General features: G+C 66.5%; 104 protein-coding genes, 2 pseudogenes and 2 riboswitches (2 of these 108 running past the window's edge). Of the genes and pseudogenes, 45 read left to right on the top strand and 61 right to left on the bottom strand.

The window, feature by feature from the left end; all coding sequences use genetic code 11:
• From KV697_RS13950 to KV697_RS13935, 4 genes are all read right to left on the bottom strand, one after another.
• On the bottom strand, positions 1-1,873 hold the 5' portion of the coding sequence (locus KV697_RS13950; protein WP_219018703.1) for an ATP-binding protein. 1,181 nt of this gene lie to the left of the window's left edge; 1,873 of the gene's 3,054 nt are visible here — the first part of the coding sequence; the start codon lies at positions 1,871-1,873; its stop codon lies beyond the left edge, outside the window.
• Complete coding sequence (locus KV697_RS13945) at positions 1,870-3,675, bottom strand: trypsin-like serine peptidase (protein WP_219018702.1); 1,806 nt, start codon at positions 3,673-3,675, stop codon at positions 1,870-1,872. Before KV697_RS13945 ends, KV697_RS13950 begins: the two co-directional genes overlap by 4 nt.
• Complete coding sequence (locus KV697_RS13940) at positions 3,672-6,317, bottom strand: S8 family serine peptidase (RefSeq protein ID WP_219018701.1); 2,646 nt, start codon at positions 6,315-6,317, stop codon at positions 3,672-3,674. Before KV697_RS13940 ends, KV697_RS13945 begins: the two co-directional genes overlap by 4 nt.
• A 916-nt stretch (positions 6,318-7,233) precedes the next feature.
• Positions 7,234-7,389 (bottom strand): hypothetical protein, encoded by a 156-nt coding sequence (locus KV697_RS13935; protein WP_219018700.1) that lies wholly within the window; start codon positions 7,387-7,389, stop codon positions 7,234-7,236.
• A gap of 201 nt (positions 7,390-7,590) precedes the next feature.
• Here KV697_RS13935 and KV697_RS13930 point away from each other — a divergent pair, with 201 nt between their 5' ends.
• Positions 7,591-8,364, top strand: a complete 774-nt coding sequence (locus tag KV697_RS13930; RefSeq protein WP_219018699.1) for a transporter — start codon at positions 7,591-7,593, stop codon at positions 8,362-8,364.
• Positions 8,365-8,552: 188 nt separating this feature from the next.
• On the opposite strand, the gene KV697_RS13925 is transcribed toward KV697_RS13930, so the two are convergent.
• The 9 genes from KV697_RS13925 to KV697_RS13885 all read right to left on the bottom strand — a co-directional run bounded on the left by KV697_RS13925 (position 8,553) and on the right by KV697_RS13885 (position 20,639).
• A complete protein-coding gene (locus tag KV697_RS13925) occupies positions 8,553-9,068 on the bottom strand; it encodes a cupin domain-containing protein (RefSeq protein ID WP_219018698.1) in 516 nt (171 codons plus the stop codon).
• Between the two features lie 83 nt (positions 9,069-9,151).
• Positions 9,152-9,712, bottom strand: a complete 561-nt coding sequence (gene pnuC / locus KV697_RS13920) for a nicotinamide riboside transporter PnuC (protein ID WP_219018697.1) — start codon at positions 9,710-9,712, stop codon at positions 9,152-9,154.
• Positions 9,709-10,857 (bottom strand): phosphotransferase enzyme family protein, encoded by a 1,149-nt coding sequence (locus KV697_RS13915; protein ID WP_257575345.1) that lies wholly within the window; start codon positions 10,855-10,857, stop codon positions 9,709-9,711. Before KV697_RS13915 ends, pnuC begins: the two co-directional genes overlap by 4 nt.
• Positions 10,858-10,859: 2 nt before the next feature.
• The gene (locus KV697_RS13910) at positions 10,860-13,148 is read right to left on the bottom strand and encodes a TonB-dependent receptor (protein WP_257575344.1); all 2,289 of its coding nucleotides are present in this window, start codon (positions 13,146-13,148) and stop codon (positions 10,860-10,862) included.
• A 43-nt stretch (positions 13,149-13,191) separates the two neighbouring features.
• Positions 13,192-13,301: riboswitch (TPP riboswitch) on the bottom strand.
• Between the two features lie 71 nt (positions 13,302-13,372).
• A complete protein-coding gene (locus KV697_RS13905; protein ID WP_219018695.1) occupies positions 13,373-16,309 on the bottom strand; it encodes a glycoside hydrolase family 31 protein in 2,937 nt (978 codons plus the stop codon).
• Between the two features lie 81 nt (positions 16,310-16,390).
• Positions 16,391-17,560 carry a glycoside hydrolase family protein gene (locus tag KV697_RS13900; RefSeq protein WP_219018694.1) on the bottom strand — a complete coding sequence of 390 codons (1,170 nt, stop codon included), beginning with the start codon at positions 17,558-17,560 and terminating at the stop codon, positions 16,391-16,393.
• Positions 17,561-17,625: 65 nt separating this feature from the next.
• Complete coding sequence (locus KV697_RS13895) at positions 17,626-19,278, bottom strand: glycoside hydrolase family 43 protein (RefSeq protein WP_219018693.1); 1,653 nt, start codon at positions 19,276-19,278, stop codon at positions 17,626-17,628.
• A gap of 177 nt (positions 19,279-19,455) precedes the next feature.
• Positions 19,456-19,695 carry a hypothetical protein gene (locus KV697_RS13890; RefSeq protein WP_219018692.1) on the bottom strand — a complete coding sequence of 80 codons (240 nt, stop codon included), beginning with the start codon at positions 19,693-19,695 and terminating at the stop codon, positions 19,456-19,458.
• Positions 19,696-19,991: 296 nt separating this feature from the next.
• Positions 19,992-20,639: a hypothetical protein gene (locus tag KV697_RS13885; RefSeq protein ID WP_219018691.1), complete on the bottom strand. Its 648-nt coding sequence runs from the start codon at positions 20,637-20,639 to the stop codon at positions 19,992-19,994.
• A 396-nt stretch (positions 20,640-21,035) separates the two neighbouring features.
• Here KV697_RS13885 and KV697_RS20320 point away from each other — a divergent pair, with 396 nt between their 5' ends.
• Together KV697_RS20320 and KV697_RS13880 are read left to right on the top strand one after the other, a co-directional pair.
• Positions 21,036-21,197, top strand: coding sequence for a hypothetical protein (locus KV697_RS20320; RefSeq protein ID WP_374011366.1), 162 nt, complete (start codon positions 21,036-21,038; stop codon positions 21,195-21,197).
• A 220-nt stretch (positions 21,198-21,417) separates the two neighbouring features.
• The gene (locus KV697_RS13880) at positions 21,418-22,344 is read left to right on the top strand and encodes a hypothetical protein (protein ID WP_219018690.1); all 927 of its coding nucleotides are present in this window, start codon (positions 21,418-21,420) and stop codon (positions 22,342-22,344) included.
• Positions 22,345-22,393: 49 nt separating this feature from the next.
• On the opposite strand, the gene KV697_RS13875 is transcribed toward KV697_RS13880, so the two are convergent.
• Positions 22,394-22,774 carry a hypothetical protein gene (locus KV697_RS13875; RefSeq protein ID WP_219018689.1) on the bottom strand — a complete coding sequence of 127 codons (381 nt, stop codon included), beginning with the start codon at positions 22,772-22,774 and terminating at the stop codon, positions 22,394-22,396.
• Between the two features lie 142 nt (positions 22,775-22,916).
• Between KV697_RS13875 and KV697_RS13870 the strand changes: the two genes are divergently transcribed.
• From KV697_RS13870 to KV697_RS13860, 3 genes are read left to right on the top strand one after another with little or no spacing between them, the layout of a single operon-like run.
• Positions 22,917-23,255 (top strand): hypothetical protein, encoded by a 339-nt coding sequence (locus KV697_RS13870; RefSeq protein WP_219018688.1) that lies wholly within the window; start codon positions 22,917-22,919, stop codon positions 23,253-23,255.
• Between the two features lie 9 nt (positions 23,256-23,264).
• The gene (locus KV697_RS13865; RefSeq protein WP_219018687.1) at positions 23,265-24,245 is read left to right on the top strand and encodes an AAA family ATPase; all 981 of its coding nucleotides are present in this window, start codon (positions 23,265-23,267) and stop codon (positions 24,243-24,245) included.
• Between the two features lie 45 nt (positions 24,246-24,290).
• Positions 24,291-26,810, top strand: coding sequence for a S8 family peptidase (locus tag KV697_RS13860; protein ID WP_219018686.1), 2,520 nt, complete (start codon positions 24,291-24,293; stop codon positions 26,808-26,810).
• Here the strand turns inward: KV697_RS13860 and KV697_RS13855 are convergent.
• From KV697_RS13855 to KV697_RS13825, 7 genes are all read right to left on the bottom strand, one after another.
• Positions 26,807-28,711 (bottom strand): CHAT domain-containing protein, encoded by a 1,905-nt coding sequence (locus KV697_RS13855; protein WP_219018685.1) that lies wholly within the window; start codon positions 28,709-28,711, stop codon positions 26,807-26,809. The genes KV697_RS13860 and KV697_RS13855 overlap by 4 nt on opposite strands.
• A 51-nt stretch (positions 28,712-28,762) precedes the next feature.
• Positions 28,763-29,872: a ComEC/Rec2 family competence protein gene (locus KV697_RS13850; protein WP_219018684.1), complete on the bottom strand. Its 1,110-nt coding sequence runs from the start codon at positions 29,870-29,872 to the stop codon at positions 28,763-28,765.
• A 105-nt stretch (positions 29,873-29,977) separates the two neighbouring features.
• Entirely contained in the window at positions 29,978-30,400 is a 423-nt protein-coding gene (locus KV697_RS13845; RefSeq protein WP_219018683.1) for a hypothetical protein, read from the bottom strand.
• A gap of 56 nt (positions 30,401-30,456) precedes the next feature.
• Positions 30,457-30,900 (bottom strand): JAB domain-containing protein, encoded by a 444-nt coding sequence (locus tag KV697_RS13840; protein WP_219018682.1) that lies wholly within the window; start codon positions 30,898-30,900, stop codon positions 30,457-30,459.
• A 128-nt stretch (positions 30,901-31,028) separates the two neighbouring features.
• Complete coding sequence (locus tag KV697_RS13835) at positions 31,029-31,490, bottom strand: hypothetical protein (RefSeq protein ID WP_219018681.1); 462 nt, start codon at positions 31,488-31,490, stop codon at positions 31,029-31,031.
• Positions 31,491-31,549: 59 nt separating this feature from the next.
• Positions 31,550-31,900 carry a hypothetical protein gene (locus KV697_RS13830; RefSeq protein WP_219018680.1) on the bottom strand — a complete coding sequence of 117 codons (351 nt, stop codon included), beginning with the start codon at positions 31,898-31,900 and terminating at the stop codon, positions 31,550-31,552.
• A 34-nt stretch (positions 31,901-31,934) separates the two neighbouring features.
• Positions 31,935-32,456: a helix-turn-helix domain-containing protein gene (locus tag KV697_RS13825; RefSeq protein ID WP_219018679.1), complete on the bottom strand. Its 522-nt coding sequence runs from the start codon at positions 32,454-32,456 to the stop codon at positions 31,935-31,937.
• A 159-nt stretch (positions 32,457-32,615) separates the two neighbouring features.
• On the opposite strand from KV697_RS13825, the gene KV697_RS13820 reads away from it, so the two are divergent.
• The 5 genes from KV697_RS13820 to KV697_RS13800 all read left to right on the top strand — a co-directional run bounded on the left by KV697_RS13820 (position 32,616) and on the right by KV697_RS13800 (position 35,586).
• The gene (locus KV697_RS13820; RefSeq protein WP_219018678.1) at positions 32,616-33,089 is read left to right on the top strand and encodes a hypothetical protein; all 474 of its coding nucleotides are present in this window, start codon (positions 32,616-32,618) and stop codon (positions 33,087-33,089) included.
• A gap of 103 nt (positions 33,090-33,192) precedes the next feature.
• Positions 33,193-33,582: a TIR domain-containing protein gene (locus KV697_RS13815; protein WP_219018677.1), complete on the top strand. Its 390-nt coding sequence runs from the start codon at positions 33,193-33,195 to the stop codon at positions 33,580-33,582.
• Entirely contained in the window at positions 33,582-34,568 is a 987-nt protein-coding gene (locus tag KV697_RS13810; RefSeq protein WP_219018676.1) for a caspase family protein, read from the top strand. The genes KV697_RS13815 and KV697_RS13810 overlap by 1 nt, the downstream gene beginning before the upstream one ends.
• A 16-nt stretch (positions 34,569-34,584) precedes the next feature.
• Positions 34,585-35,016, top strand: a complete 432-nt coding sequence (locus KV697_RS13805; RefSeq protein ID WP_219018675.1) for a TIR domain-containing protein — start codon at positions 34,585-34,587, stop codon at positions 35,014-35,016.
• Positions 35,017-35,109: 93 nt separating this feature from the next.
• Positions 35,110-35,586, top strand: coding sequence for a TIR domain-containing protein (locus KV697_RS13800; protein ID WP_219018674.1), 477 nt, complete (start codon positions 35,110-35,112; stop codon positions 35,584-35,586).
• Positions 35,587-36,216: 630 nt separating this feature from the next.
• On the opposite strand, the gene KV697_RS13795 is transcribed toward KV697_RS13800, so the two are convergent.
• Positions 36,217-37,233, bottom strand: coding sequence for a patatin-like phospholipase family protein (locus KV697_RS13795; RefSeq protein ID WP_219018673.1), 1,017 nt, complete (start codon positions 37,231-37,233; stop codon positions 36,217-36,219).
• Between the two features lie 231 nt (positions 37,234-37,464).
• Between KV697_RS13795 and KV697_RS13790 the strand changes: the two genes are divergently transcribed.
• On the top strand, positions 37,465-38,220 hold the full coding sequence (locus tag KV697_RS13790; protein ID WP_219018672.1) for a hypothetical protein: 756 nt from the start codon (positions 37,465-37,467) through the stop codon (positions 38,218-38,220).
• Positions 38,217-40,328 (top strand): hypothetical protein, encoded by a 2,112-nt coding sequence (locus KV697_RS13785; RefSeq protein ID WP_219018671.1) that lies wholly within the window; start codon positions 38,217-38,219, stop codon positions 40,326-40,328. Before KV697_RS13790 ends, KV697_RS13785 begins: the two co-directional genes overlap by 4 nt.
• 118 nt (positions 40,329-40,446) lie before the next feature.
• Here KV697_RS13785 and KV697_RS13780 read toward each other — a convergent pair whose 3' ends face one another.
• Complete coding sequence (locus KV697_RS13780) at positions 40,447-40,653, bottom strand: hypothetical protein (RefSeq protein WP_219018670.1); 207 nt, start codon at positions 40,651-40,653, stop codon at positions 40,447-40,449.
• Positions 40,646-41,515, bottom strand: coding sequence for a hypothetical protein (locus tag KV697_RS13775; protein ID WP_219018669.1), 870 nt, complete (start codon positions 41,513-41,515; stop codon positions 40,646-40,648). Before KV697_RS13775 ends, KV697_RS13780 begins: the two co-directional genes overlap by 8 nt.
• A gap of 864 nt (positions 41,516-42,379) precedes the next feature.
• Between KV697_RS13775 and KV697_RS13770 the strand changes: the two genes are divergently transcribed.
• From KV697_RS13770 to KV697_RS13760, 3 genes and pseudogenes are all read left to right on the top strand, one after another.
• Positions 42,380-44,059 (top strand): RNA-directed DNA polymerase, encoded by a 1,680-nt coding sequence (locus KV697_RS13770; RefSeq protein ID WP_219018668.1) that lies wholly within the window; start codon positions 42,380-42,382, stop codon positions 44,057-44,059.
• A gap of 239 nt (positions 44,060-44,298) precedes the next feature.
• A pseudogene (locus KV697_RS13765) lies at positions 44,299-44,642 on the top strand (IS21 family transposase); the annotation flags it as partial.
• Positions 44,643-44,796: 154 nt separating this feature from the next.
• Positions 44,797-45,282, top strand: a complete 486-nt coding sequence (locus tag KV697_RS13760; RefSeq protein WP_219018667.1) for a GIY-YIG nuclease family protein — start codon at positions 44,797-44,799, stop codon at positions 45,280-45,282.
• Between the two features lie 233 nt (positions 45,283-45,515).
• Here the strand turns inward: KV697_RS13760 and KV697_RS13755 are convergent, their stop codons facing one another.
• The 4 genes from KV697_RS13755 to KV697_RS13740 form a co-directional block, all read right to left on the bottom strand.
• Positions 45,516-47,390, bottom strand: coding sequence for a mechanosensitive ion channel family protein (locus KV697_RS13755; protein ID WP_219018666.1), 1,875 nt, complete (start codon positions 47,388-47,390; stop codon positions 45,516-45,518).
• A 186-nt stretch (positions 47,391-47,576) separates the two neighbouring features.
• The gene (locus tag KV697_RS13750) at positions 47,577-47,792 is read right to left on the bottom strand and encodes a hypothetical protein (protein WP_219018665.1); all 216 of its coding nucleotides are present in this window, start codon (positions 47,790-47,792) and stop codon (positions 47,577-47,579) included.
• 143 nt (positions 47,793-47,935) lie between these two features.
• Positions 47,936-49,264, bottom strand: coding sequence for a sensor histidine kinase (locus tag KV697_RS13745; RefSeq protein WP_219018664.1), 1,329 nt, complete (start codon positions 49,262-49,264; stop codon positions 47,936-47,938).
• Positions 49,264-49,923 carry a response regulator transcription factor gene (locus KV697_RS13740; protein ID WP_219018663.1) on the bottom strand — a complete coding sequence of 220 codons (660 nt, stop codon included), beginning with the start codon at positions 49,921-49,923 and terminating at the stop codon, positions 49,264-49,266. Before KV697_RS13740 ends, KV697_RS13745 begins: the two co-directional genes overlap by 1 nt.
• A gap of 387 nt (positions 49,924-50,310) precedes the next feature.
• Here KV697_RS13740 and KV697_RS13735 point away from each other — a divergent pair, with 387 nt between their 5' ends.
• The 8 genes from KV697_RS13735 to KV697_RS20315 all read left to right on the top strand — a co-directional run bounded on the left by KV697_RS13735 (position 50,311) and on the right by KV697_RS20315 (position 56,800).
• Complete coding sequence (locus KV697_RS13735; protein WP_219018662.1) at positions 50,311-50,613, top strand: hypothetical protein; 303 nt, start codon at positions 50,311-50,313, stop codon at positions 50,611-50,613.
• A 52-nt stretch (positions 50,614-50,665) separates the two neighbouring features.
• Positions 50,666-51,328 carry an outer membrane protein gene (locus KV697_RS13730; protein WP_257575342.1) on the top strand — a complete coding sequence of 221 codons (663 nt, stop codon included), beginning with the start codon at positions 50,666-50,668 and terminating at the stop codon, positions 51,326-51,328.
• A gap of 18 nt (positions 51,329-51,346) precedes the next feature.
• On the top strand, positions 51,347-51,727 hold the full coding sequence (locus KV697_RS13725) for an RcnB family protein (protein ID WP_257575341.1): 381 nt from the start codon (positions 51,347-51,349) through the stop codon (positions 51,725-51,727).
• Positions 51,728-51,865: 138 nt separating this feature from the next.
• Positions 51,866-52,843, top strand: coding sequence for an alpha/beta hydrolase (locus KV697_RS13720; RefSeq protein ID WP_219018661.1), 978 nt, complete (start codon positions 51,866-51,868; stop codon positions 52,841-52,843).
• Positions 52,844-53,054: 211 nt separating this feature from the next.
• A complete protein-coding gene (locus KV697_RS13715; RefSeq protein WP_257575340.1) occupies positions 53,055-53,900 on the top strand; it encodes a TraB/GumN family protein in 846 nt (281 codons plus the stop codon).
• A gap of 572 nt (positions 53,901-54,472) precedes the next feature.
• Positions 54,473-55,234, top strand: a complete 762-nt coding sequence (locus KV697_RS13710) for an alpha/beta hydrolase (RefSeq protein WP_257575339.1) — start codon at positions 54,473-54,475, stop codon at positions 55,232-55,234.
• A gap of 184 nt (positions 55,235-55,418) precedes the next feature.
• A complete protein-coding gene (locus KV697_RS13705; protein WP_257575874.1) occupies positions 55,419-56,213 on the top strand; it encodes a poly(ethylene terephthalate) hydrolase family protein in 795 nt (264 codons plus the stop codon).
• A gap of 170 nt (positions 56,214-56,383) precedes the next feature.
• On the top strand, positions 56,384-56,800 hold the full coding sequence (locus KV697_RS20315; RefSeq protein WP_374011365.1) for a hypothetical protein: 417 nt from the start codon (positions 56,384-56,386) through the stop codon (positions 56,798-56,800).
• Here KV697_RS20315 and KV697_RS13695 read toward each other — a convergent pair.
• The 8 genes from KV697_RS13695 to KV697_RS13660 form a co-directional block, all read right to left on the bottom strand.
• Complete coding sequence (locus KV697_RS13695; RefSeq protein ID WP_219018657.1) at positions 56,719-58,440, bottom strand: thiamine pyrophosphate-dependent enzyme; 1,722 nt, start codon at positions 58,438-58,440, stop codon at positions 56,719-56,721. The genes KV697_RS20315 and KV697_RS13695 overlap by 82 nt on opposite strands.
• A gap of 94 nt (positions 58,441-58,534) precedes the next feature.
• Positions 58,535-60,484: an ATP-binding protein gene (locus KV697_RS13690; protein WP_219018656.1), complete on the bottom strand. Its 1,950-nt coding sequence runs from the start codon at positions 60,482-60,484 to the stop codon at positions 58,535-58,537.
• A 154-nt stretch (positions 60,485-60,638) separates the two neighbouring features.
• Entirely contained in the window at positions 60,639-60,986 is a 348-nt protein-coding gene (locus tag KV697_RS13685) for an HU family DNA-binding protein (RefSeq protein WP_219018655.1), read from the bottom strand.
• A gap of 580 nt (positions 60,987-61,566) precedes the next feature.
• Positions 61,567-62,214 carry a class I SAM-dependent methyltransferase gene (locus KV697_RS13680; RefSeq protein ID WP_219018654.1) on the bottom strand — a complete coding sequence of 216 codons (648 nt, stop codon included), beginning with the start codon at positions 62,212-62,214 and terminating at the stop codon, positions 61,567-61,569.
• Positions 62,215-62,288: 74 nt separating this feature from the next.
• Positions 62,289-62,495 carry a hypothetical protein gene (locus tag KV697_RS13675; protein ID WP_219018653.1) on the bottom strand — a complete coding sequence of 69 codons (207 nt, stop codon included), beginning with the start codon at positions 62,493-62,495 and terminating at the stop codon, positions 62,289-62,291.
• Positions 62,496-62,571: 76 nt separating this feature from the next.
• Entirely contained in the window at positions 62,572-64,908 is a 2,337-nt protein-coding gene (locus tag KV697_RS13670; RefSeq protein WP_219018652.1) for a TonB-dependent receptor domain-containing protein, read from the bottom strand.
• 58 nt (positions 64,909-64,966) lie between these two features.
• A complete protein-coding gene (locus tag KV697_RS13665) occupies positions 64,967-65,965 on the bottom strand; it encodes a FecR family protein (protein ID WP_219018651.1) in 999 nt (332 codons plus the stop codon).
• Positions 65,966-66,047: 82 nt separating this feature from the next.
• Positions 66,048-66,578, bottom strand: a complete 531-nt coding sequence (locus tag KV697_RS13660; protein ID WP_257575338.1) for a sigma-70 family RNA polymerase sigma factor — start codon at positions 66,576-66,578, stop codon at positions 66,048-66,050.
• A gap of 280 nt (positions 66,579-66,858) precedes the next feature.
• Between KV697_RS13660 and KV697_RS13655 the strand changes: the two genes are divergently transcribed.
• From KV697_RS13655 to KV697_RS13640, 4 genes are all read left to right on the top strand, one after another.
• Positions 66,859-68,112, top strand: coding sequence for an efflux RND transporter periplasmic adaptor subunit (locus KV697_RS13655; protein ID WP_219018650.1), 1,254 nt, complete (start codon positions 66,859-66,861; stop codon positions 68,110-68,112).
• Positions 68,113-68,150: 38 nt separating this feature from the next.
• Entirely contained in the window at positions 68,151-71,321 is a 3,171-nt protein-coding gene (locus tag KV697_RS13650; protein ID WP_219018649.1) for an efflux RND transporter permease subunit, read from the top strand.
• Complete coding sequence (locus KV697_RS13645) at positions 71,318-72,772, top strand: efflux transporter outer membrane subunit (RefSeq protein WP_219018648.1); 1,455 nt, start codon at positions 71,318-71,320, stop codon at positions 72,770-72,772. The genes KV697_RS13650 and KV697_RS13645 overlap by 4 nt, the downstream gene beginning before the upstream one ends.
• A gap of 274 nt (positions 72,773-73,046) precedes the next feature.
• The gene (locus KV697_RS13640) at positions 73,047-73,385 is read left to right on the top strand and encodes a glycine zipper 2TM domain-containing protein (RefSeq protein ID WP_219018647.1); all 339 of its coding nucleotides are present in this window, start codon (positions 73,047-73,049) and stop codon (positions 73,383-73,385) included.
• Between the two features lie 55 nt (positions 73,386-73,440).
• Here KV697_RS13640 and KV697_RS13635 read toward each other — a convergent pair whose 3' ends face one another.
• From KV697_RS13635 to KV697_RS13620, 4 genes are all read right to left on the bottom strand, one after another.
• Entirely contained in the window at positions 73,441-74,190 is a 750-nt protein-coding gene (locus KV697_RS13635; RefSeq protein WP_219018646.1) for a polysaccharide deacetylase family protein, read from the bottom strand.
• Entirely contained in the window at positions 74,187-75,335 is a 1,149-nt protein-coding gene (locus tag KV697_RS13630; protein WP_219018645.1) for a glycosyltransferase, read from the bottom strand. Before KV697_RS13630 ends, KV697_RS13635 begins: the two co-directional genes overlap by 4 nt.
• Positions 75,332-76,336 (bottom strand): hypothetical protein, encoded by a 1,005-nt coding sequence (locus KV697_RS13625; protein WP_219018644.1) that lies wholly within the window; start codon positions 76,334-76,336, stop codon positions 75,332-75,334. Before KV697_RS13625 ends, KV697_RS13630 begins: the two co-directional genes overlap by 4 nt.
• 113 nt (positions 76,337-76,449) lie before the next feature.
• Entirely contained in the window at positions 76,450-77,328 is an 879-nt protein-coding gene (locus KV697_RS13620) for a ChbG/HpnK family deacetylase (protein WP_219018643.1), read from the bottom strand.
• 273 nt (positions 77,329-77,601) lie between these two features.
• Between KV697_RS13620 and KV697_RS13615 the strand changes: the two genes are divergently transcribed.
• Both KV697_RS13615 and KV697_RS13610 read left to right on the top strand, forming a co-directional pair.
• A complete protein-coding gene (locus KV697_RS13615; protein WP_219018642.1) occupies positions 77,602-78,378 on the top strand; it encodes an outer membrane protein in 777 nt (258 codons plus the stop codon).
• 174 nt (positions 78,379-78,552) lie between these two features.
• Entirely contained in the window at positions 78,553-78,807 is a 255-nt protein-coding gene (locus tag KV697_RS13610; protein ID WP_219018641.1) for a hypothetical protein, read from the top strand.
• Between the two features lie 691 nt (positions 78,808-79,498).
• On the opposite strand, the gene KV697_RS13605 is transcribed toward KV697_RS13610, so the two are convergent.
• Positions 79,499-80,413, bottom strand: a complete 915-nt coding sequence (locus KV697_RS13605; RefSeq protein ID WP_219018640.1) for a hypothetical protein — start codon at positions 80,411-80,413, stop codon at positions 79,499-79,501.
• A gap of 163 nt (positions 80,414-80,576) precedes the next feature.
• Between KV697_RS13605 and KV697_RS13600 the strand changes: the two genes are divergently transcribed.
• Positions 80,577-81,245: a class I SAM-dependent methyltransferase gene (locus KV697_RS13600; RefSeq protein ID WP_219018639.1), complete on the top strand. Its 669-nt coding sequence runs from the start codon at positions 80,577-80,579 to the stop codon at positions 81,243-81,245.
• A gap of 496 nt (positions 81,246-81,741) precedes the next feature.
• Here KV697_RS13600 and KV697_RS13595 read toward each other — a convergent pair whose 3' ends face one another.
• The 3 genes from KV697_RS13595 to KV697_RS13585 form a co-directional block, all read right to left on the bottom strand.
• Positions 81,742-82,224 (bottom strand): DUF2141 domain-containing protein, encoded by a 483-nt coding sequence (locus KV697_RS13595; protein WP_219018638.1) that lies wholly within the window; start codon positions 82,222-82,224, stop codon positions 81,742-81,744.
• Positions 82,225-82,348: 124 nt separating this feature from the next.
• Positions 82,349-83,218 (bottom strand): glycosyltransferase family 2 protein, encoded by an 870-nt coding sequence (locus KV697_RS13590; protein WP_219018637.1) that lies wholly within the window; start codon positions 83,216-83,218, stop codon positions 82,349-82,351.
• Positions 83,219-83,531: 313 nt separating this feature from the next.
• Positions 83,532-84,035, bottom strand: a complete 504-nt coding sequence (locus tag KV697_RS13585) for a hypothetical protein (protein ID WP_219018636.1) — start codon at positions 84,033-84,035, stop codon at positions 83,532-83,534.
• 999 nt (positions 84,036-85,034) lie between these two features.
• Between KV697_RS13585 and KV697_RS13580 the strand changes: the two genes are divergently transcribed.
• Entirely contained in the window at positions 85,035-85,271 is a 237-nt protein-coding gene (locus tag KV697_RS13580; RefSeq protein WP_257575334.1) for a hypothetical protein, read from the top strand.
• A 282-nt stretch (positions 85,272-85,553) separates the two neighbouring features.
• Here KV697_RS13580 and KV697_RS20140 read toward each other — a convergent pair.
• The 9 genes and pseudogenes from KV697_RS20140 to KV697_RS13540 form a co-directional block, all read right to left on the bottom strand.
• A pseudogene (locus KV697_RS20140) lies at positions 85,554-85,690 on the bottom strand (Lrp/AsnC ligand binding domain-containing protein); the annotation flags it as partial.
• 171 nt (positions 85,691-85,861) lie between these two features.
• Entirely contained in the window at positions 85,862-87,688 is a 1,827-nt protein-coding gene (locus tag KV697_RS13575) for a hypothetical protein (RefSeq protein WP_219018635.1), read from the bottom strand.
• A 1-nt stretch (position 87,689) separates the two neighbouring features.
• The gene (locus KV697_RS13570) at positions 87,690-88,658 is read right to left on the bottom strand and encodes a TniB family NTP-binding protein (RefSeq protein WP_219018634.1); all 969 of its coding nucleotides are present in this window, start codon (positions 88,656-88,658) and stop codon (positions 87,690-87,692) included.
• A 77-nt stretch (positions 88,659-88,735) separates the two neighbouring features.
• The gene (locus KV697_RS13565; RefSeq protein WP_219018633.1) at positions 88,736-90,904 is read right to left on the bottom strand and encodes a Mu transposase C-terminal domain-containing protein; all 2,169 of its coding nucleotides are present in this window, start codon (positions 90,902-90,904) and stop codon (positions 88,736-88,738) included.
• Positions 90,905-91,047: 143 nt separating this feature from the next.
• Positions 91,048-91,611, bottom strand: a complete 564-nt coding sequence (locus KV697_RS13560) for a hypothetical protein (protein WP_219018632.1) — start codon at positions 91,609-91,611, stop codon at positions 91,048-91,050.
• A 145-nt stretch (positions 91,612-91,756) separates the two neighbouring features.
• Complete coding sequence (locus tag KV697_RS13555) at positions 91,757-91,936, bottom strand: hypothetical protein (RefSeq protein WP_219018631.1); 180 nt, start codon at positions 91,934-91,936, stop codon at positions 91,757-91,759.
• A 10-nt stretch (positions 91,937-91,946) separates the two neighbouring features.
• Positions 91,947-92,927: a hypothetical protein gene (locus tag KV697_RS13550; RefSeq protein ID WP_219018630.1), complete on the bottom strand. Its 981-nt coding sequence runs from the start codon at positions 92,925-92,927 to the stop codon at positions 91,947-91,949.
• The gene (locus KV697_RS13545; RefSeq protein WP_219018629.1) at positions 92,894-93,475 is read right to left on the bottom strand and encodes a hypothetical protein; all 582 of its coding nucleotides are present in this window, start codon (positions 93,473-93,475) and stop codon (positions 92,894-92,896) included. The genes KV697_RS13550 and KV697_RS13545 overlap by 34 nt, the downstream gene beginning before the upstream one ends.
• Before the next feature lie 21 nt (positions 93,476-93,496).
• On the bottom strand, positions 93,497-94,081 hold the full coding sequence (locus tag KV697_RS13540) for a hypothetical protein (RefSeq protein ID WP_219018628.1): 585 nt from the start codon (positions 94,079-94,081) through the stop codon (positions 93,497-93,499).
• Between the two features lie 390 nt (positions 94,082-94,471).
• Here KV697_RS13540 and KV697_RS13535 point away from each other — a divergent pair, with 390 nt between their 5' ends.
• On the top strand, positions 94,472-95,725 hold the full coding sequence (locus KV697_RS13535) for a hypothetical protein (RefSeq protein ID WP_219018627.1): 1,254 nt from the start codon (positions 94,472-94,474) through the stop codon (positions 95,723-95,725).
• Positions 95,726-96,072: 347 nt separating this feature from the next.
• Here KV697_RS13535 and KV697_RS13530 read toward each other — a convergent pair whose 3' ends face one another.
• Both KV697_RS13530 and KV697_RS13525 read right to left on the bottom strand, forming a co-directional pair.
• Entirely contained in the window at positions 96,073-96,525 is a 453-nt protein-coding gene (locus KV697_RS13530; protein WP_204200589.1) for a DUF190 domain-containing protein, read from the bottom strand.
• Entirely contained in the window at positions 96,482-97,840 is a 1,359-nt protein-coding gene (locus tag KV697_RS13525) for a voltage-gated chloride channel family protein (RefSeq protein WP_042489218.1), read from the bottom strand. The genes KV697_RS13530 and KV697_RS13525 overlap by 44 nt, the downstream gene beginning before the upstream one ends.
• A gap of 23 nt (positions 97,841-97,863) precedes the next feature.
• A riboswitch (Fluoride riboswitch) is annotated at positions 97,864-97,940 on the bottom strand.
• Between the two features lie 163 nt (positions 97,941-98,103).
• Between KV697_RS13525 and KV697_RS13520 the strand changes: the two genes are divergently transcribed.
• Genes KV697_RS13520 through KV697_RS13505 form a run of 4 tightly spaced genes read left to right on the top strand, consistent with a single transcriptional unit; the run spans position 98,104 to position 101,188 of the window.
• Positions 98,104-98,469, top strand: a complete 366-nt coding sequence (locus KV697_RS13520; protein ID WP_219994278.1) for a DUF305 domain-containing protein — start codon at positions 98,104-98,106, stop codon at positions 98,467-98,469.
• Position 98,470: 1 nt separating this feature from the next.
• Positions 98,471-99,910, top strand: coding sequence for a YncE family protein (locus KV697_RS13515; RefSeq protein WP_007406255.1), 1,440 nt, complete (start codon positions 98,471-98,473; stop codon positions 99,908-99,910).
• Position 99,911: 1 nt separating this feature from the next.
• Positions 99,912-100,421, top strand: a complete 510-nt coding sequence (locus KV697_RS13510; RefSeq protein ID WP_007406239.1) for an RNA polymerase sigma factor — start codon at positions 99,912-99,914, stop codon at positions 100,419-100,421.
• The gene (locus KV697_RS13505; protein ID WP_007406229.1) at positions 100,418-101,188 is read left to right on the top strand and encodes an anti-sigma factor family protein; all 771 of its coding nucleotides are present in this window, start codon (positions 100,418-100,420) and stop codon (positions 101,186-101,188) included. Before KV697_RS13510 ends, KV697_RS13505 begins: the two co-directional genes overlap by 4 nt.
• 51 nt (positions 101,189-101,239) lie before the next feature.
• Here the strand turns inward: KV697_RS13505 and KV697_RS13500 are convergent, their stop codons facing one another.
• Together KV697_RS13500 and KV697_RS13495 are read right to left on the bottom strand one after the other, a co-directional pair.
• Positions 101,240-101,752 (bottom strand): MgtC/SapB family protein, encoded by a 513-nt coding sequence (locus tag KV697_RS13500; protein ID WP_219018626.1) that lies wholly within the window; start codon positions 101,750-101,752, stop codon positions 101,240-101,242.
• Complete coding sequence (locus KV697_RS13495) at positions 101,749-102,816, bottom strand: molybdopterin-dependent oxidoreductase (protein WP_007406227.1); 1,068 nt, start codon at positions 102,814-102,816, stop codon at positions 101,749-101,751. The genes KV697_RS13500 and KV697_RS13495 overlap by 4 nt, the downstream gene beginning before the upstream one ends.
• Before the next feature lie 146 nt (positions 102,817-102,962).
• Between KV697_RS13495 and KV697_RS13490 the strand changes: the two genes are divergently transcribed.
• From KV697_RS13490 to KV697_RS13475, 4 genes are all read left to right on the top strand, one after another.
• The gene (locus KV697_RS13490; protein WP_007406272.1) at positions 102,963-103,835 is read left to right on the top strand and encodes a LysR family transcriptional regulator; all 873 of its coding nucleotides are present in this window, start codon (positions 102,963-102,965) and stop codon (positions 103,833-103,835) included.
• Positions 103,832-104,983, top strand: a complete 1,152-nt coding sequence (locus KV697_RS13485; RefSeq protein WP_007406242.1) for a TDT family transporter — start codon at positions 103,832-103,834, stop codon at positions 104,981-104,983. Before KV697_RS13490 ends, KV697_RS13485 begins: the two co-directional genes overlap by 4 nt.
• An 89-nt stretch (positions 104,984-105,072) precedes the next feature.
• Positions 105,073-106,308, top strand: coding sequence for a molybdopterin-dependent oxidoreductase (locus tag KV697_RS13480; RefSeq protein WP_007406293.1), 1,236 nt, complete (start codon positions 105,073-105,075; stop codon positions 106,306-106,308).
• A gap of 14 nt (positions 106,309-106,322) precedes the next feature.
• Complete coding sequence (locus KV697_RS13475; protein ID WP_112384036.1) at positions 106,323-106,805, top strand: c-type cytochrome; 483 nt, start codon at positions 106,323-106,325, stop codon at positions 106,803-106,805.
• A 248-nt stretch (positions 106,806-107,053) separates the two neighbouring features.
• Here KV697_RS13475 and KV697_RS13470 read toward each other — a convergent pair whose 3' ends face one another.
• A complete protein-coding gene (locus KV697_RS13470) occupies positions 107,054-107,938 on the bottom strand; it encodes a hypothetical protein (RefSeq protein WP_219018625.1) in 885 nt (294 codons plus the stop codon).
• Between the two features lie 570 nt (positions 107,939-108,508).
• Between KV697_RS13470 and KV697_RS13465 the strand changes: the two genes are divergently transcribed.
• Positions 108,509-108,838: an SWIB/MDM2 domain-containing protein gene (locus KV697_RS13465; RefSeq protein ID WP_219018624.1), complete on the top strand. Its 330-nt coding sequence runs from the start codon at positions 108,509-108,511 to the stop codon at positions 108,836-108,838.
• A 191-nt stretch (positions 108,839-109,029) separates the two neighbouring features.
• Here the strand turns inward: KV697_RS13465 and KV697_RS13460 are convergent, their stop codons facing one another.
• On the bottom strand, positions 109,030-109,281 hold the full coding sequence (locus KV697_RS13460) for a hypothetical protein (RefSeq protein WP_219018623.1): 252 nt from the start codon (positions 109,279-109,281) through the stop codon (positions 109,030-109,032).
• Between the two features lie 115 nt (positions 109,282-109,396).
• Between KV697_RS13460 and KV697_RS13455 the strand changes: the two genes are divergently transcribed.
• From KV697_RS13455 to KV697_RS13445, 3 genes are all read left to right on the top strand, one after another.
• A complete protein-coding gene (locus KV697_RS13455) occupies positions 109,397-110,281 on the top strand; it encodes an IclR family transcriptional regulator (RefSeq protein WP_219018622.1) in 885 nt (294 codons plus the stop codon).
• A gap of 444 nt (positions 110,282-110,725) precedes the next feature.
• Positions 110,726-111,070 carry a hypothetical protein gene (locus KV697_RS13450; protein ID WP_219018621.1) on the top strand — a complete coding sequence of 115 codons (345 nt, stop codon included), beginning with the start codon at positions 110,726-110,728 and terminating at the stop codon, positions 111,068-111,070.
• Between the two features lie 577 nt (positions 111,071-111,647).
• Positions 111,648-111,845 carry a hypothetical protein gene (locus tag KV697_RS13445; protein WP_219018620.1) on the top strand — a complete coding sequence of 66 codons (198 nt, stop codon included), beginning with the start codon at positions 111,648-111,650 and terminating at the stop codon, positions 111,843-111,845.
• Positions 111,846-112,228: 383 nt separating this feature from the next.
• Here KV697_RS13445 and KV697_RS13440 read toward each other — a convergent pair whose 3' ends face one another.
• Both KV697_RS13440 and KV697_RS13435 read right to left on the bottom strand, forming a co-directional pair.
• Positions 112,229-112,624: a YMGG-like glycine zipper-containing protein gene (locus KV697_RS13440; protein WP_219018619.1), complete on the bottom strand. Its 396-nt coding sequence runs from the start codon at positions 112,622-112,624 to the stop codon at positions 112,229-112,231.
• A 127-nt stretch (positions 112,625-112,751) separates the two neighbouring features.
• On the bottom strand, positions 112,752-114,073 hold the 3' portion of the coding sequence (locus KV697_RS13435; protein ID WP_219018618.1) for a TonB-dependent receptor domain-containing protein. It continues 1,072 nt past the right edge of the window; 1,322 of the gene's 2,394 nt are visible here — the last part of the coding sequence; its start codon lies off the right edge, out of view — the gene reads right to left on this strand; the stop codon is at positions 112,752-112,754.

Below are 114,073 nucleotides of genomic sequence, written 5' to 3'. Positions count from 1 at the left end.
GCCCACGGTCGGACATGAACTTGATCCGCGCGCGCAGCTCCGCCGGAAGATCCGCGACATCCTCGCCGATCATGGTCCGCAACTCCGCCAGATCCGCCTCGCCGAAGGCGTCCGGCTGGACGAACGCGCGGTGATAAATCCCCTCCGCGCGCTGCTCCCGGGCGGTCAGCGCGCGGTCGCCACCCGCCTCGTAGTAGGCAGAGGCCGCCCTGTGGATGTCGAGGGAGAGCGCCGGCTGGCCCGCCATCATGGCCTGGAACATCTGACGCCGGAGTTCCCGGCGGTGACGAACCGCTCCCGGCTCGCGCCGCGTGTCGACGAGCCAGACCTGCTCGCTCAGCGCTCCGAAGAGTGCACTCGCGCGCGCCTCGTCCACGTCGCCGAGCCCGCATGGTCCGGCCAGCACGTGTCGGATGAGATCCGGCGTAACCCGCCGCAGGACGAGCCCTGGATAGGCTACCTTCTCGAGGTCTGGGTCGGAGGTCCGGATCCGGCGGAGGATCCTCGTGTAGAGCACGGTCTGGGCAATCACGCTCGCGAACCGTCGCTCACCGACGTCCACCAGCAACTCGCCGGCCCCGTCAGCCCCCTCGGCCGCGACGTAGCGCGCAATCATTTTGAGAGTGAGCGGGTTGCCACCGTACCGCTCGACCAGGGCGTCGACCGGGATGGACGCCGTCTCGACCCGGGCCGACCACAGCAGGTCCCGCAGGAGTCTCGCCGCCGGCGCAGGCTTGAGTTCGGCCAGCGGGAGGTTCCTCGAACCCGCACCGAGCAGCGCGGATAGCTGCCCCTCGTCGGTGCGGCCGGCGAGCACCATCCGCACCCTGCGCATGCCGGACTCGCCGAAGAGCGCCCGCAGCCAAGCGGCGAGTTGCTCGGCCCGGCCATCCCGATGGACGAGCACCTCTTCCAGCGTGTCGAACACCAGCAGCAGCGGGACATCGTCCAACGCCTGCCCGACAGTGGCACGCCAGCGCGACCAGAGGACCGCCTCCCGCGCCGCCTCCAGACTCTGGCTTTCAAGCAAGCCATCAGAGCGCTCGTCGTCAACACCGGGCTGGTCGAGGAACGCGTCAACCGCCCACCGGGCGTAAGGCACCGCGAAGCCGATCTGCCGCGCGAGCTCTTCAAGGAGAACCTGCGGCGTCGGGGTCGAGAGCGCCGCTCGGTCGAAGTCGAACCAGAGCAATGGAAAGCCCGGGCCGAAGTAGCTGCGGTGGAGGCGCGAGAACTCGGCCAGCAGGGCCGACTTGCCGACACCGGGCTCGCCGGTGACCACTGCCGCCCACGCGATTGCGGATTGATCGACGTCCTCGAGCGCCGAGCGGGCGAGCGTCCGCAGATTGCGCAGGTGCCAGTCGCGCCCGATCAGCGGACCCGAGGACAGAATCGCGCGCTCCGCTTCGGCCGTACGAACGGCGAGCACCGAGTCGACCTCCCAGGCAGCCCTTGCTCGGTCGAGGAACGGGGCCGCGAACTGCATGGCCTTGCGGGCTGCCTCGAGCGCCTCGGCCTCGAGCCGGCCGATGGACGGGTTTAGATCGCCCCTCAGCGCCTTCCGAAGGTAGCGGCTGAACGCGTCCACCGGCTCGATGCGTTCGGCGACCGCGCTCAGCCCCAAGGGACCCATCGCCATGGAGGAGAGCGCCCGCTGACGGGCGTCGGCGGTCAGTTCCCACTTCACCGCGTCGTCGCCGACGACTTCCACGCAATCGGCGCTGAGCGCTCCGAGGACGTCGACGACGCGCGGGTCTCCTAAGTCTCCGACCAGCTCGAGCGGATCGAACGGGCCGCGGAGCGCTGCGCGAGCCGTCACGTCGCCCAACAGCTCGAGCGCAGGCCCGCCGAGAGGAAGCTCGACCGCCGTCACTGCAATGGCTCCGATTGGGCGTAGACTTCGGAGATGGCGACAGCGATCGCCCGCGCGAGGGGCATCGGCTTGGCCTTCGCCGCGTTAAGGATCAGCCGCGCCTCGCGCTCGAGCTCCGCCATGTCGCGATCCTCGTCCAATTCGGTCGAACGGCGAGCGACGTAGTCGGTGACCGCGGCGCGGTCGAACGCAGGCACATCGTCGAAGATCACGGCGCCGGGCTGAGCCCCAAGCGGCAGCGAGCGCTGGCCGACCAGCACCAGGCGCATGAAGTCGCCCGCCCCGACCTCGGCGTAGAGGCGCTCCAGCAGCCGCGCAGCCGTGCCCTCCCGTATCGGATGAGCGTCCAGGTCCTCGACCACGAGCCAGAGGGTGCGGTTGCCAGCTGCGGCACGCAAGGCGGAAATGAGGCCGGGCACCAAGTGGTCGCGCAGCCATGCCTCTAGCGCTGTGTCCGCCTCCTGCAGCTGAGGCAGGCCGTAGGTGCTGCCCGCACCGGCAGTCCGCTCGAGCAGCACGTTTGCAAGGCGCGGTGCGTCGAGCGGCAAGTCGGCCGCGCTGAACGTGACGATGAGATTACTCACCTCGTCGAGCAGCCCACGCAGCAATACTTTCGTGAAGGCGAGGTCCGCATCGACGGCGCCCCGCACGCACACGATGCGCGCAGGTCCGGTCAGCATGGCGTTGACGGCGGACTGGAAGCCGTCCCGGCCCACCACCGGCTCTCCCGTGACAGGGATGCGCCACACAGGGTCGAGCACACCTACGACGTTCTCAACCTTGTCCCGGCGCGCCGCGATGGAAGCGGTCGGGATGGCGCCATTCACAAGCGGCTTGCCGTCGTCGTCGAGGAACGTGCATTGGTGCATCGCTACTACCTCGAACGCGCGATCCACGATCAACCCACCGGAAGACCCCGGGATTGAGGCGGCGGTATGCCTCAGGCGGGTGCGGACCGTCCCAGGCCACAGCGACTGGCCGAAGCCCGCCGCGTAGTGCATCACATCGCCGGCGGGATGCTGGTAGAGGTTGATCGCGCTACGCTCGGCATCGACGCATGGCACCCGCGACGCGCCGAGGCTGTAGAAGCCGCGCTCCCTGCCCACGACACGATCCAGCCGGAGGACGGCGTAGTCGAGCCGGTCCCGAAACTCATCCGCGTCAAGCAGGTCCAGTGCGGAGGCGGACGAGCCGGTGTCCTCCGCGTCGTGCTTGGGGCTGCTGGCGATAAGCCACTGCGTCATCACGCCGCAGACCATCGGCCGGTTATAGCGCCCTACGGCATCGAAGTTGACCGAGATCAGGCGGTCGGATCCCCTCGCCGGCTGGCCGTCGCCGCCAAGCAGGCGCTCGACGACGTGCCTCGCCGTGAGGACCGCCTGCGGACCGACGAGGAAGCCCGTGCCATGGACCGGCGGATCGGTCGCGAGCGAGATCCGACAGACGCGCTTGCGGGCCGCAATGCCGCCGCGGTGCATCTTTTCCTGCACCAGCATGCCGAGCCGCTCGTCGACAATGCCTTGGAGCTGGACATGCGCTGCCGGTTTAGCGTCCTCGGGATCAGGATCGGCGAAGGCCCCTGCCACTGAGAGCCGCTCGGCCAGGTCGCCGAACCATCCGTCGTCGCGGGCGCGGAGCATGGTGACTTCCACGGCCGACCGTCCCGGGGCCATGAGGGCGAGCACCTTGAAGGGGAGCGAGCGGCCACCGCGGGCCTCGTTGAACACGCGCTCGTAGTCCCCTCGTGCGAGGATCACGCCGGAGGCCAGCCCAGCGATCTCATCGTCAGTCGGCTGCGTCACGGCGCTGGGGACCATTGGACGGAAGCCCGGCCGAACACGTCCCAGCCGCGCATGCGCGGGATCGCATGGGCGTAGTTCTGACGCCGCCAGAGACCACCGAAGTGCAGTCCCATAAAGTCCTGGGGTGCATTGAGCGACAGGATCGCCGACCCGGAGTTGCCGACGAGCGTCGTGGCGTCGTGCAGGAAGACGTGGCCGATGGGGTCTGCGGTCACCCCACCCGGGGAAGCGGTGATGCTTCCCGGCGCCGCGTACTTCGTCCCGTAATCGGCGCCAAACAGCTCAGCGAGACGTGCAACGACTTCGGCGTCGACGTCATTGGTTGCGGTCACCGGTAAGGAGCTCGGCCGCGCGGGATAGCCCACAACGAGCACCTCCCGAGCGCGGTCGGCGCTCTCGACCGCCTGGTCGAGGCACCCGGGAGCGGGGAGCGGCGTCTTCGCCACGTTCACTGTTTCCACCGCGAGGAGCGCCGCGTCGATCAACCCTAGGTCCAGGACCTCGGGGTCGATCTCCCGCGAACCTGCGCCGATTACGTCGACCACCCGGAAGCGTGAGGCTGCCGTCTGCGAGCTCGGACGCTCAGCGAAGTCGATCGTGACGTCGTCCGACAGCAGGCGCCAACGCGCCGGATCGTTGCGCCTCGGGATCGGAGCCGCGAACGCTTGGAGGACATGACGGTTCGTGAGGACGAGCCCGTCGCCGACGACAAAACCCGTGCCGATGTGCGCGCCATCGGCATCAATCCGACCCACCCGCCCGAGATGAGGCTCGATGACGCCTGCAGAGAGCGCAACTCGCAGGCGGTCGCGCCATTCCGCCACCCTCGGATCCTTAAGATCTAGCGTGCCGTCACGCACGCGAAGCGCCGGCCGTCCTTTGAGCAGGATGAGCGCCTCGAGGCCAAATCGGGCTCGATCGGTGGGCAGGGGAGCGCCGGACGCCAACGCCTCGACGGCCTCCTCTGCGCCGGAGAGGATCTCCGCATCTACGGTGCGGGCCGCCTCCGCTACGCCGATCAGGCTCTCGAGCTCGCGGAGGACGGTCAGGCGCCTCGACCGGTTCGTCGCTTCCGTGCCGCCCATCACCGCCCCAGCGCCCTCAACTTGCGAGGCCCGCGGCAGCCACAGAACGCGCTCGGGCAAGACGACGGGCGAACCCGTGGGCGGCCGCGCGACCGCGACCCCCTCGAGCTCGCCGAAGCGGGCGAGGCGCGAGTCCCCAGTGCGTCGCAGCGCCGCGGATAGCTCCGGCGAGGGACGCGTACCCGCCCACTTCACCTCGGCCGCGACGTCGGCTGGCGCGAAGCCCAGCCTCGCCTGTGTCAGCGCGATGTTGGCGATCTCGGCCTGATAGCGCGGCCAGTCGAGATCCGGCGGTACTGCACCCGGCCCCACTTCTTCGTCGATGAAGGCGGCAACCGAGTCGCGCAGGAGGGCCGACTCGGCAGCACCGGCAGGCAGTTCGGAAAGAGCGATGTCGACGAGCCGACCTGCGTCTAGGATGCCGGGACCGAAGTTCTCGACGTCCCAGCCGTCGGGCGTGCGGCTACTCGCCCTCAGCGCGGCACGGAACAGATGTTGGGCCCGGACGCCTCGGCTCCGCGCTTCGGCGAGCACGGCGTCGCGACCATGGGCGGAAAGCCAGAGCGCGGCCGCGCCCGCAGTCAGCGCCGTCGCGAAGGAGGTTCCCTGACCGGGGCCGATCGCGTCGAGCGGGTCCTCGGCCCGCGACCTCGCGGCTCGCCACACCAGCTCAGCGGGGGCCGTCACGTCCACCGCCGAACCGCGGCTGCTGCCCTTCCACTCGCCGTCGGCATCGTTGCTGCCTGCAACGGCAACCACCTCCGGATAGCGGGCCGGCCAGATGACGGTCCGCACGCAGTTGCCGGCAGCCGCGACGACGAGCACGTCACGATCGACAGCGTGGCGGATGGCCGCGTGCATTGCGCGGCTCGGGATGCCGCCGAGGCTCATGGAAATGACGTGCGCGCCCACCTCGACTGCGCGCAGGATGGCGCGCGTCACCGGAGCGGCGTCGAACACTTTGACGTCCTGAAGGCAGCGGATCGGGATCACGGAGGCGGCCGGAGCGGCGCCCGAGAGCATTCCCGCGCGCCGGCTCGCGAGCACGCTGGCAGTGCCGGAACCATGCCCCGGATTGGCCGTGCCCGGATTCAGCGGATCGGTCGGATCACATCCACCCTCGACGAAGTTGGCGGCAAGGTCGAGCCTGAACATGGCCGCGCCGAGCTCCGCGTGCTTCGCAATCCCACTGTCGGGCTGCGCGACAAGCACACCCGCCCCCTCGGCGCGGGTCCATGCATCGACAATCCCGCTCCTGCGCAGAGCCCAGAGCCGGTCGGCGGGCGGGGCCGACGTCACCCAGCACAGCGCCTCGCCGATGCGCGTCGCCTCGAGCAAACTAGGCTCGGCAGGACCATTGCCGTAGATCGGAGCTCCCACGTCGGGCTCGACGCTCACGAGTCCGAGCTGGTCGCAGAGCGCGTAGGAAATCGCGTAGAGGGTCCGAGCGTCGAGCGTCCGCTCCGCGCCGGGCAGCCGCAGCGTAGCGAACCGCTCTAGCGGCGCCTCAAAAGGATCAATTCTGAACGAGTTGGCGGGCAGACGCTCTGCGAGCATGCCGCGGGAACCCTCCGCATCCAAGGGCCCCAGCGCCTCGAGCACAAACCTAATCTCTGCAGGAGGCAGCGCATCGTCGGGAGTACTTGCACCGGCGGTAGCGAACGTTCGCAAAAGTTCTAGCGCGTCCAGCATAACTCCCCTGCCCCCGCGCAACGGGACTCGGCTCGGCAGTAGCCAGCAGCCAAACCCGATCAGCGCGGGACGGAGCATCGCCCAAGAAGAGGACGCCTGCAAGTACGCAAGCTCAGGGTGGTGCAGCTACGCGACGGTGTCTAACAGACCAAGGTCGTCATCCCCGCACTGTTATCAGCCGCTCAGGCCATCGGCACGCTTGATGCAAACATGACCGTCGTGCTTTGCATCGCAGCCATGAGTTGATGAAATGGCTGCCTCTCGACGCAACTAAGTGCATCGGGCGCGCACTGGTTGGTTCTCGGATGATATCGCGTTGCCGATGCCTCCTTCGCTTTTTTTCGATCAGGTCTGTACGGCTGGCTCCGATGCTAGCGGCTGTCGCTTCGGCCCGCTGCGGTCTCATGAACTACAAGCGATGATTCCGCTTTCCCCCGTATCGGCTGGCAAGACCGCAGCCCTGCGACTTGAACGAACGGCATTTTACGCTCCGCGCAGCCCGAAAACTGCCATTCCGGTTTCCACCAAAAACTTCCGCTAAAGGGGGTTAACGTAGTCCTCCTCTTTCGATTTGGCTTTAGCACTACCTTTAAGTAGCAATGTGGGCGGCCTATGATTGCTTCAAAGTCGCATCGAGCAACCTAACTGATTGATTTCACGGTTGCCACCTGAGCGGCTTTTAAGGGCCGTCGTCATTTCAACAGACTGAATGATCCCCCTCGGGGGCAGCCCCGTTTCGGCAGACGATCCCCCCGCGCCTCTTCGCCCCCACCGGCCGACATCACGCGCGGACGACGCATCCTATGGCCTGCGTTATCAGCCGGATGCCGATCGGTTTTTCGCATCGCATGACATCCCGGAACCGCTCAGGGATCGCCGAGCCGTCATAGCCGGTGGTGAACAGGAACGGGACGCCGCGCGGGAGCGGCGCGGACATTGGTCCAGTGCCAGCCGCCATCCGGGCGGCGCCTACGGAACTCGGCATCGACCAGCCCGCGTACGGCCACTGCCGCTCGGCACAGGCGCGGCCGTCGATCGCTTTACCGTTGCATCGTCGAGCGAAACCGATGCAAGACGTTCAGATCACGGGATTACGGGGGCATCGACGGTGAAGGCTTTGGGGTGGGCGCTGAGCGCCATGGCTCTGACGATCGGTGCGCCTGCCCTGGCGGAGGATGAGCCGCGCTTCTGCCCGACCCGGCCCAGCATCGGCGGATCGAGCTGCACGACCGAACCGGGACGCGTCCATGTCGAGGCATCCACCCTGGACTGGCAGCGTGACGATCAATCCAGCCAGCGCGAGGACCGTATCGTCACGGCCGACATCCTCACGCGGGTCGGGGTCGGCAAGAACACCGAAATCCAGTTCGACTGGGTCGGCTATGGTCGCGACCGGACCCGCGACAAGGCCAGCGACACTGTCGACACTGTGACCGGCACGGGCGACATGACCTTCGCGATCCGCCAGCATTTGGCCGGTGCGAAGGGCAAGGCCTTTTCGGCGGGCGTACAGGCGTTTGTCACCGCTGCGACGGGGCGCTACCCGGTCGGCGCCGGGACGTGGTCGACGGGGATCATCGTGCCCGTCCAGTACGACCTGACGGAAAAGGTCGCGATCGCCGTGACGGGGGAAGCGGACGCGGCCGCCAACCAGTCGGGCATGGGTCGGCACCTGGCCTATAGCGAGATTACCGGCCTGCGTTACAAATTCACCGATCAGGTCACCGCCACCGCCGAACTGTCGCTGGAGCGCGACGACGAACCCGATCAGCATGAGACGATGGCGCTGGCCGCGCTGTCGGCGGCGTGGCGGCCGACCAAGGTCGTGCAGCTCGACATCCTGGCGGCGGCCGGACTCAATCCGGCGTCGCCCGCCCTGCGCCTCGTCACCGGCGGCGCCATACTTTTCTAGGGGCGCGATCGACATTCGGACCATCCCGACCTCATTCCCCCCCTGCAAGGGGAGGGGGACCATCCGTAGGATGGTGGAGGGGTGTCACCGGTGGCGGTCGTTGACCAACCTCTTCCCGCAGGACACCCCTCCGTCAGGGCTTCGCCCTGCCACCTCCCCTTAGAGGGGAGGAATCAAATGAATGTCGATCAGCCCTGGGGGCGCGGCGGTCCGTCGGCGGGCAGCTTCGTGCCCAACAGGACCAGACGATCGCCCGTGATCCCGAACCAGTGCGGCACGCCCGCCGGCAGGAGCAGCACGTCGCCGGGGCGGAGCGGGCGCGTGGTGCCGCCCTCGATCCGCTCTCCCTCGACCAGATCGGCGCGGCGCGTCACGGGCGCGACCAGGGTGCCGCCCGAAATCAGGGTTCCCGCGCCTTCTAGCACGATGGCATATTCGGCCTCCGCCGGATGGACGGCGGGGCGGCCGGGCTTCTTCCAGATTTCGATCGCCGCGACGCGCGGCCCGTCGCGGACCAGCGGACGCCATGCGAAGCCCTGATTCGGCTTCATCTCGGCCAGCATCGCTGTTACCTGCGCGCGGACCTGATCGGCGCTTGCGAAATCGCTGGTGTCCGAAGCGGCGCGCGCGACACTCGACTGCGCGACCGCGCCGGTCAGTAGCGCCGCCACGGCGAACGCGATTTTCCTGATCGATATCCGCATCTTACGACCTCTCCCTGTTGGGAGATGGTTGTTGCACTCGCCGAGGATCGCGGCAACCCGCCCAATGGATAAGGCCGTGCCCGTCAATCGCGCGGCACGGCCCGCCGCCAATCGCGATAGCCCAGCCAGGCAAGCCCGATCATCACCGCATACAGTCCGGCGGTCGGCAAAAGCCCCTTGAAGGCGAACATCCCGACATAAACGATATCGACCGCGATCCAGAGCAGCCAGTTCTCGCGGTGCCGCCGTGCCGTCCAATATTGCGCGACGAGGCTGAAGCTGCTGAGCGTCGCGTCCAGCCATGGCAGCGCCGCATCGGTATGGCGGCTGGTGAACCACCCGATCGCCAGCGCTCCCAGCGCGCCGACGATCAGCCCCGCCACGGCCTTGGGGCAGGTCAGCGGCGTTACGACGACCGTGCCGGTGGCGTTCCTGTCGCGGCTCCAGACGATCCAGCCATAGAGGGTGCCGACGCCGAACACCGCCTGCAACGCCATGTCGGCATAGAGCCGCACGTCGAGGAACAGTTTGAAATACAGCGCACAGGCGACGAGGTTCAGCGGCCAGCACCAGACGTTGCGCCGCGCCGTCAGCCAGATCGCCAGAAAGCTGATCGCGACCGCCGCGATCTCCAGCATCGTCATGACAGGCCCAGTCCGGCGCGTAAGGACGCCAGGAAATCACACCCCGCCGCCGACCGGAACCAGTCGGCATGGCCCAGAAGATACCCGTCCCAGGCCAGTATAGCCGCGTCCGAATCGCCGACGACCCCCGCGAAATAGTCGATCTCGGACAGGGCGAACTCGATATGGACCAGCGGCAGCAGCCGCACGACCGCCTCCCGCATGAGACTGTCCAGCGGGCTGACCGCTTCGTAGCCCGCGATCAGCGACAAGGCGGCGGCGGGGTCGGCAATGCGGTCGTCCCGCCCTTCCCCCAGCTCCAGCCAGGCAAAGGCGGTCCGCTCGATCGCGGTCGCCAGATCATATGCCGCACAGGTGCGGTCGGACAATCCGAAGTCGAACACCGTCTCGACCGTATCGTCCGCCGCCCAGAGCAGGTTGGAGGGGTGCCAGTCATTGTGCGTCCACAGCGGCTGTTGACGGGCGAGAAGCGGCGCAAGCCCGTCGCCCGACGCGGCGAACAGCGAGGCCAGATGTCTCCACCAGGATCGCTTTTCGAGGAACGCCGCCAGCGCCGGACGCGCATCGACATAGGCTTGCACCGCCGCCAGCGGATCGGCGGCGGGCAGGATGGTGAAGCTGGCGACCAGCGGCTGTACGCGGCGCGCCGGTGCGTCATAGCCTTGGGCGGCACGGTGCAGCGATGCGAGCGAGCGCCCGGCGGCATGGGCATGGTCGTACGAGCGGAACGGCGTCCAGGACAGCCGGTCGCGATACAGATCGTCCCCGGCCGACCGGCGGTGAAGCTCATAGGTCCACTCGCCCAAAGCAACCGCGCTCGCGCCCTCCGCCGTGCGGCACAGCTCGGGCACCGGCATTCCGGCGGCCGACAGATGCGCGATGAAGCCATGCTCCTCCGCCAACCCCGCTAGGTCGCGCACCCGGCGATCATGCCGTTTCAACAGCAGCGCGCCGCCGGTCGTATGGATCAGCGTCGCGGCGGAAAAGGGACGCGGCGAATGCCAGTGCAGCGCCTCGATCGGGGCCGCGCCCGGAAAGCGCGCCAGCACCGCCGCCGCTTCGTCGGGCGTGATCGCGGGCCAGGTGGGCGCCTCCAGCGCCAGCCCCATGCCGTGGACGCGATGCTCGCCGCCCGGATCGCTCATGGTCAGAAGGCGCGCGACAGGGTGGCGACCACCGCCGCGCCGCCGCCGATATAATAGGCCGGGGCATTGCCCGCGATGACTGTACCGCCGCTCCCGATCGTGTCGCGGGCATTGGTCGTCACCGCCTGAACGCCCGACAGGACATGCGGGTCGGTGACGTTGATCGCGTTGAGCCGCAGGTCGGTCCGCTTGCCGTCGAGCCAGTCGGCCAGATGGACACCGATCGCCAGATCCAGCGTGGCATAGCCCCTGATGCTCTCGTCATTCATGAAGGTCGCATATTGGCGGCCGACATATTTGCCCGCGATGCTGCCGAACAACAGCCCATCGTCATAGGTGCCGCCGCCGCCGATCTGGAACGTCGGGCTGGACACCGCGCGCTTGCCCCGCGTCGGCAGGAAGTCCGCCCCCACCGGCAGGTCGTCGTCGATCCGCGCGCGCAGATACTCGCCCGAGACATAGACGCTGACGCCCTTGGCGGGACGATAGTCGATCTCTCCATCGACGCCGTAAGAGGTCTGCCCCCCGGCATTCAACGTCGAATTGACCAGCGCACCGCCATTGTCGACCACGGTCGCCAGCTGGCGGTTGCGGAATTTGTAGTGGAAGCCGGTGACGGACGCCGACAGGCTGGGGCCGATATAGCGATAGCCCAGCTCCTGCGAGAGCGAATATTCGTTCTTCAGCGCATCCGTGCCGCGCGTCGTGACGACACCGCCATAATAGCTGTCGTACAGCGTGAACTCGTTGGGCGTGCGGAAATTGGTGGTGATGTTGGCGAACAGCTGCTGCCGGTCGTCGATCGCATAATGAACGGCGGCGCGCGGCAGGGCGACGAAGCTGTCGCGGCGAACCGCGCTTTGCGGCCCCGGCAGATAGTTGCGGCCGTTGCGCAGCAGATTGACGCCCTTGAACCCGACATCGACCGTCAGGCGCGGGGTCAGCGCGATGCTGTCGGCCACGAAGACGCTCTTCGTCACGGTGACGGTGCGCTGGTTCTCATAGGCGAGCAGGCGGCCATCGGCGGTGCGGATCGCACGGGCACGATAGCCCCAGCGGTCGGCGGGACGGCCATCGGCATCGACCGAGGTATAGGTCTGCGTCACCCGGTCGGTGCCGTAATCGAACCACAGCCCGGCCGTCAGCCGGTGGATGCCCGCCTGCAAGGTCAGCTTGGCGACCTGCCCCAGGCGCATCTGGTCGCCGGTATAGTTGCCCAGCACCGTCGCCACGCCGTCCACCGCGCCGGGCAGCGCGATCGGCTCGGCCAATTCCTCATTACCCAGGAAGTTGCCGGTGGTCGCCAGCTGGGTGCCATAAGGCGAATTGCCATAGCCGAACTGGAGATAGCTGGTGCCGTCGAACGTCAGCCGGTCGTCCAGCACCAGATGCACCGGCGCCGAGGCATAGAGGTTACGGAACGGCGCGCGGTACAGGCGCCAGTAATTGGTGTCGCCCGGCGTGTAGCGCGCGTCGTAATTGAACCCGCGTCCTTCCGCCTGCCACTCGGCCAGCGTCGGGCTGGGATAGCTGGAGGAATTGGCGTCGTTATAGGACAGCGCCAGGCTGGCGCGATTGCCATTGCCCCATTCGCGCAGCAGCTTGGCGTCGATATGCTGGCGCGTGTCGAAGCCCGCGCCCCGCCAATTGTCCGCGCGGGTGTTGGAATAGGACAGGAACGCCTTCAGCCCGCTATTGCCGATCTCCCCCGTATCGCCCCGGACGAAGACACGGCGCAGATCATAAGAGCCGAGCGCGAGGTCGGCGAGGACTTGGCCCCTCGCCTTGGGATCGTCGAGGGTCAGCGACAACAGGCCACCCGCGCCGACGACGGTCGGCGCGTCGATATTGACCGATCCCGGCGACAGCGCGATCCGGCGCAGATTTTCCGGGTCGGCGAATTGCGACGGATAGGCGTAGTAATAACCGATATCGTTCTGCGGCGCCCCCTCCATCAGCACGCCGATCTCGTCCTGCCCCAGCCCGCGCAGGGTCAGGCTCGAACTGGTCGACAGGCCGTAAGGGTCGCTGGAGGCGACGGTCGCGCCGGGCAGCAGGTTGACGAGCTGAAACGCGTTCTGGGTCGGCGCCTGCTTGATGATGAAGTCGGTCGCGACCTCGCTGACCGCATTGGGTTCGGTCTGGTCGGGCAGCAGCCCTTCGGGATCGCGGTGGCCGATCACGCGAATATCGGCCGACGTGTCGGTGGTTTGCTGCGCCGACGCCGCCACGGGCCAGGCGGCCGACAGCAGCAAAGCGCCATAGCGCACCATCTTATGCTTGCGAGACATCACAACCGGCATCGTCTTTCACGTCCACTTCACGGAGGGACGACGAAAGCACCGCCACCCTCCCTACGCCGGTATGACCCGGATCAGGTTCAGCGGGTCATGGGCTGCTGCCCACCTCTCAACCGCGCGTCAGCGGCCCCCCGGGGATGGCGTCGTCTAGGCGGTTATGCGGTGGCTGCAAATGGTTATCGTGAACGAGGGAAGCCGCCCCGCCCGCCCCCGCGTCAAAAGACGAGGCGGACGGGCTTGCCGGTGTAGGTGACGGTCCGCGCGGCGGGCAGGTCGGCGATACCGCCGGGGGTGCCGGGCTTGACGACGACGATGTTCAACCGGCGCGTCGACACCATGCCGGGGAAGCTCCCCCGGCGCGTACCGATGGTCAGGGTGCGGCGGGCGTCGTCCCAGCTCAGGTCGTAGGTCGCGCGGGCGCCCTTTTCATAGGCATAGGTCTCGTTATCGTCCTCATAGACGGTGAAGCGACCGTTCGCGCCGGGATAGACGCGGATTTCGTACAGCGCGTCGGGCTTTTCGGTCGCATATTGCTGGAGCGGCCCCAGCGGCAGGATCGCGCCCGCCCGGACGTATAGCGGCATGATGTCGAGCGGCACGTCGCGCGACGTCTCGGTGCCGCCCGCCAGACGCTGGTTGGTCCAGAAATCGTACCAGTCGTTGCCCGCGGGCAGATAGGTCCGCACCGCCAACTTCGGCGCCTCGCCCGCCTTCGCAGCGGCGCGGCGCAGTTCGTCGGGAGTGCGCCAGGCGAAGCGCAGGTCGCGGTCGCCGTCGCCCTGATAATATTCGATGCGGATCGGCACGCGCTGCCCTTTGCGCAGCGTCACCTTCGCGCCGTGATAGCGCGACGCCCCGCTCTCCCAATCCTCGACCAGCTTGCGGCCATCGACGAACAGGCGGACGCCGTCATCACCCTGCAGGCCCAGCTCATATTCGCCGTCCTCCGGCGCCTCCAGCACGCCGTCCCAGCGCGCGGAGAAGTCGTTCAAGCTCTTCAGCCCCGGCGGCATCGGCTGCAGCGGCGGCTGCGGCCAACGCTTGTCGATCACCGTGTCGACGACGCGGCCAGCGGGCTTGTCGAAGTTCCGCCCCTCGAAATACTGGCCCGCCAGACCCGGCTTGCCGTCGGCCGTGAACAGCGCGGATGCGGGTACGGTGGCGGCGGGTTCCGGCTCGACATGATACATGGCGCGCGTGACCGGATGGACCAGCAGCGAGCCGCCGAACATGAAGCTGTCGTTCAGCCCATGGACCCGCGCATCGTCGGGAAAGTCCATCGCCAGCGGCCGCATCATCGTATAGCCGCCCGCCGTCACCTGCCAGCCCAGCCCATAGATATAGGGCAGCAGCCGGTAGCGCAGGTTCACCGCGTCCAGCAGCGAGCCGTACATCTGCGGGTCGAGCGACTTGAAGATATAGGGTTCGCGCTCGATGCTGGTTCCGTGGACGCGCATCAGCGGGTTGAACACCGCATATTGGAACCAGCGGGCGAACAGCTCGCGGTAAGCCGGGTTCTTCTCGCCGCCGCTATAGCCGTTGACGAAGAAGCCGCCGGTGTCCTGCGTCCAATAAGGGTTGCCGGTGACGGTCACGTTCACCCCGCCCGCGATCTGGTGGCGCAGCGTTTCCCAGCTAGCTTGGGTATCCCCCGACCAGGAGGTCGCCGCCGTCCGCTGCGCCCCCGCCCAGGCCGATCGGGTCAGAGTCAGCGCGCGCCTGTCGCTGGTCGCCCGCTGCCCCTCATAGGTGCCCAGCGTCGTCATCAGCGTATAGGCGTTCAGATAGCGCGAGAAATCGCCCAGCGCGTTGCGGCCCAGCGACTTGATGTCGTCGACCGCCGCGCGTGCATCGTGCATCGCGGTGCTGACCTCGACCTCGGTCCCGTCCATCCACAGCGCGTCGACGCCTTTGTCGAGCAGGCCGGACTTGGCATATTTGAAATAGATCTGCCGCCCCAGCGGGCTGAACGCGTCATAGACCCGCGCCTGCTTGGATATCCAGTGGAGCGGCGCGAAGCGCAGGCTGTGCTGGTCCAGTTCCTTGCCGAGCGCGGTGTCGTTGCCGACCGAGGGCCAGATCGACACCATCAGCTTCATGTGCAGGTCGTGGATCCTGGCGATCGTGCCGGCCGGATCGGGAAAGCGGGTCTTGTCCCACGTCATCCCGCTCCAGCTGCCGTCGTTGCCGCCCCAATATTGCCAGTCCTGGACGATGTAATCGAGCGGGAAGCGTTCGCGGCGGAACGTCTCGGCCACCTGAACCAGCCGGTCCTGGGTCGGGTAGCGCTCCTTGCTCATGAACAGGCCGAAGGCCTGTCTGGGATACATGGGCGCGTCGCCGGTCAGCTTGCGATAGGCCTGGACCACGCCGTCCATCGTATCGGCGCCCATGAAGTAGTAATCGACCCCGCCCGGCGCATCCTCCGCCCAGAGCCGCGCGCCGTTGGCATCGTCGGCGAAGCGCATGTGCGAATAGGTGTCCCACATCACGCCGTAACGCCGGTTGGACACCATGACCGGGATGATGATGCCGATATTGGTCTGCACAAGATCGAGGTTCGCGCCGCGCCGGTTGATCGTACCGTCGTCGGTAAAGCCGAAGCCATAGATCGCCTCGTCCGGCGTCAGGCGGAAACGGTTCTCGACCTCATAGCTGGGCTCCTTGGCGCTGGTGATCGGCTTGACGCTCTGCGGCGCGGTACGGTCCTCGCTGGTATAGGGGTGGCCGGCACCATCGAAGAAACTGACCGCGCCGGTCGTCTTGTCGACCGAGACACGCAGCGCGGCACTCGCCATCTCCAGCGCCTGCGCGCCGTCGGTCACGCGAAAGGCGATGTCGGCGGGCGGCGCGACGACGACGATGCTCCTGGCGGTCCAGTAGTTGCGGCCGCGATTGGTGTTCACCCGCACCGTCGACGGGCCGTAGAACAGGATCGTCTTGGCGACGCCCGCCACCCGGACCTGCACGCCGTTGCGCAACCGGGTATAGGCGAAGCCCTGCGCCGGGATGGGCGCGACGGCCTGCGGGTGGCCATGGGCGTCGAGCCCGGTCGGCAGCTCCTGCGCCGCCGCCACCGGCATGGCGCTGGCAGTCGCCCCCGCCGTCAGCCCCGCCAGCGCCACGCCGATGGCCAATGCCGCCCGATGCATCCCGTGCCTCACCCTGATCCTCCCGCTTGTCGTCTTTCATCGGCGGCGGGGTTCCGATCCCCGCCGCCGTCATGTGCGAACTTATCGTGGCAGCTTCGCCAGGTCGCGGTCCATGCCCGCGCCGTCGAAGGGTACGACGATCACCTTGCTGCCATGGCCGTTGCTGCCGGTCTGCGATTCCTTGGAGGTGTCGATCACCGAGAAGGTGATCGCCTTCACATGGCCGTTTTCCATATACACGGCCGGGCGCTCCAGCTTGTTCCAGTGGTTCACCGTGCCGTCCGTATAGCGCAGGAAGTCCGCCCCCGGCTCATAGGCCAGCCCCTGGAAGCGCCAGCCGGTGATGCCGTCGCGCGAGATCAGGTGATAGGCGCGGCGATCCTCCCAATGGTTGACCAGCATGTGATACCAGCCGCCGCTATGCCAGATGACCGGGTCTTCCAGCTTGCCCAGACTGTCCTGCGGCAGGCCGGGCAGGCCGATGAAGATGCTCCGCCCCATGACCTTGTACGGCCCGAGCACGCCCGAGCGGCTGATGAGGATCTGGCCCGAGCGCTGCACCATCTCGAACCCGCCATCGGGGCGCGGAATGATGCTGACGTTGGAGGCGGCCCAAGGCTTCGGCTCCGGCCCCTTTTCCGGCTCGTCGGTGGCGGTGAAGACCGAGCGATGCTCGCTCTGGTCGACGGTCAGCTTGCCCAGCGAGCGCCATGGCCCGTCGATCGACTCGGACATGAACACCTCGCCCGGCCGCACTTCGCTGGTGATGACGGCATAGCGGCCATCGGGCAGCTTGAGCGGCATGATGTTGTGCCCCAGCCCGCCCATATTCTCCGGCCACATCAGCCCGCGATCGCGATAGGGGCCGTAGAGATTGTCGCTGATCGCGCTGACCGCGAGCGACTTGGTCCAGGCCCAATGCCCCTTCGCCTCCGGCCAGCGGCTGGCGAACATGCGGTATTTGCCGTCCTTGCCCTTCAGGACCGGGCCGTCCCAGTAATTCCACTGGGCGAGCTTGGGGTCTTCCAGGCCGTTGCCCTGATCGCGCGGCCCTACCTCCGCCGCGCCCCAGGCCGAACGGCTGAGCGGGCGGACGATCGGCATCGGCTTGAAATAGTCGATGAAGGGCTTGGGACCGAGCACCGGCAGATCGGCCTTCGCCGCCGGTGCGGGCGCCGCCCCCTGCGCCGCCGCCGCCGAGGCGACCGACAGCATCGCTGCCGCCAGGCTTCCCATCAGGGACAAACGCATATTCCGGTGCATCTCAAATCCTCCCACGCATTGCGGCGGTCTTTGCGCCAAGGTCCGGTCGCCGATCAGCCATTCTGGGGCGCGATCCGGTATTGGAAATCGGAGAAATCGGCATGGCCCCGCATCTCGCTTTCGTGGAAGGTGAACAGGCCGACACGGTCCCCCCGATAATCCTTCCATTGCAAATCATAGGTGCCGCCGAAGCGCTGGAACGCGCCGCGCCCGCCATCCTGCTCGAAGATCGCCCGGCCGTCATGGGTCCAGCGGGTCGCGAGGCGGATCAACGACGCCTCGACCTCCGGCCCCTCTTCGATGGTGTTGCCCAGCGCGAAACAGAGGAACCGGCGCGTGCCCCGCTGGCGAACGCCGATCCATGCCCCGTCCGCCGAGAGGTGGCAAAGCCCCGCCGTCTGGCCGTCGACCATGCCCGACAGGTCGATGGCCACGCTGGCCCGGTTATCCGCCGTGCGCCAGGATCGCTGGCTCAGCACATTGCCGACGCCGCGCAGGCCCGGATAGGCGGGTTGAAACGCCTTGAGCCGCAACCAGCCGCGACGCTCGGTCAGGCTATAGGCGTCGTGCCGGGGAGCATGATTCCACTCCCAAACCGGCTTCAGGGTTCCTGAGAAGCGATCCGACAGATCGGGCAGCGGCGGGCGCCGGGAGGGGATCGGCTTGCGCGATTCCCAGACCATGTTGCCGATCCCGTCCGGGCCGGGCCGCCCGATGATCGGCCAGCCCTCCCGCCACGTCACCGGCAACAGGCACATGGCGCGCCCCTCCCAGTCGCCATGCCCCTGATGGGTCAGGAACCACCATTTGCCATCGGGCGCCTGGAGCAGCCCGCCCTGATTGGGCTCGCGGTCGACCGGCGCATCGACATGGCCCAGCTGCACCGCCTTGGCCTGCGCCAGTCCCGGCAGGCTGGTCGCGCGCTTCATCATCGGCACGCGGCCCTCCGGCCTGACCTCGCTGAAGTAATGATAATAAGTGTTGCCGAACTTGTAGAGCTTGTTCGCCTCCGACCCGTCCGAGTTCTGGATGGGAATGGCCGAGGCGCGGTCCAGCGTCATGCCGTCGGGACTCATCCGATACAGGCTGATGACATAATGCTTGCCCGTCACCGGATCGGCGCCGAAGCGCGTCATCACCAGCCAGGCGCTGCCGTCCGTGTCCCAGAAGGGGCAGGGATCGTCGAAGCCCCCTTCGTGCAGCAGCGAAAGAGGCGGCGACCACGGCCCTTCGGCACGCTCTGCGGTGGTGACGAACAGCCCGCTGTCGGGCGTGGCGAAATAGATATAGAAGCGCCCGGCATGATGGCGGATCGCCCCGGCCCACATGCCCCGGCCATAGCCCTTCATCCGCCGCCAGCTCATGTCCGCTTCGTCCAGCGTACCCAGATCGGGGACGGCGTGACCGATCGTCGTCCAGTTGACCATGTCGGCCGAGCGCAGGATGACCATCGCCGGACTGGTGTGGAGCGTCGAGCTGATCGCGTAATAGGTGTTGCCGACCCGGATCGCGTCGAGGTCCGAATAGTCGGCCGGGATGATCGGATTGACGAAGCTGCCATCGCCCTGATCCCCCCAGCGCGGCAGCGGCGAGCGGGCGAGCGGCGCACCCAGGCTGGCCTGCGCCGGATAAAAGGCCATGCCGCCCAGCGACGACAGCCCCAGCAGCACCGAGCGTCGATCCGCTCCGCCCTTTTCGTCCGTCATCCCCACAGCCCCTTTCCGCCCGGCGACGAGGAAAGAGGCAGTCCGCCCATGACCCATGGCGCGCCCCACGCTCCGAACCCACAGGTTCGCCCGTCACCCTCTCCTTATTGCTAATTGCGTATGTGAAATAGATATATGGCCATTGCAATCATTTTGTCGGAGTGAAATCGGGCCGTCTCAGTGCGGGGGGCGGGCCTTCATCAACGCGAAGAAAGAGAGGCAACAGGCCGCGAGCGCGAGCACGAACCCGCCTGCCGCAACCCAAAGGCCGACCGTGAGACCACCGAAATAACCGCCGACCACCAGACCGATCAGCGGCAGGAGGAATAGCGACAGGCATCCGATCACGACCATGCCGCCATGAACCACGCCGCGCCCGACCAGGTTCCGAGGCGAGGATCCGTCCTGAAAGCCCACGTCACACGACTGGCGACAGGGCGAATAAACCGGCGATTTCGGGAAAATTGTCCTCCGCCAATAACGGATGTCCCGCTGTCCCCGTTGCCAAACCTCATATCCGAATGGTAGCGTCAACCATCTTGACCGCAATCACGTCGTGTTGCCAATGTTCTTCGCCGCTTCATCTTAGCGCCTGACTTTACGTCATTTTGTTCGTCGGTCAGGCACGGCTGCCGAAAGCTTTTAGCAGCGTCGGCAATCGCGTATGGAGCCTCGAGCAGCAACACTATCGCGAAGGAATGTTGCCGGCGATGCTACCGACGCTGTTCTCGTTGCCGCCGCTCCTCGCGCGTTCCGGTCCGCGCTTCCACGCAATTCCTCTTAGGGGAACGGGGGGCTGGTTCCGACGCGCCATAGCGGACATGCAGACCCATCCCGTTCGGCCTCGAGCGACAGCCATTGACGGCACACCGAGGATTGAACGGCGACGATGACGAAGCATCGGCCGCGATCGAGCCGCGGGTGCGCCGTCGCCGGAACACCGCCCATCCGCTGCGACGTGCCTTTGACGGCGGCCGAGGGGCTAGGCTGCGTGCGACTTCAGGAATACCCTGTTGGAGTTCGGCGGCGCCGATGAGGATGTAGATCGCCGGCAGGCTCGGTGGTTCACGTTCGTGGAGGATCACCCGAATCTTCAGGCCCGCCATCTCGATCTTATCGCCGCTTGAGCCCGCCGACGAGCGCGCAAAATGGCCGAAATCGAGACTGTACCGCCAAGCGGCTATCAGCAGCCCCGTAGCGGAAAATCGCGGCTCGCTAAGCCGCGCCTTCTCATGAAAGCGCTCGGTGATCCCCCCGGCGGGCATGCCCTCCACTCCGGTTCGCACGAGGATGCGGCAGATGGCGAGCCGCGTCTCGTGCGCAAGCGCCCCGAGTGTTGTGACCATCCGCTCGTCGTCCATTTGACCATGCTAGCGGCTATCCGGCCAACCATAAACCCCTGCCTACGCCCTGCTACGCTAGGATGCCGGTGCGCACGTGCTTCGTGCACGACCCGACGGAGCCGGTCCCGTCTCCACCGCATGCGCATCGGCGCATGCCGGAGCTAAGTTGAAACCGCTCGTGCCGGAGGACCCAGTGGGAGGATACGGGTGTCCAGGCCGAGGAGCTACGGCCTACTGGATATGCCCGACGAGGCGCAGTTAAACGCGGCCGTGCGGGCGGCTGTTGACGCGTTCCGTGCTCCCAGCGCCCTGATCTCGCTCGTCGATGCCGATTGTCAGTGGCTTCAGGCGAGATAAGGTCTAAAATCACAGGAGACGCGCAGGTTCTGCACGCACGCTATCCTCCGCACCGCGGTGACGGTCATCTGCGACGCCACCGCCGACGACCGATCCTCGACCAACCCCCTGGTCACTGGTGAGCCCGGCATCCGCTTCTACGCCGGCATGCCGCTAAGCGCGAGGTCGAGCCGTGGATTCGGTAGGCTCTGCGTCATCGATCAGAGGCCTCGACCTTAGGGTTTCACCGGGGACAGAGATCGATCCCGCAGGCCCTAACGGTCAGGACGATGTCGGCCTTCGAGTCGAAGGCGCCCCCACCTCGCAGCTCACAGCGCGCTTTTTTCGGCATTCGGACGGAAGTCCGTCTCCCATGCCGGGACGCTGTCGGGGCATCGGGGCGGAGGTCGGACGCCAAGTTGACAAGGGCCTGTTAAGTGTCGGGGAAGCAGAAGGAAGCATGATGAACGAAACGGCTATCTGCTCAATGGAGGGGTGCGGCAACGTGGCCGAGACCCACCACGCCCTGCGCGACCGCTACCCCTTCAACAAGTCGCGGACGCAGTCGGCGACCGGGGTGAAGTGGCGGGACGAACCGCATCTGATCCAGGACCTCTGTCGCGAGCACCATTTCGACGGCTTCCACCAGAAGTTCGCGCGCACCGACAATTGGCCGCCCGGATGGGGTTTCGCCGACACCCCGCTGCTGCGGGGTGCGGACGCCGTCGAACGGATCGTCAATCGTGCGTCGGCACGCCCGTCGACGAGTCATGGGAATTCCTCGGACCGGAAGCTGCGGGGTCGGCGGGATGACGGCGGCTTCGCGAACTCCGTCCTCTATCGCCTGTGCTCGGAACATCATTCGCACGTTGATGTCGGCATCGTCGAAGCCAAGTTGCGGCTGATAGGCGATCACTACCGGGCCTCCCTGAAGCGGGGCGTGGGTGCGCACCACGCGGACGACGGAGACGGGTTCTTCGTCGAACTGGCTCGCGCCGTCGCGAGCTCGGACCTCGACGAACGGCTCGACGAGGTGCGCAGAGAAGGCAGGGTCAGCCTACGCACTCTACCGCTCGTCGTAGCGGCGCATGCGGAGTTCGAGGCGACGGTCGTCTCCTTCACGAGGAGATGGCTCGGTCCGCAGGCCGCGCGCCGGGTCATCAACCGCCGCTCCTTCTGTTCGAAGTACCTCCACTTCCATGCGCGCGACTCTTTCTTCATCTACGACAGCGTCGTGCTGGGGAGACTGGGCCTTGGAAGAGGAACGTCCTACGCCCGCTTCGCGGACGAGATCCTGCGCTATGCCGTCTCGGGACACTCGCAGACCTGGACGCCCAGATCCGTCGACATGGAGATCTACGGCTATCAGGCGGTCGGGACGGTCTGAGCTCGAACGCGAGCGGCCGGGAGACGATGACCGGGATCGCATCCGCCCTTCACCCCGAATAGCCTACGAAGTTCTCGGTGAGGACCGGCGTCCCGGTGACAGCCGCCACCGCAACCCGCCTGAGACTGACATCGCGGACGAGCATGACCCGTTCGGCTTTGATTCTCGTGATGAACTTCGCCCCGCCGACACGGAGGTCGCTGACGTGGAATCCGGCGACCGGGGTGAGGCGGCGTACGCATTTCGGCAGAAACGATTTCCACTGGTGCAGGACGTCCGTCTGCACAGCTAGGACGGCTCGGAAGAGCGAGCCCGAGCCGACGAGCGGCAGAGCGCAGGTACTCAGGACAAGCGAAGGCGATCGATGGACGTGGCCACCGGCCACGGCCTTGCCAGTCTGGTACAGCCCCGCTCCATGGGCAAACGCCATTCAGGAAGTAGATTCCGGCAGCGTGTGCGAAAGAAGCCGTACCCGTCTTCATGACGAGGTCTCGCTCCTCCTGCTCCAGCCCGCTTCCCCGATCGAGAAGACATCTTGAGTGTTGCACGGGGCTTTCAAAATGCAACGTTAAATGCAACATGGCGACATGGGCAGACGGGCTCGTGAAACGGACGAGGCGCTGGCCGCCGGACTGAGGGACTTCATGCGACGGCATGAGGTCTCGCAGAGCGCACTCGCCTCGTTCCTCGGAGTAGACAAAGGTACGATCAGCAGAAGTCTGTCCTCGCGCTCGTTCTCACCCTCGTTGCGAGACCGGGCCGCCAAGCTGCTCAACCCCGCCAGCGGCGACGGAAACGAGGATCACCCGGTGCAGGAATCGTTGCGTTTATTATCTGAATGCGCCATGCTTCTGGATGCCGCGCGGACATTGATGGCGCGAGCTCTCGACCTCGTCGAACGGAAGCACTAGGGGCGCACGATGGCCAGCAGCAAGCAATTGATCGGGATGATCCGGAGCCATGCGGCCGGAGATGACGAACGCTTCCTCGCGATCGCCGAACACATCGCCAACGACGCGCGCAGCGCGGGCCATCATCGGATGGCCGAGGAGATAGGCACGCTCGTGGGGTCGCTGAAGGAGGAGATCGGCGAACGTCGGACCTCGACGCGGCCGGCACTCATCGCCGCACCCCGGGGTGAACTCGCCTCGCTCGTCCGGGCGTCCTATCCCGAGACGCGGCTGTCGGACGTCGTGGTGGCGGACGACGTCGGCGCCCGGCTGCGGCGCATCGTTCGCGAGCAGCGCGAGCGCGGTCTCCTGGCGGACCAGGGCCTTCATCCGCGGCGCAAGCTGCTCCTGTCGGGACCGCCCGGTACCGGCAAGACGACGACGGCGGCCGCGATAGCGGGCGAACTCGGCCTGCCGCTGTTCACCGTGCTTCTGGACGGCGTCATCACCAAGTTCATGGGAGAGACCGCCGCGAAGCTGCGGATCGTCTTCGACGCGATGACCAACGCGCGCGGCGTCTACTTCTTCGACGAGGTCGATGCGCTCGCCACGCGGCGTGGGGCGGAGAACGACATCGGCGAGGCCCGCCGCATGCTGAACTCCTTCCTGCAGTTCCTCGACGAGGACGCATCGGGGAGCCTCGTCCTGGCGGCGACGAACCATCAGGAACTGCTCGATCGGGCGATCTTCCGGCGCTTCGACGCAACCATCCGCTACGACCTTCCCGAACCCGAGCACGTCAGGCGGATCCTGACCCACAGGCTCCCCCGCTTCGATCTCTCGGGCTTCGACTGGGACGTGGTCTGCAGCGCGGCGTCCGGGCTCAGTCAGGCGGACATCGTCGCTGCGGGCGAGGATGCGGCCCGCGACGCCGTGCTCGAGAACGACGGCCTGCTCGACGGCGGGATCCTCGTCGCGGCGCTCTCGGAGAGATCCCGACCGGATCGGTGAGAAGTGCGATTGGCAGTCGTGACATCGGACTGCTAACCCTACCGTATGCCGCTCCATCGTCATCTGGTCGTCCGTGGTCTGGGCCGCGCCTCCGAGGAATTCGAACCGGTCGGTCGCGGAGGCACGGATCGGCCGAGTGCCGTGTCGGATCGGGTGGCGCACGCCGGGCGGCTGCGCGGCGACCTCGGCAGGCTGTCCGAGGAGGCGCGGGCGCTCCGGGCGGAACAGGTCGCTCTCGGCATTCCCAAGTCCAAGCTGGGCGTCACCGTGACGGTCCATTCTCGCGAGGGGGAGCGGCTGGCGGTGGGGGATACGCTGAGGGCGAACAGCCGGGGCAGGCAGCTGCTCAACGTGAGACGCTTCCTCGACGTCCAAGGCGCGCGCAAACGCGACCGGGCCGTCTACTACCTCAGTTCGAATGCGCTTAAGAGCCTTAACAAGGCACTCGACGGCTACGAGGAGTGGGAGCAGCCCGAGGAGGACCCCGACGAACTGACGGACGATCAGACCGCCGACGGTGCGGCCGTCCGCCGGACCAGGAGCTTCTGGCTGTTCGAGAGCGCCGAGACGTTCCGCCCGGCCGAGATCGAGGATCTCTGGACGGATCCGCTCGAGCACTTCCCGCGCGCGAGGGGCGCGGTCGAATGGGAGATATGGGTCCGCAGCTCCATGCGGGAGGTCTTCGAGACGGGCGCCGCGCAACTCCGCATCGGGATCACCGGGACCGCCACCGAATTCGTCGACATCGCCGTCTATAACTGCGTCGCCACGAAGGCCGCGCTCGCCAGGCTGGTGCTCCGCAGTGCGGCCGTCGTCGAACTCCGCGGCGCGTCCAACTTCATCGCGGATCACCAGGACCTGCCGCCGCCGGAGAGGCTCCGACAGATCGCGGCGATTTCGACGCGGGTCGTGCCTGCGCCTCCAGCCGCACCTTGGGTCACCCTGCTGGACACGGGGGTCAATCCCGGCAGCGCGCTGCTCTCCCACTCCCTCCCGGCAGCGCGCTGTCGTGCAGTGGTCGGTGCATGGGACCCCTTCGATGCCCACGGTCACGGTTCGATGATGGCCGGCGTCGCGTTGTACGGCGACCTTTCGGACCTCGCCGCCACGAGCGGGCGGGTGGCCCTGGAGACCGGGCTGGAATCCGTCGTCGTCTTCAATCCCGACAGCGTGGTGAAGCTGCCGGCGCGCGATGCCATCGCGAGGGCGGTGGCCCTGGCGGAGGGTAGCGTCCGCCACCCGCGCGTCTACTGCCTGGCCGCCACGATCGTCGGGGAGGCCGAGGACGGTCGCCCGACGTCCAGCTCGGGTTCGATGGATGCGCTGGCCTTCAACGACGGTCTGGCCGGCCGGCTGTTCTGCGTCGCCGTCGGGAACGTGACGACCACGGCCACCGCCCCCTATCAGGTCGCGGCGTATGCCAAGCTGAACGAGGAGGACGGGATCCAGTCGCCCGCCCAGGCGCTCAACGTTCTGTCCGTGGGAGCGCTGACGTCCAAGTGTTCGGGACCGACGCCTCTGGCCGACGAGGGCAATCTGTCGCCCCGGTCGCGCACGGCTCAGGCTTGGGACGGTCGCCGCCACAAGCCGGACATCGTCATGGAGGGCGGCAACCACGGCATCGATCCCGGCGGCACCACCTCGCGGGCGCATGGTCCGGACATGATCGCCACCACTTCCAATAGGATCGATCGCATTACCCTGACGGGCGACACGTCGGCGGCCTGCGCAGCCGCGGCTCGCCTCGCGGCCCGGGTGATGGCGCGATATCCCGCGCTTCGTCCGGAGACCGTACGGGGTCTGCTCGTGCATTGCGCGGAATGGACCGACGCCATGGAGGCGCGACGGACGGCGCTGGTCCGAGCCGGCGCGATGCCGCGGGACGCCGTCGCCGCCACGCTGGACTGTTTCGGCTGGGGCGTTCCGGACGAGGAGCGCGTCTTCTGGAGCGCCTCGAACGCGGCGACCCTCGTCGCCGAGGACGAACTCCTGCCCTATGAGCCCGGTTCGGGCGGCAGCGTCAAGCTCCGTCAGATGAAGAGCTTCCGACTGCCGTGGCCGGATGCCGCGCTACGCTCCCTGGCGGGAACCGAGGTCGAACTGCGCTGCACGCTTTCCTACTTCGTCGAACCGGACCTGCACAGCGCGGGACTCGAGCGGCGGCAGTTCTATCCGTCGCATGGCCTCAGGTTCGACATGCAGAGGTACCAGGAGAGCGAGGTTCAGGCTCAGCGCAGGGTGAACCGGGCCGTGGCCGGGGATTCCTCGACGGCGGACGATGCGGGCTGGCTGCTCGGCTGGCAGCGGCGGAATCGCGGAACGGTCCATCAGGACGTCTGGAGGGGACCGGCCTACCAGCTCGTCGGACGGCGGCTCGTCAACGTCATGCCCGTCAGGGGCTGGTGGGCTGCCGGTCGACGGGTCGAGAAGGCCGACGTTCCCGTCCGATTCAGCCTGATCACGTCGATCCGCACGCCGACCGTCAGAGGCGATCTCATGGTCGAGATGCGGAATGCCGTTCCGGCCGGGTTGCTGGTGGACGTGCCGGCGGTCGTCGCCGTCTAGGACGGAAACGTCGCCATCACGTCGCCGTGCGCCAGGTAGGCGAAGGCGGAGGCGGACGACGCGCAGTGCACCCGTCGTGCCGTTCTGAGCGACTCGCCGAGGGTCTCCCGCCTCTGCAGGAGCGCGGGCAGCACGGCCTTAATCATCTCCAACGCCATGCCGTCGTCGACCTCCCAGAGCGGAGCGAGGAGCCCACCGAAGCCCCGGGCGGCGATTGCCGCTCCCCAGCCGGTGTTCGTGCCGAGCATCCTGGCGCCGGCCGAGGTCTCGCACGCGTTCAGCAGCACGAGGGTGGCGCACTCGAGACCGACGACGGTCCGCGTCTGATCGACGTCCATGACGCCGACGAAGCCGTCCTCCAGCTGGATGCCGCCGTCGCGCTGCCCCGTGTCCACCCGCCCATGCCCCGCGAAGTGGATCATCGCGACGCCGTTCGGATGCCGGCCGTCCAGCACGTCGAAGAACGCATCGGTGCGGGCCGTCATCGTCACGGCTCCGAGCGCCTGGGCCATCCATCTGCCTTCGAGCTCCGCATGGGGCAGACCCTGACCCGGAGCGTAGCTGGGCACGAAGGAGAGTATCTCACCGCGGCCGAGTCTCTCCCTCAGAAGCCCCGTACGCTGCGCGGGCCACCTGGCGACCGGATGGTCGACGAAGAGGTGGCCCGCGTCCGCGATCTCCGGCTTCATCATTTCCCACGGTACGTAGGGGTCCTCGGTGATGAACTGGATCGGGAAGTCGGTGCCGAGGGCTGCGCGCCACTTCGCGTAACCCTCCCTGAACTCCGCGGGCGCCACTCTCCAGAGGTGCTCACCGATGCCGTCCATGACCCGGCCGACGCGATTGGGCGCAAGATCGGGGCAGGATCCGAGGAGGGTGTCCGAAAACCGCTTTGCATCGTCCTTAAGATCGATCCGGCCGATGCCGACCGACAGTCCTCCCGGCATGGCGGCCTGCCAGAACCAGGTCTGCGCGTCGCGATCGGCCGACGTGATGGTGACGGTCAGACTGGGCCCCGCGGCGTCGGGCACCACCCTCACGCTCGGCGTCAACGCTGCGGAGATGCTCGATGCGTCCCCGGGTCCGTCGCCGATGTCGACCGTGGACGCGCGGTCGGCCTCTCCGCTCCTGCCGTCCGCGTTCCCGGTCGGGAGGAGGTCCTTCGCGAGGAAGCCGCAGATCCGGGTCCCGTGCATGAAGACCGCCTGCACCTGGGCGGACGATCCGTCGAAGTCCGGGGCTATCCGGCAGGAGAAGACCGCCGGCGTTGAGGTGCCGTCGGCGTTGAGGATGACGGCGCCCGACACCGTTTCCACCGCCTCCGCCCATGGTGCGATCAGCTGCACGGCGACAGCGATCGTCGTCCAGTCCGCGGGAAACCGACCCACGGCGATCGACGCGGCGCCCGTCGATCCGGTCTTGAGATCGACCGAGATCTCGACGCGTCCGGCAGGCACGAGGTTTCCTGTGCTTCCGATCGACGGACATCTCAGGACGTCCACGAGGTCCACGTCCCCGTCCGGTCTCCGTCCGGCCTTCACGATGCGACGTTCGACGCCGGACCGGTCGCTGCGCCGCTGCAGGCCGCCTCCCACGGGATATCCCCGCTTCCTTCGCGGCGGTTCCGGAGCCGGTGACCGGAAGTACGAGTCGAGATCGTCGTCGCTGGCGGGGGCCAGGTAGCCGGCGACGATGATTTCGTTGCGCACCTTGAAAACTCCGTCGAACGACAGAGCGAGACGCTTGGCGTCGCTGCGGCAATCCTCGCTGGCGACCTCGCCCGCCAGCACCACCACGTCTCCGCGGAGCGCTGCGTGTACGCGGCTCACCATTCCGGGATGCCGTACCTCGAGCGACGCGGCGATTCTGGCGGCGAGTTCGGTTAAGCTGGTCCAGTGCACTTCGATCTCCGGGTCCGTCGGATGTCGTCACCGATGCCGGCGCGACGTGGCCTACTGCTCGTGCGCATCCACGGATACGCCGGCGTCCCCGCCGTCGTCGAGCGCGAGCAGGTCGATTTCCATCACGCCGTCGACTTCTTCGGGGAAGCGGGCGTCGAAACCGTATCTGGCACCGGCGTCCATGCTGCGCCACGGCGACGTCCTCGGCGTGTCGTAGTTGAAGTGCAGGTGCTTCATGCCGGGGGCGCCATGCAGGACGAAGCGCGCGATGGCCTCCGGATCGGGGTGCCCGTGGATGTTGCCGTTGCTGGAGATCGCCAGCGACCGGCAGTCCAGCGCCTCGATCAGCTGTCGGCTCATGTTCTTCGCGCTGCCGTGGTGCGGGGCCTTGAGGAGGTCGACGTGCAGGCGCCCCCCCTCGGCCGCGGCCAGGGGGCCGAGGGAGGATGCGAGGACGTCGGGGTGCGCATCGGCACCCAGCAGGACCCGTCTGCCGCGCCATTCCGCGATGAAGGCGATGCTCGAGCCGTTCGGCGTTTCGGTATCGATCGGTCCGTCCACCGCGAGCGGCTCCAGCACGAGCGGCTCGGGAATCGGCGTCAGCTGCTCGCCGGGCCTGCGCGTGCCACGACGCTCGGGGCGTCCGGGAGCCCCCGTGAACCAGCGGTCCCATTCCTCACCCAGCCGTGCCAGCCGCTCGAGCGTCGGCGAGAGCATCGTGATCCGCAATCCAGCCACGTCGATCGGATCCGGCGCCGTCTCGACGGCGGCCACCCCGTCTCGGAAGTGGCGGTTCCACGGCCAGCCGGTTCCGGCGAGGAGTTCTGAATATTCGTCGCCCTGTCTGAAGCTCCTCCGGCACACGCGCCGCGTCTGCGCATGTCCGTTGAACCAGACGTCCGCCGGGGCGAGCGGACGATCCTTCGCGCGGAGGAAGGTGAGCGCCCCCGCGATGTGGTCGGCGTCTATGTGGGTGAGCACGTAGAGGTGCAGGGGCTCGGATCTGCGTGCCATGTCCGCGAGGCGGGCGTGCAGCCTGGGGTAGGCTGACGCGCGGCCGCCGTCGACGATCATGTGGTGCAGACCGCCGTCGTCGCCCCAGGTGAGCAGCAGGCAGTCGCCGTCTCCGGCCGGCAGCAGCGTGAGCTTGAACACGTCCATGGCGATTCTCCCGCATCGCTGTGGGCCCGACGCACGTAGGATGCCAAGCGGCTTCGTCACCGGATCGGTGGGATCGGAAACCTGCGGAACCGGGGCCTGCGCGCTTCAGTCGCCCGGCGACCTGAGCATCGAGAGGTAGCGCTCGACCATCGCGGCGCCGTCCGGCGATAGTTCGACCACCTTCATCCGCCGATCCGTCGGATGGGGACGCGTCGTCACGAGGCCTCTTCGTCTGAGCGCGCCCACGCATCTCAGCGCCGTGGTCGGCGGGACGCACGCTCCGATGCTGGTCGCGGACGCTGACACGATCCGGCCTTCGGCCCGCGCCAGGAACAGGTCGAGGAGGAGGTCCCACGCCGGCTCCACGAACACCGTGGAGTGGTCTCCGAACGCCTCCGCACGCATCCGGCGCTGCTCGTAGAGCATCCGCGCCACCGCCTCCTGGCTGTCGCCCTCCGTCGGCGGAAGCACGAACCGCCTCCGCACGCTCCTGGGGGCGTGATCGAGCAGCGCCCGCAGCTTCGTCACGGTCGAATCGAGCAGATCGGAGGCTGCGTCGTTCCAGGGACGGTGGGCCGACCCGTTCACGCCTTCGTGCCGACGCGTAAGCTGCGCGTGCCCTGTTCCGCTACCACGAGATGATCGAGGACGGCGATGCCCAGGGGGGAGCAGGCTCTGACGAGGGCGTCCGTGGCCGCGAGGTCGGCAGGCGAGGCGTCTGGGCTTCCTCCCGGGTGGTTGTGCGCCAGGACGAGCCCCACGGCGCCGACTTCAAGCGCACGGATCACGATCTCGCGGGCGTAGAACGATAGGGAGTCGACGGTGCCCTCCGCGGCGACCTCGTCCAGGAGGAGCCGGTGGCCGGCATCGAGGTAGAGCACGCGGAGCGTCTCGCGACGCGTGAACGCCATCTCTATGCGAAGGTATTCGAGCACCGCCACCCGATCGGCAAGGACGCATCGGCCGCGCACCCCGCCGGCGAGGGCGCACCGCAGGACGTCCGAAACGGCGCCGACGAGTTCCTCCATGCGCGGATCCCCGACGCATCTGCGCAGACGCAGGCCCCCTGCCGATCCCAGGACGGCGCCGGCGGAACCGAACTCCCGGAGCAGAAGATCGGCCCTTCCTCCGGGATCATCCAGTCCGCAGATCGCGATCAGCCGCTCCAGGACGGATCTGTCCCGTACCTCCGTACCCGGGAGCGGTGACGCCGCGTTCCGATCGCCAGGACCGCGAGCCCCGGCAGTGTCGGTAACGCGATCATCACCGCATAGCCGAGGCGCAGCAGCTCCGGGTTGAGCAGCTTGCCCACGTGACCCAGCACCGTCACCGCATGGAGCGCGGCCAGAAGCATCGGCCACCTTCGATCAGCCTTCGCGGCCAGCAGCAGCAGGCCCACGAGCAGTGCGACGTCGATCGCCGCGACCGAGGCCTGCACTAAAGCGTAGCGGACCTTGAAGTCCGACCGTACGGCGACCGTGGCGATCGCCGCGGCCAGAAGCATCCAGCCGGCGGCCCGCTCGGGACCGCCGCCCCTCCTGATCGCATATAGACACGTCAGGAGCAGGGGCACCCAGAAGCGGAGCAGCAGCGCGACGAGGCTTGCACGGAGATCCATGCCGCATGGGGGCACCCGCATGCGTCGGCGTCAAGTTCCCCTGCATCGGCCGCCGTCCGTCAGGCCGCCGCGATCACGGGCCGCGGGAGCGCTCCGTACTTCGCGTCGGGCGGGCACTCGTCGTCGCCGTAGGCGTAGAAGCGGCCCAGCCCCGCCTCGTCGATGAGGGCGGCGAGCTTAGGGTGCGCCTCCGCGAAGCAGCGCTGCGCTTCGTAGAGCAGCGCCGCTCCGCGCGCGATGTCGGCGAGCGGCGCCGCACCGGTTCCGAGCGGCAGCCCGGAGCGTACCCGCGCATGCTGGATCGCGATGAGGCATTCGCTCGCCCGCTGGGCGAGGTGGTCGGTATCCCGCTTCAGGGGGACGTACGCGTCCCGCACGCTGTGGGCTGCGGAGAGTCGGTCGTTCAGCATGGTCTTCTCCTCGCCCGGCGGCGAGGCGCCGGGATCAGTCTCGTCGTTGCGTCATCACGAGCCGCGCGACGTGCTGCACCGCTTCGGACAGAGGAATGGACGCGATTCCCGCGACCACCATCGCCAGCAGGCAGAACGCGATGAGGGCCATCCGATTGAGCGTCGACAGCCGATTGCGATCGGCCGTCGAGCGTCCGGGGGAATGCCGCGTGGCGCCGTCGTCGAAGGCGGCACGGGCATCTGCCATCACCAGCGGTCGGGAGCCGACCTCGTGTGATCGGCTCGACCAGTCTCCTGCATCCGCCTTCATCGGTTCGGCGATCGTCAGACCCTGACTAGTCAGCGGTTGACGAGCCTCGTGCTCCGTCAGCATGCGCGCGGCCACGAACCGGCTGACCCCGCCTAGCTTCGCACGCGCCGACCTGATGTGCGTCTCGACCGTCGGCACCGCGATCCCCAGCTGCGCGGCGATAACCGCGCTCTTCCTGTCCGGCGCCACGAGCCGGAGGCAGTCGCGTTCCTTGGGAGTCAACGAATCGAGGGGGTTGGCAGCCATCCTCCGCCTTCTAGGTCAGCAGGCGTCAACTCGCCACGCACGACCGCGGACTGGGGATGCGTGCGGCCGCTCCCGGCGTAGGGAAGGGATAGCTTGCGCGGCTCGATGGTTTACATGCCTCGAGCGGCGATCAACGGGAAGGAACGCATGAGGATAGGCGTGAGTGGGCATCAGGAGCGGGACGGTGCCGACTGGCAATGGACGGGCGAGGCGCTGGAGGGGCTGCTCGTCGGCCTCCCCTGCCCGATCGAGGGCTGGTCGTCGCTCGCGATCGGTGCCGATCAGCTATTCGCCGAGACGGTGCTTCGTATGGGAGGTTCGTTGACGACCGTGGTTCCGGGCGAATGGTACGAAGAGTGCTACGGAACCCCGCAGGCGCTGGCTCGCTATCGCGATCTGCTGGGCCGCGGCGACGTGGTGGCACTCGGCGGTTTCGAGGGCGAGGAGGCCTTCCTGCAGGCAGGGCGGCGGATAGTCGAGGAGACGGACCTCCTGGTCGCGATATGGGACGGCAGGCCCGCACGGGGTAGAGGCGGTACGGGCGACATCGTCGAATACGCCCTCGGATTGGGCAAGCCGGTCCGACGAATCGACCCGGTTCGACGCGAGCACCACGATCTGGGGAAGGGCTGAACCGAACTCGCGCCGAATCGGTCAGAAAAGGTCCTCCCCGCCCGGTTGTCCGGGTGCTATCTGGTCACGATGTGTTCCTGCGCGGACGCACCGGGAGGGGACAATGGCGAAGACCAGGCTGTTCATCAGCTTCGACTACGATCACGACGAGACGCTCAAGACCTTCCTCGTCGGACAGGCGAGGAACGCCGACAGTCCGTTCGAACTGGCCGACTGGTCGATAAAGGAGCACATCGACGGCGACTGGAAGGCGAAGGCCCGCAGCCGCATCCGTGCGACCGACGTGGTCTGCGTGATCTGCGGGCAGCATACGGACACCGCGAACGGCGTCAGTGCCGAGGTCACGATCGCACAGGAGGAAGGCAAGCCCTACTTCCTCCTCAATGGCTACTCGGGAAAGACCGGCAAGAAGCCGAAGTCCGCGAGGGCCGGCGACAAGGTCTACGAATGGACCTGGGACAACCTCAAGAAGCTTGTCGGGGGCGCGCGCTGATGATCAAGAGGGCCCTCGTCGTCGGCATCGACGACTACGCCGCGGCGCCCCTGCAGGGGTGCGTCGCCGACGCGAACGCGATCACCCAGCTCCTGGAGTCCAACGGCGACGGCTCGCCGAACTTCGAGGTGCGGACCCTGACCAGCGACGTCGCTGCCGTCACCAACGTCCTGCTCGGCGAGGCGGTTGAGGAGCTGTTCCGGGCAGAGGCCGACATCGCCCTGCTCTACTTCGCCGGCCACGGCATCCTCAACCCGGAGACGAACGCCGGCTACATCGTCGGGCAGGACGGAAAGAAGGGCTCGTGGGGCATGGGCATGTCCGAGATCCTGAGCCTCGCGAACGCCGCGCATCCGCGCATCAAGTCGAGCGTGATCATCCTCGACAGCTGCCATTCGGGCTACGCCGGGGAGATAGCGGGTCTCGGAAAGGGCGCGGCGTCCGTGATCGGCACGGGCGTGACCATCCTCACCGCGACGCATCGCGACGGGGAGGCGGACGATGGCCCGCACGGGATGTTCACGGAGATCCTGCTGGACGGTCTGAAGGGCGGCTGTTCCGACATCCGCGGCAACGTGACGCCCGCCGCGCTCTATTCCCACGTCGACCAGACGCTGGGTGCCTGGGAGCAGCGTCCGATCTACAAGGCGAACGTCCAGACCTTCATCGCTCTGAGGAAGGTGCCACCCAAGGTACCCGACGCCGTCCTCAGGGCTCTTCCCGAATACTTTCCCGAACGTGCCAGCGTCTACGCGTTGGACCCGTCGTACGAGGAGGACCGCAGCAACGCTCCCCACCTCGACCACGTGCCCGTCGATCCCGATCACGTGCGCATCTTCAAGGATCTGCAGAACTGCAATCGGCATGGACTGGTGGTGCCCGTGGACGAGGAGTTCATGTACTACGCAGCGGTGAATTCGACCGGCTGCCGCCTGACGGCGACGGGCGCCCACTACCGCAAGCTCGCCAAGCTGCGCCGCATATAATCGAGTCGGCCGCAGCGTGAGCATCCACCAGATACACGTCTTCATCAGCCATTCGTGGCGCTACTCCGGCCACTACGACACCCTGTCCGGCTGGATCTTCGGGCAGTCGTGGCGCGTCGGGTCGGCGTCGATGCTGCTGCACGACTATTCGGTTCCCCGCAGCGATCCGATCCTCACGGCCTCGAACGACAGGCAGCTCAGGGACGCCATATACAACCAGATACGTCGTAGCCACGTCATCGTCATTCCGACCGGCATGTACGCGCATTACAGCAAGTGGATCGGAAAGGAGATCGACGGGGCGGCGTTCTACGGCAAGCCGATCCTCGCAGTGAACCCGCGCGGGCAGCTCCGCACGGCCTCCACCGTCCAGAATGCGGCCACCCGCTGCGTCGGATGGAGTTCCCGCTCCGTGGTGGAGGGGATCTGGGAGCTCTACTACCGCTGACGTCCCCGGGCGTCGCGATCCTCCGCCCTCCCCCGCATTCAGGCGGCCTCCGCCATGCCGCCCTCGCCCCAACCACCGGTCAGGAGACCCGACTTGAAGGTTTTCATATCTCACCAGCGGCACGATTCCGTGCTGGCCGCGGCCGTAGCCGCCCGGCTCCGGACCGTGCATGCGATCGACTGCTACGTGGACGTCATCGATCCCTACTACGGCGGTCCGGTGGAGACGCTCGCCGATCACATCCGGGAGGAGATGGCCAAGTGTACGCAGCTGCTCGCGATCGTATCGGCTTCGACGTCCAGCTCGCAGTGGGTTCCCTGGGAGATCGGCGTGGCGACCGAGAAGAGCTTCCCGCTCGCGACCTTCTCCGGCGCTAACCACATCCCACCAGAGTTTCTTCGCAAATGGCCGTACCTGCGCAGCGATTCGGACCTCGACGAGTACGCGCGCATCAGCAAGCGAACCGCCCGGTCCCTCGTCGAGAAGCGGGCGCAGTTCGATGCGGGCTATGCGAGACGCTCCACGACCAGCGAGTTCTTCACCGAGCTGAAGGCCTCCCTTCGCCAGTGAGCCGACGATCCGCCCTTCCGACGAGAGCCGCACGCGTCGTTCGGTTCGTCCGTGTCGGTCTGAGGGCGCGACGTCCTTCTCGGCCGTGGGCGATCGACGTCGACGTGGCGTTCTGCGGCCGGCCGATGAATGGGTAGCCGAAGCGAGAGCCTAAGAGGGTCGACACCGACCAGACCACCTGAACCCCGGATTCACTGGCGGAGTCGCGCAGAACAGGCATATCACCTGGGCTGCGGCGGCCTGTCTTGCGGCCGGCGCGATCGCCGCCGCGCCGAAACCACTCCATCGCATTCCGCCGAGGGCGTCGGCCACACCGTCGGCGAGGGCGAAGCGGCCGTGAAGAAGCCATTGTCGGCGGATCGATCATGCACGCCTCGGTCGAGAGGAATCCGAAGTACAGCGTACTCGCGCGCCACGGCTGGCTCTTGGCGAAATCTGCGAGAAGCTAGGCGGCCGGAGCCGCCGCACCTGCACCGATTCCCCTTGCAGGACGTCCGTCACCCGCTCCCGCCTTCACGCAACTCGCTCATCCTGTCGAGGCAGCCTCGGCCGCCGGACGCCTAGCGGTTCACCATGCACAATCCGTGTCGTCTGCCTGCATCTTCCCGAGGTATCGACCCCCGCAGAAGCTTAGATCCCGGCATCCGCGAAGGGGAGGGACGTCGCTGGTTGCGCCTCCGGCACGACGTGCGCCCGCAGCGCCGCGTCGGTCAGCACATAGCCCAGATTGACCATTCTGCGCCGGAGATCGACGGGCATGCGCTTTAGGCGGGTGGGCACAGCGGCGAGTTCGGTGCGTCCCTCGGGCCGATATCGCAGCAGGATCGGGACGCCGTAGTCGTCGGGATCCGTGCGCATGCCCCAGTAGGCGCCCTGCCGCTCGCCCGTACGGAAGGCGCCAATCAGCTGCCGCTTGCGCAGAGCGCGCACCTGCCCATCTATGACGTCGAGGACGCGTCTGGACTGCTGAGCCCAGTCGGCCGGCGGCGACGAGTCGTCGCCCGCGATCCCTCCGCCGTCGGAGACCAGGAGGGTCCTGCACCTCTTCCACGCCGGCTCGAGTCCCAGGTTGTCGTACACCCCGCCGTCCGTCAGGCTGACGTTGCGCCGGAACTCGTCTCCGAGGCCCCGTTCCACGACGTCGAAGTCGGCGGGCTCGACGTCCAGCACGTACGGCGACAGCACGGGTGGAAACGCCGACGATGCGGCGACGGCGTCGGCGATGCGCAGATCGGGATGAGCGATGGATCCGACGCGCCAGTCCCGCATGTACGGCTTCGAGAACCGCCAAAGGGCTCCGGTCTCCAGGTTCGTGGCGTTGATGACGAAGCGCGGCCGGTCGGGAAGGGACTGGAGCGTCGCGCCGTGGAACAGCTGTTCGTCGTACGTGTCCGCGACCCGCTGGCTTATGGTGCCCGGCAGCAGGGCGCCGCCGACGAGGGCGCCGCGATCGATGGTCCTGCCGGCGAGCTCCAGAGTCGGCTCCGCCACGAGATCGGCGAAGGAACCTCCGGTCGTCAGCTGCCGCCAGGCGAGCGCGAGCACCCCAGCGGTGATCGAACCGCCGGACACGGAGGAGACGCGGTCGACGTCGAGCAGCAGGCCCAGCTCGTGTATGCGCCATAGGGCGCCAACGTGAAAGACCATCGCCCGGTATCCGCCTCCCGACAGGCATATCGCCGTGCCGCCCCTCGGCGCGGCCTCACCCCCTTCCCCTGCCGTTACCGTCGCTCCCGTCATGATCCGCCTCTCCTCTCCTACCCCGACCGGCAAGGAAGTCATCGCGGCCCGCCTTTGGCAACGTCCGATCGAACCGGATCGGTGCGAAACGGCCGTTTCGGTGGACGGGGTCGAGCACGCTGTGGCAGCGATGCCGTCATGAGCCTCCTGGAATTCCTGAACGGCGAGACGCCAACGCGCCGGAGCATGTCGCTGATGCACTGTACCCCGGTCCTCCAGGGAGTCCGAGCCCTCGACCAGGGCGCGCTGCGCGTGCGTCCGTGTTCGAACTACGGCGACAGGCCGATGGTCTACCTCTTCTACGGCCGGCCCGCCTTCAAGCCGATGCCGGGCATGCTGCCCGCCCGGATGGAGGAGCATCTCCCGATGTGCCTCGTGCTTGATGCCGGACTCATCGGCCGGGCGGTCAGGATTGTCCCGTTCGACAGTGGGGGCTTCGCCAGGTACCAACCGATGGTCGGCCCGCTGGCGCGCGACCGCTTCGAGCTCCATCCCTCGCCCGATCTCCCGAGGAGGATTGTCGGCGCGTTCTTCGAGACGAACGCCAACTACTTCCATCAGATGCCGACGCGCGAGGAAATAGACATTTCCCTGCTCCATCCTGAGGCCCGCGCGATCGTCAGGCTGTCGCGGGATCCGGCGCTGGCGGACGACGACGATCGGCGCACGACGATCGAGATTCAACTCGAGGAGGACGTTGTCATTGAGTCGGCGCTCAAGGCAATCATCGGGCCGCCGCTGTTGTTCGACGAGCCGGTGGTCGCCAGGGCGTTGGCCGCCAGCGGGGCGGTACCGCTGAGCTACGAGACCTTCGGCCGGCAGAGTCCGTCGTTCTACGCCAGCCAGCTTTACGTACAGGCCAAGGGTCTCCTCAGGAAGCGGGGCATGCTGTGACGTTCTCCAACACGCCGCGCGCCGAACTGGCGGGGCTGCTCGATCCGGCCGGCCTGGGACTGGGATTCATGATCCCGGTCTTCTCCGCGCCACTCGAGAATGCGAGGCTCGTTCAGCGCATCGGCCGGGACGGTCTGGTGGAGCGCTTCGAGATCGCCGAGGATCAGGACACCGCCCTGCTGCCGGTCGGAAACAGAACGGTCTCCCTGGGCGACGAAGCCCTCTGGGGGTTCAGGTTCGGCGACGAGACGATCGCCTGCGAGGAGGCTGCGCTGCGGGACCGTCTGTTCGAGCTCGTCGAGGAGGAGGCGATGCGATCGCGTCCGATGCTCGGCTTCGAGGTCGCAACCTTTCTCGGCAACGGCGATCTGGAGAACCGCTACGCCCGTCTGGCGATGAGGCGCCTCGTCGACCTCACTCCCGATGGTGCGCGGGATTGGCGGGACCTCAGCGTCCTCACGCCCATGCTCAGACGTTCGCTCGCCTCCATGCGGGGGGCGCGAGGAACGGCGTGGCTCGACGAGCTGTACGTTTCCCTCGACCGGTCCTCGGCTTCTGTACACGGCATGCCCGGTGCCACCAGCGGCGACGTCTCCGTGCTGCGCAGGGCGCTGGACGAGGTGACGGCGCGTCTACCGGACCTGTTCGACCGACCCAAGGCGGGCTGGACGCTGCGTCTCGCAGAGGAAGGAGATCCCGAGCACGAGAGGGCCGCCCCCGATCTCTGGATCACGGTGCTGGGTGCGAGGCTCACCCACCTTCTGGATGGGGGCGTCGCCGGCAAGGCGCTGGACGTCGGAGTGCGGACGCTCGGAAGCGTCGTGCCGAAGGAGTTTCCGACGACTGCGATCGTCTTCGAGGCGCGCGACCGCGACGCCGAGGAGGAGGCGCGTCAGGCTGCGGTCGACATGAGGACGATGATGATCGCGGTCGGTACGTCGAGACGCGGCGTTGCCGAGCCGAGCCCGACCAATTTGCGCGACTTCCCGCACGGCAGGATCGATCTGCCCAACGTGGGGGCGTACCAGGCGGGTGCCCTACAGAAGACGGACGCCGTCGCAGTCCGGCTCGCCGCAGCCATCGCTGCCGAACTAGCCGAAGGCATCTATGACGCACCTCATCCCCGATCCGTGCTCCTCCGGGCGGCCGGCAGATCGGATGCCCCGTACGTGCTCGCCTCCCTCTACGGCCGCGCTTGGTCCCTCGGGCTCACTCCCTGGAACGCGGTCCACGTCGTCGATCCCGGAGCGCGCGACATCGGCGTGCTGCTCGACGATGACGTCCGGCGCTGCCTCTTCGACGGCGTAGAGGTCGTCGGCGGCAGGCTCGTGAACAGGGCTCTGGTGGGTTCCAGGGCTTCGGGTGGCCTGCTCGTCTCATCTGCCGAGGCCGACGTCGACGACGAATCTCGCCACGCGTCCAACGCGGCGGCGCTGATGAAGGGTGGACGTTGGCGCATCGAGAACGCCCGCCGGTCCGGGGAGCCGCGATTCCGGGCTGTGGGCGGCAGGCGCGCCTTCTCCGTCCGCCTGCCCGACATGTGGAGCGGGAAGATGGCCGATGCGGGCCGCAAGCCGGCCCCGACGTCACCGACGGTCGACTTCGAACGGATCGAGACCCTCAGGCTCGTCCCCACCTCGTCGAGCATGGTCATGCTCGACTGCCTCCGGGTAGGCGAGTTCCCGGTCGAGATGCGGGACCTCCTCGAGCTGGAAGCGGACCTGGCGACCATTTGGTCCGTGGTGGCGCTGCAGCTGAGGCGTCTGTCATCACCTCTGCCATCCCGTGTGAAGTCGCTGGTGCTGGCGTCGGTGGTGAGGGCCGTGGTCGCGAGATCCGGCTTCGTCGACGTGGAAGCGGGGAGTGTGATTTACGACGTGCTCGACGACGAGCACCTGGGGGCGGCGCTGCAGCTCGTGCTCACCCACGCGCGTTGGAGCGACGGTACCCTTCGCGGCACGATCTCGGTGGTGGAGAGACCGCATGGCGGCGCCAAGCACGTGCCGATACGCCCGTTCGAGAGCTATGAGCTGCTTATCGATGCCGAAGGTCCTCGATTGAGGGCGCTTCGCTCCCACGTCCCAAGCGGAGATTCGTGGCTTGCGTAAGCAGATCGACGCCCGCCGGACGATCGGTCGCCGCCCCATCCGCACCGCGGAAGGCCGGATCCGCGGACGCCGACCGCCGGAGGTGCGGCTTCCCCGCCGGAGCACGGATGCGCAATGGTCATTGATCTCCCGGGCCCGAGCTCTCCGGCATTTCCGGCGGCCGCCAGTCATCACCGAGCGGCGGTACGAGGTGCATCACCTCCGCGGTACGCAGGCATTTGGCCAAGGTCGCGACCGACACGGCGAACGTCCTGCCCGCACGCACGTCTTCGAGGACGAGGAACGCGTCACCGAACCATTCGCCCGGAGCTTCCGCCTCAGCCACCGATCTTCTCTCCCGCGACGAGCGCCGCGATCTCGAGGAGCTTCTCGTCGCGTCTCGCCTTGCCGGGCGCCGTGTTGACGAGCGCTTCGAAGGCCTCGGGCCGGAACGTGATCCGGCTGCGATGGACGAGCGGGGCGCGTTCCGGGACGTTCGTGTCCGTGAAGTCCCGGACGGTCGCGTCCATCCGCTCCTCGAGGGTCCCGTCCGGCTTCGCCTCAATCCTGTGGTGCAGGCACTGCAGGTCGAGCCGTATCCAGCTTTCGCCCCCCACGAGCCGCCCCTCGTCGGAGATGACCGCGTTCGGCACGATCTTCCGCACGGCGGCGGCCATATCCCCGTTGCGACCGATCGGCTGGCCGAAGAGGTTCTGGGATGGGCCGAAGTACGCGATCATCCAGGGCAGATTCCGTAGGTGTGCGCCGGTGTAAAGGTATCCGCCGGAATCGAACCACTGTTCGAGCATCCGGCGCGCGAAGAGGTTCGAGAAGCGGAACCCCAAATCCTCGCGCAGGATGAGGACGATGCGGTCGAACTCCGAAACCGCCATCTCCACGAGGTGCATGCCCATCGCACCCCGGGGGCGGCGCGCGTTCCGGTCGGGCCGGTCCCGTTTGTACCGGAAGGGACAGAATTCGTGGTCGGCGCCGTCGAACGCGAAGCCTTCGACCGGTTCCCCGACATGACTGCCGTAGGGTCGGGTCCCACCCGCGTTCCGGTGGTAGAGCCCCTTCAGTTGAATGGGGTTTTCGCAGTACGGGCAGACGGCGAAATGGCTGTCGCCGTCCCGCGTGCGTCCCTTCTGCAGCCAGGGATGCCGCCTCCCCAGATCGGCCTCGACGACGTGCGGTGTGATCTTCTTCACGGCCGTCTCACCCTTCCGCATCTTGAAGTGCGCAACCATCCGAGCATCCCGTCCGCGACCACCAGTCCTCGTCGAGGGTTGGCACGACTCCCTCCCGCTGCGCAAACCGGAGAAGCGTCAGCAGGGTGGCGTAGCTCAGGTCGACGATGGTAGAGTCGGGCAGCTGCAGGTGGAATAGCACCGAGCAGCCACTGGGCGTGTCCGCCCTCTTCGTGGCTCCGACCAGGACCGCCAAGGGCAGCCCGGCCCCGGTACCGCCTGCCACGCCGTCAAGATCCGGAACGCTCCGGGAGCGCACACCGTTCGCCTCCGACCGGGTCGGACCGTCGTCCGCCGCATACCGCGCGTCTCCGCGCGAAACCTCTTTCATCCTGCTAACTCCCTTCATGCCGAACATTGAAGGATGTGCAGTCAGGGGACGGCCCACGCTTGGGGCGGATGATCGCGGAAGGGCTGCGGCGACCCACGATTACTTGCGATCACCGGAGTACGCCGATGGCACTTCCGAACAGCCGGCTGGCGCACGGAGGGAACGGGCTCCCCCCCGACCACGCCAGCCAGCATGGCGAGCTGACTGCGCAGCAAGGCGAGCAGAAGACCCATAGCCTCCGATCTAGGTCGTAAGCGACCCATGACAAGGGCGCGTCGATGGGAATCCTGTACGGGGCTGCTGGTCCACGATCTCCTTGGGCAGTCGCCTCCAAACGGCGTCGCAGGGCGGCAGCGGCGTAGGGCAGTCACCGATCGCGTGCCGGTCAAGCGGTCCGTGCCCGTGCCCGTGCCCGTGCCCGTGCCTGCGGCTTGATCTGACACTGCGATCGATCCACCATCGCGAGATGCGGATGGATGCGGTAGGCGGTCGACGTGGCCGAACGTGAGATCAGGAACAGGTACGGGCTGCTGCAGAAGGGCCTGTTCCCGGAGGTCCTGCCTCCATGCTTCGTCTCCACGGACCTGAAGCGCGCGTTGTCCGGTCTCGTGCGGACCCTGAAGGGTCGGGCGTTCCAGGCGAAGCGCCACTCGGACTACATCCGCTACAGCGGCACCAAGCACGACGGCAGCCGGCGCTACTACGGAACGCCCAATCCGATCTCGTACTTCCACGTCGCGAGTTTCATAGCCGATCACTGGGGCGAGTTTGCCGCGCGCTTCGACTCCTCTCCCTTCTCCGTCAGTCGACCCAAGGTCGGACGCGAGGACGACGATCGCCCCATCATCATGCAGTCCCTCTCCGAGCTGACGACCGTGGCGTCGAGGAAGCTCCGGTACGCCGGTCACGTGCTCAGGACAGACGTGGCGCAGTTCTTCCCCAGCGTGTATTCCCACGCCATCGTCTGGTCGGCCCACGGCATCAGGGAGGCGAAGGCGGACACCAGCCCGCGATCCGCCGCCAACACGTTCAACGCGCTCGATCTGTTCGTCCGGAACTGCCAGATGGGGGAGTCGCAGGGTCTCCTCGTCGGGCCGGACGCGTTCCGGCTCATCGCCGAGTTCGTGATGGCGGGTCTTGACGCCGAGCTGAAGGCGGGGTTCGGTACGGCCGTCGTGGGGGCCGCGCGTCACGTGGACGACTATTATCTCGGTCTGAGCAGCGAAGCGGAGGCACTGGTCGCCCTCTCGACGCTGCGCGACACCCTGCAGCGGTACAGTCTCAACGTGAACGACGGGAAGACCTACGTCATGAGAGGCGTCGAGCCGCTGAACGAGATTTGGGCTCAGGAGCTTCGTCAGAATGCGCGCGGCATGGGCGGATGGCTCGGGGATCCCGACACCGAGGACCTAGTGCTCTTCGTCAACAAGGCCCTCCAGATCGCACGTGAGATCAAGTCCGACAGCCCCGTGAAGATTGCGCTCCGGACGCTGGACCAGATCCGTTCGTACGGCGGGCCGGACTGGGACACGATCGAACCGTATCTCCAACGCATCATGTTCCATCACCCGCACGCGATCGACTACGTCGCGTTGCTCGTGGTCAAGAGGGTCGCGGACGGCGGCGCGATCGATCGGGACGGCTGGAGGGAGGCGTCCTACAACCTGATACATCGCCACCTAGCGTTCAACCACCATCACGAGGTCGTCTGGCTGCTATGGCTGCTGTTCACGGCGGAGCTCGAGGTGACGGAGCAACTGGCGACCGCCTGCTGCGGCAATCCGAACGCGCACATCAGGGCGCTCATCGTGGCTGCCCACGGTGCGAAGCGGCTCGCACGCAAGCCGCCGATCAGGTTCAGGGCGGCGAAACTCGCGTCCAACGACGGTGACTGGCTCCTCAATCTGGTCGCACGTTCCACCGGTTTCACGGGCATGGCCTTCGGAGGAACGCTGGCGGAGGAGATGGAGCATCTCGCGAGCAGAAGGGTGAAGCTGATCGACTTCAAGGCTCACGTCAGCGCCGTGAGGGGCGGGCGAGCCGATGCGATCAGCCGGACTAGGTACGGGTACGATTCCGAAGGCAAGTCGAAGAGAAGACGCTCTGACGCGTCGGACGAGGACGGCGACGTGTTTCCGAACGCCTATGACGTGGATTTCGACGAATTGATCTAACATGCGTTCGGCCGCGACAGTGCACTTCGGCCGCATCGCGCCTCCGGCCCCGGAAGGGTGCTCCCATGCCTGACTCGGGATACTTTCGACCACGTTCAGATTTCCGGCCGCCGGAGTCCACCGTTGTGGATCAGGATGGAAAAGGGACCCCGGTAGCGCGGTGATCTGCGTCGAAAAAGCTCCCTAATCGCGGCGGTCTAGGCTGCACGCTTGGCGGTTCGTCAGGCGGCGAGATCGGGATGTTGGCATTGGAGACGGTGTTGAGGATTCGGCGCGAGCATGCGGCGGGGAAAGCCATCAAGGCGACCATGCGAGACCTGCCTTTATCCCGCAAAGTGGTGCGCAAGGCGATCCGGGCGCCGGATGCGGACATGGGATACCGGCGCGAGGTGCAGCCGCTGCCCAATCTGGGGCCGTTCCAGGCAAGACTGGATGCGTTGCGAGAGGAAGACGAGGCGCGGCCGCAGCGCGAGAAGCTGCGTATCACGCGCATCCACGATCTGCTGCTGCGCGAGGGTTCGACGGCTCACACGATGCGGTGCGCCGCTATTCGGCCCGCTGGCGGCAGGCACGCCGTCGGGACGTGATGAATGCACCGGCGTTCACCTACGTCGCGACCTGGGCGGAGTTCGTCTACGTGGCGTTCGTCATCGCAGCGTGACTCACATCCAACGGCCTCCGGCAAACCCGGCGCGGTTCACTTCTGGCGCGAGGACGAGATCGATTGGCATCCGGGGATGGGGGTCCGCGACAGCTTCCGACTCCTCGGCAGGATCGGCAGCAATCGAGGCAGCCTGAGGGTGGCGGACTTCCGGCATCAGCAGGGCGTATACATCCTCTATGACGACTACGGCCCGAGCTATGTCGGCCTCACCCGCAACCAAGGCATGGGCAAACGGCTGAAGGACCACAAGACGGATCACCTGAAGGGCAGATGGGATCGCTTCAGCTGGTTCGGCTTCCGTCCGCTCCTTCCCGCGAGCGCGACGAGTGGCGTTCTGGGTCTCGGCGATCCGCAGACCGACGTCTCCGGGGACACCAGCACTACGATCGGCGATCTTGAGGCCCTTCTGATCCGCGCCATGGGCCCCAAGCGCAACCGCCAGCACATGGCCTTCGACTGCGCTGAGCGCTGGACCCAGATCGCATACGACGACGGGGACCACTATCTCGGTCGCGCTGTACAGCCCCGCAGGGTGACCGGAGTCGCGGCGATCGTCTGAAGGGGGGGCGCTGGCGAGGAGGTCGGAGGACGGGGTTGCCGTTTATGCTGCGTCGAAGAGTTCCATCATCACCGTCGCAAGAAGCATGATCGCGATACCGGGCAGCAACTCGATCAGTCTCATGGTGCGCGCCCTTCCGTGCGGCGAGTGCGTCTCCTCGTGAAGGCGAGATCCAGCTCACGCCGGTGTAGTTGCGAACGGGCACCCCATATCAAGGAGATGACTCAGCGCAGTCATTCAGAGGTTATCGAAACTCCATCGAGAGACTTCTCACTCAACTCCATGAGCAGTCGGCTCCGTACATCGGGTGTGACCTTCCCCCCATTGGGGCGGACATGCACCTGGAAGACGAACTCATGATCACCGATCTTCTCCAGATCGATGCGGGCGGAAGGATTCCCGCCACCGACCTCGGAAGCGCCCAGAATGCCTTGAAGAAGATCCTTGGCGGCACGCGCGGATGCGATCCCGGTCACGATGATCTTCAACGACAGCTCGGTTGGCGCCGCGACCTCCGACTTGTTCACCACGATCGATGATATGAAGGCGGAATTCGGAATGATCGCCACCGAGCCATCGTCTGCGACCAGCTCGGTCGCGCGAACACGCATCTTGCGGATCCTTCCTTCGGATCCGCTGACCAGGACGCGGTCGCCGATCTTGACCGGTCGCTCGAAGAGCATGATGATGCCGGAGACGAAATTCTGGATGATCGCCTGCAGGCCGAAACCGATGCCCACGGTGAGAGCACTGGCGATCAGCGTGACCTTCTCGAGCTGCAGTCCGAGCGCGCTGCTGGCCCCCACGAGGGCGAATATGACCCCGATGTAGCCCAGACCGGTGGTGATCGAGGTGCGCGCCGCGATGTCGAGGGTCGTGGCAGGTAGGAAACGCCGCTCGAGCCAGCCCCGGATCATGCGCGTCGCAGCGATCCCGCCGGCGAGGATCATGACGGCCGTGAAGATCGTTCCAGGCGTCAGATCGATGTAGCGTAGCGACGCGAGCATCGGCTTCGGCCGCACCTGCTCGACGACGTTGTCGCCGCGTCCATGCAGAGGAGCGATCGTGAGCAGAAGGGCGATGAGCCAGATCACGACATTCATCACGGCGCTCATCAGCAGCGCCGCCTGGTCTATCCTCATCTTCTGAACGCCGACGACCCCCGTCGCGAAGCGGGTCGTGCGTTGATTCTGGCTGAGCAGCTGGACGACCAGGGCATCGAGGAAGCGCGTGATGATCCAGGTGGTGGTCAGTACGAGGGCGGCCCACAGGATCTCCTGCAGGACCGTCATGGCGAATCGGGCATGGCCCAGAAGCAGGGCGACGGCGGCTACGGCGATGATGCTCCAGACGATTGCGGTCAGTCCGAAGACAGCAGGGAGACGCGGCTTTTCATCCCCGGCCACGGTAAGCGTGGAACGCTCGCGTGCCTGGCCGGCCAACACCAGAAAGCGTCCAATCAGCAGCAGTTGCGCAAGGGCCACGATCCCTTGCGCGACTCCCCAGGATGAGGCTGACGCGTGCAGCATGCGCGATGCCGAATCCACGAATGAGACGGCCCCGAGCAGGATACCGCCGGCGAACGGGTAGATGGCGATCGTCTGACCGAGGCCGGGGGGCAGCTGAACCGGTCGCAGTTCCTTGGCATCCGGAGATCGTAAGGCCCGGCCGATCCCCAGGCCCAGCCCCGAGAGGACGCAGCCGGTGGTCACGACGCCCACCAGCGCCTGCATCTCGGGAAGAAGCATCAGGCAGGAACTGACGGCGTTGAGCACCGCTGCACTTCCGATGCTGAAAGTGACCAGCGTGATGATCACCGCTCCCAGAGCCCGTCCGAAGACAGTGAGGTCGGAGTGCCGCTGCCCCCTCGCCAGGAAGGCTGAAAGTCGTCTGATCGCCCATTCACGGGCCGGTCGGACGATCCCGTAGGCCAACGCCAGAGTCAGCAGGAGCCACACAAGCCTGACTGCATCTGGTGCCGGCTGTGCCATTTGACGAGCCATGAGCGCGATACCGACCTCGGCATCCTTCAGCAGACTTGCGAAGACGCCTGTTTCCGCCGTCTCCGGGTGGGAGGAGACAACGGCAGCGAACGCAGGACCGCTCATGACCAATCCCCACACCGACCAAAACAGAACAAGAGCGCGGCGTCGCCATGTCATCGTTGCACCTCAAAATTTTTTACGGACGATACCGAGCAGGGCCAATTACCGCCTCGCGCATACATAGACAGGTCGGATCCGAAGAGCGTCTTTGCAAAATCTCATTCGTACTCGCCCCTCTAGGAGGCTTTATCAGGACCTGACTTCACCGTTTTCATTTCCAGAGAATATCTTGATTTCGGCAAACCGCCGCGGTGGGTAGCAGACGGGGTTTGCAACGATAACCTTGAACGACTCTATGCAGAGCAGTGCAGGGTGAAATCCGGCGTTCAGGCCCTGCATGATAACGTGAGCAACACAGAATTCGGCAAAAGCGGTCTCGTCCGTTATCGAAACAATCTCGGTCATCGTGTCACTCCTGGTTCCCTTCCATCCAGCAGACGCGACGATGCTGCTCCAAGGTTACCTCAAGATTGCGTCCTTCCGAACTGCAGCGCTGCGGGGCGCTCCCTGCCCGAGCCGGAGATGCGGTACGCTGCGTCCGGGGCAGATCAGCCCAGCACGAGACGCAGGCAGGCCCCCCGTGGCGTAGGGACGACGTGCACGTGCCCGCCATGCAGGTGGGCGATCTGTCGGACCAGCGCCAATCCAAGCCCGGCACCGGTGCTCGAAGGTCGCAATCGGTAGAAGGGCTCGAAGATCCTACGCGCTTCGACGCCGATACCGGGCCCCTCGTCGGCCACTTCGACGATCGATGTGGAAACGATCGAGACCGAGATCGTACCGCTGCCTCCGCCATGCTGGATGGCGTTGACCACCAGATTCGTGACGGCCCGTTCGATCGACGTCGCGTCTCCTCGTATGACGGCAGATCGTGGCACCGTCGCGAATTCGAGATCGTAACCGGCCTCGATCGCTACTGGAGCCAGATCGGCCACCACCTGTTCGCACAGCGCGACAAAATCGACGTCGACCACGTTCTGCCGCACGGCGAAGCGCTGCATGTCGAGCAACTGCTCGGCTACCGCTCCCAGGCGCCCCACGTCGCGAAGCAGGTCGTTCTTCCCGGGAGATGGCGTCAGCCCCTCCAGACGGGCCTGAAGGATGGCGATCGGTGTTCGCAGCTCGTGCGCGGCGTCCGCCAGGAAGCGTTGCCGGCCGCGCACCGTCGCCTCGATGCCGTCGAGGGCGGTGTTCACCGCATGGACGAGAGGTTCGATCTCGATCGGGATGTCGTCAGTGGGCAGCCTGTTCGGAAGGCTGTCGACGCTGATACTCGCCGCGAGCACGGTGGTGCGCCTCAACCCGGCCAACGCCCGCCTTACGAGCAGTGGAATGGCGACGAAGGAGAGCAGGGCCGGCACGATCAGCGCGGGAAAGAACAGAATGCCGAGAATGGCGATCACGCCCGCCAGGAGCGACGATTGATCGGCCTTGCCGCCGTATATGACCTTTATGGACGAGCCGTCGATGGCGACCGTGGCGATCTTGGTCGTCAACTCGGACGCTGCCTCCGTCTTGAGGTCGAGTTCTGCGAGAATGGGAAGCCGTGCTATCAACGGCTCCATCTCCGGCGGCACGGCTCCGTAGCGCACGGTATGGCCCGTCGCGTCCCGGGCTTCGAACCATAACTGCGGGGCGCTTTCGCGAGCTTGGGCCAGCGCGCTCGTCGGGCGAAGCATCAACCCGTCACGAGTGGGGAGAAGAGAGTCCCTGATGATGGTGGGAAGCGCGGGATCGGCACCCCGGCTGAGGTCGGGGAAACGCCAGGCGATGATCGCTGCCACCGTCACGTTCAGGCCTATCATCAGTATGACGAGGCTCACCGTGAAACGGGAGGCGAGGCGCCAGCTCAACGATCTCGATCCGAAGAGACGCATCAGCGATCCGCCTTCAGCAGATAGCCGAGTCCCCGGATGCTATGGATGGTGACGTCGGCCGCGTTCTCGGTGAGACGCCGACGTAGGCGGGAGACGTGGCTGTCGAGAGCGTTGGACTGGATCTCGTCGTCATAGCCGTAGACCGCCTCTTCGAGATTGCGGCGGAGCACGGTGCGGCCAGGGCGGCGCAGAAGCATCTTCAGGATGAGGATCTCACGCCGAGGGGCAGCGACGATCCGCCCATCGACGAGGAGGTCGGAGCTCAGAAGGTCCAGGGTGACGTTTCCCTCGCTCAACGTCTGACTCACATAGGCCGAGGATCTGCGACCGGCCGCTCGTACGCGCGCCACGAGTTCGGCCAGGACGAACGGCTTGCCGACGTAATCGTCGGCGCCGACGTCCAGCCCCTTCACGCGGGAAGGCGGGTCGTTGTGCGCCGTCAGGATGATGACGGGAGTCGTGTTCCCGGCATGACGCATTTCCGACAGCAGACTGATGCCATCGCCGTCGGGGAGCTGGCGATCGAGCAGGATCACTTCGTGCAGCCCGCCTTCGATCGCCTCGCGCGCAAGACCCAGATCGCCCACATGATCCACGATGAAGCCGCAGGGCGAGAGGATGGAGATCAATGCCGACGCCATGTCGGGCTCGTCCTCCACCAGCAATATCCTCACGACTGGTGCTCGGCAGTCGTCGGAAGCATCGCACTTTCGACGCTCATCACCTCGATGCGCTCCGGTCGCGCTTCGAACGGCGCAATGGCCATGTCAGCCTCTCCATTCTTCTCGAACATCTGGTTCCCGACGCGCCGTATCTGGCGTCCCCTTTGTGACCGAACGCCGGTCGCATGCCTTCATCCTTGAGGGCGTACATTGCCCGAACATTACATCCGGTCCCCCGCCAACCTCGAGCCTGGAAAGAGCAAAATCATCGGACGCCTCTGACGCAATGTTCGCGTAATGTCGGCGACGGAAGACGATCAGACCAGCCCAGTTCGCAGGTCGGCAAGACCGGCGAGGTGGGCCTCTCAGATCACGAGGTTCGTCATGCGTCTTCTTCTAGCAGGTCTCATACCCGCAGTCATGCTCAGCGGCTGCGCAGCCGATCATCAGGAGCGTCGGGCGGCAGCACGGGGCGCCCTCATCGGCGCCGCAGCGGGCGCCGTGCTCAGTGCGGCAACGGGCGGCGACGCCCTCACCGGGGCCGCAGCGGGCGCGGCAGGTGGCGCGGCGATCGGCGTCATCACCAAGGATGGCCGCCGACGCGACATGTACCGTCATCGCGACGGGCGCCGTTACTGGGTCGACGATCGCGGCCGCGAACGCTTCCTCGACGATCGTGGCCGCTGAGGCGCGATCCGGCTTCTCTCCAACTTTCGACCAATACTCCAAGGAAACATCAATGCGTATGCGTATCATCCCGTCCGTCCTCGTCGCCCTGCTGCCCGTAATGGCCATCGCCAGCCCCGCAGCGGCACAGGATGCCGCTCAGGGCGGCTTGCGCGTCGGCGCGATCGGCGGGCTCGACATCCTTCGGTCGGGCAGCACCGAGCGCTCTGGAATCGACGGCGACGATCAGAGCGCGGAGGGCTTCCTGTACGGCGTTGAGGTCGGCTACGACCTGCCGCTGGGAGGCGTCGTCCTCGGAGTCGAAGGCGAGTGGACCGACTCCACCGGCAAGGCGAAGGCCGATCGCCGCGATCCGAACCTGTTCGGCTACGGCGAGGTCAAGGCCGGCCGCGATCTGTATGTCGGTGGGCGTGCGGGTTTCGCCGTTGCGCCGTCCACCCTCGCCTATGTCAAGGGCGGCTACACCAACGCCCATCTCGATACGGTTCTGGGCAATGGATCGGTCTCGGATCGTGAACGCTTCCGTCTGAATGGCTGGCGCATCGGTGCCGGGCTCCAGCAGTCCATCGGCACCAACACCTATGCGAAGCTCGAGTATCGCTACTCCAACTACGAGCAGGCCGACTACCGGTTCGTCGATGGTGGCTCGACCGATCGCTTCGACGTGGACACCGACCGGCACCAGATCGTCGCCGGCGTCGGCGTCCGGTTCTGATCGGAAAGGACGGACTCGATGTTGCGCAACTCCCTGCGTGCCGTTCTGGCATCTTCCATTCTCCTCGCGCCCCTCGCGGCCGAGGCTCAACAGCATTGGCCTCGCGATCGCGATGGCATGCGGCAGCGACACGTCGAACAGGCGCGGGGCTGGTCACCCGGTCGAGGTGATCTGCGGCAGCGCCACATCGAGCAGGTGCAACGTTACCGCCAATGGCGCCGGGGAGAACGCTTCGATCAGCGCTACGCCCGACATTACGCCCCCATCGACTATCGACGGTATCGTGGTCTCCGGCCGCCCCCGCGCGGCTATCGCTACGTTCGGTCCGGCAACGATGCCGTACTGGTCGGCATCGCGACAGGCATCGTAGCAGCCGTGATCGCCAACGCCGTGCGGTGAATGAACGGATCCGGTTCCGGCGGAATGCCGAAACCGGATCCATGTCGACGGGCTGGGGCCGACGAGGCACCTGACTGACCGTCATCTTCCTTCCGAGCGGCGCGCTGACGCTCGTGCTCGAGCACCTTCGGGGTCATCATGAACAGCCTGAAACTTCTCGCTGCCACCTTGGCGCTCGCGGCGTCCGCCTGCGCCAATGGTCAGCAGCCCTCTTCGTTCGTCGAGAGCAGCGTCCGCCCGGATTATGTCACGACGACCTTCACCTACGCCTCGAGATCCGGCCAGGAGCTGAAGCTCGACCGGGTCGTAGACAGGTCGGTCAAGGTGAAGGGCAAACGGCCGGTCATCATCTTCATGTACGGTGGTGGCTGGGAAAGCGGATCACGAACCGACGCCGGCATCGTGTCCGGCTACAAGTACTTCGCGTCGCTGGGGTATACGATCCTTGCCATCGACTACCGCCTTGGCGTCAAGATCGCCAAGGATCGAAAGGAAGTCACGTCTGCGAATTGGCCCGACGTCTTGTTGCGCTCCATCGAATGGAGCGTGGAGGATCTTTTCGACGCGACCGCCTTCGCTCTGAAGCATGCAGCCGAATGGGACATCGACCCGGCGCAGATCGTCCTTCTCGGAGGGAGTGCCGGAGCGACCAACTCGCTGGTGGCCGAGTACAACGTCGCGAACGAGACACGCTTGGCGCAGTCACGTCTGCCGGCCAATTTTCGTTACGCTGGCGTGATCTCGATGGCCGGAGCGTTCTGGTTGAAGCCGGGAACTCCTCTGACCTTCAAGAACAAGCCTGCTCCGATCATGTTCTTCCATGGATCCAAGGATCAGCTCGTCACCTATGACGAGGTCCAGGCGCCGTTTGCCGGCTATGGTCCGGTGGCGTACTTCAAGAAGTTCCCGGACGCCGAGCATTCCAAGTGGTTCGTGGACTACCCTGAGGGGGATCATGTGATCGCGGGCACCCCGCTGCTCGATCAGAAGCTCGAGATGCAGTCCTTCCTCCAAAAGCTCGTCAGAGAGCGGCAAGAGCTTTCGATACACACCGTCGAGCGATCCAAAACGCCGAAGAACATCGAATCCTTCTTCAAAGCTCTGAAGGGCGGCTGACGCCGTGCACTCCGCCAAACCGACAGCGCGAATCGACGAGATTACCGAGGGGACGATCGTGACTGCAGTCTTGAGGTCGGGATTGTGCTGCCTGGCAGCGATCGCAGCCATGGGTGGAAGTGTAGTGGGAGCCCAGACCAGACAACGTCCGCCAGCTACGGAACGACCTGCCACTGACAGGAATGTCGAAGACACATCGAACGACATCGTCGTGGTCGCCCGCCGTTCCGGGGTTCCGATCTGGGAAGTCACCACCGGGAATGGCACCATTCTCATGGTGGGTGAGATCAACGACGTCCCCAAATCCACCCCGTGGCGGCCGGCACGCCTCGAGGAAGCGACCAGACGTGCCGATCGGGTGATCCTCGGCGTCTCCAGCAAACCATCGGTGGGAGATGTGCTTCGGCTTATCCTCAAAGGAGGAAAGGTCATGAAGCTACCCGACGACAGGGTGGCGGACGACTATCTCGATCCGCGCCTGGCACGTCGGCTTCATCTGCTGGAGGACAGGTACGATGTCGATTATTCGAGGCAGAACTTCCTCGTGACGGCGCGTGACATCCTCACCCAGCAACTGGGGTTCGGCCATGACGTCACGTTCAATGCCACCGAGGTTGTCCGCAAAGTCGTCAAGCAGGCAAGGATACCGGCCCGGCCGGTTGACACGATGCGGTTCCGCAGCGTCATCGACGATCTGCTGCAGGCACCACCCGAGTCGCATATCCGCTGTCTGCGTGCCGCGGTCGATGCGGCTGACACGGGGCCTGAAAGCGTTGAGGAACGTGGGCGGGCTTGGACGCGGTCCGATATCCCGGCGCTGTCCGCCAATCCCATCGAGATCGCGATCGGGCGATGCTGGCCCTGGAGTTCGGATGAGCTCGGCGTGGAGCTCCGTCGACAGTGGTCCGTCGCCATCGATGAGGCGGCGCGGACGTCCGGCACGATTCTCGCCGTGATCCCGATCCGTGTCCTGACGGAGCGTGGAGGCGTGCTCGACCATCTCCGGCAGGGCGGCAGCGACATCACAGGCCCCTCCTGGGACGGGCAGCTTCGGTGAGTCCGACATCCGCCTGCGGAAAAGGCGGCTTTCATTTTAGATAAGTGCAAGGACGAAGTCATATGCGTAAGTTGTTCATCACGGGCGCCATGGTCGCGCTTGGTACCCTGCTGCTATCGGGGTGCGTAGACGATCGGCCAGGGCGGTGGAGCGACCACCCGCGTCGGCATGATAGAGGCGAGCGACATGGCGATCGTTGGCGTGACCGCGGCCGGTCTCAGGATGGCAGCGGCACCAGCCACAATCGCGGCGATCGACAAGACCGGGACGCGCCGGACAGAGGTGATCGTCCGGAATGATGCTTCTAGGCCTTCCGTCGGTCGAGAATGACACTGCCCTTCCGACGAAGAGCATGATCGGTCCGGCTACATAGGCTGTCCGCTTTCAAGCATGTGACCAATTCGGAGATGAGCATGAAGAGGTCATGGATTATGGCCATGGTCATGGCGGGAGCGTCTTTGAGCACCTCTTGCGCCCAGTCGGCGCCTGCGGATCCGCCGAGCAGCTCATCCTTGGGCGCCGGGGCCATTCCGCTCTACGGCTCTGCGAATCCAGGCAAGGTCGGAGACGAAATGTCGACCGGCTCGGACGGGGGCGTGCGCAATGTGACGTATCCGACGCTGACGCCGGTGCTGCCGAGGCCCGGAACAGCGAATGGTGCAGCCGTCATCGTCGCACCCGGAGGAGCCTTCATGTCGTTGTCCATCGACAGTGAAGGCCGGCAGGTCGCCAGGAAACTGGCGGATCAGGGCATCACGGCATTCGTACTGAAGTATCGAGTGAACCCGACGCCTCGTAGCAAGCTGGCCTATACCGCTGGCCTCCTGATGGCGCTGACCGGAACTGGTGGCGACGGATCCCGGTCCTCCCTTGATCCGACGAACGCCATCAAGGACGGCGTGGAAGCGCTCAAGCTCGTTCGCAGCCACTCGAAGGAATGGAAGATCGACCCCGAACGCGTCGGGATGATCGGTTTCTCCGCTGGCGCCATAGCCGCGATCTCACCGATCCTCGACGCCGGCAAGAGGAATGAGGATGCTCCGACGCCGCCTGCTTTCATCGGTTATGTCTATGGCCCGATGGACGCCGCAAAGGTGCCGCCGAATGCGCCGCCGCTCTTCGCGGCTCTGGCAATGGACGACTTCCTGTTCGGAAAGCAGAACTTCGACATCGTTCAATCCTGGCGGCAGGCCAAGCGACCGGTCGAACTCCACGTCTATCAGGGCGGCGGACACGGTTTCGGCACGGGAAGGCCCGGAACCACGAATGCCATGCTGATACCTGAATTCACCGCGTGGCTGAAGATGCAGGGCTTCCTCGAGCGTAACAAATAACACCAGGTTTGAATTGTAGCGCTTCAAAGTTCGGCAAGGATTTATTTTGATGAACAAAGTTCTAATCAGTGCCCTGGTAGCGGCGGCTTACGCACTACCCGTACAAGCGCGAGTGTCGAGTTACGAAACGAAGGGGCCGGTAGAGGCGAGGTATCAGGTCCTTGGCCCGTGGTCGGTGACCCGGATGACAACCCGCGACGCCTGTGACCGCAAGAACAAGCTCTGCGATATCTGGTACCCCACGCAGCTGGGAACGGACGCTGCGAAGGGCGGCAGGCGTGGATACAGGCACCCCGTCGTGAGCTGGGCCAACGGAACTGGTCAGAAGCCGGAGAACTACGCATATTATCTCAAGCATCTCGCGTCCTGGGGGTTCATCGTCGTGGCGAGCCAGGACACGAGTACCGGGAATGGTGCCACGACCGAAGATGCCGCCAAATATGTGCTGAAGCTCGGCGAGACGTCCTCGAGCCCGTTCTACGGAAAGGTGGACGCTGCGAATGTCGGAGCTGTCGGTCACTCGCAGGGCGGGGCGGCCGTTACCAGCCTGCACGCTCGGCTGAGCCCCGTGTTCAAGACATATGTCGCGTTCCACACGTCGCCTTGGTTCTTCTCCGCCCTGTGCTGCAAGGTCACGCCGTCGTCATATCGCAAGTCGAACGTGACCGCGTCGATATTCCAATGGACCAGCACGCCGGACAGCGGCACTTCGGACTGGTACGATCCAGTACCGGATACCGCGGAGAAGGCGTTCGCGCTGCTGCGGTACGCGGTCCATGCAGACATTCAGAACGGCGATCGCCCGGACTGCGCCCGCCTGGGCTGTGTACAGGGCATGTACCCATACCTGGGATACTCCACGGCATGGCTGATGTGGCGCCTGCAGGCTTCGAACGACGTCGCAGCTGCCTTCCGTCCCCGGGGCGAGTTTCTCCGCAGCGGCTCCAATTGGTCCCGGAGCGCCTCCAACATTCGATGACGTACGATCGATGTGGCGCGTGAACCCTTCCAATTAGGTAAGGGCGAGAGGCGAGACAATCAGCCGCGAAGGACCGCCAGTCGGTCATTCGCGGCTGTGGAGCTCTTGAGATATGAAAACCTATCGACGTTCGACAAATTATCGGTGCGATCATCTGCAACGTCGGCGACGTGAAAGCGGCACCTGCGCTCCTCGAGCGGGCCGGTCGCATGCGCTACCTCCTTGCTGACAAGGGCTACGACGCCGACCGGCTGCGCCGCTCACTCTGCGACGCTGGAGCCGTTCCCGTCATGCCGGGGCGACGCGCCCGGAAACGAGCCATCCGATACGGCAGGGACCCGATACCGTGGCAGGCACCTCATCGAGAACGCCTTCTGCCATCTCAAGGATTTCCGCCGTGTCGCCACCCGCTACGACAGACTCGCCATCAACTTCCTCTCAAGCGTCGCCATCGCAACCGCATTTGCTTTCTGGCTCTGATTGAGCCTCAGTCCAGGCTCGTCCTTCATGGAAGGATCGCGTTTTTGAGCATGTCCATGACGTTGGTCGCTTCCTTGGGACCAGAGAGGATACCCTTGGCCGAATAGAGGGCCATGCCGAATACCTGTCCGGGTTCGATCTTGGGCGGCATGACCAACTCGTCGCGCACCGTTACGACATCCAGCAGTGCGGGGCCGGGTTCGGCAAGCCATGCCCTCACGGCATCGTCGAGCGCATCGGGATGTTCGACCCGCCGGCCCCACCAGCCCATGGCCTCCGCCATGCGGCCGAAATCGGGGTTCTGCAGGTTGGTGAAGGTGTCGAGCAGCCCCTCTACCTTCTGCTCGATCTCGACGAAACCGAGCGTGCCGTTGTTGAAGACGACGACCTTGATCGGCAGGTGCTCCTGCACCGCGGTCAGCATGTCGCCCAGCAGCATGGTCAGCCCGCCGTCACCCGACATGGAAATGACCTGCCGCCCCGGATAGGCAGCCTGCGCACCCAGCGCCTGCGGCATGGCATTCGCCATCGTCCCGTGGCTGAGGCTGACCACCGTCCGGTTCGCGCCGGTCGACGGGATGTGGCGCAGGCACCAGACCATGGGCGAGCCGCCATCGGCGGTGAAGACCGCATCCGTCGCGGCATGTTGCGCGATCAACCCGGTCAGATATTGTGGATGGATCACCTCGCGGTGCCCGGCCGTCTGGCGCGCATCGAGCGCGGCTTCCGCCTTTTGCGCATGCGACAGGGCATGGTCCAGGAAACTGCGATCCTCACGCGGGGTGACCAACGGGATCAGCGCCTTGAGCGTGTCGGCGATCGTCCCCACCGCCGCGATGTCGATCGGATGGCGACGGCCCAGATGCGTGCCCTCCACGTCGATCTGGATGATCGTCGCCTTGCTCGGATAGAATTGCCGCCACGCAAAGTCGCAGCCGAGCAGCAGCAGCGTGTCGCAGTCCATCAGCGCCTGATAGCCGCCCGCCGTACCGAACACGCCGGTCATGCCGACGTCATAGGGGTTGTCGTGTTCCAGAAAGTCCTTGGCCCGGCTGGTCCGCGCGACCGGGGCCTGCAACCGCTGGGCGAGGGCGACGACCGCGTCATGCGCGTGCTCGCAGCCCGAGCCGCCATAGATGGCGATCCGCTCGCCGCTGTTGAGCGCATCGGCGATCCGGGCCAATTCCCCATCCGACGGACGGATCACTGGTGCGGCACGGTGGACGGCAAAGTCCGGTTCGTCGGGCGCCTCGGCCTTGGACACGTCGACCGGCACGATCAGGACCGCGACGCCACGCTTGGAGAGCGCCGCCTGCGCGGCCATCGCCGTCATCCGCCTCGCCTGGGCGGGGGTGCGGATCTCTTCGCAGAAGACGGTACCTTTGGCGTAGACCGACTTGAAGTCTACCTCCTGCGGGAAGTCGAAGCCGAGTTCGTCCTGCACGATCTGGCTGGCGATGAGCACCACCGGCGCGCGGTTCCTGTTCGATTCCCAGACCCCGTTGATGAAATGCAGGCTGCCGGGGCCGCACGATCCGGCGCACAGCGCCAGTTCGCCGGTCAGCAGCGCGTCGGCCCCAGCGGCAAAGGCACCGGCCTCTTCATGCCGGACATGGATCCAGCGCATGTCGCTGCGGCGGATGGCGTCGGTGACGTAATTGAGCGTGTCGCCCGGTACGCCATAACAGCGCTTCGCGCCTGCAGCGGCTAGCGTTTCCACGATCACATCGGCCACACGTCGCGTCATCATCCACCTTCTGTTGATTGATTGCCGTCTTGATCTTGGTCAATAGATGTCGCGGCGATCTGTTCCTGATGCGCAACGGTCCGAGATCCGTCCCTCAGTTCGATCTTCTCGTCGCTTGATCGACCGCTTCTAGAAGAGCGGAGCCTCGGAATGGCTTGAGCAGGAGGTTCACGCCCACTGGCGAATCGATCTGATCCTCGGCGTATCCCGTGACCATCAGAATCGCGACGTGAGGCCATTCGGCCTTCAGACAAGCGATCAAGTGGGCTCCGGACCTTCCGGGCATGACGAAGTCCGTGATGACCATGCCTATGCCGCTCTGCGCAGCCAGCACGGTCAGGGCGTCATCCACGTCGCCCGCCTCGACGACCTTGTGCCCCGCCTCTCGCAGCACCTCGGCACAGGCACGACGCACCCTCTGGTCGTCATCGACGAGCAGGATCTCGAGCCCCCCGGGAGCCTCGACGTCGGTCGCCGCCAGTGAAGGCACCGGTCGCTCGCTGGTACAGGGCAGGATTATGCTAGCTCTCGTGCCTTTCCCGCATTCGCTTTCGAGGATGAACGCTCCTCCCGACTGGACGGCGAAACCGTCGACCATCGACAGGCCGAGGCCCGTCCCCTTTCCCACGGGCTTCGTGGTGAAGAACGGATCGACTGCGCACGCCAACGTCGCCGCATCCATGCCGGTCCCGCTATCCGACACGGTGATCGCAACATGCTCCCCGTTGCCGAGTGAGGCTCCATTGTCCCGGAAGACGCGCGCGGCGGAAACCTTCAGCAGCCCCCCTCCGGCCATCGCGTCGCGCGCATTGACGACGAGGTTCAGGACAGCGAGTTCGAGCTGGTTGCGGTCGGCCTTCACGGGGCAGAGATCCTGCTCCATCTCGACCGCTACGGTGATCGACGGGGTCACCAGGCCCTCGATCAGGCCTTTGATGTCTTCGATCAGAACACTTGGCTCGATCGCCTCGGGCGAGAGCTGCTGCTGACGGGAGAATGAAAGCAGACGGCTGACCAACGTCTTGGCGCGCTCCGACGCCGCCAGGGCCGCCCCCAGGTGCTGTTTGGTTCCGGCGTCGATCGTCCGTTGGCTCGCGACGTCCAGGCCGATGATGATCGGGGTTAGCAGGTTGTTGAAGTCGTGCGCCACGCCGCCGGTGAGACGACCCAGCGCCTCCATGCGCTGACGCTGCAGGTCGGATGCCTCGCGCCGGCGTTCCTGCCGGAGTTCGAGCGCCAGCCTCCGCGTCAGCAACGCCAGGAGCAAGGCGCAGACCGCGGCCGCACCGAGCAGCAGGAGCGCGGCACGTCGCACCGGAGCCAGGAATGCCTGCGCCGGCGCGGTGATCCTCACCGCCCACGACGATCCGCGTATGGGCATCCACATTTCGACGGGACGCGGCTCGGTGGCGACCGGAGCTCGTTGGGCATCGGGAACGATCAGCGCGGGGCCGGACCGCGTGACCACGGAGGCGGTCCAGCCCGCATCGAGCGGCTCCACGTTCATGAGTCGCTTCAGACTGCCCACGGGAATGGACGCCGAGACGATGAGTCGAGGCCGTTCCCGCCTTCCCACCGGGACGGAGACGTTGAAGACGCGTTCGCCGCTCGAGTCGATGAAGACGGGCCCGACCCCGATAGCGAACGGCTCGCGCATTCCGCCGCGTCGACCCACTGCGATCGTCGGTCGGTCCGCCGTCCCGCCCTTGGACAGCGTGCTGAAGAGCACTCCACCGGCCGCGTCCGTCAGGATGATCGCCTTCCAATCGCTCTGAGCGGCGAGAATGCGACGAGCGAGGACGGCGAAACGTCCCATGTCGGGCCTTCCAACGTCGATAGCCGGCGATTGCGCCACCATCCTGACAGCTTCGACGTTGCTTCGAAGCATCTCCTCGACGAGCGTCGCAGCCAGGTTGGCGTTGGTGCGGCCACGAGCCGCGATCGTCTCCTGCTCGTTTCGCAACGTCATCGCACCGAAGGTCGCGCACAATGCGACGATGGGGATCGCTCCGGCCAATACAGTCAGACTGAGCGAACGCCTCATGCCCGCGACCCTTCCGGCAATCTGCTTCCTCCTTCCGCGAAGTGCACGTCAGCCTCCTGATCTCGACGCTTCGAATTGCGCCATCCGCCAGCCGCCCAACCGAAACGATATTCGATCCGACCAACCCACCCGCCCGATCGGCTTCGGTTGCGGATCACGCCTTGCTGCGAGGAGACGATCGTTTGACGAGCTTTCCCATCAGCACCGCCTCACGCGGGGACGCGCCAGCGTTCAGGCGCGGCCTCATCATCTTCGAGGCGCGGAAGTACGGGATGCGTGTCGGGCCGAGTTCGACGAACTGACCGTTCTTGGGATTTCGCGCAGTGCGGGTGCCGCGGGGTCGCGTGGAGAAGCCGCCGAACCCTCGGATCTCTATCCGCGCCCCTCTGCCCAAGCCCTCGATGATGCAGTCGAAGAAAGCGTTCACCGCCCGCGCCACGTCCCGGCGTCGCAGATGCGGTTCGGCGTCTAGCAGGCTCTCGATCAGCTGGGACTTGTTCATTGGCACTCCGTTCCCGGCGGGAACGTCGGCCCAGCTGATGCTGTACTCCGGACGCCCTCCCCGGCGCCTAAGATCCGGCAGCGGATCGTCGCAGGTTTCGACGCCTTGAGACGAAGCCGATCGAGGACCACCTCACATCCGCGGAACGATTTTCCTGTTCAGTCGGTGCCGCGCATCCGGATGCCGGCGGACCCATCGTACCCTGCTCAACTGTGGGAGGTACGCATCGTAGCCCCGCAACACGGCATAGTCCTCCTTCAAATCGACATTCCGAACGATGGGCTTCGCTGAGGCACTCGGACGCCGACTTCGTCTCGGTGGTGCTGGAGGTCGACGGCTTCTCTCCTGGAGCCGCGCTGGATCAGCCAAGCACATGAAGATGGAGTTGTCGACTTGGACCGTCCGCTTTCCCGACGCGCACGCCTGATAATACTCCTTGTTCTGACCCTCTCTTGCTGGGCGATGATCGCCGCGGCATTGTCGTCGTTCTGAGCCCCCCTGACTTGGCGCTCGATCCCGTTCCATCGGTCCGGACCCGCCGATCGCTTCTCCAGCAGATACCGTCCGTTCTCCATCGTACTCAGGAAGGTCGACACTCAGGCGCACTCGGCCGGGCGTCGGACGTCCACACCCTGCAGTGCCACCGGTATCGTCCGACGACGATGTCGGGGAGGCGGATCCAACGGTCGTCGTGGAAGAGCGGCGCGACCCGCCGCTCCTGTCCTTCGTAGGTCGTCACGACCACGCGATCGGCGACCCTCGCCATCTGCTCCAGGATGAAATGCGCCGCGGGCGAGTAGCACAGGACCTCGCACGCGGTGGCCACCGCGAAGCGTCGATCGCCGACGATAAGCTCGAGATCCTCTCCGCGTCCCCGGTGGAAGGTGGCGCTCGGAACTCGGTCGCGCGCACGTCTGACGGCTTCGGCGCTGATCTCGATACCGACGACCGCGCTGGCCACCTCCATCAGGTGCTGAGTGTGATGCCCTTCCCCCGAACCGATCTCCAGCAGGGCGCCGCGCTCCGGCGCCAGCAGCCTGATGATGTCGTTCGTACGGCGATATCGCTCGACCTCCTGGGGCCGTCCGAGACGCCACGGGTCCGGAAGCCGGTAGAGACGCGACAGGCGGTCGTAGTCGCCGTCGTACTCCCCCGCGCGCAGGCCGACGCGCGACAGTGCCTGGCGCAGGCGGTCGGAGAGCGTGGCGAAGACACCCCTAACGCGCATCGGTAGCCTCGTCGTCCATTTGAGGTTCCTTCGTGAAGGTGGCGCCCGTCGTCGGACGGCGGGCGCCGGCCTGCTCAGCGCTTGGGGCGGGGCTTTGAGGGAGCTTCCCGCTTCGCGTGCTCCACCTTCACCTTGGCGTCCTTGGCAGTCACGGTCTTCACCGGCGCAGCAACCTTCGTCGCCCGGGGAGCCGGTCGTGCAGGCTTCGTCCCGGTCTGCGTCTGCGCGACAGCTGGAGCCGCGATGAGCGTGGAGGCGGCGATCAGAGCTAGAATCTTCATCGAATGTTCCTTCCATCCGCGGCGTCGAGGCCGCTGACGCATGGACGAAGGCGATAGACGACCACCTCAACTCCGCTCAGAAGGTGAACCGAGCTCCCACCCGCACGGTCCGCGGCTGGAGCGGTGTCCGCTGATCACCGCTCATGGCCGTGAAGGGGTTCCCGAGCGCGAAGCGGTTGCCGCGCACGTCGAACAGGTTGTCGACGTCGAGGAAGAGACTGCGTCCATCGATAATGATCTCGGCGCCCGTGCCGACCTCGAGATAGTCGCCCTGCCGTATCGACAGGTCCTCACCCACGCCGAGACGCGACAGGCCGACGTACCGTGTTCGACCTCGCAGCGTGAGGTCGGCATCACCGATCCGCGACCTCCACTCCGCATCAAGACGGGCGGTCGCAAGCGGTATGTTGGGCAGCCACTGGCGGTTTGAAGGGCGGGAGGCCGTTTCGTCGCGGTAAAGGGTGGTGTCGGCCACGAACGCCGCTGCGGAGAGGGTCAGGCTCGGCGTCACGTGCCAACCGACGCTCGTCTCGATGCCGAGGATGCGCCCATCGCCGACGTTCCCGGTGAACGGGCCGTAGGAATCGAACAGGTCGGCCTGGATGCGCTTCCATCTCGTGGCGGACAGCGCGATCATTCCGGTCAACGGCGAGTTTTTGGTCCGACCGAACCGGACGCCGATCTCCACCATGTCCAGTGAGTCCGGGTGGAAGACGTTCACCATGTAATCCGGCAGGGTACCGTAGGGATCGCTGAGAGGATGGATGGTGAGGCCGCCCACGCGATAGCCGCGTTGGTAGCGGAGATACGCCGACGCGCCTGCGATGGGATGCCAGCCGAGCGCGGCGGAGGGAAGAAACCTGGTCGTTCCGCCGTCCAGCGTGGACAAGCGGGACGGATCGACCGCCGACGGCAGCTCGCCGGAGACGCGCACCTCGGAATACGAGATGCGACCGCCGACGGTCGCGGTCCACGTTCGCGACACGGGCACCGTCGCTTCTCCGAACAACGCGGCATCGACGACTCCGGTGCCGACCTCGCTGCCGCGGGTTTCGACATCGGCGCCGGTCAGCGTTGTCGCCAGCAGGTCAGAGCTGCTCATCGCATGGAGACCGAGCACCCACCCGCCCCGTCGCTTGGTCCGCGACAGACGCGTCTCGTGGCTGATCACTCTCGCCCGGTCGCGGCTGTCGCTCGAGACCCCCGCCACGATCTTCGACAGGTCGTATCGAGCGCGGGCGTCGTTGCTCACCATCGACGAGGTGCTGACCAGTTCCAGGCCGCTGTTCCAGCGCTTGCGCAGCGTGACGGCTGCGAGCGAGAACCGGATGCCGGCCGGCTGAGCGATCGCCGAGGAGCGCGAGGGCGGGTCGCGCGGGCCCTCCGCGTAGCGGGCATCCGAATGGTCGATGACCTGATGGGCTCCCGTCAGGTCGATCGACCATCCATCGCCGACCGGCAGTGCGACCATCGCGCGAGCCCCAGTCGTGCGATAGTCCCCGACCGCCCGGAGACCGCGTCCGACGTCGTCAACTGCACCCGACACCGTGTTCCGGTAGGCGACGATCCTGGCGGCGGAGCGCGTGCCGAGCGGCACGTTCAGCACTCCGGCGAGGTCCGTACCGGATCGCCCGTTCGCCGCGAGCGAGACCGCCGAGGTGACGCTCCCCTCCCATCGGCCGGCGACGGGCCTGCGGGGCACGAGCCGGAGGATGCCGCCCAGCGAGCCGGCTCCGTACAGCGTGGACTGCGGCCCCTCGAGAACCTCGATTCCGGATAGATCGTACAGCGCGAGACTCGGATCGGGTGCGTTGTAGTTGAGGCGGACTTCGCCGAGATACTGGCCGACTGCGGCCTGGGTGGAGCCGGAGAAGCTGCTGTCCGCTATCCCGCGCACGAAGAGCTTGTCGCGCCCGGGGCCCAGCCCGGTCGAGGCCATGATAGGCAGCTGGTCGACGATCGCCGCCGAACCCCGCCCCTCCGCACCCCGCAATCCGGGGGCGTCGAGCGATAGCACGTGCGCGGTGCCGTTGAACGTGGACAGGGGCTGGTCGATCTTGGTCGCCGTGACCACGATGTCCGGACCGGTATCCGGCGGCGGAGGCGGCCTGCGCGGCGGGAGCACGGGCCGGCGCGGAGGCGGGGGACGCCGTCTCACGACGAACGTCGTGGCGTTCAGACGAGCGCCTTCGAAGTTCGTGCCCGCGAGCATCGCCCTCAACGCCGCGTCGACGGTCAGCAGGCCGTGGACGCCCCTCACGCGGACGCCGGGCGCGGCGGCGTCCGACGTGACGATGGTCGTCCCGGTCTGCCGAGCCAGCGCGATGATGGCATTGGCAAGCGAGCCGGCGGCGACGTCGACGCGGCGCCCCTGCGCCTTGACCGCACAGGGCGCGACGAACAACGCCGCCACCGGCAGCACCGCACGAGCGGCACGGCATGGATCCAACGCACGCGACAAGGGCGACGGTCTACCTCTTGACGATTTCCCGACCCGCTTCGGTCCGGAGGATGCGGATCGGAAGAAGCAGCTCGAGCTGTCGGATCAGGTCGTCCTCGTCACGCGCGGTCACCACGCCGGAGACTTGGAGGTCCCTCGCGTCGCTTGCGACCGATACGGGCTTCCCGACGTAACGCTGGTAGTCCTGCGCGACGTTGGCGAGCGTGCTGTTCATGTAGGTGAGACGTCCGTCCCTCCATGCCAGCGCGTTGTCGAGATCGACGTCGCTCACGCGATCGCGGCTTTCGCCACGTAGACGGAGCAGCGCCTTGCCCGCGGGGAGCCGCGTCACCGCTCCGGCGTCCGCGGCATCCGATACGGAGACGAGCCCCCGCCGCACCGAGACGCCGAACGCTCCGTCGCGCCTCAGCACGTCGAACTCGGTGCCCAGCACCCGGACGTCGCGGTCGCCGGCCGAGATGACGAAGGGACGGGAGGAGTCGTGCCGCACGTCGAAGGCGGCCTGGCCCGACGCGAGCGTCACGCCGCGCTCGGCGTCCGAGAACCGGACCGAAACCTCGGTGTTCCGACCGAGCGTCAGGCGCGATCCGTCGGCCAGAGCCACCTCCCGGGCGTGCGTCGCATCGGTCCGGAACGTCTCGTCGGCCGGAGCGAGCAGACGCGATGCCTGCGGACCCGCCACCATCGCCACGAGCGCCGCGGCGGCCGCTGCGGGCACCCACACAAGGACGCGCCGCCGCGATGTCCGCCGTTCGGCGAGGTCGATCACCGGCGCGGACACGTCCTCCCGCTCTGGCTCTGGCTCCCGCTCCCGCAGCGCGTCCGCGTCGATCCAGAGCGCTTCGACCGCGTCGTATGCCTCCGCGTTCGCCGGCGTCGCCTCCAGCCACTCGCGGTGGGCGAACCACACGGCTTCGTCATCGCATTCCTGCAGCCTCACGAACCAGGACACCGCCTGGTCCTCGCGGCTTCCGGACGTCTCGCCCTGTCTCATCGCCTGTTCATCCAATTAGAAGCCCCGTGCATCGAAGACGAAGCCCGCGGCGTTCCACCACACAGGCGCCCAAGTTCTTTCTTCAACGATCCCATCCTCATTCCGCGACGGTGAGCAGATGCTTGAGCGCGCGCATCATGTGCTTCTCGACCAGACTGCGCGAAACCCCCAGCCGGGCCGCCACCTCACCGTGGGAGAGACCCTCGATCTTGTGAAGCCGGAAGGTGCGCTGAACCGCCTCCGGCAACTCCCCCAAGGCTTCCGAAAGTCTCCGCAGTCTCTCGCGCGCGATGAGCGTCCTGTCGGCCGGCGCGGCATCGTCCATGTCGTCGCCACCCGCCGCGCACGTGACCGTCGCGTCGTGCCAGTCACCATCCCGGGCTCGCCGCGCACGCTGCTGTCGTATCCGGTCGAGCATGACGTTCGCGCCGAGCCGATAGAGGTAGGCTCCGGGACTGCGCACCGAGGCCTCCGCGGATGTGGCCGCCGCGCGCAGATACGTCTCCTGAACGAGGTCGTCGGCTTCGGCGTCTCCGACGCGCGCAGCGAAATACCGCCTGAGGTCGTCACGCCGCGTCAGGAACGCCTCGACCAGCGTGTTCGTATGCATCATCTTCAGGATCGACACCCCTGATCACCGCCGGAAATCGGCCGGACTTCGTCAGAGACGAAGCGGTGGTGCGACCACCTCAATCCGAGCGTCACGCTAGCGACCGCGTCCTTAAGGTCAGCCTAAGGCGTCGGTGTGAGGGACGGCCAGTGCCATATCCGCTCGCACGCTGAACCTTCTTCGCGGCCCGCTTGCTTGCGCGTTCGATCATAGGTCGTCCCGTGAGGCGCGAACAACAGGTCCTCGTCTATCGCGAAGGCGACCGAACGGCGTCGCGTCCGCGAAGGGACCAGCAATCATGACCTTACTATCATCGCTTCCTCGACATTTGCGGCTTCGACGTCGAACTCGACTGCTCGCGACATGCCTGGGCCTAGGCCTGATCGGAGCAGCGTTCGCGGCGGCAGGCGTCGCCGGATCGACGGACGCCAGTCCTTCCACCGCTTCCGGATCGCCCGACCCGAAGTCCACGCTCCACCTGTCACCGACCGCGCTTGCGGGACTCACGATCCAGAGGATCGGCGCCGCAGGCCGCATCTCGGACGCCATCGCGGCCACGGGCACCATCCAGGTGGATGGAAACCGGAGCACGCCGGTCTCTCCGCCCTTCTCAGGGCTCGTCACAAGGCTGCTCGTGGAGCCGGGTCAGCGTGTCGTACCCGGACAGCCTCTCATGACGGTGAAGTCGACGGAGGTCGTCGAAGCGCGCGATGCCCTCGCGAGTGCGTCCGCGCAGCACGACACCTCGTTGTCGCAGTTGAAGCTGGCGGATGCCAACGCGGCGCGCGTCGGCGAGATATACCGCACGGCGGGCGGGGCTCTGAAGGACTACCAGCAGGCCCAAGCCGAAGTCGCGGTCGCGCAGGGCGCCGAACGCACGGCCGCCGCGGCGCTCGCGGCAGCGAGGGGACGGCTCACCGTCTACGGCATGTCCGACGACGACGTGCGGCGGTTCCAGCGACGCCCCGGAGCGGCGGCGACGGAGACGACTGTCCGCGCGCCGATCGGCGGCGTCATCGCGAAGCGGGACGTCGCCACGGGACAGTTCATCGACGGCAAGGGATCGGCGGCCTTCGTCATCACGGATCCCTCGGCCGTGTGGCTGGTCGCTCAGATCGCGGAGCGGGACGCGGCCAGGGTCCACGTCGGCGACGCGGTCGAGGTCACTACGCCAGCGTGGCCCGGCAGACGGTTCGACGCACGGGTCGCACAGGTGGGCGCCGCGATAGACCCGACAACCCACCGTCTTCCCGTGCGCGCCACGATCGCGAACCCGGACGGCGCGCTGAAGCCCGACATGTTCGCCAACTTCGCCATCAGGTCGACGCGTCCCGGAGCCCCTGCCCTGCTGATCCCCGCCAGCGCCGTCATCTACGAAGGCGACACCGCCCGGGTATGGGTCGAGGGGCCAGGCGGCGCGCTGTCGCCGCGCCTCGTGACGGTGGCGGAGCGCGACGGCGACCAGGTCCAGGTCGTACGCGGCCTCGATCCTGGCGAACGGCTCGTCACCGGCGGAGCGATCTTCGTCAACGAAGCCGCCAAGACGCGCTGATCGGCGCCGAAGACACCCTTCTGAACTCTGGAAAATCGATGGACAAGATCGTCGCCTCCGCGCTGCGTCACCGCACGCTCGTGGTCATCCTGCTGCTCACCCTCCTCGGCGCGGGCGGCTTCGCGTTCAGCCGCCTCAACATCGAAGCCTACCCTGATCCCGTCCCGCCGATGGTGGAGATCGTGACGCAGGCGCCGGGCCTCTCCGCCGAGGAGATCGAGCGCAACATCACCGTGCCGCTCGAAGTCCAGCTCGCCGGCATCCCGCACGTCACGGCGGTCCGCGCATCGACGCTGTTCGGCCTGTCCGACATCCGCGTGCAGTTCAGCTACGACGTGTCCTACGACGAGGGTCGGCAGAACATCATCAATCGCCTCTCCCAGCTGCCTCCGCTGCCGTACGACGCCAAGCCCGCCATCTCGCCGACCTCTCCGATCGGAGACGTGTTCCGCTACCGCGTGAAGGGGGCGGGATACTCCGTCATGGATCTCAAGACCCTTCAGGACTGGGTCGTCGAGCGACGCATAAAGACCGTCCCCGGCGTGATCGACGTCATCAGCTGGGGCGGCAAGACGCGCACCTACGAGGTCGTCATCGACAACGACAGGCTCGTCGCCAACGGCATGACCGTGCCGCAGGTACTGACGGCACTCGGAAAGAGCAACGCCAACGTCGGCGGCCAGACCATCAACTTCGGGCCGCAGTCGGCCATCGTGCGCGGACTAGGCCTCATCCACTATCCGGCACAGATCGAATCCGTGCTGATCGGCGAGAACAACGGCGTGCCGGTGACCGTACGCGACGTGGCGAAGGTACGCGTCGGCAACGTGCCTCGCACCGGCATATCCGGCGAGGACGCGGACGACGACATCGTTCAGGGCATCGTCATCATGCACCGAAGCGCCAAGTCGTCGCCGACGATCGCCGCGATCAAGGCGAAGGTGGCGGAGATCAACGCGTCGGGCGCCCTGCCGCCGGGCGTCAAGCTGGAAAGGATCTACGACCGCTCCGGACTGATCGGCCTCACCACCAGAACCGTCCTGCACAGCATGGCCGAAGGCATCCTGCTGATCTTCATCATCCAATGGCTGTTCCTCGGCAATCTGCGATCGGCGCTGATCGTCGCCACCACGATCCCGTTCGCGTTGTCCTTCGCCGTGCTGATCCTGACCATCCAGGGCGAGAGCGCCAACCTCCTGTCCGTGGGCGCGTTGGACTTCGGCCTGATCGTCGACGCCACCGTCATCATGGTGGAGAACATCTACCGACGCCTGGCCGAGCGATCGCATGCCAGAGGCGACGACGCGCCTCCCGACACCACGTCGGGCCGGATCACGACGATCCTCGCGGCGGCCAGGGAGGTCAATCGCGGGATCTTCTTTGCCGCGGCGATCATCATCGCCAGCTTCATCCCGCTATTCACCCTTTCCGGAGTGGAAGGTCACATCTTCGGTCCGATGGCCAAGACCTACGCCTACGCGATCATCGGCGGACTGATCGCCACGTTCACCATCTCGCCGGTCCTTTCCGCGCTGCTGCTGCCCGATCGCCTCTCCGAAGCCGAGACGTGGATCGTGCGGTCCATCCGCCACGCGTACCGACCGGCGGCCGCCTTCGCTCTCGGACGGCGGGCCGTGACGGTAGGCGTTGCGGCGCTGCTCCTGGCATGCACGGTGGTCGGAGTCCGCTCGCTCGGCGTCGAGTTCCTGCCTCGTCTCGAGGAGGGCAACATGTGGATCCGCGCCAGCCTTCCCTCCTCGATCTCCATCGAGGAAGGACAGCACGTCGTGAACGACATCCGTCGCATCATCGACGGCTACCCGGAGGTCGAGACGGTGGTGTCGCACCAAGGACGTCCCGACGACGGCACCGATCCGTCCGGGTTCTCGAACGCCGAGTTCTTCGCTCCTCTGAAGCCGATGGCCGACTGGCCGGGGCACATCTCGAAAGAGGAGCTGACGAAGCGCATGAACGACCGGCTGCGTGCCCGCTTCCCCGGCGTCGACTTCTCCTTCTCGCAGTACATCGAGGACAACGTGAGCGAATCGTCGTCCGGCGTGAAGGGCGCCAACGCGGTGAAGCTCTTCGGCCCCGACCTCGAGACTCTGCAGCGGCTCGGCGACCGGGTCCGCGACGTCATGGCGGGCGTCGAGGGCGTCGCGGATCTCGCCGCCTTCCCGCTCCTCGGGCAGCCGACGGTGAGGATCGACGTCGACCGTGAACGCACCGCCCGCTACGGGCTCGACACGGGCGACGTGAACGACGTGGTGCGGGCCGCCATCGGGGGACAGGAGGCCGGCCGCCTCTACGAACGCTCCAGCGACCGCAACTTCCCCATCATCGTCCGCCTCAGGCCGGAGCAGCGGGACGGCCTGGAGGCCATCCGCCGCATCACCGTCGGCGCGCCGGTCGCCGGGGGCGGAACCCGGCAGGTGCCGCTGTCGGAACTCGCCGACGTCCACCTCACGTCGGGAGCGTCCTTCATCTATCGCCAGCAGCAGGAGCGCTACCTCCCGATCAAGTTCGCGGTCCGTGGACGCGATCTGGGAAGCACGGTTGGCGAAGCGCAGGCGAAGGTCGCCGCGCAGGTGAAGCTTCCGCCCGGCTATCACATCGAATGGGCGGGAGAGCTTGGCAATCTCGACAGCGCCATCGCGCGTCTGAAGCTAGTCGTGCCGGCCAGCCTTGCGCTCATCCTCCTCCTGCTGTTCATGAACTTCGGCTCCGCGCGCGACATGCTGCTCGCCGCGTCCGTCATGCCCATGGCGCTGGTCGGCGGAGTCCTGACCCTCGCGTTGACGGGTACGCCGTTCAGCATATCGGCCGCCATCGGGTTCATCGCGCTTCTCGGCGTGTCGGTCATGGACGGGATCATCGTGCTGACCGCCTTCAACCAGGCGCTCGATGAAGGTCTCGAACGAGCCGCCGCACTCCATCGTGCGTGCGAGGAGAGCCTGAGGCCGGTCCTCATGACCTGCCTGGTGGCGGCGATCGGTCTGCTGCCGGCGGCATTGTCCACCGGCATCGGCAGCCAGGTGCAAAAGCCGCTGGCGCTCGTCGTGGTCGGTGGAATGACCCTCGCCCCGATCCTCATCCTCCTGGTCCAGCCGGTCCTGATCGACCTCTTCTCGCGAAGAAGATCCCGGGACGATCGGGAATCCACCGAGGCCGAGCATACGGCCGCAGCCGATGGAAAGGCGCTGGCATGAGCCGCAATCGCTACGTAACCCTCGTCGCCCTCATGCTCGGAGGATGCACGGTCGGGCCCGACTTCAGGCCGCCAGCGCCGCCGACGAGCCTCGGCTACCCGCTCGCATCAACAGCGGGTAGCGGCGCGGGGGCCGTCGGCTCGCCGGTCATCGTCGGCGCGAAGGTCCCCGAACGCTGGTGGGAGCAGTTCGCGAATCCGGATCTCGACGCGATGATCGAGGAGGCGCTGCGACGCAACAACGACATCGCCGCAGCCGAAGCCTCCCTCCGACAGTACGGAGCGCTGGCCGACGTGGCCGGTTCAGCTCGGCTTCCCTCGATCGATGCCGGCGTCCAGGGCGAGAAGACGCGTACTTCACGGTCCCTGTCCGGCGTGCTGGCCGACGACAAGCGCTACAACTACACGCTCAGCACCGCGCAGCTCTCGATAAGCTACCCGCTCGACGTGTTCGGCGGGCTCGCCCGGAGACTCGAGTCCGCTCGTGCGACGGCGGAGGTCCAGGCGCACCGACTCGATGCCGCTCGCCTCACCATCGCCAGCAGCACCGCTCTCGCCGCGATCCGTCTTGCGGGCATCCACGACCAGCTGGCCGCCGCGCGGCGCGCCATCGTGTTCCGCCGCGCGTTCCTCGCGGCCTTCCTGCGCCGCCATACGCTCGGCGACGTCGGGGCGGCGGAGATCGAAGCGCAGCGTGCGGCGCTGTCGCGTGCCGAGGCGGTGCTTCCCCCGCTCATCAAGGCGGAGGCGCATGAACGCGCCGGCATCGACGTGCTGCTGGGTCGCGAACCGGGCTCCGCGCCGATCCCGCCGATCGCTCTCGACGCGTTGCGTCTTCCGCCGTCGATGCCGCTCACGCTGCCGGCCGATCTGGTCGCGCAGCGACCCGACGTCCGCGCCGCCGAGGCGCAGATGCACGCCGCCAGCGCCGACGTCGGCGTCGCGGTCGCCGCTCGTCTTCCATCCATCACCCTCACGGGCAACCTGGGCGGCCGGGCGATAGAATTCGGCAGGATGTTCTCCGGCGGCAACCTGTTCTCGACGCTGGTCGGCGGCATCGCCCAGCCGATCGTGCGCGGCGGCGCTCTGCGCCGTCAGCAGGCGTCCGCCGAAGCGGCGTTGGACGGCGCACGCGCCCAGTACCGCGGCGTGGTGCTGGCCGCGCTCACCAACGTGTCGGACGCCCTCGTGGCCTTGCGCGAGGACCGGGAGGCGCTCCGCGCCGCCGACGAGGGTAACGCGGCGGCGGAGCGTAACCGGTTGATGGTGACCCGTCAGATCGAACTCGGTGCCTCGGGCTCGCTGGAGGCACTGAACGCGGCATCGTCGGCAGCGGAAGCGCAGCTTCGCATCGTCGACGCACGCGTCACTCAGCTTTCGGACACGGTCGGCCTGTTCCAGGCCCTCGGTGGTGGATGGAGGGAGAGAGGCTCTCCGCCGGCGGAGAGCTGACGGCCGGTGCAGGGAGTCGTCGCGGAAAGCGCATGATCCGCCTTTGGCAGCGCCAACGTCTTCCAACGAGGCGCCCCCTCTCCGGTTCGGGGCGGGCGCCCGCGCCGCCTCGCGGCGGCGGCCGTCGAACCGATGCCGCCAGTGAACGGGTGACCCGACCAAATGTGAAGTGTCCCGATCACGGCTTCGTCGAAGCAATGAAGGCCGGAATGCATCAGGGCCGGGACAAGGAGCTCGTCATGCGTAAGCTCATCACTACCGCCACCGCCACCATTTGCTGGTCACCACGACGTCCATGCCGGCGAATGCTCAGCGCTTGGTGCGGGAGCGCGTCGTCGTCGAAGACGACGAGCCCGAGCACTACGACTACGACTACCAGGACGGACGCGAACACGGTTACGATCAGGGATATCGCGACGGTCGAGACGGCGCTCCGGTCGTCGCGCAGGCCGCCGAACCCCGCCCGTGGCGGAAGGGCAAGGGCGCTGTCGTTGGCGCACTGGCCGGCGGCGTGCTCGGGCACCTGACCTCCAACCGGAACAAGCTGGCCAACACCGCCATCGGCGCGGCTGGCGGCAGTTTGCTCGGCGACCTCGTCGGCGCCCGCGGCTAAGACTACGACTGCTGATCCGCGACGTCCGCCCGGTGCCTGGGGCACCGGGCGGAGATCACCCGCCGCCCAGGAGGTCCGCATAGCGCATCGGGCGGCGATCCGCGAACGCGGCGAACGTCCGGTCGATGCTCGCGATCAGACGGTCCGAGTTCAGATCGCCCGGATGGACGGCCACGCGTACCGTCGGGAGAGGATGGAGCGATGCACGCAGAACCGCCGCTGCCGCGCGGGAGCTGATGCGCCGCCAAGCCGAGCGGCTCGCCCAGGTCACGACCGGGCCGCGCGCCAGCACCTTGTCCTCCTTCTCTGGCGACCAGACCCGCCAGTGGTCCTCGGCGATGCGGAAGCCCTCCTCCGCGAGGGCGATGCGCGCCCCCTCCGAGTAGAGCCAGGCCGGCGCCACGAACATGTCCACGCGCGATCCCGTGATGTCCTCCAGCAGCGACCGACCACGCCTGAGCCGCCGCAGCGCCTCCTCCCTGCCCATCCCAAGGAACTCGCCTTCCCCCGCCGTCATGTGGCGGCCCTTCAGACCGGCGACGCCGCGATGACGGGAGCGGTCCAGGTGGTTCCAGCCATGCAGAACGACCTCGATCCCGCTCTCGCTCCAGCGCCGAAGTCGCGACGCGAAGGCGTCGCCGCGTAGGATGGGCGCGGAGTTCCAGTGATCGGGAATGACCAGCATCGCGAAGCGGGGGCCACCGAGGTGGTCCTGCAGACGGTCGACGAGCTCGTCGACCTCGCTTTCGAAGCGTGGCGACACGTCGTGGATCGAGGCCAGCAGTCGCTTCCCGCCGTGGATCATGCCGCCCTCCCCAGCGAGGCGCGGTAGCGATCGAACAGCTCGACGAAGTGATCGGTCATGGAACGTCTCCTTCCGAATGAGGGCGAGGAGGCGCGCGGTCTCGCGCCTTCCAACCGGATTATCGCTCCGGCGGCACTCGCCGCGTCGCCGGATCTGTAGAGCCTGGCGGCATCGCCTGCCGCGTAGCGGGCCCCACCCACATCGGGTGCGAGAACCGGAATCCCCGATGCGGCGGCTTCGGCCGCGACGAAGCAGAACGTCTCGGCGGCGCACGCGTGGATCAAAGCGTCCGAACTGGCCATCAGCCCGGCCAACGCAGCCCTATCCGACGTCGGCGCCAGCAGGCGGACGTGCGGATTGCCGGCCGCCGCCTGGAGGACGGCGGACGTGTCTCGTCCGTCGCCCACCAGCACCAATGCGACCTCGCGCCAAGCTCCCGCCACCCGCGCCGCCTCGATGGCGAGCGGCCAGTTCTTCTCGGGCGAGTGTCGGCCCACACCCAGCAGCAGCAGGCCGTCCGGGGATCGTCCGCAGGCCGCGAGTAGGCGGCGTCGCAGTCCCTCGTCGCGGAGTCGGGGGGAGAACACGCCCGGCTCCACGCCGAAAGGTATCGCGCATGCCTGAGGCATGCCGCCCTTCAGAAGCCTGGAGGCCAGCCAACCGTTGGGGCACACTATGCTGGCGTACGCCGGCGCCATCCGGCGCATGTAGCGCCAGTACCAACCGAACCCGGCATCGATCGTCCGATGGCTTACGAGCCGATCGAACCAGCGGTACGGGTATGCGGCAAGCGGATCGGCGTGCATGATCCAGTGCTTCGGCGCATCGCCGCCCCATTCCGCCACGATCGCGGCAGTGCGCCACGGAGATGACGCCTCGACGATGTCCGGGCGCAGTTCGTCGAGCAGCCGATGTATCGGTCCGGCATTCACCAGCATGCGGTAGCGGCGATCGAGAGGGAAACGGGGCGCCGCCACCCAGCGCACGGCCCCTCCGCGGCGTCCTTCAAGACGATCGTCTGCGCCGGGGGCGACGACGATCACCTCGTCGCCGTTGGCGTGGGCATAGGCGAGCTTGGCCTCCACGTAGCGGCGGACGCCTCCCCCTCCGGCCGCGTAGAAGCCGCTTACGTCGACGATCCTCATCCGCTCAGGCCGGGCGCCGTTGACGGCACGCGCGGAGCCCGGGCGCGTCGCACGGGCGAACCGGGTCGCCGCCAACGTCCAGGGGTAGAAACCGGAGTCGCCAGCCGGGCAAGACTCTTGCCGGAATTCCTGCGTTGCGCGACGCGCGCTCGGCGGCACCAGAAAACCGGTGAGCGGCGAAGGCGACACCACCGACGCGCCGTCAGATGCCGACGGAGCATCCCGGCGATGGTCAGGAGGGAGAAGCACGCCAAGTGCAAGGCGAGGAAGGCCATTGCGGTCAGCGAGATGAGAACGGCCACCGCGTTGTCATGACCGACGACCAGCACCACGATGGACGCGAACAGCATGTCCTTGTTGGGGACCAGCGGCAATCTCGACACCAACAGCCTCAGCGCGAGAAGCCCGATGCAGTAGCTCAGCGCCACGCCCGGCAGGACCATCCGCCACAACATAGCCGTCAGCACGAGGGAAGCCACCAGCCTCGCGAGGTGCACCCTCGCGATGAAGCGCAGATCGTCTCCCGGCAGGCTGAAGACCCGGCGGGAGAACACGAGGACCAGCAGCGGTGCGACGAGCAGCAGCAGAACGGAGGCCGCAGTCGGCACGATCGTGTCTGGCGGCACGTAGCGGATCGCGAGCGGCGCGATGATCATCATCGTGACGAGCGTCACGAGGTTCCCGACCACGGCGGAAAGCACGCTCACGTCCTTGATGGCGCCGAACGGCGCGATCCGTCCGTCCAGGCTGCGCCTCGCCCAGGCGTACAGCGCGACCTCTCCTCCGTAGCTCAGGACCACGTCGTTGATGACCGCCTTCCTCAGCAGCGGGAACAGGACGTTCGCGGGCACGCCCCAGACCCGCCGGAAGATCACCATCTCCGATACGGGAAGGGTCAGGTAGAGCATGATCAGCGCCACGTAGAAGCCGGGCCGCGACGGCAGCATGCCGATCAGGTCGCGATAGCCGAAATGGGCCAGCTGCCACCCCACGAACATCATTACCACGGCCCCGGGCAGCCACGAGGCTACGGCACGCGGGCCGCCCCGCCTGATCGACAGCGTAGGCCAGACCGCCCGACCGGATGCCGTCGCCGGCGAGGCCTCGGACGGCGTCACCTGAAGGCGCCGAGCGACAGTCCGCGATCCGCCGCGAGAAGCTCGATCGGCGCCCGGCTGAGGAAATCGTACTCCGCCACCCGCGCGGGTCCGATGGCGTCCCCGGAATCCGCGGCTCGCGCCGGATGGCAGATGACGAGGTGGTTCGGGCCGGAGGCGTGATCCATGAAGCGCGGTAGGCGACGATGGTAGTTCAGCGGATCGCGGAGGTCGTACAGTCCCGCGAAGCCGTCGTTCGCCCGCAGGCCGAGTGCCCGTGCCGACGCCCGCATCCCGCGCGACAGGACCGCACTGCGCAGAGCCCGCCCGCGGTCCACGCCGCGTCGGATCAGCGATGCGAGGGATTCCTCGCATGACCGCACCCAGCAGGAGGGGCTCCTCTGCGCCGCCGTCAGGAGCACGATCTCCCGGATGCCCGGAAGCATATGGCAGTGCTGGTGGCCGTCCACGAAGTGCGGAGCGTGTCCGAACACCCTCTCGAACTCGTCGAACTGTGCGACCACCTCGAGGGCGATCCGATCCAACGGGAGCCGTCGCAGCAGCGCGGCCCGCGTGAGTCCGTCGATGTCGCGGGGGACATACCCGCCGGAGAGGGTGGCTCTGCCTTCCGCCGAAACGTCGCCGCTCAGGACGACGTGCAGGCCGATCTCGATGGTGCCGACGCGCTTGAGGGCAGCGCAGCTGCGCCAGAGCTTCGCTTCTCCGACCATCACCGTGGCCGCGCCCAGGCGACCGCGCTCCGCGAGTTCGACGATGGCGTCGTCGATCGCGGCGCTTCGTCCGAAGTCGTCGGCGCACATGACGAGATTGACCACGGCCTCTGCTCGTCGTCGCCTTCGAGAACGATCGAGCCGGATACCGGCGTCCTGCATCATTCCCAGGGAATCCCCGCGCCTCCGTTCTGAAACGCCGAGGGTCACTTCATCCGTATCATCCAGCATCCACGCGGTGACGAAGTCGTGCCCTCATCGCCTCACACGAAGCGAACTTCGGATGGAGTCCTTGATCAGGCCGGGCGCCGCTCGGACGACTTCGGGGTGAGGCGCTTCCGCCGCGGCTTCGTCGGGTGGTCGTAGCGGCACGAGCACTCGAGCGCGCCACAATTTCGAACCTCGTTCTCTCAATCTTCCAAAGGGATGTCCCCGACCATGTCGTTCTCCACGACCATTCTCCGTCTCGCGCCGCTCTCCTTGGCGACCGGCTTCTCCCTTCTGGCCGCGCCGTCGGCGTCGGCGCAATCCGAACCGGGGCCGTACGCGGTCGCCCGGGCGGGCATTCAGCTCGACGCCGACCTGAAGGGCCCCAAGCCCGCGACGGTCGCGACCCCGGCCCGCCCCGGGGCGACGACGCCCACTGCGATCGGCGTGCTCCCACGCAACATCGACGCCAAGCCCGGGTTCACCGGCGAGCTCGGCATGGGCTACGACTTCGGCGGCTTCAGGCTCGAGGGCACGGTCGGCCACAACACCGCGTCACTGAACTCCGCGCGGCTGAGCGATCGCGCGTTCGCCGGTTCGGGTCGCGTCAAGTCGCTCGACATCGGCGTGGCCGGCTACGTGGACTTCAACTCGGAAGGCCGCCTGAAGCCCTTCGTCGGCGCCGGCATCGGTGCGTCGCGCGTGGACCTGCGCGCGACGCGGCTGGCCGTGCCCGCTACCGCCACGACGCAGGCGCAGGCGGCGCGGATCGCCGGCACTCGGATCAGGGATCGTGACTGGGGTCTCCGCTGGCACCTCGACGCGGGCGCTGGCTACGAGCTGACCCCGACCACGACGCTGGAGCTCGCCGGACGCTACTCGCGGACCTCCGCCCTCGACTTCACGAGCCAGAACCGAGCCACGACGGGCGGACCGGTGGTGACGCAGACGTACAAGCCGCGCGCATCGTCCGCCTCCCTCATGCTCGGCATCCGCCAGAAGTTCTGAGATCCCCAAGCCCTCGGGGGATCGTGGGCCGGTCGCGAGACCGGCCCACGTCATGCATCTCGGACGAACGGCTCCGCGACCGAACGGTCGGTTGTCAGGAGGGAGCGCATCGGACGGTGCGCGATCGATGCATCCGCGCCGAGCATCGCGATCTGCTGCGCTGCCGAGCGAGCCGTGAGCCGATCCCAATTCATCCTATCGGAGGAAGCGCGTCGTCATGGTCGTGAAGGGCATATCGGACAGGGTTTCCCGACGACCGGAGAACAGAACGAAATCCGGTCCTGGCGGCGCCGCATTCTCCGATGCGATGCGATCGGCGAGCGGCGCGGCCGGAGCACCTGGCATGTCGAGGAGCAAGTCGGCCGGAACGACCTCCACCCCGAAAGCTACGAAGGGTTCGGCAAGCGCCTCTTCCAGACAGACCGCTAGGCCGAAAGGGACGTTCATGACGGCAGCGGAGGCCGTGAGGATCTACGGCACCGGAACGCTGGAAGATCTTCGCGCGAGGTTCAAGGCGAACATGACCTTCCGCATTTCCCAGGGCACGAAGAAGCGGTCCTAGCGGGCGGGTACCCTATCGAGGACCCGCGCTCCGCGTTCGCGGACGTACTCGATGGACCTCGATATGGGTGGCTACACGCCGGTTCCCTCTACTACGACGTCGGCATCGTCTTCAACGCGGCGATAACGTGGCGATCGGACGAAAGCAGATCTCAGACCGCCTAGCCGCACGGGAAGGTGCTGCCTGCAGTCGCCCTCGCGCGCCCGGCGGTCGTTGCCCATCATCGACCCATCACCAACGTCCCGGCTTCCAGCGGCACCTGGGATGCAGCCGCTCAGCCGGCAAGACACCGCCCCTTCAAGGCTATACGGCCAACGGCAGGAAGCGTGGCGACCTGCCGCAGCCGCTGCAGGAGGGCGTTGGACGACGCAGGACGACCGGGTCATGGTGCGTCGGGTACATGCACCACAGCCGCGACCGCGGACCCTCCCCGACGCGAGACATCGAGATCGCGTCCCGCATAGTTGGTGATGGATCGCGACCCGGACGAGGCTTGCAGGCGATTCTCTGCACGAGAGGAGCGCAAGGCCCCGGACGTCGACGACGCACGGCCCCGCGCTATCGGCGCCGAGGCAGCGGACCAACGAAGGTGATGATCGCGAAGCAGGCCTGAAGCGCAAGCAGGAGGAACGTCACGCTCGCGATCATCGGGACGACCTCGGGCCGCTGTCCGGCGAACAGGCCGGCGCAGGCCACGAACGCAAGATCCTTGTTCGGTATGACGGGGATGCGGGAGACGATCATCCGACCGGCCGACAGCAGCATCCACGCCGAGAGCGAAACGGCAGGGAGCGCGAGGTGCCAAGCCAGCGCGATGCCTGCGGCGACGGCAACGGTCCTGAGCGATTGAAGCAGCATGATCGTCACCAGCCCCGACGCGCTGCGCGCGCGGACGCGGTTCCAAGCGAGCACCGCCACGGGAACCAGGACGATGCCGAGCAGTCCGACACCTCCCCGGACGCCCACGTACCCGCTGGTGATCGCGCTCAGCGGTGCCCACATCGCCACTAGGAGCGCAAGCGTGACGATCGTGTTCATGAGCGACGAGACTACGGACAGGTCGCAGACGATCGTGAAGGCGCGTCGGGGATCTCCGAGTCTGCGGCGCAGCCAGATCAGGAAGTACGCGTCTCCGACGTAGCCGAAGAACAGATCGTTCAACGTCTGCTTGCGCACCAGGGGTACGACGGCTTCCCGCCCGATCCTCTCCAGGCGGCGGAGCGCGATCCAGTCGCACACCGGTTCGGTCAGGACGACCGCCACGCACACCAGCCAGAAGGCGGGATCCGCGGGGATCGCGCCCACGAGGCTCAGCGCGTCCTGGCCGCGCAGCTGCCGCATGATCAAGGCGATGGTCGCCGCTGTCGCGACGACGCCGAACCACGGCGCCACGATGGGCTCGCATCGGCGCCATAGCGCGGCGCCTCTCCGCATCGCCCTCCCGCCTGCGAAACGCTGCAGTGATGCGGTCATCATCCTGATCCTCGTTGCCGCAGCGGACCTGGGCCAGCGCGCCGGACGGATCCCGCGGATCCGTAGTGCGGTGGTCCCGCCACTGCTTCGTCAATGGGTCGGATGGAGCTGATCGGTTGGTACCCGTCGCATGCTCTTGAAACAGATTATCCGGGCTCGCGCAATGATCGTGGACACATCCCTGCAAGCAAGACTCCGGAAGGCTATCCGGCGATGGAAGGTCAGACGCCGTCAATTCGAAGGTGGCTTGGAGATACTGAACGAACTCTACGAGATGCCGGACCCGTGGCGCCTTTCCAGCGACCGGGAACAGGCCCGCTTCGCGGCTACGAACAGGCGTATCGAGGAACATCTTCCGGAGATCTCCTCCGTTCTGGAGATCGGTTGTGGCGAAGGCCTGCAGACGCGCTTCCTGATGGACGTCGCCGAGGAGGTGACAGGCCTCGAAGGCGCAGCCAGGGCGATTGCCCGGGCGCGCATCCTTCTGCCGTCCGTCGACTTCATCGAGGCCGACTTCGATGAGGACGTCCCATCGCTGGAGGGCAGGAGGTTTTCGCTCGTGACCATGTGCGAGATGCTCTGTTACCTGAAGGCTCCGGCCGCCGCGGTCCGCCGTGCGCAGGCTCACGCCGATCTCGTTCTCGTCACGATGTACGAACCCCTGGCACGCCCCTTGAAGCCCATCTTCTCCGGTCCGCAGTGGAGCAACCTTCCGCCGATCGTCGCCGACGGACGCACATGGCTGGTCCACCTCTGGACCCACCCGCCCCAGCAGGCGTCGCCGGGAACCGAGGGCCGCTTGGGCCATGCGAGGCGCAGGCGGCCGTTCTGAGGCGACGGACGAACCACGGCGGATCCTCGTCCTTCGAACCTGACGTCCTCGACGCGGGCACCGTGTCGGACGCGTCGCCACGGCGATCGAGGATCCCGCGACGCTGTGCCCGCGGCATGCCCGGCCACCTCCCGTCAAAGTCGAAGCGATGCGGCGCTGGCTCCCACCCTATCCGGCACGCCGACATTGCTCATGGGGGCCCGGTCGGAGAGGGTTGCGTCCACGATCGTCCGGATGGCCCGCCTGCTGCGGCAGCGCGACAGGCGCACGGCGCGTCCATCCGAAGCTCGGCGGTTCCGAAGCGGCTTTCTTCACAGGCACGGCCGGAGCGTCGTTCAAGCTGCACCCGATCGTGTTGACGTCGTCGAAATCCTTCGCGGGAGCTCCGGTCCAGCCCGCAGCCACAGGTGTGGACATGGCGCCCCTCGTTCTCGCTGGAGAGCGCCTGAAGCTGCCCAGCGCGGACGAACCGGTCGGCGGCCGATAGCGAGAAGACTCACTCCAACGGACGCATCGACAAGCCGCGGCGGTAGTTCAACACGACGCGCGTGCGAGTGCCGCCTGGGGAGACCGTCACCGACGCAGCCTCAGCCTTGGGCTTGGAGAAGCCGAGCTTTGGGTTTCCGCCGAAGCCGACGCCGTCGGGCACGAGACCGAACTTGTGGTTCCCGTCGCGGTCGTGGAGCACGACCAGCGCATACCGGCCGGCTGCCGGAGCCATGATGCAGAGCGATACGCGCGGGGACTGCGGCGTCGCGACGTCCACCCGACGAAACGTCTTTCCTGCCGCAAGGAGCTTGCCGTCGTCGGCCAGGAAGTCCCGGTCGTTGTCAGGATACAGTTCCACCCGCACCCGACCAGCACGGTCCTTCCATCCGTCCACCTCGACCTCGAGAGGCACACCGTCCCCGCTCTGCGTGCAGTTCGCAGTGCTCTGCGCTATCATGCTGAAGGCGGCGAGCAGAAGATCATTCATCATCGCGGGTCATCCATCCATGTTGATGGCGGTCGGGGTGGAACGGCGGATCAGGTGGATCGAAGCCTCACCCGGGCCTGCGGGAGACGTCATCCGCTCGTGACTTCGGGCGGAGCAGCCGGAGTCGTCAGGATCCCATCTCCCACGTACGTTCACGCAGGCGGGCGGCGAAGAGCCCTCTCCGTTCGAAGCGACGTCCAAGCCAGCGGAAGTACCAATCCTTCGCGGGGAACGGCACGACGTGGTAGAGGATGCGCTCCGTCAGCGACCACCTCAGCGGAAAGGTGCGTCTGTCTGAGGGACTGCACCAGTGCGACAGCGACATCGCCTGTCCCCCCTGCTTGAAGACCCTGTGCATGATCTCGTGGTCGCCCAGCAGATACGGCCATTTCACTTGGCAGTACCCGCCCGCGCGTCTCAGCGCGGCGGTTCGGAAGGACTGTCCGGCAGCACCGACATGCGCCTGTCGCGGCAGCAACCGTGAGATGCCGACCTGATGTAGAGCGGCTGCGATGTGACGCAGGAAGCCGCGATTCTTCGGGGAGTAGTAGGCGCATGCGGCCACCACCCCCTCGCTGCCCTCGTCGAGGAGCGCCTCCGCGTTGCGCAGGTAGTCCGAGGGATAGAAGGTGTCCGCGTCGCACGTGGCGACGAATTCGGTCTCGACGGCCTCCAAGCCCCGTGAGAGCGCTGCCGTCTGACCCGCTACCAAGTCGTGACGAAGGATGACGTAGTCCATATCGCAACCGAGCAAGGCCCTCACGCAGGTTTCGACGCTGCCATCGGTCGACCCGTTATCGACGAGAACGAGACGGAACGGCTCGGACTGGAGACACAGCTTGCGCAACGTAGTCCCGATCTCGGATTCCTCGTTGTAGAAGGCGAGCACCACGGTCCAGCGAGGCTGCTTCGCTCGTCGAGCAATCGATCCGATCGAGGCGTCGAACCCGGAAGAGGCCGACGGCCGATGCGGCTTGTGGGGGTCATCGTACGCCATCGTGCGACAGACGAAGCGACCGCGGCGTCACCTCACATGCTCGCCGATGAAGGGCATCTGGAGCCGCAGTGGGGGCTACGTCGCGCCTCCGCCATCGCCTGCAAGGCGCACATTGCAAGCGGTCGGCGGCGCCGTACGGCCGCCGGTCGCCGGATCGATCTCGGGGAGGGCAGGTCGGCGAAGACCGCATGGATGCACGCGGTGAACCGAGGGGAAATGAACCGCCGTCATCGACGAGGATCCACTCGGGATGATCACGGTAGCACCTCCGTCCGTCGATCCGCTCCTTCCAGCGGATCGACGGACGCTTCGATCACGCCGCCTCCGGGACGCCCCGGCCGGTGACGTCGTCGAACGCGCTTCCCGCTCGGGCGACGCGATCGGCAAGCCAGACTCGGGCCCGTGCAAGGCCCTCGAGCCGGTCGCTCCCGGGTGCATCCGTCAGGCGCACGATGCCATGCGCGGTGAGGCGGAAGGATCCTCCTACATCCGACGGGGGCACGATGGTGGCTTTCCCGCCGCACGCGGACATCCAGAGCCGACATCCGCCCTGCACATCGCATCGGCCGAAACGCGGCAGGAACAACGTGACGTCGTCAAGGGGTCTGGCCCGTCCCGATCCGAACGCGAGGTGCAGCACGTCGACGGCCGAGGTGATGGCGTGTCGAACCATCCGCGCGCGGTTCCCGGCATCCAGCCTACCACCTCCGGTCACGACGACCTCCGGCCCCAGGGTGCGGCCGTCGAGAAGCAGTTCGAGAAATGCGTGTGCGCAGGACGCCTCGGTCGCGGGATCAGACATGACGACGATCCGCACGAAGAGGCGTCCAGCCCCTTCCATGCCGACGCCGCCACGTCGAACAGGGTCGCCCGAACGGACCACTGTCGGCCGAACCCGGCGAACGCCGACCTTCGATCAAGCGACGTGGCGAAGCGCCTAGCGGCTCGAAGTCGCCGACGTCGTGCGGTCTGAGGCGCGCGGGAGTCGAGATGGCCTTGATCATCCGTCGGCCCTCCCGCTCTTCAGAAGCGTCATCAGGTAGCTCACGACGATAAGCGCCATGACGGCGAGCAACGACGCGAAGATGTAGATGATCGCAGAGATGTCATCCATTTATCGATCTCCAATCCAAGAGCATGCATGAGCGAGTGCGTTCCGCGTGTCGGACGCGACGCACCTCCGGTGTGACGGGATCCGGATCCGTCCCAGGCCTCCTTTCGGACGACGTGGAGGCCGATCATCCCGCATGGGCATAGACGGCACGATCCCCGACCCACCTCATCGTCATCCCGCCCGTTCGTCGCACGGACGGGACCGCTGATCGCTTGTTTTCAGGCCTGAATCGGGAGAGCGGCTGCTCGATCCGGTTGCGGTCGCATGGCGGACAGGAGCGAGTTGCCGCACCGTTGCTCATGACGGGCGGGATCGGCTTGACCGCGGCGCGCTCAGCGGCCGCGCAAGAATGAGGTCCGCGATCAAGCTAGTGGCGCCAGCCTGGCAGACGCCTTCGCGATCAGGTGCGATCTCGCGCGATCTCCCGAATGCGCCTTAGTCCTGCGCCGGACCGCACGGATCGGGCGCCGCACGGCGTCGGCGTGAAGCGATCGCGTTTGAGGCGGAGCCTGGTCGGCAACGTCTTCGGTGCGGCGAGAGCATCTCGTTGCCTGGAAGGCCCTCGCCGGCCGCCTTTCGAACGAGAAGGGACGCCCCATCGATCGACGAGGGGGCGGTAAACGCCGGAACGCCTTCGAGGCCAAGAGCGAGACAATCGCCGACGGACGACATCCCACGGCAAACCTCACCGGAGAACAATGCATGAAGAAGTACGTCATCGCCGCAATCACCACCGCGCTGATCGCGACCACCTCCGCCGCATCGGCCGCGCCGACCAATCCGGCGGCGGCGCTGTCGCTGGCCAAGTCGCATCGGGCCGTCACGAGGACGAAGGACGGCAGCAAGCTGGTCGGCAACGTCCTGGTTCCCGCTCTCGTCGCCGCGGCGGTGGTCGTCGGCATCGTCGTCGTCGCCTCCGACAAGAGCGACAGCAACTAGGCGCGCCGGACGGGGCGGACTTCCGACGCGCAGTTCCCCCCGTCCCTTGCCCCGGCACCCTACCAACCCGGAAACGGCACTTCGATCGCTTCTACAGGCGATGGCGTTGGATCGGAGCCGCGAGGCGGTCCCCGCCCCTTTATGTCTGGGCCCGGCAGCCTCCCCTCTCCCTCCAGCGCTACGTCCGTCGCATTCTCGCTCGGGATCGCGGTTTCAGCGTACGACCGGCCGCCGTGATGACCAGCGGCGAGACGTGCCACCTGCTCTCAATCCGGAAGGCATTCACACCGGCGCGTCGTGGATCGTCTCCATCACCACGAAGGTCGAGGTGCTGGCGACGTGCGGCAGCGACGAGAGATCCGCTCGCCAAGAACCTCGCGATAGCGGCGGATGTCGGCCATGCGCGCCTTCAGCAGAAAGGCGACGAGCATCCCGGCAGTCGGCGCTTCCGCAAGGCGGCCTGCTGACCACTCTTTCCCTGTGCGGGCTGAAACGTCGGAAGCCAGTTGCGGATGCGACGAAGGTCTACCAGGTCGGGCTGCGGGGCGGCCTGAGCAAGGCTGACGTCCGAAATCCTGATACGGGCGTCGTCAGCCCTGCCGATCGAGGTTGAGGACGGCGAGTGTCGCGGCTCGATGGTGGAACGGTCCTCCCGAGACGGCCGTGCGCCGCGCAGCGAAGTTCCTGGCCGAAGCCGACGCCGTGCCTCTTGTCAGAGCAGTGATCTCACGCAAGGAGATGAGCCGCTCCGCCAGCTTCAGTATCTCGGAAAGGGGTACAGTACGCTCGGGCCCCTGGCAGGTGCGCCATTCGTCGAGCAGGCCGTCAGCGAACCTTGCCTCTGTGTTGAGGACCGCGAAGGCGTCGCTCTTCGACATCCACGGATCGAAGCGGCGATCGGCATCGTCGAAGTCCGACTCGATACCGCGCAGCGCGATGGCATCGTTGCGACGCAGGACGACGCGCTCGGCAAGCGGTCGCGAACCGGACTTCATCACGAACGGCAGCCTTCCGTCGCCCAACGCCCTGAGAACGGCGCTCCAGGGCTTCAGCCTTCCGCCGATCCCCCACATCGCGCGCTTCAGTGGAACGTCGAAGCCATCCTCCTGCACCGCTGACTGCTCGGCCAAGGTCGCAAGCAGGTCGTCCAAGCTGGCACCTTCGACATGCAGCCTACCATCGACGTCGCGGATCGAGGAGGCCGAGCGGGTCAGGAGCCCCACGATGATCAGTTCCTCCACGCCGCGGTAGGTGCATCCGATCCGGGAAGCGGCATGCTCCGCCATCATCGAACCCATCAGGATGCTTCGCGAACGCTCGGCCGCATCCAATGGAAGTAGGGGCACGACCTTTCCTGCGTCGGTCAGACCCAGGATCGACGGAATGGTTCCCGCCCGCCTCCGCCGCACAACCTCGGTGGCCTTCAGGCCGGAAAGGCGGACGAAGGCACGGGCTTCCACATGCCCGGCCTGCCGTTCGAGGGCGGCGGCGCGCAGTTGACCGATCGCGCTCCCCAGCGGTGGGGAGACCCCGTTCCGTGCGTCCAGCGACAGCAGCATCGTCGTGGCGCCGTCGTTGCCGTCTCCGTGCCGCCCAGACCTGCGGGCGAGTTTCGCATCGCAGTGACGGAGCACCGCGTCCGGCCAGCCCATGAGCATGTCCCATGCTCCGGCTATCGCGTCGATGGTACGGTTCGGCTCCGCCATGTCGGCAGGCATCTGCGGGTTGCAGGTCGCCCGCACCGTGGGGTCAAGCACGCCCGACACCGCGCACAGCACGTCGAAGCATCCCCCCGGACCCAGCATCCTGAGGCTATCCGGGAGAGCCGCCATGCTCTCGCTCCGCCGTGACGCTTGCTGGTGCAGCAGGCCCGCTGCCAGGCGAAGCCGTGGGCGCAGGACTGCGGGGACGGGTGCGGTCGATCCTTCGCAGAGGGGCTGGGTGCAGACGTCGCAGAGCTCGATCCCCCAGGCGCGCGACCACCGTTGAAGGGATCCACACGCATGGCAGGCGTCCGTGATCAGGGTCCAGGACGTCTCGCAGAAGGGCAGCGGCCGGATCTGCCAGGAGGCCCGGTGCCACGGCTCGGACACGAGGGTGGCGGGAGCGAAGCGGCGGATGCGCTTCTCGATCATCCTACCGTCGATCGGCACGCCGAAGTAGCAGCGCCGGTGGATTTCGCCTGCGAGCGGACCATGTCGACGGGCGACGAGATCCTCCGTCCTGAGATCGAGTGCTTTCGCGAGCGAGGCGAGTTCCTCCCGGCCCGCGGCATGGTGCACCAGGCCGAAGAGGGACGTGCCGGCATCGGCGAGCAGTCCGCGGATGGTGCGTTCGCCCAAGGCTGCCGCACCCTCGATGACCAGCCCGCCGAGGGACTGGCCGGGTTTGGGGATGACGAGCGTCTCGATCGACACGTCAGTCCCCCTGGCCGCCGAGGTGGTCGAAGGCGGACTCTTCGCCGTGTTCGTGGTCCACGCGCGGTCCCTCGCCCGAGACCCTGGTACTCCCCGTTTCGAAGGACGCACTGGGATCGTCGAAGGGATTCCGGGCGACGAGCTGCTGCCGGACGCAGTATCGGCGCACGCCTTCCGCGAGGTCGTCCCTCACGATGGACGTTCCGCCCCGCTGGAGCGCCAGCACGAGCGCGGTCCGGACCGTCTTGACTATCGCGCGCAGCTTGCCCCGCGACGCACGGCAGAGGAGCCTTGGAACGTCTCCATCGGCGAGGCGGGCCGGTCGAAGGACGAGCCCCTCGTCCACCATCGTCTCGTCGATCTCGGCGAGGAACTCGCGCATGAGTTCGCTGTCGGCGGCGCGCTCCCAGACGAGGGGCGGCAGGTCGATGCAGTCGTCGAGCCGCTCATGGACCGAAGGCGCGGCGCGCAGCACCGTGCCGGCCTTCTCGCTGCCCGCAAGTACGACCGGGCATACGGAGGCGTCCATTATGCGCTCCTGGATCGAGAGCGCGATGGCTGCGCTCATCGTCGGGCGGCGGGCCGCCCGATTGAATTCGTCGACGAGAAGGATGCGGACATCGTGCCGTCGCATCATCTCTACCGCCCGATCCCACTGTACGGGCTCGGTGCCCGCATCGGGCCGCTTGGCGCCGAACGCCGCGAGGATCGCCTGCGGAACCGTGTCGGTCGTACCGCGCACGCCGATCTCGATCCTGAGCGCCGGCCGGCTTCCCTCCGGCGCGTCGGCGTTCGCCTCCCGCTCCGCCATCCTGAGCGTCTCGCTCTTGCCGGTGCCGATCGGCGCGACGAGGAAGCCGCCGCCGCAAGGGCTGCCAGGCGTTCGGCCCTCCGCGCCGTGCATCACGGAGAGGATGTCCTCTGCGGCATCCGTATGCGGGGGGAAGTCGCACCGGATAGCGTCGAACACGCTCTTCGCCGAGCCGATGCGACGGCTGCGGTCACGGGGCGATTCGTGTTCCGGAGCGGCGAAGTCCCACCCACCACTCACCGGAGGCCTCCCCGGGTCAGCCGCCCGCGCCGGGTGCGAGATGCGCCTGCCGCAGCGTCCGGCTCCGCATCGACGGTTGGGTCGGGTGGCGTGCCGCCGTCCTCGATACCCTTGCGCTTGCCGAGGATCTCCATGTCGAGCGCGGTGTAGCTCGCCGGATCCGCGGTGATGAAGCCTTCCAGATCGCCCGGATGCGAGCTGTGAACGTCGAGATCGATGATGTTTCCGACGATCGCCCTGAGACGGGGTATCTCCTTCAGCCGGGCCACCTCGGCGCGGCTGCGAGCCTTGGCCTTGGGGTCGATCGAACGGATCGCCGCGATGCGGCGGCTGCGCACCGCGATCCGATCGGCGGAGGTGTTGAAGCGGAGCTTCCTCTCTGCGGCGCGCCTCGCCAGATCGAGGTGGAACGCGAGCGGCATCCCTCGGGCGTACTCCTGATCGGCGCATTCGAGTTCGACGTACTCCTGACCGATGCGGTTCCAGACCCAGATCCTGGAGAGGTCCATCGGATCGAACCGGAACATGACCTTGGCGGCGGCGTCCTGCCGCCGCCGCCTGCCCGGCTCGGCCTTGACGAGGTCGTTCAGCAGTTCGGGAACGCGCGCGGCGTGCTGCCAGCGCAGCCCCCAGCGGGTGATGCCGCCCGCATCGACCTCCGCCTCGGGCACGATGTCCATGGTCTCGAGCCGGAAGCGGTCCAGATCCCGGAAGTTCATGATGCCGTGTCGGGCGGCCTCGCGCTGGAACACGTCGGCCGGAGCCTCGTCCCGGATGCCCGAATGCGGCTCCGTGTTGTACTCCGCGACCCACCAGTTCGCGACCGCCTCGAGCTCGTCCATGATCACGACGGCCTGTCCCTCGCCGTCGTAGTCGAGATGGCGCGCTTCGGCGATCGGAAGCACGCGACCGCTCATCTCCTGGCAGATCGCGGCGTTGGCCGTGCCGATGGCGCGCTCGCAGATGGCGCGATAGCGCGGCTTCTTCACCGGACAGTACCTGATGGAGAAGCCGAGCCCTCGGGCGGCGGCTTCGAAGAAGAGGGACCGGAACTCGGTCGCGTTGTCCACGATGATCTGGTCGGGCCTTCCGCGCAGCCGCCTGAGGATCGGATGGCGCTTCAGCAGCTCCGCAGGTGGGCGCTTCGGCATCGCCATCCGCCGCAGGATCTCTCCCACGGTCCAGATCGAGGGTGGCACGAAGGTGATGACGTGAGCCACGATGGCACGGGTGCGGACGTCTATGGCGAGGGTGAGCCATGGACGCCCCAGAACCATCTCCCGCGTGTCGTCCACGACGAACACGTCCATCTCGGTGTGATCGACGATGACGCGCTGCATGACATGATCCGCAGTGAGCGGTCGCCCCGCGCCACGCCAGTCCTGCTCCAGGGCGGCCTTGCCCTTCTTCGTCTGCTCGGTGTCGGCATCGAGCAGTTGGCGCACACGCCTGTAGAAGGTGCGCTCGGACACGGCCTTGTACGGCTTGGCCGGAGCGGGATGCACGGGATGGCGACCCGCATTCACGAGTCCGATCTCGTCGCAGTACAGCGACCAGGCGGTGGAAGTGCCGCCATTCACCGTCTTGTGGGTGAGCGCATGCTTCCAGAGGATCTCCTCTTCGACGTCGGTCCACCGCGATCTCGCCAGCTTCCCATTGAGCCGGATCATCTGGCGAGGGTGTCGACATCCCGGTACGCCCCGTTTCGACCGCCAGCTCTTGATCGTGCCGGGCAGATCGTGATCTCCCCACGCCGCCCTGTGCCGATCGGTCCAGCCGCCGTCCCGATCGAGGAAGGTCTCGATGGCCTTGGATCCGTTCTTCACTCCGGCGGCGTCGAGCAGTTCGATCTGAGCGAGCATCTTGTCGACCTCGGGATCGATCTCCCGCGCCTCCGCCATGGTCAGCTCGGCAGCATCGTTGAGGATGCGGACCCGATCCGGCGAGCGGGCGGAGACGACCGTCAGCTCCCCTCTCTCGAGCAGGTCGTCGAAGCCGGCGTCGGTCAGCAGACCGGTCACCCCGTCCGGCCCCTTCGTCACGAATGGCATCCCGGTCACGGCGTTGCGCAGATCGTGACGGCCGCTGAGGTATCCGTGGAAGTGGTGGTCGACGCCCCTGATGCGCACGATGATGCTGCGGTCGTTTCGGTAGTACGGTTCCATGTCGTCTTGCTCTCCTTCCGATCGCCCGCGCCGACTGGAACAGGGCGGATGGACGCCGCGCACGGCTGGCGGCGGGCCGCGTGCGGCTGATCGGCAAGCCTCGGCCGAGGGAGCGGCCTGGACCGCCCCCTCGGCCCGGCCGCCTAGTGGATCGTGGGCGTTGCGGTCCGATCCTGTTCCGCGGCCGACGAGAGGGCGGCGCGGACGTCGTCGACACGCCTGCGGAAGGCGGTGGGGGTCGCCATCCCCAGGTTGACCCCGCCGTAGCGGTGCCGGATCGGGATCAGTGCCCGGAGGTAGACGTCGTACCCGTCCAGCGCGTCGAGATCCGGGTCGCCGAGGTGCACGAACGCTGCGAGCGTCAGGGCCTCGTCGGCCGAGCGTCGCGCATCCATGCGATCGGCGGCGCCGGACGATCCGTGCGATCCGGCGGAGGCCGGCGATCCAGCCGCTGCCTGCTTGGGAGGATTGCCGCTCGCGTGTGGTCTCGAGGCGCGACCGGTCGACCTGACGAACTCCTTGCCGGCGCGCCGGAGGTGATCGGGCATTTCACCGGCGGGCGGCAAGGGCCCGCCGTCCTCACCGGACGCGTGGGTCTTGCCTGAGCCATCCGGGATGGTCGCGGGGTCGGCGCCGGGTTGGTGGCGGTAGGTCTGGTCTCCGGCGCCGGAGGCCGGAACGTCGTCGGTGCTGGGCTTCGTCCGCATGATGCTGCCTTTCCTGTGCTTCGGACGTGCGCCGGCCATCGGCCGACCGCTGCGCGCGCGTCTCCGTTCGATCCGACCGCGGCGCCGGATCCGGTCTGGCGCCACGACGGCGCCGGATGTGGTGAACCGATCCCTCGGCCCGGCGTCAGGCCGCCGCGGTAGCGGCGTCGTCGATGACGACGTGCCATTCGACGATGGTGCGCGACCAAGGGTCCATGACGAAGCTCAGGCGGGGCCTCCCGCTCGCGCCCTCGCGTGCGGCGGCCGTTCCGGGGGAGGACGTGCCGGCGTCGTCGGTGATGGATTGGGGGACCTGATCGAGCATGTCGTTCTCCTCAGTGGATGGCGGTGGCGGGATGGAGGGTGATCGGCAGGTCGTCGCGGACCCGCTGCGCGAGGTCGATCTCGACACGCCGGCGGATCACGAGGGCCTGAGCGGAAGCGACGGCGCCGATGCGATCGCGTCGATCGAGCAGCGAGACGAGCTCGCCCCACGTCGCCATCGGGCCGTGACCCGCGATGCGATCGTCGAAGGCGTCGAGCTGGCGGCGCGACACGTGCGCGAACCCCCTCGACGCGAAGATGTGCGCGTTCCTGCGGTGGCGGATGCTCTGGAAGATCTCGCGGCGGAAGACGACGGAGTAACCGATTCCCGCCCGCCTCAGTATCTCGGAGGCGACGGCGATGTTGCGGCGCAGTCGTGCGTCGCGCAGATCGTTCTCGTCCCGCTTGATCTCGCGGACGGCGATCCCGCCCCCCTCGCGGTAGAGGACGACGTCCGGGTCATGGCGCCCGCCCGCCCAGCGCACGCTCATCCCCTCGGTCACGATGGCGGTCGTGGCATGGGCCACCTGCTGGCTGATCACGTAGTTCTCGGCGGTAGCGCCCTCCACGTGCAGCATGCGGTGCGACTTGGGGCAGTTCATGATCGCCACCTCGCTCGCCTTCTTGCCCGTGAAGGTCCTGAGCGACCGGCCGTCATGCGAGATCCTGATCGAACCCAACGAGACGAGATCGTCATCGGGTTCGTTCTCCTCGACCAGTCGTCGGACGCGCAGGCGGCCGGGATCCGGCTCCTGGGTCTCGTCGAGGAACGTGTTCGGCCAGTCCTCGATGGCCAGGATCTGTTCGACGAGCGGCTGGACCGGCATCAGCCGTTCGCGTCGGATCCGGGTCTGCAGGCCCGTGAAGGAGGGCTTTCTGATGGCAAGCTCGCGCGCGGCCCTGACCGCCTCCCCCGGATTCGGAACCACGTCAGTCGGAGCCTGGACCGATCCCATGCTCATGCCCGGATCCCAGCGGTCGACGCCCGCCATGCTTCGCGCTTCGTCGCACCCGTCTCGACGGGCGTCGCCTGCGTGAACCAGCGGTGGGAGGCTGCGATCACTTCGACGTCGATCGGCATCGCGGAGGCGCGTCCCGATAGCAGCATGCGACTGAAGGCCGCGTCCTCGATGAAGCAGGTTTCTTCGGTGGCGAAGCCGGTCTGCGCGTCGATCATGGTGCGCCAGCCGCCTCCGCGGTTCCTCGACAACCAGACGTAGCCGTCCATTTCGACCGTTTCGTACGTGACCCGCGCCGTGACGCGATCGGACTCCCCGCAGGAAGCGGTCGCCACGGCACCGGATCCGGACGCACCCCATGCAGCCGAACGGCCGCACCGGACGGCGGGGATGAAGGGATCGGTCCTTACACCGTCGTCATGGACGCCGATGTCGTCGGCACCGCTCGAAGCGGATCGTTGATCGGCGTGCAGCATGGCGGCACCTTCTGCGGTGAGGTCGAGGAAGGAGCGGTCATGCCCCGGCCGGGGGAAGGACCTTCCGGGAAGGCGGCTGAAGCCCTCGAACGGCGGGGCCGGCATCTGTCCGCTCGGTAGTGGCGATCAGTGGATCGTCGGCAAGCTCTCGTCGCGAGCCAGGAGCCGATGCGGAGCGATCTGTCCGAGCACCTCTCCCACGACCTTCACCCGGTGGCGGAAGGTCGGGAGGTCGGTCGGCCCCATGGCGTCACCGTCACCGGCATGAGAGAGCTGGCTGACCTCGTCGACGTACATGCGGTGCGCCGAAGCCATCGATCGCCCGGGGTGGGTGAGGACGGTCACGGCGGCGGCGTTCATCGCAGCGTCGGACATTTCGAGCCGTTCGGCGTCCGTCTTCACCTTCGCCACGGAACGGCAGAGCTCCACCCGCACAGGCGGCTGGCGCTCGTCGATGGCCTCGTCACGACCGAGGAGCCGATGGATCACCGTCATGCCGCCGTTCCCGCGAGGGCAGAAATCCGGCCCTCCGGCCATGACCACTTGGAGGCGCCCCTTCTCCACCAGACGGTCGATCGTGGCCGTATCCGGAAGGCGGAGGCTGCCGTCCGGGGCGATGGCCGTGAGCACGCGTCCCGAACCATCGAGGAGCAGCGGCAGTCTGCCGTACTGGCGGAGCGTGTACATGACGCCGCTGTCGGTCAGCAGCATGCAAGTGTTGTTCGGAACGTTCATGGAGGGCTTCCTTCCGCGGCGCGCGCGTCGGCGCTTCGCCGATCGCGATGCGATCCTCGTGCATTTCTTCTTCTGCAGGTTCGTTCGACTGGCGGGCCCTCTCGGACACGGCCCTGATGTCAGATGCCGTTTCCGGTCAGCTCGTGTCCGGGTGTCCGTCGGCGCTTGAGCCGTCGCCTTTCATGTCCATGCGCCCGCTCCGGCCGATCATCATCGTCATACTTTCGACTTCTATTCTGGACTGACTAAACGACTATACGCATGGTGTCAATGAATGTTCATTCATGCGCTGCGAAAACTCGAATGACCGTATTGTCATGCGACCTGCCGGGGGGTAGCGGCAGGTCGATGCAGGAGCGGGAGTTCATGACGGCGGACGGACTGGCGATCGGTGCCGAAAGGATCAGGGCCGAGGTGGAGAGATGGCTCACCTTCCCCGGAGGGTCTGACGGATTGGAGCCGCAGCGGCCTGGGATCGATCCCGAGCGAGAGGTCGATGCTTGGCTTTCCTTGGACGAGGCGTCGCGCGCTCGGCTGGAGGAACGGCTGAGGGTCCTGTCCCGGCTGCGTCGGGAGGGACGTCGGGGCGATGCTGCGCGCGTCGCGACCGAACTCGAGATGAGCAGGCCGAATGTCGTCCGCCTGATGAAGCGGATGGATGAGGTCGGGCCCGTTACGGGTCTCGTCACGCAGAAACGGGTTCAGGTGCCGAGATCCGTCATCCGGGACGGCTTCCCCGAACCTGTCGAGGAATGGCTTCAGGCCGAACTCGCCGCCCATCCCGCGATTTCGGCAAGCGATCTGGAGGCTCGTCTGAGGGAGCGGTGCCGCGTCGCCGCCGAATCCGTGGATCTGCCCAGCGCATCGGCGCTGCGCAGGCGCATCGAGCATCTCAGAAAGCTCGGCTTCGCCGTGGCCGAGAGCGGTCCACGATTGGGTCGGAGCCTTCTGGTCGACGCCGGATGGGTGGATCTCTGGGTCCAGGGTGGAAGCTCAACGGGATCGGAGCCAGGCCAGGTCCGCGTCATGTTCATGATCGACGTGGGCACCCGACTGATCTGCGGTGCCCACGCGTACCTAAAGCCGCATGCAGGGGAGCTGTCGGGACTGCTCGGAGACGTCCGGCGGAGGTTCCCGGACTTTGCCACCATGCAGATGCCAGTCGCAGATGCGGTCGAGACGGTGCGCTGGGTCGTGCCGTCCGAACTGTCCTCCCGGTCGTCCTTCGTAGGCGCCTACGTCCCAGCCGAACGCAGACCAAGGTTCCAGCTGGCGAAGCGCCACGTGCGTCGTCTGGAAACTGATCTGCTCAGCGAGATCGGCGACCGACTCGGTGGTCTCCGACTCAGCCCTCGCCCCGCCGCCGCCGATGCTTCGTCTCGCGTCCTGCCCGCCATTGGCGAGGCGGTCTACCTGCTTTCCCGGGAGGTGGAGAACCACAACGGCTCGATCGTGCGCACGCTGCTGGATCAAGGGGCGACATCCACCGTCGGGAGCCGAGGCCGGACCGCCAACACGGCCCGCGCGGACGCCTTGGTCCGCGACATCGTCGCCATGTTCGTATCGGTTTCCATCGATGACGACGTCCTGGAGCCGGCGGTCCGTCGCGCGTACTCCTAGGTGTAGCGGCTCGCAAACACGGCGGCGTCTGCTCGCCATCGGAGCGATTTTGTGCTCACGCTCTCTGCCACTGGCGGGCGGCATCGTGCTCGAATTAGCTGCCAGCGTGCTCGCCATCATCCGGCGCTGCTCGCAATCGGAGATGGCTGCCCACATCATCCGCTCCGGGCGGATGCCAAAGGCGGATTCATCTCACCGGCCGGATCGTCCCATTTCTCCGTCTCCAACCGGCCATTTTGAGAATGAGCAATCGGGAACATATTTTGGGAAACGACTGCTTCCATGCCGTCCAGCGGGCCTTGCGGACGTCAGCCGTCCCGACCATCCTTCCTTTACGGGAACGCCGATCAGGCTCTGGTTAGCTCAGTTTTGCGCGTGATAGTCCAATGCTCCAGTCGTTTGTAGACGATCACCTTGTCGCCGATCAGATCTCCATGCCGGCGACAGAAGAGGTCGAGCTGATCGCGATCGCCGACCAGTTCGACACAGATCGTCAGATGCGGATCGGCAATTTCCGAGCCGTTCTCCCGGATCGGTTCGTGATTGCTGAAGCCGTAATGGGTATTTTGCGCGACGGCGTTGATGATGCCGTCCGCCTTCGCGGTGCGAATCAGCTCGCGATAGAGCGGCTTTGCCCCCCAGAAGCGACGCGGGCCGATCTTGTCGGACGGTTTCAGATAGATGCGCAGCATCCCGACTTCGCGGTGATGGACGGTGAAACGATTGGGCATGACGGGCTTTCGACAGGAAACAGGATCAGGCGCGCGTGCGCCGGCGAGAAGCGCGGTGCGTGCGGGCATCGCGCAGGGTCGCGTCGGGTGTGAGGTGTGCGGCAGGTACCTTTGGCACAGCGACGCGCTGCGACAGGTAGATGCCGTTGTGGCCTGAGCAGAGGTAGGCGACGAAGCACGCGACTGCGATCGGCACCGCATAGGCCGCGCCGAACAACTCGATCCCCATGAACGTGCAAGCCAGCGGTGTGTTGGCCGCGCCCGCGAACAGCGCGACGAAGCCGATCGCTGCGAATAGCCCCGACGGTACTCCGAACATCGGCGCGAGCGCATTGCCGAGCGCCGCGCCGATAAAGAACAGCGGCGTGACCTCGCCCCCCTTGAAGCCCGCGCTCAGGGTCACGACGGTAAAGAGCAGCTTCAGCGCCCAGCTCCACGAGTGCGTATCGGGACCAAAGAAGCTGGCGATGGTCAGGCTGTCCGGTGTCGCGGCGAGCGTACCCAGGCCAAGATAGTCGCGGGTTCCGAGCAGCCAGACCAGCGCAATCACGGCCAGCCCGCCGATAACGGGTCGTAGTGGGCCATAGGGGATCACGCGCTTCAACCATCCGCCCAGCGCGTGATTGGCCTCGGCAAAGGTCAGCCCGGTCAGACCGAAGGCAATGCCGGCGACACCGGCCTTGGCGACGAGCAGCGCGTCGACCGGCACCAGCGCATCGACATGGTAGACGCCGTGATGAATGCCCCAGGCAAGACAGGTCCAGTCACCGACCAGCGCCGCGACCAGGCATGGCACCAGCGCGCGATACTCGACCCGACCGATCGCCAGCACCTCCAGTGCAAAGACCGCGCCCGCAATCGGCGTCCCGAAGACCGCGCCGAACCCAGCCGCGATCCCGGTCATAAGGAGGGTGCGTGTCGCTTCCGCATCCAATCTGAGCGCGCGTCCAAACCCGCTGGCAAGACTGCCGCCCAACTGCACGGCGGTGCCTTCACGTCCCGCCGATCCCCCGAACAGATGTGTCACGACCGTGCCGAAGAAGATGAGCGGAGCCATGCGCAGCGGCACGCCGCCCCCCGGTTCGTGGATTTGCTCGACGATGAGGTTGTTGCCGCCTTCGACCGAGCGCCCTGTCAGATGGTAGAGCAGTCCGACCACGAACCCGCCGATCGGCAGCAGGTAGAGCAGCCAGGGAAAGGCGAAGCGAAGCCGGGTTACGGCGTCGAGGCTCCGCAGGAAGGCCGCGCAGAGCGTTCCCACCGCTGCGGCCATCGGGACCAGGATCAAAGCCCACCGCAGTACCGACGTGGCATGGGTGCGGCGATCGCGAATGAACGCTGCCATGTTGAACTGGTCATAGAGATTGCGAAATGTCGCGCGCACGATTCCTCCTTGCTGCCTTGCGGCGCCTGGTAGGAATCATCGGCCCTTGCGAGGGCGGTTCGACCGAATGGCCCGGCGGAAATCCATCGCCGTGCCTGCGCATATGCTGTCCGACCGCGACCCGGTCAACCAACCGCAGAAGCATGAGACTATCGTTTTGGTGAGGACCGATAAAATGGCTTTGGCCACGGAATAAACCCCGACGAGCATCGTCTACGCTTTCGAGACCGATGCGCTGGAGGCTTATGCGTAGACGAGATTGGATGCTGGGTCTGACGGCTTCGGCCCTACTTACCGGCGCAGTCGCGGCCGCCCCCGCCGATGGCTACGCTACCATGATGTCTGTCGCGATGGACCGGATGATGGCGGGCATGATGGTCAAGCCGTCCGGTGACGTCGACCGCGACTTCGTGGCGATGATGCTTCCGCATCATCAGGGTGCCATCGATATGGCGGTGGCGGAGCTGCGCTACGGCCATAACGAGCAGCTCAAGCGCATCGCGCAGGAAATCATCATCGATCAGCAGCAGGAGATCGCCGCCATGAAGCTGGCGATCGGCCAGCCGCTACCGCCTTCGACGCCAGCCCCGACGCAGGGCGGCGACCACCATAGCCCTATGGAGCACTGACATGATCCGGACCATCCTGCGCTCGGCCGCCTTGCTGATGAGCGCCGCACCGGGCCTCGCCATGGCCCAGCAGGCGCCGTGGAACGCTAAGGACATGCCCGTCAGCCACCGCGACCGCGTCTATGCGTCTGAACAATTCTCCAACACGGTGTCGGTGACCGACCCGGCCGACAACCGGCTGCTCGGCGTCATCAAACTCGGCGATCCCCAGCCGATGAACTTCTCCCCGCTCTACAAGGGACAGGTGCTGGTTCACGGCCTGGGCTTCTCGCCGGACGGGAAGACCTTGGCGGTCGTGTCGATCGGATCGAACGCCGTGTCGTGGATCGACACCGCCACCAACACCGTCAAGCACACGACCTATGTCGGGCGCAGTCCGCACGAGGCGTTCTTCACGCCGGACGGCAAGGAGGTGTGGGTCACGGTCCGCGGCGAGGATTATATCGCCGTGCTCGACCCCACGACGTACAAGGAGACGGGGCGCATCAAGACGCCCGGTGGTCCGGGCATGACGATCTTCTCTCCCGATGGCCGGTACGGCTATGTCTGCTCTTCGTTCAATCCGGTATTGGCTGTGTTCGATGTCGCGACCCACGCGCAGGTCGGACAGGTGGCGCAGCCAAGCCCCTTCTGCCCCAACATCGCCGCGACGCCGGACGGCAAGCAAGTGTGGTTTACGCTGAAGGACATCGGCAAGACGGTCGCATTCGATGCTCGGCCACCCTTCGCGATCCTGAAGGTGCTGGATACCGGGCCTATCACGAACCATGTCAATTTCGCCCGCACGGCCAAGGGGCAGTTCGCGTATGTGACGGTCGGCGGAGAGAATGTGGTCAAGGTGTTCCGCACGTCCGACTTCACGCCGGTGGCAACAATTCCGGTCGGCAAGATGCCGCACGGTGTTTGGCCATCGGGCGACGGCCGGCGCGTTTATGTCGGGCTAGAGAATTCCGATGAGCTGGCCGCGATCGACACTGCCGGCAACACGGTCGTCGCTACCGTGCCGGTCGGACAGGCACCGCAGGCGATCGCCTATGTGTCGAACGCAGTTCCGACAGGCCCCGGCACCGACAATCTCCAGCCGCTCGGCACAGCGGGCAAGGCGCTGCATCTGACCATGGGGCCGATTGGCGGCAAAGGTACGGCAAGCAGCATCACCCTCTTCGACCAGGGCATCATTCAGGTCGTGCAGAGTGCCGTTACCGGTTTGCAGCCCAAGAAGCCTTACATGCTCGTACTGACCGCCAATGCGGACGGCAGCGGCGCTGTAGAGCCGCTTGCGAACTTCATGAGCAACCCGGCAGGTGCGGCGATCGTCAACGCATCGGGTCCGATCCGCCAGATCGTTCAGGGCAGCACCGCGACACCCCGGCGCTTTCTGGCGGTTGCGGAGGTGGTGAACGGCGCGCCGGGGCGCATCGTGCAGGTGCAGCGCGACTGAGATGGACCCGCTTGCCGCCGCGATCGAACCGCTGATCCCCGGGCTGCGCCGCTATGCCCGGTCGTGGTTGCGCGACCGGGTGATGGCGGATGACGTGGTGCAGGATTGCCTGGAGCGCGCGGTCGGGCGCTGGCGACAGCGACGGGGTGCGGAGGTCCGCCCGTGGGTCTATGCGATCCTGCACAATTTGTTGGTCGATCATCAGCGGCAGCATAGCCGGCGAGGTACGGCGGTTCCGCTCCACCTCGTGGACGACGCCGCGCTCGGCCGCCCGGCCGATCAGGACACAGGCCTGCACCACCGCGACCTGCTGCGCGCGCTTGATGCGTTGCCTGAAGAACAGCGAACGGTGCTGCTCCTGGTCTCGGTCGAGGGCCTGCCCTATGCGGAGGTCGCTGCCGTAGTCGGCGTGCCGCTGGGCACGGTAATGTCGCGCATATCGCGGGGGCGCGACCGTCTGGCGACCCTCCTCCGGGAGGGTGAACGGCCGCGATTGAGGAGCGTGCAATGACCAGCCCGATCGGCGAGGACGATCTGGCCGCATGGATCGATGGCAGGCTGTCGCCCGAGCGGCAGCGCCTGGTCGACGCCTATCTTGAAGGCCAGCCGGACGTGCATGCCCGTGTGCGAGAGCAGGCGGAGCAGGCGCGAGCCCTTGCATCCCTGTTCGCCCCCGTCGCGGATGAACCGATCCCGGCGACGATGCGCGTGGCAGCGATCAGGGGACGGCAACGGCAACCGCGTTGGCAGCTCGCCATCGCCGCGTCACTTCTGCTGGCGTTGGGGTTTGGCGGTGGCTGGTCGAGCGCGCGGTGGAGCGGCGAACCCCGCGCGGGCATCGCGGCGCTGGCCAACGAGGCGAGTGATAATTTCCGTGTCTATGCCGCCGACCGGATACGACCGGCGGAGATCGGCCCCGACCAGCGCGCCATGCTGATCCGATGGACCTCCGCTCGATTGGGTGAGCGCGTCACGATCCCGGACCTCAGCACGGCCGGCTATCGCTATGGCGGGGGGCGACTGGTCGCGACGCCCCACGGCCCTGCGGCACTGCTCCTCTACGACGGACCGCAAGCGTCGAAACTTGCGGTGCTGACGAGGCCCATGCAGATCGACAAGACCGCGAGCATGACCAGCACGTCCAGCGGGACCATGGGCCGGGTCACATGGGCGGTCGACGGGATCGGCTATAGTGTGGTGGGCGAGCGACCCGCGGCCGAACTGCATCCGATCGCCGATGAAGTCCGGCGTCAGGCAGATGCCGCGCTTGTGTCCTGATAGCGCCTTGCCGCCTCCCGGCGCCGACGGGCACCGGGCGGTCCAGCGCGATCACGGCTTGCGCTCGACATCCTTCCTGTCGGTCTCGGCCGGCGTCAGACGGGCTCGCTCGCGGATGCGGCGTTCCAGCGGCGCGCCGACGAACAGGACGAGCATTGCAAGGCTCACCCCGCCGATGATGAGCGGCCACACCGCCAACCCTGCTGCCGCGCCGATCGTGGCTGTCACCCAGATGCACGCGGCGGTCGCCAATCCATGCACTTCCTGACCCTGGCCGACCCGCAGCACCGCAGCGGCACCGATGAAGCCGACGCCGGACAGAATGCCCTGCATCGCCCGTCCTGCGGCATCGGCGTTCACGTTCGGCAAGCCACTATGCACGATCGCCTGAACGGCGATGCAACTCGCCAGACCGACCAGACCCAGCGTCCGCAGGCCCATGATCTGCCGGTTCTCACGCGAGCGTTCCCAGCCGAGCACCATCCCGGCCGCGGTCGCCACCACCAGCCGGCCAATCGCATCGATCCAGAAAGCGACGTCCGGTGCCGCTGATGCTTCGATCATTCGACCAGCACGTGAACGTGATGCCAGGCGGTGCACAGATAGCCGGCGAAGTTCCACATCGTATCCGGCCGCTCGGGCTGTCCCTGCCCGGTCTCGTCGAAGGCACGGGCGACAAGGTGCTGGCGTCCCTTGGCAAGTGTGGCGTCAAGGATCCAGCGCCGCCAGCCCCAGCGCGTCTCCGGATCATCGGCGAAGGTCGCCTGTTGCCAGTCGCGACCGCCGTTCACCGACACTTCGATCCGAGAAATACGGCGGTCATAGGCAATGGCATATCCCTCAATCCGCACCTCTCCGGCGGCCAAACTCTCGCCCGCACCGGGCGAGCAGATCGCGGCGTTGAGCGGCATGGCATTGATCGTCAGACCCTGGCTCCAGTCGACGGTGTCGCTCGTCACAGCGGCGGGGAAGAGCTTGTAGTCGTGCGCCTGGATCGGTGCCTCGGAGGGCGTTTCACGCACCTCGATCCGTGTCAGCCATTTGGCGCTGCGGACCCCGGCATAGCCAGGCACCACCATGCGGAGCGGGGCGCCATGTTCGGGCGTCAGCGGCTCGCCATTCATCGCCCAGGCGAGGAGTACGTCGGGCTCCCGCGCCTTGCTCATGGCGATCGATACCCCGAACAAGGCTTCTTCACCCTCCACGTCCACCTCGTCCGCGCCGGTGAACGCCACGAACAGCTCGGACGCATCCGGCGCGCCGACCGCATCGAGCACATCGGCCAAGCGTACGCCGGTCCACTCCGCATTGCCGATCGCGCCTACGTCCCACGGATCGCCGGAGGTGTTGGCGACCTGCTGGAGATCGGTACGCCGGTTGCCGGCGCACTGGAGAACCGCCGTTACCGTGCGCGTGGCAAACGTGCTCTTCAGTTCCTGCACCGAGAAGAAGCGGCTCGCCATGCCCCTCCCGCTCACCTCGATCCGATGATTGGCGGGCAGATCCGGCACTGGCCCGTGGCTGCGCACGTAGAACAGCGCCTGCGGCGTCAGGAACCGCTCGATCAACGCACCGGGCGTCGGCTCGGCATTGTAGGGATCAGAACTGCGCTCGATCATATCGGTCATGGACGATCAAACGTCGCGGGCACGCGTAACGCTTCAAGTCTTCGAGACCATCGCAGACGAAAGGCTGCCGACCATTCCGATATCCAGATTGGAATGACCATATCAAACGGTTGGTCGTATCGATCTAAGTACGCGATATATGCTGCATGACTTTGGAGCAGCTCAGAATATTCGTCGGTGTCGCGGAGCGCGAACACGTCACCAAGGCAGCGGAGGCGCTGAACGTCACGCAGTCTGCTGCCTCCGGGGCGGTTGCGGCCCTCGAAGCGCGCTACGGCGTTCCGCTGTTCCACCGCGTCGGGCGTGGCATCCAGCTTACCGAGGCAGGCCGCGGCTTTCTGGAGGAAGCGCGCGCGGTGCTGGGGCGGGCAGCGCATGCCGAGACGATGCTCGCGGACTATGCCGGGCTCGCGCGTGGTTCGTTGCGGATCGTCGCCAGCCAGACGATCGCGAGCTATTGGTTGCCGGCAAAGCTCGCCGCCTTCCACGAACGCCACCCACAGATCGCGGTCGAGCTGGCGATCGACAACACCGAAGGCGCGGCAGCGCAGGTGTTGAGCGGCGCGGCGGAACTCGGCTTTGTCGAGGGCGAGGTGGACGAACCGGCGCTTGCCCACTGGAATGTCGGGCATGACCCAATGGTGCTGGTCGGCCGCGAGGAAGCCGAACGCATCGACGAGGCCTGGCTGCGCACTACACGCTGGATCGTCCGTGAGCAGGGATCGGGTACGCGCTCGACTTTCGAGGACGTGCTGCGAACGCGCGGGTTTGATCCGGCCCAGCTGACGATAGCGATGACGCTGCCGTCCAACGAGGCGGTGCGCACCGCCGTTGAGGCCGGTGCCGGCGTTGCCGTCTTGTCGCGATTGGTCGTCGCGCGCGCGCTCAAGGCTGGCGATCTCGTCGAGCTGCCGCTCGGGCTGCCCGACCGCGCCTTTCACGCGCTGCGCCACAAGGAACGCTATCGCACCCGCGCGGCCGACGCGCTGACGGATCTCATCAAGGAGCAGGTCGCATGACTGCCGACACGCACTCCGTTCTCAGCGGCCTCAAGCCGCTCAGCCGGCTCGATCACCCCCGCGAGATGATCCGCCAGTTCACGCCCAACTGGTTCGCCGCGACGATGGGCACGGGCATCCTTGCCCTCGCGCTGCCGCAGGTGCCCGGCATCGGGCCTTCGCTTAAACCTGTCGGCGAGGTGTTGTGGTTCTTCAATATCGCGCTCTTCGCGCTGTTCGCCGGCCTCTATGGCGCGCGCTGGGTGATGTTCGGGCACGAGGCGCGGCGCATCTTCGGGCACAACACCGTGTCGATGTTCATCGGGACCATTCCGATGGGGCTGGCGACGATCATCAACGGCTGTCTCGCCTTCGGCATCGCGCGGTTCGGAAATGGCATCGTGCCGGTCGCGCATATCCTGTGGTGGATCGACGTCGCCATGTCGCTCGCCTGCGGCGTGCTGATCCCCTACCTGATGTTTACCCGCCACGAGCACAGCCTGGACGGCATGACCGCCGTATGGCTGCTGCCGGTCGTCGCTGCCGAAGTGGCGGGCGCCAGCGGCGGGCTGCTCGCGCCGCATCTAACCGATCCCCACGCGCAGATAGTGACGCTCGCGACCTCCTATGTGCTGTGGGCCTATTCGGTGCCGGTCGCGTTTGGCATCCTCGCCATCCTCATCCTGCGCATGGCACTCCACAAGTTGCCGCATGAAAGCATGGCGGCATCTTCCTGGCTGGCGCTGGGGCCGATCGGCACGGGTGCTCTGGGCATGCTGGTGCTCGGCGCGGATGCGCCGGCGATCCTCACCGCGCACGGGCTAGCCGGCGTCGGCACCGTCGCGCAGGGGATCGGCGTTGTCGCCGGGCTCTGCCTTTGGGGTTTCGGCCTGTGGTGGCTGGCGCTCGCGACGCTTATCACCATCCGCTACTGGCGCGCGGGCGTGCCGTTCAACCTCGGCTGGTGGGGCTACACCTTCCCGCTCGGCGTCTACACCGTCGCCACCTTCCGCCTCGGCACGACGCTGAACCTTATGTTTTTCGGTATCGTCGGCACGGTGCTGACGGTTGCGCTCGCGGCGATGTGGCTGCTGGTCGGTGCCAAGACGCTAGCCGGTGCATGGCGGGGCAACCTGTTCGTCTCGCCCTGCATCGCCACCCCGAACTGATCCGCCATGATGATCGGATCAGTCGGTCCGATCACTTGCAGAATGCCCCTTCGATCCGCCAGCGTGACTGGCCACAGGAGAGCCTTGTCATGGACAATTTCGACGCCGGGCTGGCGAGTGAGACCAGCCGTCGCCGCTTCCTCAGCCATGCCGCGCTCGGCACCGCCGGCCTTGCCGCCGCGCCGGCACTGGCGCAGCAGCTCGTCGACCTGAAGCTGCCCGGCGGCAATGCCGAGCGGCCGATGACCAGCGCCTTTCCCGGCAAGGGCAGCATGATCCTCCAGCGCGTCCATCCACCCTTGCTGGAGACGCCGATGGAGGTCTTCGACAAGTCGGTGTTCACGCCCAACGACCAGTTCTTCGTCCGCTGGCACTGGGCCGACATACCGACCTCGATCGACGTCGAAAGTTTCCGCCTCAACGTCTTCGGCCACGTCAATCGGCCGCTGTCGATCAGCCTCGCTCAGCTGCTGCGCCTTCCACGGGTCGAGATGGCGGCGGTGAACCAGTGCTCGGGCAACAGCCGCGGGCTGTTCCAGCCGCGCGTCGCCGGCGCGCAATGGGGCAATGGCGCGATGGGCAACGCCAAGTGGCTCGGCGTTCGCCTGCGCGACGTGCTCGACCTCGCCGGGGTCAAGGCAGGCGCGGTGCAGGTGCGCTTCGGCGCTCTCGATCAGCCGGTCGTGGCGGGCGCTCCTGACTTCGAGAAGGCACTCGACATCGACCATGCCCGCGACGGCGAGGTCATGATCGCCTTCGGCATGAACGGCGAGCAACTGCCGCTCCTCAACGGCTTTCCCTGCCGGCTGATCGTGCCGGGCTGGTACTCGACCTATTGGGTCAAGATGCTGAACGCGATCGAGGTACTGCCCGGCCCTGACGACCAGTATTGGATGGCCAAGGCCTACAAGATCCCCGCGACACCCGGCGCGAATGTCGCGCCCGGTGCCAAGGACTTCCCGACCGTACCGATCAATCGCATGATCCCGCGTAGCTGGATGACCAGCCTGCCCGATGGTCAGGCGATCGCCTATGAAGCGTCGATCCCGGTCGGCGGCATCGCAATGGGCGGCGATTGCGGCGTCGCCAAGGTCGATGTGTCGTCGGACGGTGGCCGCACCTGGTACAGGACGACGCTCGGAGCGGACGAGGGCAGGTACAGCTTCCGGCGCTGGGACGGGCGGGTGCCGCTGAGACGCGGGCCTAACCCCATCATGGTGCGCTGCTGGAACACCAACGGTGTCGCTCAGCCGATGAAGCCGATCTGGAATCCCGGCGGGTTCATGCGCGGCAACATTGAAACCACCACCATCATCGCGGCCTGAGGAGCGAGCAAATCATGAAGACTCCGTCTCCCGGCATGATGGCTGCTGGCCTGATCGGCCTGACCGGCATCATCCTCGTCTCGATCGGCGCGCCGAGCAGCCGCAAGGCGCCCGTTCCGATCTCCGAGACATCCGAGCCGGCACCGGCCGCCAGCGTGTCAGCGCGCGGCTTCTCGCTTGCCTCGACCAGCGTCGACCTGCCGGCCGACGACGCGACCTACCCCGACGGTCCGCACGCCGACGTCATCAATGCCAATTGCACCTCGTGCCACTCAGCCAGCATGGCGCTGACCCAGCCTGCGCTATCGGCGGATCAGTGGAAGGCGACCGTCACCAAGATGCGTGAGGTGTATAAGGCGCCAGTGGCCGAGAAGGACGTCGATGCGATCGTTGCTTATCTCACCGCTATGCCGAGCCAGAAGGTGGCACCCGCGACCGGCAAGGCGCAGGACCCGGACCCCAAAGTGGCTCCTGATGTCTCAGGTGGAACCGGCTAACCGATCTACTTCCATAATCCCGAAATACCATCCCAATTGGGACGATCGCAGCCAGCGCGGTTCGACGGGTTCGGAGAACCCGTCGGCTGGGAGCGTGAGCACAATGCCCCGTTTGCAAGCAGCGCCGAATGATGGCGAGCATACTGGCAGATAATTCGAGCAGGACACTCCCCGCCGGTGGCAGAGAGCGTGAGCAGGAAATCAGGCTGTTTGCGAGCAGGCGCCGCTATGATTGCAAGCGCCTACACCTAGATTGCGGAGCTTGGCATGAGAAGGTGCAGCACCGCGATGAGATCGTGGCGGTCGACCAGTGGCCGGTCCTCGTTCGCGGCTTCGAGCGGAGTATTGGGCAGGATGGGGATCCGGCCCACCTTCAGCCCGACTGCCGCCAGCAGCGCGCTTCCCCTTCTCACGACGGGCATGCCGTTGCCGTCGCCCTTGGCCGGTGACGCCAAGCGTCGTCGTAGCGCCTCTTCGAACGCGTTGGAGATCAAGAGGCCGTCTACGCCGAACCGCGTTCGCCCCACATCGAGCAGCGGCATCAGTTCATGATCCCGGGCCGCACCGGCGGTCAGCTTCCAGTCGACGACGCCCCCCCCGGCATCGACGATCGCGTTCAGCACGGCCAGGACAGGCAGTGTCCGTTGATCGACGATCCTCACACCGAGCGCCGCTGCGTCCAGGATGGCTTGCCGCCCCGTTCCCAGGCGGGCACCGATCGCGTGGCCAGCGCCTTGACGGCCATGCAGCCTGCGGACGAGCGTGAGATGGGCCTCCGGAAGTCCGCGATGCCGTGCAAGGTCCTTGGCGAGGGCATGGACGCGGTCCAGGGTCGCTCCTGGTCCAGCCAGGGCGATCGCCTCTTCGATCATCACGGTGACGACCTCGTCTCGGGCGCGACGTGGTCCTGAAGGCCGCACCTGATCGTCCTGCGTGGCCCAGCTCTCGCGCAGGGCGAGCAGGCTGTAGAACAGGGCCTTGCTGATGCCGAGCTCGCTGGCGAACGCTCGAACCCTTCGGGTGGATCGGTCCTCCTGTGCGAGGAAGCGGTCGAGGCTCGCCATCCTGGTCTTCATCTGCTCCCAACGATGAGGCGGCAGCTCGGCCAGACGTGCCGGCGGGATCGTGGTCATGCGCTCGTTTCTTCCAAGGATTGAACCCGCCGGGGTCATTCCCACTTCGCCGTTCTTGCTTGGACGGCGAGCGTCCATGCCGAGTCGTTCGACTCGATGACCGTCGTCTGCTTCCGCCCGGCGTGCGTTTTTTCCACGGATCCCGGCCGCGTGGATGCAGTGTCGCCGTCCCTACTGGCTGCAACGGCAGCCACGCGGAGCGCGATCTTCCGGGTACACGTCAGAAGGACGAGCGCGCCCCCTGCCGTCGTCCTCACCTTTGGTGCTGCGCCTCGCACGCGCTGGAGCTCCCGCTGTGAATGGCAACCCCGCTACCCGGCTCCTTGACGAGGACGATGCCGCTCAGGGGGTTGTCCGGCATCGAACGTCTCCATCAACCTGACGACCCCTCGTTGATCCTAGCCGATCAGGCTCACCTCGAAGTCCAGTCAGCCGATGCGCCGGTGGACGACGACATCTCGTCGTGATGATGACTCGCGCTCTCGGCGGATTGACAGGGTAGACCGGTGCGGGCCACCATCCTTTCTGATCTGGCCGCTGCGACGGCGTCGAAGACCGGAGGACCCGAAGATGGCACGAACGGCGACGAAGCGCGGCAAGGACGAGACCAGGTCTGCCGAGAAGACCGGCAGGCCGGCGGGCGGCGCTCGCGGCGGCATCACGGCTCCCGTCACCCCGTCGCCGGACCTCGCCGAGATCGTGGGCGAGAACGATCTGCCGCGCAGCGAGGTCGTCAGGAGGGTCTGGGAGTACATCAAGAAGCACGACCTGCAGGACGCCAAGGACCGGCGCCAGATCAATGCGGACGACAGGCTGGAAGCGGTCTTCGGCAAGAGGTCCGCGAGCATGTTCGAAATGAACAAGCATCTCAGCCGTCATCTGACCGCCAGGAAGGACTGACGGAGGAGGCTCGACTGCTGCTGCCGCAGTGGATGCGGTCAGCTACCGTATATTGCTGATTCTGCCTCCCCCTCCGGCGGCTCTGGACGCGGGCGAGCCGATCTCGTTTGCGGGACCGGTGACGTCGGTCCAGCATCCATGTGGAGCGGACTTGCCTGTTCAGCCTTTCGGAGCGATCGGTGAGGGACGGGTCAATCGACATGGTCTCCACCCCAGGTGTCCTCCAGCACCGTCATCACGCTGATCAGCGGACCAAGGCGCCGCCTGATGTCCGCCTTGATGCTGTTGCGCAGCGACTGCTCGGCGCTCTTGGGCACGCTGCCGAGCGCGGCCGGGTAGAAGGTCTTCAGGTGTTCGATCGCCCCCCGCGCGATCTGGTGGGCATGCTCGTCGAACAGCTTCTTGGCGTAGTCGTGGGCCTCCGCCTTCGGATTCTCATCCACCTTTCATATCTCCATCGTCGTTCCTCCCCCTCCCTAGATGCTTCCCGTGACCGCGTTCCGGGAACACCATCGGCGCAGTGGCCGTCCCTGTACGCCTCGCTTCAGGCAGACGGGCGTGGTTCTGCGGATGTGCCTGCGTGTCCGTGGCTGGCGTTGTGAATCTGCGCTGACCGGGTACGATGCGGTGATGATGGAACCCCTTTCCGAGCCGAAGAAGGCTGCTCCCGATGCGACGACGGGGATGTCGCCTTCCGGTCGGCAGGGAGAGCCGCGGGTCCGATCGGCAGCGCGCGTCGTCGAAATCCTGCAACTCGTGGCGCGTGCGGATGCGCAGGGCATCTCGGCGACCGCCATCGCCGAACGGCTTGGGATGCCGCGACAGGTAGTCTACCATCTTGCCCACACTCTGATCGGCATGGACATGCTCCGCAAGGCGCGGCGCGGCCGTTACCTTCTTGGGATCGATGCTGCGATCGTTGCGGAAGGCTTCCACCGTCAGATGCGCACCACCGGCATGCTGGAGTCGTATGCCGAGAAGGCTGCGCAGGCCACAGGTGAGACAGCACATGTGGTCGGTTGGAGCGGAAACCAGATCGTCGTCCTCGCGACGGCGCCTGGGAACGCCTCGGGTCGACCCTCGTCGATCGGATCGATTACGGCAGAGATGGCGCAGGCGCACGCTGGTGGCAGGCTGCTGCTCGCCATGGCTCGCGAGCGGGATGCGGAGTCCGATGCCCAAGTCCACGATCGCGGCGGGGGACCTCGCGCCTCCGATGCGGCGAAGACCCGCACCGTTCCGGACGAGGAGTTCTGCCGAATACGTGAACGCCGGCTGTCGGTGGAACGGGAAGAATGTGGATCGGGCCTCTCATCCATCGCGGTGCCGCTCGGATCCCCGCCATCGACGATGGCAATAGGCGTAATCGGCCCGGCCGAACGGGTGGAGCGGCACTTCGAGGACTACACCGAGCGGCTGCGCGCGATATCCTCCGGGCTCTGAAGGAGCCTCGCGAGGAAGGGCGTCCTGCATACCCGGACCGGCGTGATCACGCCGGCCCTTGGCTTGAACGCGGTGGACGTCGGTTCTCCCGCGAGAACCAAAAGCCTAGACGGTACCTTTAGAGCGGCCGTCGCGCTTGACGCGGCCTGTGCTGGCGGCGCCCCGATCCCCGCTCCCGGTTCCGGCGGTACGATCCATGCAGGAGTGGGACTCACGTATCGGTCTGGTTTGGGAACGACGTCGACCGGTCCGTTGCCGTCTTCCGGTGCCTCACCCTCTGCGGGTATCGACGTTGACGCTGTCCCATCGAGCGCCGTTCGCGACGCGGTTGGATCGGTTTCCACTCCGTGCACCGGCATGCATGCCTATTGGCAGCGCCCTGATGATGCCGGACTTGCACCGTCATGGAATGAGGTGCTCACCCTTCGAATGCGTCATGCGTCCATGACAGATTCATCCTGCGAAGATAGCGCACCAGAAAGCCTCGACGATGCGATTTCTCGGTTCCACAGGAAGGGGTTGGACCTCGATGCTCTTCTAAGACTTGCCGAGGCGGAGCATGCGCAGGGGTTCAGCGGTCATTGGCCGTTGCGCAGAGCCGAAGCGATATGGTCGGAGCTCCAGGATATGGCAGAGGTGCTCACGAACCGCATCGCCGCCAAACTGGCCGACGGCCAGATGCAGGAGAAGGGTCGTCTGGCATCCCGTAGCGGCGCAGGGATGCCGACGGAACAGCCGGTCTCCATCTTGGAGGCGATTTCCGACGAGACGGGCGATCGGCGTCGCTAGCGAGGGCTGGTCGGCGGCTTGCGAGATGCCCATGGCGGCGAACGAGACTTCGATGCCGCCGGACAGACGAATTGCGGGGACCGCAGCGGTAAGGGTTCGGCTTCCTGGATGGGACGGTCGATTGACTTGACCGATCGCTCACGGATCGGCGTTCGTCGACACCGGAGGCCCGGTGTCGACGTTTTCGCACCCGATGGTGCCTGTCGGCTCGCGACCTGTGCAGAAAGCCGGGCGGCATGATCTATGCGGTTTGACGAGCGGACACGGTAAGACTCGATGCCATGTCGCATGGCTAATTCGGAATCCCGAAGCCGATACTTGCTGGGCGCCAGTGCGAGCCACTTCGCCGATGTCGCCCCTTGGACGCCCGAGGTCGAATTCGAACTCGTTTGAATCGTGCTCCCGCGAGCGCTACTGCCCGCCATCTCCTCTTTGTATCCGACGCAGCTGGGGCAGCAGATCGCGACGCCGACCACACGGTCGTACTCCATGCCCGCAGACCCAGATCATCCCGTCGTCGGGATTGTGGCGCTCGGCTGTCGATCCCTCCTCGAGCTCAAGCTCCTCGCCGGGTGACATGGCGATGATCGCAGCAGCCTCGGCCCTGGTCACCCAGATCGTCGTCGTCACCCCGTTGCCGGGATCGAAGATGTCCAATGGCGCGCCCATGGACCGACAGTATCACTCCATGGCGATCGTGACCATGGTTCTGGAGCAGCTGCGCGCGACGCCTGAATGCGGCACGTCCGATCGGCTTCGTGCCGCAGTGGTATGAGAGCACAGATCCAGACCGGGCCGAGGCGCGTGCCGCACCCGATGATGTTGATCTATATACGAATGGTGGCGGTCAGCGGAAACGAGGAACGCGACTTTGAGCGCTGGCCGCATCCCGCTTTGGAATCTTCGAGCGACACTGCTCGCGCGTGGAAGCTGATACGGACACGTCATCGATCGGATGCGTCGACCGTGCCGCGATCACCGACCGCCGCGCGACGACAAGGTCTCTCGAGGACATGGCGGATCGGATCAGGCTTCCACCGTTGGGATCATCCCAGGGAAGCGGGACCGATCGGCGTCTGCCGACCGGCCGCCTGGCTCCGGGGATCCGGGATGGTTCCGGATCGCCGACGTGACGCATCCGAAGGCCTGCAGGGCCCCTCAGCAGTCGTAGTCCTTTCCGCGCTTGCCGATCAGATCGCCTGCAAGGCCACCACCTGCCGCGCCTATGGCCGCATTGGCGAGCTTGTTGCTGTCCGAAGAGAGGAGGCCGAGCAGACCACCACCCAACGCACCGATTACGGCACCCTTGCCCTTGCGGCGAGTACAGGGTTGGGCGGCATAGGTCACCGTCCCGTCGTCGCGCCCATCCTCGTAGCCGCGCTGGTACCCCGCTTCGCGACCATCGTGGTGGCCGTCGTCATAGCCGTCGTCGTAGCGGTAGGGGTCCTGCACTACGATGACGCGATCCCGCCGCGACCGTTGTGCTTCCACCGGCACCGTGATGGCCGGGGTCAGCATCGCGGCGGCGGCGAGCATCGAGATGATCTTACGCATTACGAATCTCCACAGGCGACCGGATCAGTCGGTCTATGTGGGTGACGAAGACGAAACACGATCACCTCAGCCCATTCCCCCCACGGACCCGGAGTCCGCCTGGTCGCATGCGATCCTGCAGGCCCCGTCAGCGGAACGCCTTCCGGACGCCCAATCTGAACGTCCTCGGTTGGAGGGGGATGCGCTGGTCTCCGCTGGAGGCGGTGTAGGGATTGCCCAGGCCGAAGCGGTTGCCGCGTACGTTGAGAAGGTTCTCGGCCTCGAGGAACACGGTGCCGCCGCCCTGTCTCATCTCGATTCCAGCCCCGACATCGAAATAGTCGCCCTGTCGCAGCAGGCTGTTGCTGCCGATGCCGATATCGGACCGACCGACGTATCGTACTCGTGCGTGCGCCAAGAGTTCGGATTCGTCATGAAGGCGAAAGCTACGCTCGGCGTCGACCCGCAGGGTGGCTAACGGGATGTTCGGTAGCGAAAGGCGCGAGCCAGGAGGATCGTACGTGCCGCCCTTCAGTCTGGTGCTGCGTACGAGCGAGAAGGCCCCCGACAGGGTGAAACGGTCACCCGGCCGCCACGACGCGCAGCCCTCGAAGCCAAGAACATGAACATCGCCGACGTTCGTGGTGTAGGGTCCGTAGGTGTCGATCACGTCGGCCTGTATGTTGCGCCACCGGGTCACCGACACCGCCAGCGCACCCGACACCGCTGATTTCCGCACGTTGCCGAATCTCAGTCCTGCCTCGACCATGTCGACGGTGTCCGGGCGGAACGAATCGACCGAGAACGATCGTTCGCCGCTGAACGGATCGATGATCGGAATGACGGTCAGGCCCCCGACGCGGTAGCCACGCTGATACCGGGTGTAGGCCGAGAGGTCGACGCGATGCCAGGCGATCGCGGCCGATGGAAGTATCCTGAGAACGGCTCGCTTGAGCGGATCGAGATCAGATACCGTGATCTCGGGTGGCAGCGATCCGAGGACCCGCACTTCCGAATAGGCCACCCGCCCTCCCAAGGTCGCCGTCCAAGTCGGGCCGATGTCGGCGGCCGCCTCTCCGAAGAGGGCGACATCGGCCACGCCGGTACCGATCCGTACCTGGTTGATCCGTTTCCCTTCTCGTTCCAAGGCGGTGGTGAATTGGCTCGCGCTGCTCACGCCATGGATGCCGATCAGCCAGCCTGCCGTGCGGCTGGTGGATCGTGACAGCCGGGTCTCGTTGCTGACGAGCACCGCCTCGTTCCTGCTGTTGTTCAGCGCGCCTGACGCGACCGGGGAGAGATCGTATCGAGCGGCGAGATCGTTCTTCACCAGGGCGCTGGCGCTAACCAGTTCGACGCCGTCGGCCCAGCGCTTGCGGACCGTGATCTCGCCGAGCCCGAATATGTTGCTCGCAGGCTGTGCGATGCTCGACGAGCGGGCGGGTGGATTGTCCGGCCCCGCGGCGTAGC

This window comes from Sphingomonas sanguinis, assembly GCF_019297835.1.
Lineage (GTDB): Bacteria > Pseudomonadota > Alphaproteobacteria > Sphingomonadales > Sphingomonadaceae > Sphingomonas > Sphingomonas sanguinis_D.
Note: the sequence above shows the minus strand (reverse complement) of the source record. Positions and strands in the feature narration are given on the sequence as shown.

What these genes read in the sequence shown, in the direction of transcription:
- KV697_RS13940 (WP_219018701.1), bottom strand. Translation starts at nt 6,317, where the DNA reads ATGCTCGCAGAGCGTCTGCCCGCCAACTCGTTCAGAATTGATCCTTTT.
- KV697_RS13935 (WP_219018700.1), bottom strand. Translation starts at nt 7,389, where the DNA reads ATGTCCGCGCCGCTCCCGCGCGGCGTCCCGTTCCTGTTCACCACCGGC.
- KV697_RS13930 (WP_219018699.1), top strand. Translation starts at nt 7,591, where the DNA reads ATGGCTCTGACGATCGGTGCGCCTGCCCTGGCGGAGGATGAGCCGCGC.
- KV697_RS13925 (WP_219018698.1), bottom strand. Translation starts at nt 9,068, where the DNA reads ATGCGGATATCGATCAGGAAAATCGCGTTCGCCGTGGCGGCGCTACTG.
- pnuC (WP_219018697.1), bottom strand. Translation starts at nt 9,712, where the DNA reads ATGACGATGCTGGAGATCGCGGCGGTCGCGATCAGCTTTCTGGCGATC.
- KV697_RS13915 (WP_257575345.1), bottom strand. Translation starts at nt 10,857, where the DNA reads ATGAGCGATCCGGGCGGCGAGCATCGCGTCCACGGCATGGGGCTGGCG.
- KV697_RS13910 (WP_257575344.1), bottom strand. Translation starts at nt 13,148, where the DNA reads ATGTCTCGCAAGCATAAGATGGTGCGCTATGGCGCTTTGCTGCTGTCG.
- KV697_RS13905 (WP_219018695.1), bottom strand. Translation starts at nt 16,309, where the DNA reads ATGCATCGGGCGGCATTGGCCATCGGCGTGGCGCTGGCGGGGCTGACG.
- KV697_RS13900 (WP_219018694.1), bottom strand. Translation starts at nt 17,560, where the DNA reads ATGCGTTTGTCCCTGATGGGAAGCCTGGCGGCAGCGATGCTGTCGGTC.
- KV697_RS13895 (WP_219018693.1), bottom strand. Translation starts at nt 19,278, where the DNA reads ATGACGGACGAAAAGGGCGGAGCGGATCGACGCTCGGTGCTGCTGGGG.
- KV697_RS13885 (WP_219018691.1), bottom strand. Translation starts at nt 20,639, where the DNA reads ATGGACGACGAGCGGATGGTCACAACACTCGGGGCGCTTGCGCACGAG.
- KV697_RS13880 (WP_219018690.1), top strand. Translation starts at nt 21,418, where the DNA reads ATGATGAACGAAACGGCTATCTGCTCAATGGAGGGGTGCGGCAACGTG.
- KV697_RS13875 (WP_219018689.1), bottom strand. Translation starts at nt 22,774, where the DNA reads ATGGCGTTTGCCCATGGAGCGGGGCTGTACCAGACTGGCAAGGCCGTG.
- KV697_RS13870 (WP_219018688.1), top strand. Translation starts at nt 22,917, where the DNA reads ATGCAACATGGCGACATGGGCAGACGGGCTCGTGAAACGGACGAGGCG.
- KV697_RS13865 (WP_219018687.1), top strand. Translation starts at nt 23,265, where the DNA reads ATGGCCAGCAGCAAGCAATTGATCGGGATGATCCGGAGCCATGCGGCC.
- KV697_RS13860 (WP_219018686.1), top strand. Translation starts at nt 24,291, where the DNA reads ATGCCGCTCCATCGTCATCTGGTCGTCCGTGGTCTGGGCCGCGCCTCC.
- KV697_RS13850 (WP_219018684.1), bottom strand. Translation starts at nt 29,872, where the DNA reads ATGGACGTGTTCAAGCTCACGCTGCTGCCGGCCGGAGACGGCGACTGC.
- KV697_RS13840 (WP_219018682.1), bottom strand. Translation starts at nt 30,900, where the DNA reads ATGGAGGAACTCGTCGGCGCCGTTTCGGACGTCCTGCGGTGCGCCCTC.
- KV697_RS13835 (WP_219018681.1), bottom strand. Translation starts at nt 31,490, where the DNA reads ATGGATCTCCGTGCAAGCCTCGTCGCGCTGCTGCTCCGCTTCTGGGTG.
- KV697_RS13830 (WP_219018680.1), bottom strand. Translation starts at nt 31,900, where the DNA reads ATGCTGAACGACCGACTCTCCGCAGCCCACAGCGTGCGGGACGCGTAC.
- KV697_RS13825 (WP_219018679.1), bottom strand. Translation starts at nt 32,456, where the DNA reads ATGGCTGCCAACCCCCTCGATTCGTTGACTCCCAAGGAACGCGACTGC.
- KV697_RS13815 (WP_219018677.1), top strand. Translation starts at nt 33,193, where the DNA reads ATGGCGAAGACCAGGCTGTTCATCAGCTTCGACTACGATCACGACGAG.
- KV697_RS13810 (WP_219018676.1), top strand. Translation starts at nt 33,582, where the DNA reads ATGATCAAGAGGGCCCTCGTCGTCGGCATCGACGACTACGCCGCGGCG.
- KV697_RS13795 (WP_219018673.1), bottom strand. Translation starts at nt 37,233, where the DNA reads ATGGTCTTTCACGTTGGCGCCCTATGGCGCATACACGAGCTGGGCCTG.
- KV697_RS13790 (WP_219018672.1), top strand. Translation starts at nt 37,465, where the DNA reads ATGAGCCTCCTGGAATTCCTGAACGGCGAGACGCCAACGCGCCGGAGC.
- KV697_RS13760 (WP_219018667.1), top strand. Translation starts at nt 44,797, where the DNA reads ATGGGGGTCCGCGACAGCTTCCGACTCCTCGGCAGGATCGGCAGCAAT.
- KV697_RS13755 (WP_219018666.1), bottom strand. Translation starts at nt 47,390, where the DNA reads ATGAGCGGTCCTGCGTTCGCTGCCGTTGTCTCCTCCCACCCGGAGACG.
- KV697_RS13750 (WP_219018665.1), bottom strand. Translation starts at nt 47,792, where the DNA reads ATGACCGAGATTGTTTCGATAACGGACGAGACCGCTTTTGCCGAATTC.
- KV697_RS13745 (WP_219018664.1), bottom strand. Translation starts at nt 49,264, where the DNA reads ATGCGTCTCTTCGGATCGAGATCGTTGAGCTGGCGCCTCGCCTCCCGT.
- KV697_RS13735 (WP_219018662.1), top strand. Translation starts at nt 50,311, where the DNA reads ATGCGTCTTCTTCTAGCAGGTCTCATACCCGCAGTCATGCTCAGCGGC.
- KV697_RS13730 (WP_257575342.1), top strand. Translation starts at nt 50,666, where the DNA reads ATGCGTATGCGTATCATCCCGTCCGTCCTCGTCGCCCTGCTGCCCGTA.
- KV697_RS13725 (WP_257575341.1), top strand. Translation starts at nt 51,347, where the DNA reads ATGTTGCGCAACTCCCTGCGTGCCGTTCTGGCATCTTCCATTCTCCTC.
- KV697_RS13720 (WP_219018661.1), top strand. Translation starts at nt 51,866, where the DNA reads ATGAACAGCCTGAAACTTCTCGCTGCCACCTTGGCGCTCGCGGCGTCC.
- KV697_RS13710 (WP_257575339.1), top strand. Translation starts at nt 54,473, where the DNA reads ATGTCGACCGGCTCGGACGGGGGCGTGCGCAATGTGACGTATCCGACG.
- KV697_RS13705 (WP_257575874.1), top strand. Translation starts at nt 55,419, where the DNA reads ATGACAACCCGCGACGCCTGTGACCGCAAGAACAAGCTCTGCGATATC.
- KV697_RS13695 (WP_219018657.1), bottom strand. Translation starts at nt 58,440, where the DNA reads ATGACGCGACGTGTGGCCGATGTGATCGTGGAAACGCTAGCCGCTGCA.
- KV697_RS13690 (WP_219018656.1), bottom strand. Translation starts at nt 60,484, where the DNA reads ATGAGGCGTTCGCTCAGTCTGACTGTATTGGCCGGAGCGATCCCCATC.
- KV697_RS13685 (WP_219018655.1), bottom strand. Translation starts at nt 60,986, where the DNA reads ATGAACAAGTCCCAGCTGATCGAGAGCCTGCTAGACGCCGAACCGCAT.
- KV697_RS13680 (WP_219018654.1), bottom strand. Translation starts at nt 62,214, where the DNA reads ATGCGCGTTAGGGGTGTCTTCGCCACGCTCTCCGACCGCCTGCGCCAG.
- KV697_RS13675 (WP_219018653.1), bottom strand. Translation starts at nt 62,495, where the DNA reads ATGAAGATTCTAGCTCTGATCGCCGCCTCCACGCTCATCGCGGCTCCA.
- KV697_RS13655 (WP_219018650.1), top strand. Translation starts at nt 66,859, where the DNA reads ATGACCTTACTATCATCGCTTCCTCGACATTTGCGGCTTCGACGTCGA.
- KV697_RS13650 (WP_219018649.1), top strand. Translation starts at nt 68,151, where the DNA reads ATGGACAAGATCGTCGCCTCCGCGCTGCGTCACCGCACGCTCGTGGTC.
- KV697_RS13645 (WP_219018648.1), top strand. Translation starts at nt 71,318, where the DNA reads ATGAGCCGCAATCGCTACGTAACCCTCGTCGCCCTCATGCTCGGAGGA.
- KV697_RS13635 (WP_219018646.1), bottom strand. Translation starts at nt 74,190, where the DNA reads ATGATCCACGGCGGGAAGCGACTGCTGGCCTCGATCCACGACGTGTCG.
- KV697_RS13630 (WP_219018645.1), bottom strand. Translation starts at nt 75,335, where the DNA reads ATGAGGATCGTCGACGTAAGCGGCTTCTACGCGGCCGGAGGGGGAGGC.
- KV697_RS13625 (WP_219018644.1), bottom strand. Translation starts at nt 76,336, where the DNA reads ATGATGTTCGTGGGGTGGCAGCTGGCCCATTTCGGCTATCGCGACCTG.
- KV697_RS13620 (WP_219018643.1), bottom strand. Translation starts at nt 77,328, where the DNA reads ATGATGCAGGACGCCGGTATCCGGCTCGATCGTTCTCGAAGGCGACGA.
- KV697_RS13615 (WP_219018642.1), top strand. Translation starts at nt 77,602, where the DNA reads ATGTCGTTCTCCACGACCATTCTCCGTCTCGCGCCGCTCTCCTTGGCG.
- KV697_RS13605 (WP_219018640.1), bottom strand. Translation starts at nt 80,413, where the DNA reads ATGACCGCATCACTGCAGCGTTTCGCAGGCGGGAGGGCGATGCGGAGA.
- KV697_RS13600 (WP_219018639.1), top strand. Translation starts at nt 80,577, where the DNA reads ATGATCGTGGACACATCCCTGCAAGCAAGACTCCGGAAGGCTATCCGG.
- KV697_RS13595 (WP_219018638.1), bottom strand. Translation starts at nt 82,224, where the DNA reads ATGATGAATGATCTTCTGCTCGCCGCCTTCAGCATGATAGCGCAGAGC.
- KV697_RS13590 (WP_219018637.1), bottom strand. Translation starts at nt 83,218, where the DNA reads ATGGCGTACGATGACCCCCACAAGCCGCATCGGCCGTCGGCCTCTTCC.
- KV697_RS13580 (WP_257575334.1), top strand. Translation starts at nt 85,035, where the DNA reads ATGAAGAAGTACGTCATCGCCGCAATCACCACCGCGCTGATCGCGACC.
- KV697_RS13565 (WP_219018633.1), bottom strand. Translation starts at nt 90,904, where the DNA reads ATGGAACCGTACTACCGAAACGACCGCAGCATCATCGTGCGCATCAGG.
- KV697_RS13560 (WP_219018632.1), bottom strand. Translation starts at nt 91,611, where the DNA reads ATGCGGACGAAGCCCAGCACCGACGACGTTCCGGCCTCCGGCGCCGGA.
- KV697_RS13555 (WP_219018631.1), bottom strand. Translation starts at nt 91,936, where the DNA reads ATGCTCGATCAGGTCCCCCAATCCATCACCGACGACGCCGGCACGTCC.
- KV697_RS13550 (WP_219018630.1), bottom strand. Translation starts at nt 92,927, where the DNA reads ATGGCGGGCGTCGACCGCTGGGATCCGGGCATGAGCATGGGATCGGTC.
- KV697_RS13545 (WP_219018629.1), bottom strand. Translation starts at nt 93,475, where the DNA reads ATGCCGGCCCCGCCGTTCGAGGGCTTCAGCCGCCTTCCCGGAAGGTCC.
- KV697_RS13540 (WP_219018628.1), bottom strand. Translation starts at nt 94,081, where the DNA reads ATGCTGCTGACCGACAGCGGCGTCATGTACACGCTCCGCCAGTACGGC.
- KV697_RS13535 (WP_219018627.1), top strand. Translation starts at nt 94,472, where the DNA reads ATGACGGCGGACGGACTGGCGATCGGTGCCGAAAGGATCAGGGCCGAG.
- KV697_RS13530 (WP_204200589.1), bottom strand. Translation starts at nt 96,525, where the DNA reads ATGCCCGCACGCACCGCGCTTCTCGCCGGCGCACGCGCGCCTGATCCT.
- KV697_RS13520 (WP_219994278.1), top strand. Translation starts at nt 98,104, where the DNA reads ATGCTGGGTCTGACGGCTTCGGCCCTACTTACCGGCGCAGTCGCGGCC.
- KV697_RS13515 (WP_007406255.1), top strand. Translation starts at nt 98,471, where the DNA reads ATGATCCGGACCATCCTGCGCTCGGCCGCCTTGCTGATGAGCGCCGCA.
- KV697_RS13510 (WP_007406239.1), top strand. Translation starts at nt 99,912, where the DNA reads ATGGACCCGCTTGCCGCCGCGATCGAACCGCTGATCCCCGGGCTGCGC.
- KV697_RS13505 (WP_007406229.1), top strand. Translation starts at nt 100,418, where the DNA reads ATGACCAGCCCGATCGGCGAGGACGATCTGGCCGCATGGATCGATGGC.
- KV697_RS13500 (WP_219018626.1), bottom strand. Translation starts at nt 101,752, where the DNA reads ATGATCGAAGCATCAGCGGCACCGGACGTCGCTTTCTGGATCGATGCG.
- KV697_RS13495 (WP_007406227.1), bottom strand. Translation starts at nt 102,816, where the DNA reads ATGACCGATATGATCGAGCGCAGTTCTGATCCCTACAATGCCGAGCCG.
- KV697_RS13490 (WP_007406272.1), top strand. Translation starts at nt 102,963, where the DNA reads ATGACTTTGGAGCAGCTCAGAATATTCGTCGGTGTCGCGGAGCGCGAA.
- KV697_RS13485 (WP_007406242.1), top strand. Translation starts at nt 103,832, where the DNA reads ATGACTGCCGACACGCACTCCGTTCTCAGCGGCCTCAAGCCGCTCAGC.
- KV697_RS13480 (WP_007406293.1), top strand. Translation starts at nt 105,073, where the DNA reads ATGGACAATTTCGACGCCGGGCTGGCGAGTGAGACCAGCCGTCGCCGC.
- KV697_RS13475 (WP_112384036.1), top strand. Translation starts at nt 106,323, where the DNA reads ATGAAGACTCCGTCTCCCGGCATGATGGCTGCTGGCCTGATCGGCCTG.
- KV697_RS13470 (WP_219018625.1), bottom strand. Translation starts at nt 107,938, where the DNA reads ATGACCACGATCCCGCCGGCACGTCTGGCCGAGCTGCCGCCTCATCGT.
- KV697_RS13465 (WP_219018624.1), top strand. Translation starts at nt 108,509, where the DNA reads ATGGCACGAACGGCGACGAAGCGCGGCAAGGACGAGACCAGGTCTGCC.
- KV697_RS13450 (WP_219018621.1), top strand. Translation starts at nt 110,726, where the DNA reads ATGACAGATTCATCCTGCGAAGATAGCGCACCAGAAAGCCTCGACGAT.
- KV697_RS13445 (WP_219018620.1), top strand. Translation starts at nt 111,648, where the DNA reads ATGGCGATGATCGCAGCAGCCTCGGCCCTGGTCACCCAGATCGTCGTC.
- KV697_RS13440 (WP_219018619.1), bottom strand. Translation starts at nt 112,624, where the DNA reads ATGCGTAAGATCATCTCGATGCTCGCCGCCGCCGCGATGCTGACCCCG.